The 81,680-nt window shown below is 59.6% G+C and carries 77 protein-coding genes, 1 tRNA gene and 1 pseudogene; 34 read left to right on the top strand and 45 right to left on the bottom strand.

Annotation, left to right across the window (positions count from 1 at the left end; genetic code table 11):
• Positions 1 to 34 precede the first annotated feature (34 nt).
• From AACT07_RS12800 to ruvA, 14 genes are all read right to left on the bottom strand, one after another.
• Positions 35 to 110 (bottom strand) — tRNA-Lys (locus AACT07_RS12800).
• 174 nt (positions 111 to 284) lie between these two features.
• The gene (gene ybgF, locus AACT07_RS12795) at positions 285 to 1,085 is read right to left on the bottom strand and encodes a tol-pal system protein YbgF (RefSeq protein WP_069528086.1); all 801 of its coding nucleotides are present in this window, start codon (positions 1,083 to 1,085) and stop codon (positions 285 to 287) included.
• 158 nt (positions 1,086 to 1,243) lie between these two features.
• The gene (pal, locus tag AACT07_RS12790; protein WP_005304908.1) at positions 1,244 to 1,768 is read right to left on the bottom strand and encodes a peptidoglycan-associated lipoprotein Pal; all 525 of its coding nucleotides are present in this window, start codon (positions 1,766 to 1,768) and stop codon (positions 1,244 to 1,246) included.
• Between the two features lie 49 nt (positions 1,769 to 1,817).
• On the bottom strand, positions 1,818 to 3,143 hold the full coding sequence (tolB, locus tag AACT07_RS12785; protein WP_005335728.1) for a Tol-Pal system beta propeller repeat protein TolB: 1,326 nt from the start codon (positions 3,141 to 3,143) through the stop codon (positions 1,818 to 1,820).
• Positions 3,144 to 3,238: 95 nt separating this feature from the next.
• On the bottom strand, positions 3,239 to 4,372 hold the full coding sequence (gene tolA, locus AACT07_RS12780) for a cell envelope integrity protein TolA (protein WP_013723471.1): 1,134 nt from the start codon (positions 4,370 to 4,372) through the stop codon (positions 3,239 to 3,241).
• 5 nt (positions 4,373 to 4,377) lie between these two features.
• Positions 4,378 to 4,824 carry a protein TolR gene (gene tolR / locus AACT07_RS12775; protein WP_005335733.1) on the bottom strand — a complete coding sequence of 149 codons (447 nt, stop codon included), beginning with the start codon at positions 4,822 to 4,824 and terminating at the stop codon, positions 4,378 to 4,380.
• Complete coding sequence (tolQ, locus tag AACT07_RS12770; RefSeq protein ID WP_005335735.1) at positions 4,824 to 5,513, bottom strand: protein TolQ; 690 nt, start codon at positions 5,511 to 5,513, stop codon at positions 4,824 to 4,826. Before tolQ ends, tolR begins: the two co-directional genes overlap by 1 nt.
• Positions 5,503 to 5,910 (bottom strand): tol-pal system-associated acyl-CoA thioesterase, encoded by a 408-nt coding sequence (gene ybgC, locus AACT07_RS12765; protein ID WP_005335737.1) that lies wholly within the window; start codon positions 5,908 to 5,910, stop codon positions 5,503 to 5,505. The genes tolQ and ybgC overlap by 11 nt, the downstream gene beginning before the upstream one ends.
• Before the next feature lie 105 nt (positions 5,911 to 6,015).
• Complete coding sequence (locus AACT07_RS12760) at positions 6,016 to 6,327, bottom strand: cyd operon YbgE family protein (protein WP_041202810.1); 312 nt, start codon at positions 6,325 to 6,327, stop codon at positions 6,016 to 6,018.
• Positions 6,314 to 6,430 (bottom strand): cytochrome bd-I oxidase subunit CydX, encoded by a 117-nt coding sequence (gene cydX / locus AACT07_RS12755; protein WP_005304933.1) that lies wholly within the window; start codon positions 6,428 to 6,430, stop codon positions 6,314 to 6,316. Before cydX ends, AACT07_RS12760 begins: the two co-directional genes overlap by 14 nt.
• A 14-nt stretch (positions 6,431 to 6,444) precedes the next feature.
• On the bottom strand, positions 6,445 to 7,581 hold the full coding sequence (cydB, locus tag AACT07_RS12750) for a cytochrome d ubiquinol oxidase subunit II (RefSeq protein WP_069528085.1): 1,137 nt from the start codon (positions 7,579 to 7,581) through the stop codon (positions 6,445 to 6,447).
• An 11-nt stretch (positions 7,582 to 7,592) separates the two neighbouring features.
• Complete coding sequence (locus AACT07_RS12745) at positions 7,593 to 9,149, bottom strand: cytochrome ubiquinol oxidase subunit I (protein WP_005335743.1); 1,557 nt, start codon at positions 9,147 to 9,149, stop codon at positions 7,593 to 7,595.
• A 934-nt stretch (positions 9,150 to 10,083) separates the two neighbouring features.
• Positions 10,084 to 11,094 (bottom strand): Holliday junction branch migration DNA helicase RuvB, encoded by a 1,011-nt coding sequence (gene ruvB / locus AACT07_RS12740; RefSeq protein ID WP_005335744.1) that lies wholly within the window; start codon positions 11,092 to 11,094, stop codon positions 10,084 to 10,086.
• A gap of 8 nt (positions 11,095 to 11,102) precedes the next feature.
• Positions 11,103 to 11,717: a Holliday junction branch migration protein RuvA gene (gene ruvA, locus AACT07_RS12735; protein ID WP_005335746.1), complete on the bottom strand. Its 615-nt coding sequence runs from the start codon at positions 11,715 to 11,717 to the stop codon at positions 11,103 to 11,105.
• Positions 11,718 to 11,977: 260 nt separating this feature from the next.
• Here ruvA and AACT07_RS12730 point away from each other — a divergent pair, with 260 nt between their 5' ends.
• Positions 11,978 to 13,987 (top strand): methyl-accepting chemotaxis protein, encoded by a 2,010-nt coding sequence (locus tag AACT07_RS12730; RefSeq protein WP_069528083.1) that lies wholly within the window; start codon positions 11,978 to 11,980, stop codon positions 13,985 to 13,987.
• 81 nt (positions 13,988 to 14,068) lie between these two features.
• On the opposite strand, the gene lysE is transcribed toward AACT07_RS12730, so the two are convergent.
• Positions 14,069 to 14,677 (bottom strand): L-lysine exporter, encoded by a 609-nt coding sequence (lysE, locus tag AACT07_RS12725; RefSeq protein ID WP_069528090.1) that lies wholly within the window; start codon positions 14,675 to 14,677, stop codon positions 14,069 to 14,071.
• Between the two features lie 195 nt (positions 14,678 to 14,872).
• Positions 14,873 to 15,649, bottom strand: a complete 777-nt coding sequence (locus AACT07_RS12720) for a helix-turn-helix transcriptional regulator (RefSeq protein ID WP_021231752.1) — start codon at positions 15,647 to 15,649, stop codon at positions 14,873 to 14,875.
• Positions 15,650 to 15,711: 62 nt separating this feature from the next.
• Between AACT07_RS12720 and AACT07_RS12715 the strand changes: the two genes are divergently transcribed.
• The 6 genes from AACT07_RS12715 to AACT07_RS12690 all read left to right on the top strand — a co-directional run bounded on the left by AACT07_RS12715 (position 15,712) and on the right by AACT07_RS12690 (position 23,254).
• Complete coding sequence (locus tag AACT07_RS12715) at positions 15,712 to 16,350, top strand: acyl-homoserine-lactone synthase (protein ID WP_069528081.1); 639 nt, start codon at positions 15,712 to 15,714, stop codon at positions 16,348 to 16,350.
• A 209-nt stretch (positions 16,351 to 16,559) separates the two neighbouring features.
• Entirely contained in the window at positions 16,560 to 17,459 is a 900-nt protein-coding gene (locus tag AACT07_RS12710; protein ID WP_069528080.1) for a LysR family transcriptional regulator ArgP, read from the top strand.
• 99 nt (positions 17,460 to 17,558) lie between these two features.
• Positions 17,559 to 19,595, top strand: coding sequence for an exoribonuclease II (locus tag AACT07_RS12705; RefSeq protein ID WP_069528078.1), 2,037 nt, complete (start codon positions 17,559 to 17,561; stop codon positions 19,593 to 19,595).
• Positions 19,596 to 19,849: 254 nt separating this feature from the next.
• Positions 19,850 to 21,490 (top strand): sensor domain-containing diguanylate cyclase, encoded by a 1,641-nt coding sequence (locus tag AACT07_RS12700; protein WP_069528077.1) that lies wholly within the window; start codon positions 19,850 to 19,852, stop codon positions 21,488 to 21,490.
• Positions 21,491 to 21,494: 4 nt separating this feature from the next.
• A complete protein-coding gene (locus tag AACT07_RS12695; protein ID WP_069528075.1) occupies positions 21,495 to 22,598 on the top strand; it encodes an EAL and HDOD domain-containing protein in 1,104 nt (367 codons plus the stop codon).
• A 65-nt stretch (positions 22,599 to 22,663) separates the two neighbouring features.
• Complete coding sequence (locus AACT07_RS12690) at positions 22,664 to 23,254, top strand: HAD family hydrolase (protein WP_069528073.1); 591 nt, start codon at positions 22,664 to 22,666, stop codon at positions 23,252 to 23,254.
• 131 nt (positions 23,255 to 23,385) lie between these two features.
• Here AACT07_RS12690 and hfq read toward each other — a convergent pair whose 3' ends face one another.
• Positions 23,386 to 23,745, bottom strand: a complete 360-nt coding sequence (gene hfq, locus AACT07_RS12685; RefSeq protein ID WP_005335772.1) for an RNA chaperone Hfq — start codon at positions 23,743 to 23,745, stop codon at positions 23,386 to 23,388.
• Positions 23,746 to 23,921: 176 nt separating this feature from the next.
• Here hfq and AACT07_RS12680 point away from each other — a divergent pair, with 176 nt between their 5' ends.
• Genes AACT07_RS12680 through AACT07_RS12670 form a run of 3 tightly spaced genes read left to right on the top strand, consistent with a single transcriptional unit; the run spans position 23,922 to position 27,401 of the window.
• On the top strand, positions 23,922 to 25,193 hold the full coding sequence (locus AACT07_RS12680) for a paraquat-inducible protein A (protein WP_069528072.1): 1,272 nt from the start codon (positions 23,922 to 23,924) through the stop codon (positions 25,191 to 25,193).
• Positions 25,186 to 26,835 carry an intermembrane transport protein PqiB gene (gene pqiB, locus AACT07_RS12675; protein WP_069528070.1) on the top strand — a complete coding sequence of 550 codons (1,650 nt, stop codon included), beginning with the start codon at positions 25,186 to 25,188 and terminating at the stop codon, positions 26,833 to 26,835. The genes AACT07_RS12680 and pqiB overlap by 8 nt, the downstream gene beginning before the upstream one ends.
• Positions 26,832 to 27,401: a PqiC family protein gene (locus AACT07_RS12670; protein WP_005335775.1), complete on the top strand. Its 570-nt coding sequence runs from the start codon at positions 26,832 to 26,834 to the stop codon at positions 27,399 to 27,401. Before pqiB ends, AACT07_RS12670 begins: the two co-directional genes overlap by 4 nt.
• A 79-nt stretch (positions 27,402 to 27,480) precedes the next feature.
• On the opposite strand, the gene rlmD is transcribed toward AACT07_RS12670, so the two are convergent.
• Positions 27,481 to 28,833 (bottom strand): 23S rRNA (uracil(1939)-C(5))-methyltransferase RlmD, encoded by a 1,353-nt coding sequence (gene rlmD / locus AACT07_RS12665; RefSeq protein WP_069528068.1) that lies wholly within the window; start codon positions 28,831 to 28,833, stop codon positions 27,481 to 27,483.
• A 274-nt stretch (positions 28,834 to 29,107) separates the two neighbouring features.
• Between rlmD and AACT07_RS12660 the strand changes: the two genes are divergently transcribed.
• Positions 29,108 to 30,832 (top strand): proline--tRNA ligase, encoded by a 1,725-nt coding sequence (locus AACT07_RS12660; protein ID WP_069528066.1) that lies wholly within the window; start codon positions 29,108 to 29,110, stop codon positions 30,830 to 30,832.
• Positions 30,833 to 30,922: 90 nt separating this feature from the next.
• Here AACT07_RS12660 and AACT07_RS12655 read toward each other — a convergent pair whose 3' ends face one another.
• The 3 genes from AACT07_RS12655 to AACT07_RS12645 form a co-directional block, all read right to left on the bottom strand.
• Positions 30,923 to 31,603: an SDR family oxidoreductase gene (locus AACT07_RS12655; protein WP_069528065.1), complete on the bottom strand. Its 681-nt coding sequence runs from the start codon at positions 31,601 to 31,603 to the stop codon at positions 30,923 to 30,925.
• 31 nt (positions 31,604 to 31,634) lie between these two features.
• On the bottom strand, positions 31,635 to 32,267 hold the full coding sequence (locus tag AACT07_RS12650) for a TIGR04219 family outer membrane beta-barrel protein (protein ID WP_005354809.1): 633 nt from the start codon (positions 32,265 to 32,267) through the stop codon (positions 31,635 to 31,637).
• Positions 32,268 to 32,362: 95 nt separating this feature from the next.
• Positions 32,363 to 32,812 (bottom strand): copper chaperone PCu(A)C, encoded by a 450-nt coding sequence (locus tag AACT07_RS12645; protein WP_005335782.1) that lies wholly within the window; start codon positions 32,810 to 32,812, stop codon positions 32,363 to 32,365.
• 90 nt (positions 32,813 to 32,902) lie between these two features.
• Between AACT07_RS12645 and AACT07_RS12640 the strand changes: the two genes are divergently transcribed.
• Positions 32,903 to 33,652 carry an enoyl-CoA hydratase-related protein gene (locus tag AACT07_RS12640; RefSeq protein WP_069528063.1) on the top strand — a complete coding sequence of 250 codons (750 nt, stop codon included), beginning with the start codon at positions 32,903 to 32,905 and terminating at the stop codon, positions 33,650 to 33,652.
• Positions 33,653 to 33,670: 18 nt separating this feature from the next.
• On the opposite strand, the gene AACT07_RS12635 is transcribed toward AACT07_RS12640, so the two are convergent.
• Positions 33,671 to 34,099 (bottom strand): DUF2753 family protein, encoded by a 429-nt coding sequence (locus AACT07_RS12635; protein ID WP_005335785.1) that lies wholly within the window; start codon positions 34,097 to 34,099, stop codon positions 33,671 to 33,673.
• A gap of 284 nt (positions 34,100 to 34,383) precedes the next feature.
• On the opposite strand from AACT07_RS12635, the gene AACT07_RS12630 reads away from it, so the two are divergent.
• Entirely contained in the window at positions 34,384 to 35,043 is a 660-nt protein-coding gene (locus tag AACT07_RS12630; protein WP_069528061.1) for a CatB-related O-acetyltransferase, read from the top strand.
• A 94-nt stretch (positions 35,044 to 35,137) separates the two neighbouring features.
• On the opposite strand, the gene AACT07_RS12625 is transcribed toward AACT07_RS12630, so the two are convergent.
• A complete protein-coding gene (locus AACT07_RS12625) occupies positions 35,138 to 35,845 on the bottom strand; it encodes a ParB-like protein (RefSeq protein WP_069528060.1) in 708 nt (235 codons plus the stop codon).
• 184 nt (positions 35,846 to 36,029) lie between these two features.
• On the opposite strand from AACT07_RS12625, the gene AACT07_RS12620 reads away from it, so the two are divergent.
• The 4 genes and pseudogenes from AACT07_RS12620 (at position 36,030) to AACT07_RS12605 (ending at position 40,968) form a co-directional block, all read left to right on the top strand.
• The gene (locus tag AACT07_RS12620; RefSeq protein ID WP_069528058.1) at positions 36,030 to 37,634 is read left to right on the top strand and encodes a peptide ABC transporter substrate-binding protein; all 1,605 of its coding nucleotides are present in this window, start codon (positions 36,030 to 36,032) and stop codon (positions 37,632 to 37,634) included.
• A 118-nt stretch (positions 37,635 to 37,752) separates the two neighbouring features.
• The gene (locus tag AACT07_RS12615) at positions 37,753 to 38,052 is read left to right on the top strand and encodes a hypothetical protein (protein ID WP_005335795.1); all 300 of its coding nucleotides are present in this window, start codon (positions 37,753 to 37,755) and stop codon (positions 38,050 to 38,052) included.
• A gap of 137 nt (positions 38,053 to 38,189) precedes the next feature.
• Complete coding sequence (locus tag AACT07_RS12610; protein WP_069528057.1) at positions 38,190 to 39,749, top strand: methyl-accepting chemotaxis protein; 1,560 nt, start codon at positions 38,190 to 38,192, stop codon at positions 39,747 to 39,749.
• A gap of 117 nt (positions 39,750 to 39,866) precedes the next feature.
• Positions 39,867 to 40,968 (top strand): annotated as a pseudogene (locus AACT07_RS12605) (IS4 family transposase).
• 44 nt (positions 40,969 to 41,012) lie between these two features.
• Here the strand turns inward: AACT07_RS12605 and rimJ are convergent.
• Both rimJ and AACT07_RS12595 read right to left on the bottom strand, forming a co-directional pair.
• Complete coding sequence (gene rimJ, locus AACT07_RS12600; protein ID WP_069528055.1) at positions 41,013 to 41,564, bottom strand: ribosomal protein S5-alanine N-acetyltransferase; 552 nt, start codon at positions 41,562 to 41,564, stop codon at positions 41,013 to 41,015.
• The gene (locus AACT07_RS12595) at positions 41,564 to 42,118 is read right to left on the bottom strand and encodes a GNAT family N-acetyltransferase (RefSeq protein WP_069528053.1); all 555 of its coding nucleotides are present in this window, start codon (positions 42,116 to 42,118) and stop codon (positions 41,564 to 41,566) included. Before AACT07_RS12595 ends, rimJ begins: the two co-directional genes overlap by 1 nt.
• 346 nt (positions 42,119 to 42,464) lie before the next feature.
• On the opposite strand from AACT07_RS12595, the gene AACT07_RS12590 reads away from it, so the two are divergent.
• Positions 42,465 to 44,240 carry a M4 family metallopeptidase gene (locus tag AACT07_RS12590; RefSeq protein WP_069528051.1) on the top strand — a complete coding sequence of 592 codons (1,776 nt, stop codon included), beginning with the start codon at positions 42,465 to 42,467 and terminating at the stop codon, positions 44,238 to 44,240.
• Between the two features lie 32 nt (positions 44,241 to 44,272).
• On the opposite strand, the gene AACT07_RS12585 is transcribed toward AACT07_RS12590, so the two are convergent.
• On the bottom strand, positions 44,273 to 45,166 hold the full coding sequence (locus AACT07_RS12585) for a LysR family transcriptional regulator (protein ID WP_069528049.1): 894 nt from the start codon (positions 45,164 to 45,166) through the stop codon (positions 44,273 to 44,275).
• A 92-nt stretch (positions 45,167 to 45,258) separates the two neighbouring features.
• Between AACT07_RS12585 and mdtH the strand changes: the two genes are divergently transcribed.
• Both mdtH and AACT07_RS12575 read left to right on the top strand, forming a co-directional pair.
• Positions 45,259 to 46,455 carry a multidrug efflux MFS transporter MdtH gene (gene mdtH / locus AACT07_RS12580; protein ID WP_005340523.1) on the top strand — a complete coding sequence of 399 codons (1,197 nt, stop codon included), beginning with the start codon at positions 45,259 to 45,261 and terminating at the stop codon, positions 46,453 to 46,455.
• A gap of 139 nt (positions 46,456 to 46,594) precedes the next feature.
• Positions 46,595 to 47,509 (top strand): bifunctional helix-turn-helix transcriptional regulator/GNAT family N-acetyltransferase, encoded by a 915-nt coding sequence (locus AACT07_RS12575; RefSeq protein ID WP_040067519.1) that lies wholly within the window; start codon positions 46,595 to 46,597, stop codon positions 47,507 to 47,509.
• A 43-nt stretch (positions 47,510 to 47,552) separates the two neighbouring features.
• On the opposite strand, the gene AACT07_RS12570 is transcribed toward AACT07_RS12575, so the two are convergent.
• Both AACT07_RS12570 and prfC read right to left on the bottom strand, forming a co-directional pair.
• Complete coding sequence (locus AACT07_RS12570) at positions 47,553 to 48,029, bottom strand: ASCH domain-containing protein (RefSeq protein ID WP_083249972.1); 477 nt, start codon at positions 48,027 to 48,029, stop codon at positions 47,553 to 47,555.
• A gap of 57 nt (positions 48,030 to 48,086) precedes the next feature.
• Positions 48,087 to 49,676, bottom strand: a complete 1,590-nt coding sequence (gene prfC, locus AACT07_RS12565) for a peptide chain release factor 3 (RefSeq protein WP_085942998.1) — start codon at positions 49,674 to 49,676, stop codon at positions 48,087 to 48,089.
• A 429-nt stretch (positions 49,677 to 50,105) separates the two neighbouring features.
• On the opposite strand from prfC, the gene AACT07_RS12560 reads away from it, so the two are divergent.
• Entirely contained in the window at positions 50,106 to 50,828 is a 723-nt protein-coding gene (locus AACT07_RS12560) for an SDR family oxidoreductase (RefSeq protein WP_040067517.1), read from the top strand.
• Positions 50,829 to 50,969: 141 nt separating this feature from the next.
• Here the strand turns inward: AACT07_RS12560 and AACT07_RS12555 are convergent, their stop codons facing one another.
• The 3 genes from AACT07_RS12555 to AACT07_RS12545 form a co-directional block, all read right to left on the bottom strand.
• Entirely contained in the window at positions 50,970 to 52,817 is a 1,848-nt protein-coding gene (locus AACT07_RS12555) for a tetratricopeptide repeat-containing diguanylate cyclase (protein WP_069528048.1), read from the bottom strand.
• Between the two features lie 227 nt (positions 52,818 to 53,044).
• Positions 53,045 to 54,499, bottom strand: a complete 1,455-nt coding sequence (gene viaA / locus AACT07_RS12550; RefSeq protein ID WP_069528046.1) for an ATPase RavA stimulator ViaA — start codon at positions 54,497 to 54,499, stop codon at positions 53,045 to 53,047.
• A gap of 9 nt (positions 54,500 to 54,508) precedes the next feature.
• Positions 54,509 to 56,122, bottom strand: coding sequence for an ATPase RavA domain-containing protein (locus tag AACT07_RS12545; protein WP_005358079.1), 1,614 nt, complete (start codon positions 56,120 to 56,122; stop codon positions 54,509 to 54,511).
• A gap of 314 nt (positions 56,123 to 56,436) precedes the next feature.
• Here AACT07_RS12545 and AACT07_RS12540 point away from each other — a divergent pair, with 314 nt between their 5' ends.
• Both AACT07_RS12540 and rimI read left to right on the top strand, forming a co-directional pair.
• Complete coding sequence (locus AACT07_RS12540) at positions 56,437 to 56,871, top strand: DNA polymerase III subunit psi (protein WP_069528044.1); 435 nt, start codon at positions 56,437 to 56,439, stop codon at positions 56,869 to 56,871.
• A gap of 109 nt (positions 56,872 to 56,980) precedes the next feature.
• Complete coding sequence (gene rimI, locus AACT07_RS12535; RefSeq protein ID WP_069528043.1) at positions 56,981 to 57,430, top strand: ribosomal protein S18-alanine N-acetyltransferase; 450 nt, start codon at positions 56,981 to 56,983, stop codon at positions 57,428 to 57,430.
• A gap of 37 nt (positions 57,431 to 57,467) precedes the next feature.
• Here rimI and AACT07_RS12530 read toward each other — a convergent pair whose 3' ends face one another.
• On the bottom strand, positions 57,468 to 57,971 hold the full coding sequence (locus tag AACT07_RS12530) for a hypothetical protein (RefSeq protein ID WP_371155262.1): 504 nt from the start codon (positions 57,969 to 57,971) through the stop codon (positions 57,468 to 57,470).
• A gap of 227 nt (positions 57,972 to 58,198) precedes the next feature.
• Here AACT07_RS12530 and AACT07_RS12525 point away from each other — a divergent pair, with 227 nt between their 5' ends.
• A complete protein-coding gene (locus tag AACT07_RS12525) occupies positions 58,199 to 59,989 on the top strand; it encodes an AMP-dependent synthetase/ligase (RefSeq protein ID WP_069528041.1) in 1,791 nt (596 codons plus the stop codon).
• A gap of 81 nt (positions 59,990 to 60,070) precedes the next feature.
• On the opposite strand, the gene gshA is transcribed toward AACT07_RS12525, so the two are convergent.
• The 4 genes from gshA to AACT07_RS12505 form a co-directional block, all read right to left on the bottom strand.
• Entirely contained in the window at positions 60,071 to 61,669 is a 1,599-nt protein-coding gene (gene gshA, locus AACT07_RS12520) for a glutamate--cysteine ligase (RefSeq protein ID WP_005340500.1), read from the bottom strand.
• A 61-nt stretch (positions 61,670 to 61,730) separates the two neighbouring features.
• A complete protein-coding gene (locus AACT07_RS12515; RefSeq protein ID WP_069528039.1) occupies positions 61,731 to 64,544 on the bottom strand; it encodes a M16 family metallopeptidase in 2,814 nt (937 codons plus the stop codon).
• Positions 64,545 to 64,571: 27 nt separating this feature from the next.
• Entirely contained in the window at positions 64,572 to 65,009 is a 438-nt protein-coding gene (locus AACT07_RS12510) for a YqaA family protein (RefSeq protein ID WP_005348990.1), read from the bottom strand.
• Positions 65,006 to 65,983: an NADP-dependent oxidoreductase gene (locus AACT07_RS12505; protein ID WP_069528038.1), complete on the bottom strand. Its 978-nt coding sequence runs from the start codon at positions 65,981 to 65,983 to the stop codon at positions 65,006 to 65,008. The genes AACT07_RS12510 and AACT07_RS12505 overlap by 4 nt, the downstream gene beginning before the upstream one ends.
• 56 nt (positions 65,984 to 66,039) lie before the next feature.
• Between AACT07_RS12505 and AACT07_RS12500 the strand changes: the two genes are divergently transcribed.
• A complete protein-coding gene (locus AACT07_RS12500) occupies positions 66,040 to 66,207 on the top strand; it encodes a hypothetical protein (protein ID WP_005308905.1) in 168 nt (55 codons plus the stop codon).
• Between the two features lie 54 nt (positions 66,208 to 66,261).
• Here AACT07_RS12500 and AACT07_RS12495 read toward each other — a convergent pair whose 3' ends face one another.
• On the bottom strand, positions 66,262 to 67,272 hold the full coding sequence (locus tag AACT07_RS12495; RefSeq protein ID WP_069528036.1) for a Preprotein translocase subunit SecY: 1,011 nt from the start codon (positions 67,270 to 67,272) through the stop codon (positions 66,262 to 66,264).
• Positions 67,273 to 67,527: 255 nt separating this feature from the next.
• On the opposite strand from AACT07_RS12495, the gene AACT07_RS12490 reads away from it, so the two are divergent.
• Together AACT07_RS12490 and AACT07_RS12485 are read left to right on the top strand one after the other, a co-directional pair.
• A complete protein-coding gene (locus AACT07_RS12490) occupies positions 67,528 to 67,824 on the top strand; it encodes a hypothetical protein (protein WP_005358055.1) in 297 nt (98 codons plus the stop codon).
• Positions 67,825 to 67,843: 19 nt separating this feature from the next.
• Entirely contained in the window at positions 67,844 to 68,194 is a 351-nt protein-coding gene (locus AACT07_RS12485) for a hypothetical protein (protein WP_069528035.1), read from the top strand.
• Positions 68,195 to 68,242: 48 nt separating this feature from the next.
• Here AACT07_RS12485 and AACT07_RS12480 read toward each other — a convergent pair whose 3' ends face one another.
• The 4 genes from AACT07_RS12480 to rpsF form a co-directional block, all read right to left on the bottom strand.
• Positions 68,243 to 68,983 carry a ferredoxin--NADP reductase gene (locus tag AACT07_RS12480; protein WP_069528033.1) on the bottom strand — a complete coding sequence of 247 codons (741 nt, stop codon included), beginning with the start codon at positions 68,981 to 68,983 and terminating at the stop codon, positions 68,243 to 68,245.
• 101 nt (positions 68,984 to 69,084) lie between these two features.
• Positions 69,085 to 69,531: a 50S ribosomal protein L9 gene (gene rplI / locus AACT07_RS12475; RefSeq protein ID WP_005340490.1), complete on the bottom strand. Its 447-nt coding sequence runs from the start codon at positions 69,529 to 69,531 to the stop codon at positions 69,085 to 69,087.
• 52 nt (positions 69,532 to 69,583) lie between these two features.
• A complete protein-coding gene (gene rpsR, locus AACT07_RS12470; RefSeq protein ID WP_005308890.1) occupies positions 69,584 to 69,814 on the bottom strand; it encodes a 30S ribosomal protein S18 in 231 nt (76 codons plus the stop codon).
• Between the two features lie 30 nt (positions 69,815 to 69,844).
• Positions 69,845 to 70,231 carry a 30S ribosomal protein S6 gene (rpsF, locus tag AACT07_RS12465; protein WP_005308887.1) on the bottom strand — a complete coding sequence of 129 codons (387 nt, stop codon included), beginning with the start codon at positions 70,229 to 70,231 and terminating at the stop codon, positions 69,845 to 69,847.
• Between the two features lie 237 nt (positions 70,232 to 70,468).
• Here rpsF and AACT07_RS12460 point away from each other — a divergent pair, with 237 nt between their 5' ends.
• From AACT07_RS12460 to AACT07_RS12450, 3 genes are all read left to right on the top strand, one after another.
• On the top strand, positions 70,469 to 71,692 hold the full coding sequence (locus AACT07_RS12460) for an Nramp family divalent metal transporter (RefSeq protein ID WP_005340487.1): 1,224 nt from the start codon (positions 70,469 to 70,471) through the stop codon (positions 71,690 to 71,692).
• Positions 71,693 to 71,803: 111 nt separating this feature from the next.
• Positions 71,804 to 72,661 carry a hypothetical protein gene (locus tag AACT07_RS12455; RefSeq protein ID WP_069528031.1) on the top strand — a complete coding sequence of 286 codons (858 nt, stop codon included), beginning with the start codon at positions 71,804 to 71,806 and terminating at the stop codon, positions 72,659 to 72,661.
• A gap of 163 nt (positions 72,662 to 72,824) precedes the next feature.
• The gene (locus AACT07_RS12450; RefSeq protein WP_069528030.1) at positions 72,825 to 73,268 is read left to right on the top strand and encodes a PACE efflux transporter; all 444 of its coding nucleotides are present in this window, start codon (positions 72,825 to 72,827) and stop codon (positions 73,266 to 73,268) included.
• 127 nt (positions 73,269 to 73,395) lie between these two features.
• On the opposite strand, the gene hupA is transcribed toward AACT07_RS12450, so the two are convergent.
• A complete protein-coding gene (gene hupA / locus AACT07_RS12445; protein ID WP_005340484.1) occupies positions 73,396 to 73,668 on the bottom strand; it encodes a nucleoid-associated protein HU-alpha in 273 nt (90 codons plus the stop codon).
• A gap of 337 nt (positions 73,669 to 74,005) precedes the next feature.
• On the opposite strand from hupA, the gene AACT07_RS12440 reads away from it, so the two are divergent.
• Together AACT07_RS12440 and AACT07_RS12435 are read left to right on the top strand one after the other, a co-directional pair.
• Positions 74,006 to 74,488, top strand: coding sequence for an Rsd/AlgQ family anti-sigma factor (locus AACT07_RS12440; protein WP_005348975.1), 483 nt, complete (start codon positions 74,006 to 74,008; stop codon positions 74,486 to 74,488).
• Between the two features lie 100 nt (positions 74,489 to 74,588).
• A complete protein-coding gene (locus AACT07_RS12435; protein WP_005340482.1) occupies positions 74,589 to 74,969 on the top strand; it encodes a PilZ domain-containing protein in 381 nt (126 codons plus the stop codon).
• An 81-nt stretch (positions 74,970 to 75,050) separates the two neighbouring features.
• Here AACT07_RS12435 and radA read toward each other — a convergent pair whose 3' ends face one another.
• Positions 75,051 to 76,418, bottom strand: coding sequence for a DNA repair protein RadA (radA, locus tag AACT07_RS12430; RefSeq protein WP_005340481.1), 1,368 nt, complete (start codon positions 76,416 to 76,418; stop codon positions 75,051 to 75,053).
• A gap of 100 nt (positions 76,419 to 76,518) precedes the next feature.
• On the opposite strand from radA, the gene AACT07_RS12425 reads away from it, so the two are divergent.
• Positions 76,519 to 78,897 (top strand): PilZ domain-containing protein, encoded by a 2,379-nt coding sequence (locus AACT07_RS12425; RefSeq protein WP_069528028.1) that lies wholly within the window; start codon positions 76,519 to 76,521, stop codon positions 78,895 to 78,897.
• Positions 78,898 to 78,952: 55 nt separating this feature from the next.
• Here AACT07_RS12425 and AACT07_RS12420 read toward each other — a convergent pair whose 3' ends face one another.
• The gene (locus tag AACT07_RS12420; RefSeq protein ID WP_069528026.1) at positions 78,953 to 79,858 is read right to left on the bottom strand and encodes an alpha/beta hydrolase family protein; all 906 of its coding nucleotides are present in this window, start codon (positions 79,856 to 79,858) and stop codon (positions 78,953 to 78,955) included.
• Between the two features lie 27 nt (positions 79,859 to 79,885).
• Positions 79,886 to 80,896, bottom strand: coding sequence for a phosphoserine phosphatase SerB (serB, locus tag AACT07_RS12415; protein WP_069528024.1), 1,011 nt, complete (start codon positions 80,894 to 80,896; stop codon positions 79,886 to 79,888).
• A gap of 120 nt (positions 80,897 to 81,016) precedes the next feature.
• On the opposite strand from serB, the gene AACT07_RS12410 reads away from it, so the two are divergent.
• Positions 81,017 to 81,637 (top strand): YtjB family periplasmic protein, encoded by a 621-nt coding sequence (locus AACT07_RS12410; RefSeq protein ID WP_005348965.1) that lies wholly within the window; start codon positions 81,017 to 81,019, stop codon positions 81,635 to 81,637.
• Positions 81,638 to 81,680 lie beyond the last annotated feature (43 nt).

The raw sequence follows: 81,680 nt of genomic DNA, 5'->3' as shown, positions 1-81,680 counted from the left end.
ACCTGGGAATTCTGTCTCCACCGAGTGGAGAAAATGGTGGGTCGTGCTGGATTCGAACCAGCGACCAATTGATTAAAAGTCAACTGCTCTACCGACTGAGCTAACGACCCTCACCACGACCAGTTCCGACTGCATTACTGCTTCGGCTCTGACGGCGGCCTATAATACGGATTTAAATTTCCGGTGCAACAGAAAATTCGTAATTTAAATCCGTTTGCTCACTGTGCGTACAAATGCAGGCTGTTTTTACAGTAGCGTTACGAAAACAGTGACATACAGCAATGTTACAGCTTGGCCAGACTCTGTTTGGCCAACTGGGCCGGCGAGGTGTTGGGATAGCCCTTGATCACCTGCTCATAGAAGGATTTGGCTTCCGCCTTCTTGCCATCCAGCTGCGCCAGCATACCCAGCTTCAGCAGCGCATCGGCTCGCTTGGGGGATTTGCTGTATTTGTTGGCCACGGTCGAAAACTGGGCCGAGGCGCCGGCTCTGTCACCCTTGTTGAACAGCAACTGGCCGAGCCAGTAGTGTGCATTGGGAACATAGCCCGAATTGGGGTACTGCTTGATGAAGCCCTGGAAAGCCGGAATGGCTTTGTCGTAGTTCTTCTCTTTGAGCACCATGTTCACGGCAGCGTCGTAGGCCTGATTCTCATCCTGATTGGTTGAGTAATTGGCGGCAGCAGCCGGTGTGGCAGCAGCAGGGGCCGGGGTGGCTGGAGCAGCTTGCTGGCTGCTGGCAACCTTGTCGAGCTCCTGGTAGAGCTGACGCTGGCGCTCTTGCGACTGTTCCATCTGGTAGGTCTGCTGCTCCAGCTGACCACGCAGCTCGGAGACCTCCCCTTGCAGGGAGTCGACCTGTTGCTGCAATTCAGCTTGCAGTCGCAGACGGGCATTGAGGGTGCGCTCCAGCAGGGCAACCCGATCTTCCAGGCTACCGGTGGGCACGATGGCGCCGTTGTTGCCGCTAAGGACAACCCCACCACCCGAGTCACCGCCCAGATCGCTGACAGGAGCCGCAGCTTGCGCATTCAGAGCAACCAATACGGCCAGCGCAACGACAGCTTGCTTGTACACAGATTTCATTCGGATCAAACCTTAGCATTTAGTACAGATAAAACGGCCAGCGCCATCGTCGCTCGCATATGCAGATTTCATTCGGATCAAACCTTGGCGTTTAGTGCAAATAAAACGGCCATCGAAATGGCCGCTTGCATATAAACGAACTTCGTTCGGTTTAAACCTTAGTAAACCAGAACCGCGCGGCGGTTTTTGGCAAAGGCATCCTCGGTGTGGGACATGTCCAGCGGCTTCTCTTCGCCATAGCTGACGATAGAGAGCTGCTCGGCCTGCACACCCAGGGTTTGCAGATACTTGGCAACAGCCTTGGCACGACGCTCGCCCAGGGCGATGTTGTACTCCGGAGTACCGCGCTCATCAGCGTGACCTTCGATCAGGACTTTAACGCTCGGGCGCTCGCGCAGGTAGCTGGCGTGGGCATCCAGCAGATCAGCGTACTGACCCTGGATATCGTAACCGTCGAACGGGAAGTAGATCACGTTGTCACGCTGCAGTGCTTCGAACTTCTGACGCATCTGCTCTTCCGGGGACAACATGCCGTTGGCGCCGCCGGTTTGTACACCGCCCATGCCGTCGGTCATACCTGATTCAGCGCCAGCGGCGTCGGAATCAGAAGAAGAACTACAAGCGGCCAGGGTGAACAGTGGCAGTGCGATGGCCAAACCCTTGAGCAGTTTATTGAGTTGCATGCTATTTCCTTAAACCTTTATAACAAAACAAAAAACAATTGGATTTTTATCAATTCAAGAAGGGCGACCAAGCTGGTGCACGAATTTCACCGCTACTGGTCGGAAGCACAGCCTTGAAGCGACCATCAGTCGACACCAACGCAAGACTCTTACGACCCTGATAGATGGTGGCATAAATGATCATGCTGCCATTGGGAGCCACACTTGGCGACTCATCCAGAGCACTCTGGGTAAGGACCAACAGGGCATTGTTTTCCATGTCCTGACGGGCAATACGATACTGTCCCTGAACACGGGTCACCATCACCATGATTTTGCCATCAGGAGTGATGGATGCACCCTGGTTGGATTCACCTTCCCAAGTCATCCGGCGAGTCATACCAGTCGCCAAATTTACGCTATAAATCTGGGGTTTGCCACCACGTTCAGAGGTGAACAACAAATTTTGCCCATCCGGCATCCAGGAGGGTTCAGTGTCGATCACACGGCTGGTTGTGACGCGGGTCAGCTGCTTGCTAGCGACATCAACCACATAGAGGTTTGGTGAACCATCTTTGGAGAGAACGATAGCCAGACGACGACCATCCGGAGACCACTCCGGCGCCCCGTTGATACCGCGGAAACTGGTGATCAGGCTGCGCTGCTGGGTGTAGATATCCTGCACGTAGATTTCGGACTTCTGGTTCTCGAAGCTCACGTAAGCCAGCTTGCTGCCATCCGGCGACCAGGCCGGAGACATCAAGGGCTCGCGGGAGCGTAGCAGGGTCTTCTCGTTGTAACCGTCGTAGTCAGAAATGCGCAGCTGGTACGGGAACTGGGTACCCTGCTGGACGGAGACGTAAGCCAGACGGGTCAGGAAGGCACCGCGCTCGCCAGTCAGACGCTCATAGACGATGTCGGAGATACGGTGGGCAAACTGGCGCATCTGGGCACCCGGGATGGTCGCCATGCGGCTATCCAGGATGTAACCGTTGCTCTCGCCACCTTGTGCCTTGGCCAGCTGGCCTTTCAGCACATCGACCAGCTCGAAGTTGACCTTGTAGGTGCCGTCACCGACTGCCGAAATGGAACCCACCACCACGGCTTCAACCCCTTGGGAGGCCCAGGGAGCGAAGTTGATCTCGCTGCTGCTGCTCGGGGTCTGCGGCATCTGGCCACGGGCCAGCGGCTTGAACTTGCCGCTGCGCATCAGGTCGTTGGAGACCACTTCCGCGATGTCCTGCGGCAACTGCCCGTTACCTTCCCACTTGAAGGGGGCGACAGCGATGGGGCGTGCGCTATCAATACCGCCGGTGATGACGATGTCCAGGGCCGCCTGGGCACTCTGGCCCAGCAACAAACAGCCAACCAAAGCAAAAAATACTTTTCTGATCATGGCTTAAATACTCGGTTCCAATATAGATGAGAGGTTAAATTCCTTTCTCGGCGAGAGGTTGCCAACCGGAGGCAAGCAACCTCGTTTTATCACGCTTAGATACTCGGTTCTAACTTCAGGTTAAATTCCTTCAACATCTCGAATGCCGCAGGATCCTTGGGCACAGGCAGTTGATTGGCTTTCAGAACAGCCGCCTTACCGGAACGACAAACCGCCGGGTCACCCTGGCCGTTATCTACCGATATGACAAAGCCACTGCTCGCAAGACGTACGCCGATAGTACATGTTTTGCCCCGCATGGTGGGATCCAAAATCATATACCGCTCAACAGTGGCCTTGATGAGCGCCGCATATTTGTCGACTTCGCCCTGGGCTGCTGCCGATGCAGCCTGACTGCGAGCATTGGCCTCAGCCGACAGCTGCTGCTGCATCATCTCTTCCATCTCTTTTTGCAGCTTGGCCTGCTCGGCTGCTTTACGCTTGCGCTCAGCCGCGATCTTGGCCTGCTTTTCGGCCTCTGCCTTGGCTTTCTTCTCTGCGTCAGCTTTTGCCTTTTTCTCAGCCTCTTCCTTGGCCTTCTTCTCGGCCTCGGCTTTGGCTTTTTTCTCTGCTTCTGCCTTGGCTTTCTTCTCGGCTTCGGCTTTGGCCTTCTTGTCAGCTTCCGCTTTCTTGGCCTTGGCTTCTGCCGCCTTGGCTTTCTCTTCGGCCTCTTTCTTCTCTTGTTCCTTTTTCTTCTTCAACGCCAACGCCTTGCTCTCGGCTTCCGCCGCTTTACGCTCGGCTTCGGCCTTCTTGGCCTTCTGCTCTTCCAGCTTGCGGGCTTCCTCGGCTTTTTGGGCCTTCTCTTCCGCCTGCTTCTGCTCGGCCACCTTCTTCTGCTTCTCGGCCTCGGCCTTGCGAGTCGCCTCTTCGGCCTGCTTGCGCTTGGTCTCGGCGATGCGAAGCTGCTCCTGTTTCTGAGCCAGCTCGCGCTTGGCGAGATCCGTGTCTTCCTTATCCTTCTCTTTCTCTACCTTTTGAGGCTTGGGCTGAGATTTCTGCTGCTGGATCTGCTTGGCCTGTTCGTTGAGGAAGTTCTCATCGAGCATGACGGCATTGACGATCTGCCCCTTCGATTCGGGTCGTTTCGGTTTGCTGAAATCGAGCCCGACAAACAGGATGATGCCGATGATCAGGTGCAGCAGAAACGACGCGATGAGATAACCGGAAATACCACGCTTCACATCCATCTCCGTTAGTTCACCGGATCTGTCATCAGGCCAACCTGAGGCACACCCGCATTCTTGAGGGCCACCATCAACAGGATCACCTCTTCGTAGCGCACGGCCTTGTCACCCGCGACCACCACGGGGGCATTCTGGTTGATCGCCAGATAGCCCATGGCTTTTTCGGTGATGTATTGCTGCATCGCCTCTGGCGTGCCGCTTGGCACCGGCTCGTCATCGGCTTCGCCAGCCTTGATGACATACTCGCCTTCGGTATTGACGCTGACGATGAAGGGCGGCTTGGCATCTTCCGGCAACTGCTCGGACTCAGCCTGTGGCAGATCCACCTTGACCCCTTGCGTGATCACCGGCGTGACCGCCATAAAGATGATAAGCAGCACCAGCATGACGTCGATATAGGGAACCACGTTGATCTCGGCCACCTTTTTGCGCCGGATCCGCTGATAGGTTTGCATTACTGATCACCCTGCTGCTGTGCAATTTGACGGTTCAGAATGGTGGTGAACTCGTCCATGAAGTTGGCGTAGGCGTTCTCCAGCCGCTCGACCTTGTTGGAGAAGCGGTTGTAGAAGATAACCGCCGGGATAGCGGCAAACAGACCCATGGCGGTAGCGATCAGCGCTTCCGCGATACCCGGTGCCACCATCTGCAGGGTGGCCTGCTGCACCTGACCCAGGGCGATAAAGGCGTTCATGATCCCCCATACGGTACCAAACAGACCGATATAGGGGCTGATGGAGCCGATGGTCGCCAGCACCGGCAGGTTGGATTCCAGATCATCCACCGCGCGGGAGAGGGAGACGCGCATGGCGCGGTAGGTACCATCCATCACCGCATCCTGACCACGGGCACCGGCCTTGAGCAAGCGGGCATACTCCTTGAAGCCGGAGTAGAAGATATCTTCCATGCCTTCGATATCATCGCGGCGGGAAGAGGACTCCTGATAGAGGCGATTGAGATCGACCCCTGACCAGAAGCGATCTTCAAACTGTTCCGATGCGAGATTGGCCGCCTTGATCGCCTTTGAACGCTGGATAATCAGCGCCCACGAGACAATAGACATGCTCATCAGGGTCATCATGACCAGTTTTACCAACAGGCTGGCTTGCCAAAACAGGCCAATAAACGAAATTTCAGCGTGCACTTAACAGCACTCCCTTGATTTTTTCAGGTATAGCTACAGGTTTCATTTGCGGATGACTGACACAGGCTATCTGTACCATCGCCTGGGTGATCAGTCGTCCATCAGCCGCCAGGATCTGCTGCGAAAAGCGCAGGGATGCGCGTTTCACTTCAATCACTTGCGTTAATACATTCAATAGTTCATTAAAACGGGCCGCCGAGCGGAAATCGATCTCAGTTCGGCTCACCACGAAGGCATATCCCTCCTGCAGCCAGACGTCCTGTTCGACCCCTTTGGCACGAAGAAACTCGGTGCGAGCACGTTCCATAAACTTGAGATAATTGGCGTTGTAGACGATGCCCCCGGCGTCGGTGTCTTCGTAGTAGACACGCACCGGAAACTCAAAGACTTCCCCCATAACAATCTGTGATCCATTCGACAGTCAGATGGGGGGCTATCATAGCGCAGGGCTGAATAGGAAAGAAGCAGGGGGAGACAGGGAAATCCTGCCTCCCCCCGTTTTTTATGAAAGGAAATATGAATGTGTCAGCCAGAGGCCATACAACAAACTGGGCCAGGCGAGCCAGGGGTTGAACAGCACACGTCCGGGCAGGCTTTTAAGATGAAAGCCAAGCCCGTTAAGCACGCCACAACAGACGGCCCACATCAGCCAGGGAGCAAGCCAGAGACCATGCTCGCTGGTGTTGGCCGCGATCAGATTGGGGGCCTGTAAAATAGCGACGGCCAACAAGGCCGCCGCGAGTAACATCAACCCCTGCCACGGCTGCCGCTCCAGTGGAGCGGCCAGCCTGGCGAGTCGATCACTTGTTTTCATCGATCTGACGATCCATGTTCTCGGTGTGTTCCAGCCACAGCGCATTGATGATGCCAAATGCACAGGCCAGCAACAGTCCCAGGATCCAGGTGAAATACCACATTGTCAGCGCACCTCTTAATAGAGAGATTGTTGGTTATCTTCGATGTGCTTGTTGGTTACCCGGCCAAACATCTTGATGTAAGTCCAGATGGTGTAACCCAGCACAATCGGTACGAAGATCGCTGCGGCCACAGTCATCACCTGCAAGGTGTTGAAAGAAGCAGTAGCATCCCACATGGTCAGGCTCAGTGACGGCTCAAGGCTTGAGGGCATCACGAACGGGAACATGGAGAAACCGGCAGTGAGGATGACCCCGGCAATCGCCAGCGAGGAGCTGGTAAACGCCAGCCAGCCGATGTTCATGCGGGCAAACAGCGCAGTCAGCAGGCTCATGGCCAGGCCCAGTACAGGGGCAACCACCATCCACGGATAGAGGGTGTAGTTGTTCATCCAGGCACCAGCCTGCAGGACAACTTCCTTGTTCATCGGGTTGGATACTGCGTCAGTCGCGGCAGCCTTGACGATGACATACCCTTCCATACCGCTTACCCACCAACCCGCGGCAGCAAACAGCACCAGGGTCAGCAGTGAGCAGATCATGGCGGCAGTGCGGGAACGCGCCAGCACTTCACCGTCGGTCTTCATCATCAACCAGGTTGCGCCCTGGGTGAGCAGCATGAACAGACTCACCAGACCAGCCAGAATGCCGAACGGGTTAAGCAGACCAAAGAAGTTGCCGTGATAGGTCAACATCATGAACTGGTTAAACTCGAACGGAACGCCTTGCAGCAGGTTGCCAAAGGCCACACCAAAGACGATGGGCGGTACGGCGCTGCCGGCGAACAAGGCCCAGTCCCAGTTGCTGCGCCATTTGGCATCAGCACGCAGGGAGCGGTACTTGAAACCGACCGGACGCAGGAACAGCGCCATCAGCGTCAGGATCATGGCGATGTAGAAGCCGGAGAAGGTCGCGGCATACACCATCGGCCAGGCGGCGAACAAGGCACCACCGGCAGTGACCAGCCAAACCTGGTTACCTTCCCAGTGCGGCCCCATGGTGTTGAGCATCACGCGGCGCTCGACATCTTTCTTGCCGACGAACGGGAGCAGTGCGCCTACCCCCATGTCGAAGCCGTCAGTGATGGCAAAACCGATCAGCAGCACGCCGACCAGAGCCCACCAGATGACACGCAGAGTTTCGTAATCAAACATGGTCGCTCTCCTTATGCCTTGATCTGTTCAAAGTGATACTTGCCAGTCTTCAGGCTGCTGGGGCCAAGACGGGCATACTTGAACATCAGGTACATCTCGATAACCAGAAGTACGGTATAGAACAGGCAGATACCGATCAGAGAGAACCAGATCTCGGCTGCAGGCAAGTTGGATGCAGAGAGGGAAGTCGGCAACACCTCTGCAATAGTCCACGGTTGGCGACCATATTCAGCAACAAACCAGCCAGCTTCGATAGCGATCCACGGCAGCGGGATACCCCACAGCAGACCCTTGAGCAGCCACTTGCGCTTGCCGATCTGGTGGCGGGCACTGTCATAGAAGGCCATCCCAATCAGCACCAGCATCAGCATGCCGACGGCAACCATGATGCGGAAGGCGAAGAACAGCGGCAGTACCTGCGGGATGGAGTCATCCACGGCGGCCTTGATCTGCTCGTCGGTAGCATCGGTCACGTTGCTGGTGTAGCGCTTGAGCAGCAGACCGTAGCCCAGATCCTGCTTCACTTCGTCGAAGCGAGCGCGGGTCTCGTCAGACTTGTCACCGGATTGCAGCTTGGTTAGCAGGTCGTAAGCGGTCATACCGTTACGGACGCGCAGTTCGTGCTCGCTCTTCAGATCTTTAAGACCGGTGACCTGACCGTCCAGAGAACGGGTCGCGATAATGCCCAGCGCATAGGGGATCTTGATGGCGTAGTCGGTGCGCATCTCTTCCTGATTCGGAATACCGAACAGGGTAAAGGCAGCCGGAGCAGGTTCAGTCTCCCACTCAGCTTCGATAGCGGCCAGTTTCACCTTCTGCACTTCACCTGTCTCGTAACCGGATTCGTCACCGAGGATCAGTACGGACACGATAGAAGCCATACCGAATGCGGCGGCAATGGCGAAGGAGCGACGGGCGAACGCCACATCACGATTCTTCAGCAGGTAGTAGGAGGAGATACCCAGCACAAACATGGCGCCACAGGTATAGCCAGCCGCCACAGTGTGGACGAACTTGACCTGAGCAACCGGGTTGAGCACCACGTCAGCGAAACTCATCATCTCCATCCGCATGGATTCGAAGTTGAACTCGGCACCGACCGGGTTCTGCATCCAGCCGTTGGCGACCAGGATCCAGAGGGCGGAGAGGTTGGTACCCAGCGCCATCAACCAGGTGGCAGCCAGATGCTGATGCTTGCTCAGACGATCCCAACCAAAGAAGAACATACCGACGAAGGTGGACTCCAGGAAGAAGGCCATCAGCCCTTCGATAGCCAGCGGGGCCCCGAAGATATCGCCGACATAATGGGAGTAGTAAGCCCAGTTCGTCCCGAACTGGAACTCCATGGCCAGACCTGTGGTGACCCCCAAGGCAAAGTTGATACCAAACAACTTACCCCAGAATTTGGTCATGTCCCGGTAGATGGTGTTGTTGGTCATCACATAGACGGATTCCATGATCGCCAGGAGAAAGGCCATTCCCAGCGTCAGGGGTACAAACAAAAAGTGATAAAGGGCCGTCGCAGCGAACTGGAACCGCGATAGGTCTACCACATGCTCAGCAATCATGATGTTTCCTCACCGATTATTGGCACGGCTATTTTAAGTTTTAAGCACAAAGCTTCCGTTGGAGGTTATCGAATGAGCCTTATTGGGACGTGTCACAACAAAACGCGTTCAGTAACCACTGGCATTAACAACAAGGCAATACAAGAACACAAATAAAGCTAATGTTTAACAATTCCAAAACAATCAGCCTAAATTTATTCTCGCCCATGATGACCGGGTTTTTATATCACCTTTATTTGATTGAAATCAATGTAAAAGGACCCGCCATACATGGCTTTGAAAGGCATTTTTAATCTATTTCACGATTATTGACGCGAGCCAGATCACAAAACACGATAAAGCGTAAAACATTGATTTAAATCAATTTAAGAATTTAACATCCCGCCACTCGGTTTAATTTGAAAAGCGTGAATGACGCGCCTTTTTCCATGTTATCCGAGTCAGGCAATCTGATTCGAAAACTCAATTTAAAATTGCAAAGAATGCATACTCATGCGAACCAATTTCATCAATAAAGACATTAGATAAACTAATTTGAAGAGTGCAATTTTTCTTGTTTGCCGGGGTCGATTCGAACTCCTACAATGCGCCTCGCAGTGAGGGCATACCCTTGGATACAGGCCGGTTAATCCGGGTTCACGGTACGTATTCGACGATCAATTTGAACCTGTCTATTGGAATCGAAGATGAAAAAGTTTGTTGCTAAAACCATCCGTTACTACAAGCTTTCCTTTGTTCAGCTCTATCAACTGAACCGACTCTGAGAGCTCGCGACGGCTCACCTGTTTATTTTCCGGTCTGTGTCCAGACGCACTCACTGTCTGTGAACATCCATCCTGAATTGTCTTTGCCCACCGCATCCGCCGTGGGCTTTTTTTTGCCCGGATAATAAAAAACCGCCTTTGACGGCGGTTTCATGTTCAAACGACTGTTTTTACTTCTCATCTGGTCGCTGAAGACCGAAATGAGCGTAGGCTCGTGTGGTCGCAATCCGTCCTCTGGGTGTACGTTGCAGATACCCTTGCTGGATCAGATAAGGCTCCAGCACATCTTCGATAGTATCTTTCTCTTCCCCGATCGCGGCGGCCAGATTATCGAGACCCACCGGCCCCCCCATAAACTTGTCTATCACAGCCAACAATAACTTGCGGTCCATGAAGTCAAAACCTTCGTTATCGACATCCAGCATGTCCATGGCGCGGGCAGCAATGGGGCCGTCGATCCGGCCATCGGATTTCACCTGGGCAAAGTCGCGCACCCGCCTTAACAAACGGTTAGCAATCCGCGGCGTGCCGCGAGAGCGACGGGCGACCTCAATGGCACCATCTTCCGTCATGTCGAGCCCCAGACAACGGGCGCTGCGGGAGACGATATCGGTCAGATCCTTGACGTTGTAGAACTCCAGCCGCTGGACGATACCGAAGCGATCCCGCAGCGGGCTGGTCAGTGAACCTGCCCGGGTGGTGGCGCCAATCAGGGTGAAGGGAGGCAGATCCAGCTTGATGGAGCGAGCTGCGGGTCCCTCCCCGATCATGATGTCGAGCTGGTAATCCTCCATCGCCGGATAGAGCACCTCCTCCACCACCGGGCTGAGGCGATGGATCTCGTCGATGAACAACACATCGTTCGGTTCGAGGTTGGTGAGCAGCGCCGCCAGATCCCCCGCTTTCTCCAGCACCGGGCCGGAGGTGGTCTTGATATTGACCCCCATCTCGTTGGCGACGATGTTGGCGAGGGTAGTCTTGCCAAGACCCGGCGGGCCGAAGATCAACAGGTGATCGAGCGCTTCACCCCGCTGACGGGCCGCTTCGATAAAGATCTCCATCTGTTCGCAGACGGTATCCTGACCGGTGTAGTCAGCCAGCTTCTTGGGGCGGATAGCCCGGTCAATAATGTCATCCTCACGGGCGGCACTGGCCGAAATGAGGCGGTCTGCTTCAATCATCAACTACCTCATACCAGGCTACGCAGGGATTCACGGATGATATCTTCCACCGACATCCCCTCTTTGGCGATCTTGCTGACAATCTGACTCGCCTGCTGCGGTTTGTAACCTAGGGCCACCAGCGCACTGGCCGCCTCCTCGGTCACATCCGGTGCCCGCAATTCGGGCTCACTGGCTGGCAAGGTGACCATGGCTGGGGAGAAGAGGTCGTGACTGACCCAGCCTTTGAGGCGATCCTTCATCTCCACCACCAGCCGCTCGGCGGTCTTCTTGCCGACTCCCGGCAGTTTGACCAAAGAGCTTATCTCTTCACGTTCGACACTCAGCACAAACTGGGTAGCTGTCATGCCGGAGAGAATAGCCAACGCCAGCTTGGGGCCGACTCCGTTGGTCTTGATCAGCTCGCGGAACAGCGCCCGCTCCTGTTTGTGGTTGAAACCATAGAGCAACTGGGCATCTTCCCGCACCACGAAGTGAGTATGGATGGTCGCTTCCTTGCCGATCTCCGGCAAATCATAGAAGCAGCTCATCGGCATCTGCACCTCATAGCCAACCCCGCCCACTTCCAGCAGGACCTCGGGGGGCTGCTTTTCAATGACAATGCCTCTCAAGCGACCAATCACGGCTCTCTCCTCACCAATACAACTATTCGTAAATTGGCTCATAGCATAAAGAATAACTGGATAAGTATCCAGCATAGGGCAGCAACACCCTTGTGGTCAGAGAGGCTTTTTATCCCATTTTCCACCATGCTTGATCGGGTGCAGCTAGTGCACGGGATGTTTCAGCGCCGCACCGGCCCCCGAGCGGGAGATAAACCACTACACTAAACCCGTTCGGAACCGAAACTGGTGCCAATGTCGATACCAAGGAAGGCCATCACATGAAAATTGTTACCACCTCCAATCTGGGTCTTGCCATATTGCTCGGCTGTACGCTGGGCATGGGGGTCGTTGGCTGGTATGGCAGCCAGCGGCTAGCCAATCTGCTCTCCTACGTACTGGGCGCCGCCTGGCAGACCGCCGACGGTGCCATGGAGGGCTCCATAGAGCTGGGCAACCAACAACTACAGATTCAGAAGATGCAAAACGGTACCCCGCTCAATCGCGCCGAACTCGATGCTGCCAAGGCGGCGACCGATGACGCGCTGGCCCGGGTCAGCCAGGGGCAGCTCATTGATGGTGCGGCCCTTGCCATCATGGAACAGCACAAGCAGGACTATCAACAGCAACAAGAGAAGCTGCTGGCGCTCTATCACGCCTATACCGAGGTGGATCAGGCCCTGCATCACAACGCCGATCTGATGGCCCGCCTCTCGACCCAGCTGGAGGTGATCGGCGACGGAGCGGTCGAGGCGCTGACCCAATCCCCCGACCAGACCATCAGCTGGAACAGCGGCCTCTCCACTCGCTGGGAAGCGGCCGACGGGGGGATGGAATCCAACATAGGCTTTTTGCGCCAGCTCTATGCGCTGGAAAAGATGCGCAGACAAGGAGTCACAGAGGCGATCAAGGCCGAGCTGAAAGAGGCGACCGATTTCTACCACGAAGCGGTCGACAGCATGCTCGGCACCGGGCTGTTCGATATCGAGGGAACCGGCGAATTTGCCGGCAAGACACTGTCGGCAGAGTATCGCGCCCTGTTGGCCCGGCATCAGCAACTGACGGGACAGTGGGTCGATGCGCTCGGCAGCTATCAGGCCCAGCAGTCCGTCTATGAGGTCAGTGCCGATGAGCTGCGACAACAGCTGGTTGCCATCGAGGAGAGCGGCGATGCTACCGTTGAGGATCAGGTGGCCCAGCTCAACGGCATCATCAGCCAGACCCGAACCCTGCTGCTGGGTGGCCTGCTGCTGAGCCTGATCATGGTCACCCTCTGCGGCTTCTGGCTGACCCGCAAGCTGGTGACCCCGCTGCTGCAAGTGGACAAGCGGATGCAGGATATCGCCGCTGGCGAGGGAGATCTCAACGCCCGCATCAACCTGCAACGGGATGACGAGATAGGCTCGCTGGCCAACAGCGTGGATCGTTTCATCGAGAAATTGCAGAAGATGATCAGCTCCACCATGGACAACAACCAGCACATCAGCGAACACGTTCACACCTCGGTCAACCGGGTGGAGGCAATCAGCCAGAGCAGCCGCCAGACCGCCGAACATGCGCTGGCCCTGCACCACGACAGTGAGCAGATGGTGCAAGTCGCCACCGGTATCTCGGACAACTGCAGCATGGCGGCCCACAATGCCAATGAGGTACGCCAGCTGACCACCGAGAGCAGCCAGTATGTCGCCTCCGCCAGCGCGGGCATGCAGCGGGTGGTACAGGAGGTGAGCGAGTGTGCCATCGCCATCAACTCCCTCAAGGAGCAGGCGGGTCAGATTGGCCAGATCATCTCCACCATCAGCGGCATCTCGGAACAGACCAACCTGCTGGCCCTCAATGCGGCCATCGAAGCGGCCCGCGCGGGGGAGATGGGGCGTGGCTTTGCGGTGGTTGCGGACGAGGTGCGCACCCTGGCCAATCGCACCGCAACATCGAGCGCCGAAATTAGCCAGGTGATCAGCAGTATCCAGCAGCAGACCGAGACCGCCTATCTGATGATGCAACGCAACCTCAAGACGGTGGAGTCCGGCATGCAGGACTCCGAGAACACCAAGCAGATCCTGTTCAAGGTGGAAGGCGCCATCGACCAGCTGGCCGACATGGTGCAGCAGGTGGCCGTGGCTACCGGGCAACTGTCACACACCCTGAGCCACTCCTCTGACAAGGTCTCCGGTATCAGTCTGCAAGCCAGAACCGGCGAACAGGAGGCGCAGGAGTGTCTGCAACTCGCCTCCTCACTCCATCAGGCCAGCCTGCTGCAACAGCGCCTGCTCTCCCAGTTCAGGGTCTGACCCCTTTCAATAGCAAAGATGCCACTCATGTGAGTGGCATCTTTTTGTTGCCGGTCGCTCATTCCTGCCGCCTTAACTTCCTCAACGTCCTATGGCCAGTTGCACAGCCAGGCTCAGCATGATGATGCCGACCAGCAGGTCGATCCCCCGCTGTACCTGGCTGCGAGCCAACCAGGGCGCCAGTGCCGCCGCCCCCAGTGCCAGCGAGTAGAACCACACCAACGAGGCCAGCATGGCCCCCGCAGCAAAGGCCGGACGCAGGGACTCGCTCACCTGACTGCCAAGGGAGCCGAGCAGCATCAAAGTATCGAGATAGACGTGAGGGTTGAGCAGCGTAACACCCAGCGTCATCGCCAGCACGCTTTTGGCCCCCATCTGCTGAGCAGACTCGGCAAGCCCCTCCCCTTTACCACGCCAGGCACTGAGCAGGGAACGGCCACCAAACCAGCCGAGAAACAGCACGCCACCCCAGGTGAGTAGCGCCATGCCGAGGGGGCTGGCGGCCAGCACATTGGCTCCGCCAAATACGCCGATAGCAATCAGGGTGAGATCACAGAAACTGCAGAGCGTGGCCGTCAGCAGATGGTGATTGCGATGGATGCCCCGGCTCAGCACAAAGGCATTCTGGGCGCCGATGGGGATGATCATGGCCAGACCGATGGTGAAGCCTTGCAGTGTCGTTGCGAGCATCATGGAGAGCACCGTTCGAAATGATGAATGAGCGGCACTATAGCGATGGTAGTTCCTTCTTAGAAATTCATTGATTTACTTATTGATTCATTTTGCTAATCAGACTGAGTCAGCAAAGCCCCATCCGAAGCCAACAGTCAATAGCAGGATCTGACAATTGAGTCCCCCTGCTTCTGCCACGAGAATCAACAGGTTCTATTGCATCAGTTTAGGGAAGTTGGTGACAACAACCTGTTCAAGATTCGGCAGCAAAATGCCACTGCTAATCCCCTTGGCAATGGCTTGATAGCGATTCATTGATCCGGTTTTGCGAGTGACCTGATTGAGGTGGTAATTCACCGTACGCTCGGTGATCCCCAAAATGCAGGCGATCTCCCCCGATGTTTTCCCCTCACTGGCCCAGAACAGGCATTCGGTCTCACGATCCGTCAGCGCGGCTTGTTGATCCGAATCCCTCAGGCGCACAACCCTGATCGCAGCCTCGAAGATGTAATTGGCCATCCAGGAGAGGATTGGCGAGGACTCCAGCAGCAGATCGCTCGAAGCCCGCTCGGAGGTGATAAAGGAGAGGATCCCGTTCTCCCCGGCTGCGCCGTGCAGAGGGAAGGAGATGCCATTGCGCAATCCGAACTCGGCGGCCAGTCCCATCACGTCCATGCTTCCCTCTTGCAGAAAGCGAGCCCGCTCATCGAGGCGGTTCCAGTAAATGGGCAGCGTCTGCTTGCGTGCCAACTGAATCACGGGGTCGCACGCCAGCATGTTGTTATCGGTATAGGTCTGTACCCAAGAGATAGGGCACTGATTAAACAGTACCACTTTGGGTCTTTGCATCGACATCGGAATGATCAGGGTAAAGCCGTAATAGTCATAACCCATATCGACCGTAAAGCGACCGATCAATCCGGCAAGACGGTCACCATCCGTCACCGAAGTGAAATGTTCCAGATACTCAAACAGTTGCTCTTGTTTCATATGCTAGCCCCCCTGGCCAAGCTTCTGATTATAACGGCGAACAGGCAAAGAGAGAGTTCATAATGTTGGTTTTCAAAGGAAAATTGAGAGATCACCCACGAAACGCCGTAGAGAACGAACTCTATCAATTTCGAAATCGCGTCTTTTCCGACCGGCTAGGCTGGGACGTCGAGTCTTACCACGGTTTGGAACGCGACCGCTTTGACACGCCAGACACCCATTGGGTACTGGTCGAAGATGAACAAGGAGTCTGCGCCTGTATCCGTCTGCTCAGTTGCGCCAGCGCCTATATGTTGCCCAGCATTTTTCCCACCGCCCTTGCCGGTGAAAACGCGCCCCGCACTCCCGAGATCTGGGAACTCACCCGTCTGGCTATCGATGCGACCCGCGCTCCGTGCATGACCAATGGTGTCAGCGAGCTGACCTGCGTGCTCCTTCGGGAAGCCTATGCGTTTGCTACAGCCAACGGCATCAAAGAGTTTGTTGGTGTAGCCAGCCTGCCCGCAGAACGCATTTTCCGCCGTCTCGGAATCCCTATGGCTCGTCTGGGCCATCGCCAAGCGGTAGATCTCGGTGCAGTTAAAGGTGTCGGCCTGCGCTTTTATCTGGATGAGCGATTTGCCCTGGCGGTCTCGCAGCCGCTCATCGGACACTATCAAACTGCCACCTATCGCTCCCAGGAGTTAGCGGCCCAGATATAAAAAATCCCGGGAAAACAGGCCCGGGATAAACGTATCGCTGTATCGCTATGACCCCGCAGGGCTGCCCCCTGCGGTCTCTAGCAGTATGCCTTCCTTACAAGACAGACCACCACTGTCAGATATCACAGCGCAACGCCCCTTCCGCCGCCCATTGTTGTCCCCTGCCGAGTGACGTAGAGTCAGCCCTTGGGCAACGGAAGGGGGAGAAGATGAAAGAGCTGGACTACAAACTGCTGCGGGCGCTGGATGCAGTACTGCAGGAGCAGAACTTCGATCGGGCGGCCAAGTCGCTCCATATCACCCAGTCGGCCATCTCCCAGCGGATCAAGCAGCTGGAGCAGCAATTTGCCGAGCCGCTGCTCATTCGCAGCCAACCGCAGCAGGCCACGCCACTCGGCCAGAAGCTGCTGGCCCACTATCGGCAAGTACATCAGCTTGAGCTCGAACTGGCGGGGGAGCTGACCCCCGACCAGCCGCAGGGGCCAATCCGGATCAGCATCGCCGTCAACGCCGACAGCCTGGCCACCTGGTTTTTGCCCGCCATTGCCCCCTTGTTGAAACAGCACCCCATCGAACTCAACCTGCTGGTCGATGACGAGAGCCGCACCCTCGACAAGGTCCGCGAGGGCCAGGCCTTTGGTGCGGTCAGTCTGCATCCCCAACCGCTGGCGGGTTGCTGCGTCGACGAGCTCGGTGAGATGAACTATCTGCTTACCGCCAGCCCCGCCTTCGTAGCCCGCCACTTCCCTCGCGGCCTGACTCGTGAGGCGCTGGCCAAGGCACCGGCGGTGGCGTTCGATCAGCGCGATGACATGCATGTGAGCTTTATGAGGGAACACTTCGGGCTGGAGCCTGGCGGTTATCCCTGCCATACGGTCCACTCGTCAGAGGCCTTCGTCGCCATGGCCGAACAGGGGTTGGCCTACTGCCTCATTCCCGAATTGCAGATAAGAGGCCAGCTCGCAGGCGGGTCACTACTCAACCTCAGTCCCGACCACGTCCTGACGGAATGCTTCTACTGGCACCGCTGGGTACTGGAAAAAGGGGTTCACAAGCAGCTATCCCAACGCCTTATCGACCATGCCAGATCGCAGTTGAAACCACGCTGAGCAGGCCATTCACCTTGGCTTTGCAGGGCTAAAAACGTATAGTGCTGGGCGATCCTTCATCAGGTCTCCACCCAGGTTTTCACTTCAGGTTCCTCACTTATGTTCCAAGACAATCCGCTGCTGGCCCAGCTCAAGCAACAAATCCGCGAAAACATCCCGAAGAAAGAGGGTGTGATCCGCGCCTCGGACCGGGGCTTCGGCTTTCTGGAAGTCGATGAGAAGACCAGCTATTTCGTGCCGCCTCCCTACATGAAGAAGGTGATGCACGGTGACCGGGTGACCGCTCTGATCCGCACCGAAAAAGAGAAGGAAGTGGCCGAGCCGGATACCCTGCTGGAGCAGTCCGTCACCCGCTTCGTGGCCCGGGTCAAGATGTTCCGCGACCGCCTCAACGTGGTCGCCGACCATCCGCTGATCAAGGATGCCATCAAGGCCCGCGTCAAGAAGGGTCTGGATGAGAAAGAGTTCAAGGAAGGTGACTGGGTGGTGGCGACCCTCAAGCGCCATGCGCTGGTCGACGGTAACTTCTCTGCCGAGATCATCCAGAAGATCGCCGCCCAAGAAGATCACAATGTGCCCTGGTGGGTGGTGCTTGCGCGCCACAACCTAGCCCAGGTCGAGCCGGCTGATTTGCCGGAGTGGAAGGTGATCGAAGAGGAAGAGCTGCCCCGTCGTGACCTGACCAAGATGCCCTTCTTCACCATCGACGGTGCCAAGACCAAGGATATGGACGATGCGCTGGCCATCACCAAGCTGGACAACGGCTGGGAGCTGCTGGTCGCCATCGCTGACCCGACCGCCTATGTGGCCGAAGGGAGCGAGCTGGACAAAGAGGCCGCCCAGCGCGCCTTTACCGTCTACATGCCGGGCCGCAACGTGCCGATGATCCCGCGCACCCTCTCCGACGAGCTCTGCTCCCTGAAAGAGGGCGAGGAGCGCAACACTCTGTGTGCCCGTCTGCTGATCGCCGAAGATGGTCTGCTGCTGGAGGAGACCGAGTTCTTCGCCGCCCGCATCTGTTCCCACGCCCGTCTCAACTATGACGACGTCTCCGACTGGGCCGAGTATGGCAAAGAGCTGTCTATCGACGCAGGCGTACTGGCCCAGCTGCCGCTGATGAAGGCGATGACCGAAGCACGCATCGCGTGGCGCACCGAGCATGCGCTGGTATTCCCGGATCGTCCCGACTACGACTTCGAGCTGGGCGAGAATGGCGAAGTGCTGGCTATCCACGTCGAGCCGCGCCGCATCGCCAACCGCATGGTGGAAGAGTCGATGATCGCCGCCAACATCTGCGCCGGTCGCGTGCTGGGCAAGAGCGTCGGTTACGGCATCTTCAACGTTCACACCGGCTTTGACGAAGAGTCCCTCGACGGCGCCATCGACCTGCTGAAGAGTGCCGAAGCCCCGTTCGAGCGCGACGAGATCGCCAGCCTCTCCGGCTTCTGCGCCCTGCGCCGCTGGATCGACAACCTCGACACCCGCTGGCTGGATGGCAAGATCCGCCGCTTCCAGAGCTATGCGCTGATGTCCTCCGAACCGGGCGCCCATTACGGTCTGGGTCTGGATGCCTACGCCACCTGGACCTCCCCGATCCGTAAATACGGCGATATGGTCAACCATCGTCTGCTGAAAGCCGTTATCGCCGGCAAGACCCCGGGTGAGCGCCCGAGCACCGAGCTCACCGAGCACCTGACCGCCTGCCGCCGCCTGCACCGCATGGTGGAGCGCGACATCGGCGACTGGCTCTATGTCCGTTACCTGAAAGCCGCGGCTGGCACCGATCAGGTATTCAACGCCGAGATCATCGACGTGATGCGTGCCGGTCTCAAGCTGCGTCTGCAGGAGAACGGCGCCGTGGTCTTCCTGCCTGCCCGCCATATTCTCGACAACAAGGATCGGCTGGAGTGCAACTGGGACAACGGCCGCGTCTATCTGGACAAGACCGAGGTGGTCTACGAGCTCGGCCAGATCATCGAGGTGAAGCTGACCGAAGCGGTAGAAGAAACCCGCTCCCTTATCGCCAAACCGGCAGTGGATCTGGTGCCGGGTCCGGCACCGGAAGCCCCGGCGGCCGAGAGTGCGCCAGCCGATAGCAGTGAAACGCCCGCTGAGGCTGCCCCCAAGGCAGAATAAGCCACGCAGAATCATCTGATCTGTCAGAGAGCCCGCCATCGTGCGGGCTCTTTTTTGCCCAACCCCCAGCCCTACAAGCTGCCATATATACCGTTATGGCACACAGTTCTAGCCACGATTGACAGAGAACGCAGTGCATATCTCCACCAGCAGGGCTGAAAGCAACCGTTATGTGCGCCGCCTCTCCTTTCTGACATATTAATCAAGGAGAAATATGTCTATACTCGCTTGGGTACAACCCAAGGGATATTGGTATGCAGGAATGGGACCCGGAACACTTCACCAACTTCGCTCAGTTATGCGAAGTGAGCCTCGCCACCATCCGTGAAAAGACCGATGCCGAACGCCTCTACCTCTGGCTAAAAGCCCCCGAACCGCAGCTCTACAGCTTTCAGCTCGATCACGGGCTGACCACGCTTGATCTCGCCCATCTCGGCCAACTGACCCTGCCCCACCACCTGATCGACAAGGCGATGGAGAAGGGACAACTGGTGATCGAGCAGCTCCAAGCACCGCCGGATCCCGGCGAAAATGTGGAGCCCGCCCAGCCACAGTTACGCGCCTGTTTCCCTCTCAAGCGTCACATGAAACTGGAAGGGGTCATCTATCTGGAGACCCGCCGCCGCATCGATCGCCTCTCCTCCCACCAGCGTCAGGGCATCCAGCTCCTTATCCACTATCTGACTGCCGAGCTCAGCAATCACCTGCTCTCCAGCCAGGTCAATCAGGAGCGGGACCAGCGGCTCCATACCCAGACCGATCTGGTACAGAGTCAGGCACTGCAGGGCTCCTTCCTCACCATGTTGCAGGCGCTGCACATGGTAAGCGTTACCCTCTCCCGCAGTCGCAGCGAGAACGATCTGCTGCGGGATGCCGTGCTGCTGGCCCGCAAGGAGCTGCAATTCGATCGGGTCGCCATCTTCCTGATCGAACCCGATGGCAAGACCATGCGCGGCACCTGGGGCACCAGCGAAGAGGGCGAGCTGATGGATGAACACAACTTCATCAGCCCCATTCCGGATCACCCCACGGTGCAAGAGGCGCTCAGGCGCAAGGATTACGTACTGGTGATGGAAGATACTCCCCTCTACTACGAGAAGCAGCAGGTGGGCCGTGGCTGGAACGCCATGATATCGCTGTGGGATGGCACCACCCCCATCGGCTGGATCGCCGCCGACAACCTGCTCTGGCACCGTCCGCTCAAGGCCTATCAGAGCGAGATCTTCAAACAGTACGCCGCCATCCTGTCACAACTGCTGATCCGCCAGCGTACTCAGGAGCAGTTGGAAACCCTCAACCGCCAGCTGGAGGCCCGGGTCGCCGAACGCACCATGCAGCTGGCCGAGACCAACCGTGCGCTGGAGGAGGCCAATCACCGCCTCTCCCTGCTGTCGCTGGAAGATCCCCTCACCGGCATCGCCAACCGGCGCCAGTGGGACATCACCATGCAGCGGGAGTGGGAGTGGGCACGGCGCACCCAGAACCTGCTGGCGGTATTGATGATCGACGTCGACGAGTTCAAGGCCTACAACGACCACTTCGGCCATGCCAAGGGGGATCTCTGCCTGCAACAGGTGGCCCATGTGCTGCGGGATGCAGAGCGGCGCTGCACCAATCTGGTCGCCCGTTACGGCGGGGAAGAGTTCGTCATTCTGCTCTGCGCCCCCCAACCCGGTGAGGCCGAACAGCTGGCCGGACGGATCCACGATGGTCTTGCCCGCTTGAAAATGCCCCATCCCGCCTCGCGGGTTGCTGATTTCATTACGGTTAGCATAGGCTTTAGCTATCTGGTTCCCTCCCAGGACGGAGCATGGCAGACCCTGACCGAACAGGCTGACCAAGCGCTCTACCATGCCAAGTCACAAGGGAGGGCGCGCACTCTGGCCTATCGGTGATCCCATGCTGTTGCGTCGCTACCCCATCTTCAATCGTCGCCTGGCTCTGGTGGCCTACGGCATCGACTATCAGCTCAGTTTACCGGCCGAATGGCCTTCACTGGCGCAACATAGCCGCCTGCTGGCGCAGGGGCGTCAATATCTGGTGCCCTTCACCCACGAACAGCTCGATGAACAGCGTCCCCTGCTGCTGGATCAGGACGCGATCCCGCTGGTTGAAGCCTCCAGCGAACGCCAGCCCAACTCGTTCCCGGTGCTGGAGCAGTGGCGCGACAGTCGGCGCAGACTGGCGGTACATGGCGCCAACCGGGATCCGCGCTGGCTCGGCGCCAGCCGCCTGCTGGTGTACTGGATGGGGGAAGAGGGGATCTGCCAGCCCACCGAACACAAGCGGATGGCGCTGAACATCGAAACCTGGGCGGATTTTCTCCCGCTGCGGGAGGCGGGGGTCGACTTCTTTGCCGGCGGCTTTCTCGCCCGTCCCGAGCTGGTCAATCAGCGGGCCAACCAGCCCGATATGGCGCTGGTACAGCAGATCCTCCAGCTCATCTGCCACGAAGAGTTCTCCTTCGCCCAGGTAGCCCGCCTGCTGGAGCAGGATGCCTGGCTGCCCGGCCTGCTGCTCACCTACGTCAACGCCCCCGGCTTCGATCATGCCGCCCCCATCACCTCGGTGCCCCGCGCCCTCTCCTATCTGGGGGAGCAGGAGATCCGCAAGTTCGTGCTGATCAACGGTCTGGCCCGGGTAAGCCAGCACATGCCGGAGGCCTGCACCCGCATGGCAATCGCCCGCGGCCGCTTCTGCGAGTTGATTGCCCTCACCGCCCTCGGTAAAGCGGAGGCAAGCTGGGCGTTTCTGGTGGGACTGGTGCTCGATGGATCTCTGCTGTCTGAGCCGTTGATGGCCCACCTGCCCAAGAGCGTGCAGCGCGCCATCGAACAGCACGAAGGGCCACTCTTTCATCTGTTTCAGCTGGTCAGCACCTATGAACAGGGCAACTGGGCCCTGCTGGAACAGCTTGCCCCCAAATATAAACTCGATCCGGCCCAGCTCACCCCCGTCTATTTTCAGTCACAAATGTGGGGGCAAGCGTTTCTCACCAGCTAGGTGATGGCGAGGCGGGGAGCCACTGGCTAGAATGGGTTCCCTTTTTTCAGAGACTGACCCGCACCATGACGCTTTCCGGATTCCAAGGCCTGGTCTTTGACCTTGATGGCACCCTGGTCGACTCCATGCCGCTGCACCTCGCCGCTTGGGAACATACCGCCCGCGAGTTTGGCTTTCACTTCGATGCCGACTGGTTCTATGAGCTGGGGGGCATGCCGAGCCGCAAGATAGCCCTGCTGGTCGCACAGGAGCAGCAGCTCCCCCTCGATCCGCTCGACGTCACCCGCTGCAAGACCGCCCACTATGTGGCCAACCTGCACAAGGCGACCGTCTTTCCCGCCATGCAGGCACTGGTCGAGCGCTATCATGGCGTCATCCCGATGGGGATCGGCACCGGCTCGCCCCGCGTCAACGCCGAAGCGGTGCTGCGCAACACCGGGCTGGATCGCTACTTCTCCGTGGTGGTTACCGCAGACGATGTGGAGCTGCACAAGCCCAATCCGGACACCTTCCTGCTGGTCGCCAGCAAGCTGGGGATCGAGCCATCAGGCTGTCTGGTGTTTGAAGATACCGGTATCGGGGTACAGGCCGGAGAAGCGGCGGGTATGCAGACCTGCATGGTCAAAGAGGGTCAACCGGTTGGCATAACCGCGTAGTGCGGAAAAAATATCGCCCAGCAAGGGGCGATAACCGGAACCAGCTCTCATACGGGACATGAATGAAAATGAGAGCAGGTTCCGTCAGCCGCTGACGCAGGGCGCGTCAACGGGGTGTGCGGGGCAGACGATTACTCGTTGTTGCCGCCGCCCTGATTGTCGTCATAACGACCCGGCGCACCGTGGGGGCGCGGCGCCATGGAGACACGTGGCTTGCGAGCACGCTGGATATTCACCTGCGGACGGCCGGTGTGCATGGCGATGGTGGAGATCTTGGCCTTGTAGACCAGCTGCTGGTTACCATGAGCATCGGTCAGCAGCACGCTGTACTGGTCGAACCCGCTGATGGTGCCTTCCAGCTTGATGCCGCTCACCAGAAAAATAGCGACCTGACTGCGGTTCTTGCGCAACCAGTTGAGGGCAGAATCTTGCCCGTTCCCGAGGGAGAAGGCTTGCTCAATCGTGGAGTAGCTGGGGGATTCAGTTGTCATAAATTATTGTCCCGCGGAAAAAAAGTGGCGTTTGATTGTGCTAAATGGGCACTGGCTTGTCAAAGTCATTCTCACTCCCGCCAGCAATAGCGCCCTCCGGGGGCTGGTCGCTGACCAGCACAACTGCGATAATCGCCAGCTCTGGCTCTACCACGGGCCTTATCTGGGGTTTTATCTTGCATCCGGTTTCACACCAACACCACACCACCTATGTCCATGATGCCACTGCCTGCGAAGAGTGTGACCTGCTGATACCGGCCACACCGCTCGAGGTGGGACAGGCCAGCTGCTGCCCCCGTTGCGGACATACCCTGAGTCGCCACCTGCCACAGCAGGAGTTGCGGCCGATCTCCTACGGGTTCGCGGCACTCATCATGTTCGTGCTCGCCAATGCCTTTACCTTTATGTCCTTCTCGGCCAAAGGGGTGGGCCAGGAGATGACCTTTTTGCAGAGCATCACCACCCTGGTGGATGAGGGCTATCTGTTTCTCGGCGCGGTATTGAGCCTGACCCTGATCGGCCTGCCGCTGGTCTATATGGGCTCCATCATGCTGGTGCTGTGGCGGGTCGATAAAGATCTGCACAGCAATGCCCTGCGCTCCCTCGGCCGTCTGCTCTGCCGGATCAAACCCTGGCTGATGGTGGATGTCTTTCTGGTGGGGGTGCTCATCTCGCTGGTCAAGCTGATGGGGATGGCCGACATCAAGATGGGGCTGTCATTCTGGGCTTTCGTCGGTTACACCGTGCTGCTCATCAAGATGATCTCCTCGCTTGACCAGATGTGGCTGTGGCAGCGGCTGTTCGGCCCGACCGAGGCGCGGGATATCGACCCGGAAGTGGGCGCGCTGGAATCAGGTCTGGTGGGCTGCCACATCTGTGGCGCTCTGAGCGAGGTGAGCAGCCACAGTTGCTCCCGCTGCGGCGGCAAGCTGCATGCGCGCAAGCCGGGCGGCCTGAACCGCACCTGGGCGCTGCTGTTTACCTCCGCCATTCTCTACATTCCGGCCAACGTCTATCCCATCATGGATACGGTGTTTCTCGGTGATGACAGCCCCTCCACCATCCTAGGCGGTGTGGTGCTGCTCTGGGCCATGGGCTCCTACCCCATAGCGGCGGTGATTTTTTTCGCCAGCGTGGTGGTGCCGCTGGTGAAAATACTGGCGCTATTCTGGCTTTGCTATATGGTGCAGCGCGGCAATGTCACCTCCCCCCTCGGCAAGCTCAAACTCTATCGCATGACCGAATTTGTCGGACGCTGGTCGATGATCGACGTCTTCGTGGTGGCCATTCTGGCGGGCCTGATCCGGCTCGACAATCTGATGACCATCTATCCCGGCCCTGCGGCCGTCGCATTTGCAGGTGTGGTGCTGATCACCATGGTCGCCGCCATGAGTTTCGACTCCCGCCTGATCTGGGATTTACAACAAGGAGAACGCGAACGTGAGTGAGCGTAAAAAAAGGTGGAAACCGGGCTCTGACTTTCTGAGCTCTGCCGCCGCAATCTGGATGGTGCCCCTGCTGGCGCTGTTCATCGGTCTCTGGATGCTGCTCCAGCACTGGTACTCCCAGGGCCCCAGTTTCACCCTGACAGTCGCCACTGCCGAGGGCATAGTCGCCGGCAAGACGGTGATCCGCTCCCGCGAAGTGGACGTCGGCCGCATCGAGGCCGTCGAGCTGAGCGATGACTATAGCCATGCCGTACTGAAAGGACGGCTGACCAATGCCGCCTCCGGCATGCTGCGCGGTGACAGCCAGTTCTGGGTGGTCAAGCCCAGAGTGGGCCGTGAAGGGGTATCGGGTCTGAGCACCCTGCTCTCCGGCGCCTATATCGAGCTCGCCCCCGGCAAGAAAGGTCGGGCTCGGGACGAATACGCCATGCTGGACAAACCGCCGCTCGCCTCCCTCGATGCCAAGGGGCTGCGTCTCACCCTCAGCAGTCGCGACACCCGCGCGCTGGGGGAAGGCTCCCCCATCAACTATCAGGGCTTCACCATAGGTCAGGTGGAAGAGGCGAAGTTCCTGCCGGAAAAGAGCGAGATGCAGTATCAAATCTTCATCCACGCCCCCTATGACATTCTGGTGAGCAGCAACTCCCGCTTCTGGATGACCCCGGGCTTCGAGGTCTCCATGAGCAGCGAGGGGATGAAGGTGAAGATGGATTCGCTGGAGAGCCTAATCGATGGCGGCATTACCATGGGTCTGCCACCCGGCTGGGCACCTGGCGAGCCGGTCAAACAGATGGAAGGGTTCACCCTGTTCCAGGATGAGGCGAGCGTGCTGGCCGGTAGTCTGGATCAGTTCATCGACTACGTCTTCCTGTTCGATGACAACGTCGGTGGCCTTCACCCGGGCGCGGCGGTGCAGTATCGCGGTATCCGGGTCGGTACCGTCATCTCCGCCCCCTACCTCATCGAGGACAAGGGCGTGCAGATCTTCAAGAGCCGCCAGATACCGGTGCTGGCCCGCATCGAGGTGCAGCGCCTCTCCCACCGCTATGCCAAGGCGGAGAAGGATCAGTGGCGTGCCCTGTTCGGCAAGCAGTTCAAGGAGGGGTTGCGTGCCAGCCTCAAGACCTCGAGCCTGCTGACCGGCGGCAAGATCATCGACCTCAACTTCTATCCGGACGCGCCGCGCTTCGAGCAGGCCAAGCTGGCCGGTTATCAGGTCTTCCCCACCGTGCAGGGCGGGCTGGATCAGATCGAGCGCAAGGTGAACCTCATCCTCGACAAGTTTGTCGACATGGACATGGCGACCACCCTGACCAAGGTCAACGGGTCACTCACCACCCTGGATGGCACCCTGAAGAACATCAGTGCAGTCAGCGCCAACCTGAACAAGCTCACTGCCAAGGATTCCACCCAGCAGCTGCCCGCCTCGCTCAACGAGAGCCTCAAGCAGTTGCAGGAGACCTTGCAGGCCTATGATGCCCAGTCGCAGACCAATCAGGACCTGCGCCAGTCGGTGCAGACCCTCAATCAGTTGATGCGCGAACTGCAGCCGCTGGTGCACTCCCTCAACGAGCAGCCCAGCTCGCTGATCTTCGATCGCGCGCATCCATCGGACCCTGAGCCCAAGCGAGGCAAACAATGAAAAAAGAGATCCTGACGCTGGCCCTGCTGGGCCTGCTGGCGGGTTGCAGCAGCCAGCCAAGCCTGCACTACTACTCGCTCGATGCCGACAGCCAGCAACCCGTAACGGCCCCGGCCAAACCGCAGCACCAGCTGGTGCTGCGCCCGGTGGCGCTGGCCAGCCAGCTCGACCGGATCAGCCTGGTCTATCAGCTGGAAGGGCAAGAGCTGCACTTCACCGAGTACCATCGCTGGGCCGGTGCGCTGGACGATCAGCTCAACCAGCTCACCCTTAATGGCCTCTCCACCCGCCTGCCGGGCTGGGTGGTACGGCAGGATGGCGCCCGCAAGGGGCCGGTGCTGACCATTCTGGTGGAACGCTTTCAGGGCCGTCATGACGGCAGCGCCGTGTTGAGTGGTCGCTGGCGCCTGCTGGCGGAGGATGGCACCGTGCTGCGCGATGCCCCCTTCCGTCAGGAGCGGGTGCTGCCGGCCGATGGCTACAACGCGCTGGTGAACGAACTAGGTCAGGGCTGGCAACAGCTGCTCGACCAGATTGCCGCCGAGGTGCGCCAGAGCGCCAGCTAATCGCCCATCCGCCGATTGCAGAGATAAAAAAACGACGCCAGTTGGCGTCGTTTTTTTATGGGCAAGAGTCGGGGGAGACTTATACCTTGGCAGGCAGGCTCAGGCGGGCAACCGCTTCCACATGCATGGAGTGCGGGAACATATCGACCGGTTGCACCTCATCCAGCACGAAGCCCTGCTTGACCAGCCAGGCAAGATCGCGGGCCAGGGTCTGCGGGTTGCAGGAGACATAGACCAGACGGCGGGGCGCCATGGCGACCAGGGTCTGCAGCACCGCCTTGTCACAGCCTTTGCGGGGCGGATCCATCACTACCACGTCAGCTGTCACACCTTGGGCGTGCAGTTCGGGCATCAGCTGCTCCGCCTTGCCGACGTGGAATTCGGTGTGCTCGATACCGTTGAGGGCGGCGTTGCGACGGGCATCGCTGATGGCGCTCTCCACCGACTCGATCCCCACCACCTTGGCGGCCTTGCCAGCCAGGAACAGGGAGATGGTGCCGATACCGCAATAGATGTCGAACACCGTCTCGTTACCGGTCAGTTCGGCATACTCGAGGGCGCTGGAGTAGAGCACATCGGTCTGGGTCGGGTTGTTCTGGAAGAAGGAGAGCGGCGAGATCTCGAACTCGAGCTCATGGATCTTGTCGCGGATCACCCCTTCGCCGAGCAGCACCCGGTTGGTGGCACCCAGAATGCGGTTGGTGCGCTCGTTGTTGATGTTCTGCACCAGGGTAGTAACCGGCAGATCGCTCAGAGCTGCCAACAGCTCGGCTTCGAACGGCAGCTCCTCACCCAGGGTCACCAACACCACCATCAGCTCGCCGCTCTTGAAGCCCTTGCGGGTCATCAGGTTGCGCACACAGCCGCTGTGGTTCACTTCGTCATAGGCGGCGATGTCATGCGCGCGCATCCAGTTGCGCACCCGGGCGTTGAGCTCGACGTGCAGCGGATCCTGCACCGCACAGTCATCGGCGGTGATGAGATCGTGGGAGTGCTTGCGATAAAAACCGATCTCGGCACCGGCGTCGCAGCCACGCACCGCATATTGCGCCTTGTTGCGATAGGCGAACGGGCTTTCCATGCCAAGGATATCCTTGACCGGGGTGTCACCCAGCCCGGCCTGCTCCAGTGCGCTCTGCACCAGTGCCTGCTTGAGCTTGAGCTGGGCCGGATAGGCCAGCGGACGTACCTGACAGCCACCGCACTCGGTGTTGGGGCAGAAATCGGCAACCCGATCGGCGGAGGGCTGGAGCAGCTCGGCAACCTTGCCGTGCAGATAGTTCGGCTTGACCTCGGTCAGCTCCACCAGCGCCTGCTCACCGGGCAGCAGACCTTCGACAAACAGGGGGCGATCGAACAGGCGTCCTTTGCCATCTCCTTTGTCGGTCAGTTCCAGGATCTCGATCTGGTGTTGATGTCCCACTAACGGCATGAGCGGCTCCAAAAGTACTAAAAAATGGGGGTGATGGACGCGGAAAAGCCATGCCCATCGAGAAAAGGTGGCAGAGTTTAGCGGAGATCCGGCCAAATTGCAGGCATAAAAAGCCTGCTTGTTGCAATGGTCATTGCCCCTGGTCATCTGCCGGACGTTGCCACCTTTCGGGTTGCGGCAAATTTAGCCCTTGGGCCGCAACGCCCAGCCTGTTAAAATTCCGCCCTTGAAATTATCCTGGGCCCCGCGCCCGTTCTAGCTAAGGTCTACCGCGATGCGTACCAGCCAATATCTGCTTTCCACTCTCAAGGAAACCCCCTCCGACGCTGAAGTTGTCAGCCACCAGCTGATGCTGCGCGCCGGGATGATCCGTAAACTGGCCTCCGGCATGTATGCCTGGTTGCCAACCGGTCTGCGGGTACTGAAGAAAATCGAGAACATTGTTCGCGAAGAGATGAACAATGCTGGTGCCGTCGAAGTCTCCATGCCAGTAGTGCAACCCGCCGAGCTGTGGCAGGAGTCCGGCCGCTGGGATGACTACGGTCCCGAGCTGTGCCGTCTGACCGACCGCCACAACCGTCCCTTCGTGCTGGGCCCGACCCACGAAGAGGTGATCACTGCGCTGGTGCGTTACGAAGTGAACAGCTACAAGCAGCTGCCGCTCAACCTCTACCAGATCCAGACCAAGTTCCGCGACGAAGTGCGCCCCCGTTTCGGCGTGATGCGTGGCCGCGAATTCCTGATGAAGGATGCCTACTCCTTCCACATCGACAAGGAATCTCTGGTCGATACCTACGAGAAGATGCACGCCGCCTACTGCAAGGCGTTCACCCGCATGGGCCTGAACTTCCGTCCGGTGCAGGCCGATACCGGTTCCATCGGTGGTACCGGTTCCCACGAATTCCAGGTGCTGGCCGAGAGCGGTGAAGACTTGATCGCCTTCTCCGACAGCTCCGATTACGCCGCCAACATCGAGATGGCCGAAGCGCTGGCGCCGGCTGGTGAGCGCGCTGCCGCCACCGCAGCCCTGACCAAGGTTGCCACCCCGAACGTCCACACCATCGACGAAGTGGCCGCTTTCCTGAACGTGGCACCGACCGCCATCGCCAAGACCCTGCTGGTACTGGCAGAGGAAGATGAGCACGGCACGCAGGCCGTCATCGCGCTGGTACTGCGTGGCGACCACGAACTGAACGAAATCAAGGCAGAGAAACTGGCTGGCGTGGCCAACCCGCTGACCTTCGCCAACGACGAGCAGATTAAAGCTGCCGCCGGTTGCGATGCAGGTTCCATCGGCCCGGTCGGCTTTGCCGGTCGCATCATCGTCGATCGCAGCGCAGCCCATCTGGCGGACTTCGTCTGCGGCGCCAACGAGACCGGCTTCCACCTGACCGGTGCCAACTGGGATCGCGACATCACCGCTTACGAAGTTGCCGACCTGCGCAACGTGGTAGAAGGCGACCCGAGCCCGTGCGGCCAGGGCAAGCTGCTGCTCAAGCGTGGTATCGAAGTGGGCCACATCTTCCAGCTGGGTACCAAGTACTCCGAAGCGATGAAGGCGAGCGTGCTGAACGAAGCTGGCAAGTCCGTCACCATGGAGATGGGTTGCTACGGTATCGGGGTTTCCCGTCTGGTAGCTGCCGCCATCGAGCAGAACAACGACCAGTACGGCATCATCTGGCCGGACGCCATCGCCCCGTTCGAAGTGGCCATCGTGCCGATGAACATGCACAAATCCGAGCGCGTGGCCGAACAGGCACAGCAGTTCTACGCCGAGCTGAAAGCCGCTGGTGTGGACGTGCTGTTCGACGACCGTAAAGAGCGCCCGGGCGTGATGTTCGCCGACATGGAGCTGCTGGGCATCCCGCACGCCATCGTCATCGGCGATCGCGGTCTGGACAACGGAGTGGTGGAGTACAAGTGCCGCCGCACCGGCGAGAAGCAGGAAGTGGCCATCAGCGACATCATCGCCATGCTCAAGGCCAAGCTGGGCCGTTAATTCCGCACTCTTCCCGATATAAAAAAGCGCGCCATTTGGCGCGCTTTTTGTTTCTGTGTGCTGACGACGGCAACCGGATGAAGGGTTGCCTCAGGGATTGCGACCGATAAAGAGGTCGGTCACGTGGCAGCTGCTTCTGGCTTCCAGCGCGTCGAGCATATAGGCCGCCGCATCTTCCGGGGTCATGAAGCCACTCGGGTCCACGTGATCCGAGTTGTCCCAGAATTCGCTGCGGATCCCGCTCGGGTAGAGGTTGACCAGCCGCAACGGCGAGCCTTTCAGCTCGGCGCGCAAGGATTCGAGAAAGCCGCGCATCCCCCATTTGGAGGCGCAGTAGAGGCTCTCGTTGGCCTTGCCCACCTGAGCGGCGGAGGAGAGCACATTGGCCAGCACTCCGCCTTTCTCCCCGATAAGCCGCACCGTCTGCTGGGCCACCAGAATGGTGGAGATGAGATTGCTCTCCACCACCCGGCGGATCTGCTCGGCGGTGTAGACACAGACCGGGCCAAACTCGCCCACCCCGGCGCAGTGGATCACCATGTCGGGCAGGCCGCCCCACTCCACCGCTGCAGCGAAGGCGACGTCGACCTCTTCATGGTGCGCCAGATCGGCCGCGATGCCGATCACCGCGCTGCCGAGCAGTTGTTCCTGCTCCAGCAGTCGCTGATAACGGCGCCCCATCATGGAGACCTGATGGCCCCGCTCAACCAGTCCGATGGTCAGCGCCCGGCCGAGACCAGAACCGGCACCTGTCACTATGATGTGGCCCATTATCGCTCCTCGTCGTCAGTCGACGGTCAGATTAGAAAGTGAATTCGCCGCCCATGAACCAGCCATCGACAGACTGGTCGATATTGGCGAAGTCGACCTTGGCTTCACGCCAGCCGGCACGCAGCTTGATCGGCATGGAGGAGAACTTGTAGGAACCACCCAGACGGTAGTCATAGTTGTCCGCATCATGAGTGCGCAGATCGCCGAAGAAGGCGATGCCGGTGCCCGGGATCTTCACTTCACTGCCGGCATAGGCCATCAGGGTATCTTCGTCATAACCCTTGCGGCCGAAGTAGACCTGCTCGCCATCGTAGTGACGACCGGTCATACCCAGATCGATCTTGAACAGATCGTTGTTGAACAGACGGTAGTAGAGGCTCAGATCGTAGGCTGTCAGATCGTTCTTGAAGTTGCCGCCGGAGGTGCTGAAATCGGAGACTTCAAACTTGGCGTTCGGCAGGAAGATGATGCCGTGTTCCAGTTGCAGATAGCCGTTCCAGTTGTAGCTGTCGTCATAGCTGCCATCAGCACTGGTGCCATAAGCCTGACCACTGCCCTTGGCGGCCCATACGTCGGCACCGGCGGCAAAACGCCAGTCGTCAGCGGCCATGGCACTCTGGCTGCACAGCGCCAGCACAAAACCGGCAATCAGCGTCTTTTTCATTACGTCACTTCCTCTTGCATACATGGAAAAGAGCACTATTTTACTCGGTGCAGCCAAAATACCCAGCGTCAATCCTGAACAAACGACGACAAATGTCAGTGCTTCATATGCTTCATCTCTGCCATCGGCTCAATCGGCTTCACCGGCAGTGACAGATCCAGCTTCTGACCATCGTCCATGGTGAGGGTGAGCGGGAAAGGGGTCTGCTCGGAGAGCGTGCCCACCTCGAACAACATGATGTGCAGGCTGCCCGGTTTCAGCACCGCCTCGCCCTTGGCCGGGATCTCGATATTCTCGACCTGACGCATCTTCATCACACCATTTTCGTGCAGGTGGGTGTGCAGCTCGGCACGCCCGGCCGCAGCAGAAGCCGCCGCCACCAGCTTGACCGGCTGGTCGGCGTCATTCTTCAGCACCATAAAGGCGGCAGTGTTGGGGGAGCCCGGCGGCAGCAGCCGCACATAACCGTCGACAGCCTCGACCTTGGCCAGTGCAGGCGCCGTCATACCCAGAACCAGCAGAGAATAAAACGCACGTTTAAACATGGTTGAAATCCTTTTATGATGTTGTTAAACGGCGCCAAGGTTACCCCAGCAGCAACCTTTTTTGCACCTTTCAATAACAAGGATTTAGACATGGCCCCCATTCTCATTGCCGAGCAGCAGGATGGCTTGCTCACCCTGACCCTCAACCGCCCCGACAAGCGCAACGCCCTCAATACCGAGCTCTATAAGCAACTGGTGGCAGCGCTGCGAGAGGCGGCAGCCGATGAGGAGGTGCATGTCCTGCTGTTGCAGGGGCAGCAGGATTGCTTTACTGCGGGCAATGATCTGGCCGACTTTATGGGCAAAAGCGCGCTGGAGCCCGACGACCCCATACTGCAGTTCCTCCACACCCTGGCCGATTTCCCCAAACCTGTGGTCGCCGCCGTTGCAGGCCCGGCGGTGGGGATTGGCACCACCATTTTGCTGCACTGCGATCTGGTCTATCTGGCGGATAATGCCCGCTTGCAGCTTCCTTTCGTCGAGTTGGGGCTGGTGCCAGAGTTCGCCTCCAGCCTGCTGCTGCCGCGTCTGGTGGGGCACCTCAAGGCAGCCGAGCTGCTGCTGCTGGCCGAGGCGATTGATGCCGAAGAGGCGCTGCGGCTCGGGCTGGCCAACAAGGTGGTGGCGGCCGATGGATTGCTCTCCCTTGCCCGCGAGCAGGGGCTGAAGCTGGCGGCCAAACCGCCCAGAGCGCTGCAAAAGAGCAAGGCTCTACTGAAACAGGAGCTTAAACAAGCGGTGCACTTTGTCATCGATCTGGAGGCGCGCGCCTTCGCCCAGGCACTGCAAGGGGAAGAGGCGCAGCAACGCATCGCCCAGAAACTCAAACGGCGGGGCTGAGCTGCCGCTCAACGCCTGTCAGTTGAGACGAAAACGGCCGATCAGCTCGCAACCCTGTACCTTGTCCTGCAACTGGATCAGTCGGGCAATTTCCGGATTGGGGTGGCGCTTGAGAAAGGCGAGCAGGGCTCCGCGACAGCAACCCAGTTCGCTGATCAGTGCCTCGCACTCCCGGTTGGGGCATTGTGGCACCAGCGCAGTCACCAGCTCGGAGGCAAGCTTCAGGTAACGCAGCTCATAAGTCGGCTCATCCATCGCCCGCCAGAAGTCGGCCAGCCGGTGACAGGTGGCGACTCGCATGGTGGCCAGCTCGGTCAACTCGACCTGGGTCATCTCGTAAACATCTCCCAGCGCCTGCTGATAAAAGCAGATCGCCGCCCCTAGCGAACCGGCCTGCCAGGCACGCTCCGCCTCCAGCATGTATCGTTGCCAACTTTGCGGTGTCATCTCGCTCTCCCGAATCCGTCATGGTGGGAGTGTTATCATGGCTAATTGAGAATAAATATCAACCAGAGGGTTAGTGCAGGATCTCTCATCACCTTGGCAAAGCATGTGCCCGACCTTATGATCGTGCCCCTCCCCCCTTCTTTGGAGCACACCACAATGCGACCACACCTCCCGCAGATGCTGGGCTGCTCCCTGCTCTGCGTGCCCCGCATGCTGGTCTGGATCTATTAGCTGCGCTCAAGCGAACGCAACCCATCCGATCCATTCAGCAAAGGAGTACCAACATGAACATCTGCCAACACTGGTCGCAGGTCGAATACCTGCACCTGACGGTGACCAACCCCAATATCTGCCTAAAGGGGCAGCACAGCTACTACTCGGGTGCCTGGGATGGCCCCTTCGAAGAGGTGGCGGTGCGCTACCTCCATGGCGATCCCTTCAGCCGCAGCCCGGACACCGGCTGGGAGCCGCTCTGGCATATCGACCGGCTTCATATCGGCGACTATGTGCAGATTGCCGCCGGAGTGAAGATCATCATGGGGGGCAACCACACCCACAACACTGCCTTCATCAGCACCTATCCGTTCGCCGATCTGGCGGCGCTCCAGCGCAGCTACCGCCCCGCAGGCGATACCCGCATCGGCAACGATGTCTGGATCGGCATGGAGGCGATGATCATGCCCGGCGTCACCATTGGCGACGGTGCCATCATCGCCGCCCGCTCGTTGGTCAATCAGGATGTGCCGCCCTATGCCATGGTGGCGGGCACCCCGGCCAGGGTGGTGCGGATGCGCTTTGGCGAGGAGGAGATTGCCCGGCTACAGGCCCTCGCCTGGTGGGATTGGCCGGATCAACAGGTCAACGATCTGCTACCGCTGATCCAGCAAGGTGACGTCGCCCTGCTTGAACAGGCGGCTGCCCGCTGGGCGGAGCGCCATGAGTGACCACCGCTAACCAGTATCTGACAGCATAAGGGCGACCCCGGGGTCGCCCTCTTTTATCTCCGGCATAATCTAGATGCCGGCATCATACATCCGCTCACTGCGCGCTTTTGGACTGATTAAGGCTGCACTGCTTGCCGGGATAACCGGGTAGATCCTTGGCATCGCTGCCGCAGGCGAGCCGTTTGGCCTGTTGCAGGCGGGCCGCCAGATTGGCGCTGTCCACCGGCATCCATTGCATCTGCTTGCCGAGCCAGCTGGCCCAGGCAAACTCGACGAAATAGACCTGTTTATCCTTGCGAAAGTAGCCCGCATTCTGCAGCAGTCCAGCGAGGGTGCGATAGGGATAATCAGGCAGCTTGTCGATGCTGGTCGGCAACTGCTCCGGGGTCAGCGGCTGCCCCTTCTCATCCTTGAGCCAGGCCCAATGGTTGTTCTGCATCTGGCTCCAGAAGTTGGCTTTGTCCTGCAGACGGCCAATCACCTTGACCCGGGCATCCTTGACGCCCTGCTGCCACAGCGCCTTGGTGAGATGGTGCCTGTCCACCAGCCAGTAGCTGCCATCCGGCGCAATCACCACGGGGATCTCTTTCTTTTTCATCAACTTGTCGAGCTGCTTTGCGCTCATGCCGGCCAATGTGGCCTGGGTCTCATCAACCTGGATCTGGCCGACGCCCCCCTGAGTCGGGTGCAAGGCATCGATGCCGATCTCGCACCAGTTGCCCACCGCCGTGTCGCTCTGGCACGGGGCCAACGCCCAGGCACCCTGGCTCAACACACTGGCCAGCAATAACCATGCTTTCATCGTTTGACACTCCTCACCACATTGAACTGCACAGACGCCGGGAACGCTCTTCTACCCCGATTGGGAGTGAGAGTCGAATGCTGGCGGTCAGACCAGCAAACGGGATATCATGATTTCCCATCTGTCGGCGATATTTTCTCGCCGAGTTTTCTCCCCGCTTCACACTATTTGAAGGATCCGACCCATGAAAGGATGGAGCCCCTTGCTGGCCCTGCTGGGCTGTGCCGCTGTCCAGGCTGCCGATATTCCCGCCGGAACACAACTCGCCGCCGAGCAGATTGTCGTTCGCCACCTCAAGGATGAACCTGCGAGCCTGAGCCCGCTCAAGCTGGTCGGCCTGCCGGAGTTGCAGGTACTGCGGGATCTGTTCGAGGGGCTGCTGACCCAGGGGCCGGATGGCAAACCGGTTGCCGGGGTGGCGGCCAGCTGGGAGAACAAGGGCAACCAGTTCTTTACCTTCCATCTGCGCCCGGATGCGCGCTGGTCCAACGGCGATCCGGTCAAGGCCGGTGACTTCGTCTACGGCTGGCGCAAGCTGGTCAACCCGAAAGAGGCGGCCACCTTCGCCTGGTTTGCCCAACTGGCCCGTTTCGACAAGGTGGACGAGATCGTGGCTGGCAAATTGCCTGCCAGCGAGCTGGGGGTCAAGGCCCTCGATGACCACACCCTGCAGGTGACCCTCTCCCAGCCACTACCCTACTTCCTGAACCTGCTGAGCCACCCCAGCCTGTCGCCGCTCCATCAAGCCAGCATCGAGCAGTACGGCAACCAGTGGACCCAGCCCGGCAAACTGGTGGGCAACGGTGCCTTTGTGCTGAACAACCGGGTGGTCAACGAGAAGCTGGAGCTGACCCCCAACCCTTATTACTGGGATCGGGCCCATACCGTATTGACCAAGGTGATCTTCATGCCGATCAATCAGGAGAGCGCGGCCACCAACCGCTACCTGGCTGGCGATCTGCATATCACCGAATCCTTCCCCAAGGAGCAGTACGACAAGCTGAAGCAGCAGATCCCGAATGAGGTCTACACCCCGGATCAGCTCGGCACCTACTACTACGCCTTCAATACCCGTCAGGCACCTCTGAACGATGTGCGGGTGCGCAAGGCGCTCTCCTACACCATCGACCGCGCCCTGATCGCCGACAAAGTGCTCGGCACTGGCGAGAAACCGGCTTATCACTTCACTCCGGATGTGACCGCCAGCTTTACCCCGGCCGCCAACCTGCTCTCCACCAGCAGCCAGCCGGAGCTGGACAGCAAGGCCAAGACCCTGCTCAAGGAGGCCGGTTACGGCCCGGACAAGCCGCTCAAGCTGACCCTGCTCTACAACACCGCGGAAATTCACAAGAAGATGGCGCTGGCCATCGCCAGCATGTGGAAGCAGAAGCTGGGCGCCGAGGTCGAGCTGACCAATCAGGAGTGGAAAACCTATCTCGACAGCCGCCAGAGCGGTCAGTTCGAGGTGATCCGCTCCTCCTGGGTCGCCGATTACAACGACCCTTCAGCGTTCCTTGGCCTGTGGGGCTCTCGTCACAGCGGCAATATGGCTGGCTTTGCCAATGCCCGTTATGACCAGCTACTGGCAGAGGCGGCCAGCACTCAGGATGCCGCCAGCCGCAGCAAGCTGTTTGGCGAGGCGGAGGCGATCCTGCTGGATCAAGCCCCCATCGCCCCCATCTACCAGTACACCAATGCCCGCCTCATCAAGCCATGGCTCAAGGGCTACCCCATCAACAACCCGGAAGATGTGGCCTACAGCCGCCAGCTGTACCTCGTCAAACACTGACACCGGCCACAACGATGCGAGGCCCCGCAGGGCCTCGCTATTGATACTGTTCACACCCTGATTTCCAGCCTAAAATGTCGCCCCTTCTGTTCAATTAATCTTCAATGCCCAGTCAGACATGCGTTATTTGATACTGCTCTCGTTGTTGTGGACCCTGCCCGCGCAGGCCAATAGCGAATCCCAATGCCAGCAAGAGTTTGTCGGCTGGATGCTGCACCAGCAGCAACAGTTCAGCGATCGCAAGTCTGACAAGATGGAGCGGCGCCGTGCCGAACGGGCCATCGAGTTGGCTCGTCAGGAGTACGACAAGCAGACCAGCTTTTGCAAGACGATGGAGCTGGTGCGCAGCTACAAAGATAGCGATCCGCGCTTTAAACCGAGAAGCGGCGAAGTTCACGATTTCACACCGGCCAGCTGACCCTCACTTCATCAATTGATTGTGTTGATTAATTGACCCAAGCCAAGTTCGGGTCACTGAAGAGCCTTAGAATGATTAACTGAGAACGACAATAAAAAACATAGTTATCAGTTGGTTGGCTTTTTCAGGAACGACACATGCCCAGACTCCATCAGGAGGGGGAGATACACTTCCCCGACAACATCGCACTCATCTCGACCACGGATCCCGCCAGTCATATTACCTATGCCAACCAGCACTTCTGTGATGTGGCCGGGTATGGTGCTGCCGAAATGGAAGGGGTACCCCACAATCTGGTGCGACACCCCGACATGCCCAAGGTGGCCTTCGCCGACATGTGGCAGCGGCTGCGACAGGGCAAAAGCTGGATGGGGCTGGTCAAGAACCGCGCCAAAAGCGGTCAGTTCTATTGGGTAAACGCTTACGTCACCCCGATCCTCAATGCGCAGAAGGAGATCGTCGAGTTCCAGTCGGTGCGCACCAAACCCGCCGCCAGCGATGTGGCCTGGGCCGAGCAGCTCTATGGCCTGCTGCGCAGCGGCAAGGCACTTCCCTGGCTGAGCCGGTTTCACATTGAACCGGGTCAGCTGACCCTCTGGCTCTCCGCTTCTGCCTTGCTCACCATCCTTGCTAACTTTGCCACCGGCAACCTGTTATGGCTGCTGCCCACCGCCTTGTTGCTGTTGGCACAGGCAATCCACGGCTGGCGATTGCAGCAGCGGCTGGCTCATCTGCTCACCCTTGCCGATCAAGACAAGGGAACCCACCTCTGTCAGGTGCTCTACACCCGACGGCGCGATACCCTGGCGGCCGTCGAACTGGCCCTGCGGATGAAGCAGGCCGAGCTCAAGGCCGTGGTCGGGCGCAGCGCCGACACCAACCAGCAGATCCTGCAGGCAGCCGAAGATGACCGGGGCAATATCCAGACCATTGATACCCACCTGCAGCAGCAGCGCGCCTACAGCGAGCAGCTGGCGACCGCCATCACCGAGCTGAGCCACTCTATTCGGGATGTGGCCCACAGTGCCCATGAGGCGAGCAATCTGGTCATAGAGGTACAGCAGGTCTCCGACGAGGGGCTGCAAGCATTGGCGACCACCCGATCTGCCGTCAACCAACTCCATCAGGAGCTGGATACCAGCCATGCCGTGTTGGCCCAACTCACCTGCGACAGCCAGAAGATCAGCGGTATTCTGGAGGTGATCAGTCAAATCGCCGACCAGACCAACCTGCTCGCTCTCAATGCGGCCATCGAGGCCGCCCGGGCTGGCGAACAGGGGCGCGGTTTTGCCGTGGTGGCGGATGAAGTGAGGGCGCTGGCCCAGAAGACCCGCGCCTCGACCAGCGAGATCCACGAGATGATCCAGGCGCTGCAACAAACTACACGACAGCTGTCGGACGGGATGACGCAAGGGGCGCAGACCTCGGTGCGGTGCCAGCAGCACGCGGGCACCACCGCCGACGTGCTCACCCAGATCAACCGGATGCTGGGGCAGGTAACCCGCACCAGTGACGAGATCGCCCAGGCGGTGAGTCAGCAGGCCGACGTCACGGCGACCCTCGATGAAGGGGTGCACCAGATCCACCAGCTGGCCAGCCACACCGCCGACAACAGCAGGCAGGCGCTAGATGGCATCACCCTGCTGGTAGAGCGGCTGCAGGACCTCTCGCGGCTGATCAACCAGTTCAGATATTGAAGCGACAGCGATCAAAAAAGCGCGTCACAAGACGTAATGCCGATCAGTTAAGGATCCATTGACCGCTCCTTCTGTTGTGTGAAAATCCGAAACCTGTTGATTGGTTTCGGATTTTTTATACGTATCGACCAGGCTCTCGACCTCCTCCACGCCAGCAATGCTGCCCAGTTTGAGTCACTCTCTGACCTCATTTCTCCCGAGCTCATCATGACGCTGCTCGCCGAAGAGGATGTCGTGACCCTGCGTCGCCGCCGTAGCCCATGGAGCGTCTGGTCTGGGCCATCTTCCGCCATGTCCCCATGACCCAGCTGGTCAATCCGCTCGATATCCTGTTGCCCGGCGACCGCCCCTCTCTGGCACCAGCAGGCCAATCATCCCGGTTGGGCCGGGCTGCAACTGCTATCCGCAGGTGCGCATGCTCTGTCAGATGGAGCTGACCAGCCACCTGCTTGTTCAGGCCGTCATGGAGAGCTGCGCCGTCAACGAGATGGTGTTGGCCGAACAGCTTGTCGCACGCACGCCGGACCACTCGCTCACCCTGTTTGACAAGGGGTTTTACTCCCTCGGTCTGCTCCATGCATGGCAGAGTGCGGGCGTAGAGCGGCACTGGTTGCTGCCGCTCAAAAAGGGCACCCAATACGAGATGGTGCGCAAACTGGGGCGCCAGGATGCACTGGTCTTGCTGAAAACCAGCCTACAGGCGAGGAAGAAGTGGCCGCACCTGCCGGACACAGTGGAAGTCCGCTTGCTGACCCGACACATCAATGGCAAGGAGCGCCAGGTATTGACCTCCATGGTCGACCCGATGCGTTTCCCGGGGGCCGACATCGTTGAGCTCTACAGCCACCGCAGGGGAATCGAGTTGGGCTATCGGGAGATGAAGCACAGCCTGCAACAACACCGACTGATCCTGCGTAGCAACAAGTCAATGGGGATACGGCAAGAGCTGTGGGGCGTGTTGTTGGCGTACAACCTGCTGCGGAGCCAGATGGTGAAGATGGCGGCGAGTCAGCTGAGTTTTCACATGGCATCGGTGTACCTCATCCATGAACTGAGCTGCATGCCGTACCTGTCACCGGGGAGTATCCCGAAGCGGGTGGCAGAGCTGGAGTTTGTATTGCCGGAGCGAAGGGAGCGGAGTTACCCCCGCAGTGTGAAGGCAAGACCACAAAAGTATGCGGTGCAAAAAGCCAATAAAAACAATGCCAGTCAGGCTTAACTGACTGGCATTAGGCCCCATGGGCCCGTTTTTTTATCTGTCGCTCAGGGGGCCAGATTAATCAGCGAGGTGAGGATGTGATCCTCCCAGCGGCCATTGATCATCAGATACGCCCGCGCGAATCCCTCCCGCTCGAAGCCGAGCCGCTCCAGCAAGGCGCCACTGCGCTGATTGGCTGGCATATAGCAAGCCATGATGCGATGCAGATCGTGCTCCCGAAACAGGTAGTCAATGGCAGCTGACAGCACCTCTCTCATCACCCCCTGCCCCTGATGCTGCTGGTCGATGGCATAGCCCAGATGACACGCCTTGAAGACTCCCATCAGGATATTGCTGAAATTGCAGGTGGCGATCACCCGCTCGCCAGCCGGATCGAGAGCCACCAGATTGACACCGGTGCCGTTGAAGAACTGGCTGTAGCTGTCCTGCAGCCGGGCATGCCAGTAAGAGAGGGTGTAAAAGTGCTCGTCCCGAAGCGGCTCCCAAGGGGCGAGATGGTCGCGGTTGCGCCGGTAGAAGTCGAGCATCATGGGGGCCTGATCCGGCGACAGTATGGTCAGGTGGGTGCGGGCCGTCTTGATATGTGGCAGCGCCATCAGGACTCCCTCTGTCTTAGCCACTCATCGCGCAGCAAGCTGTAGTGGGCATGGTCTACAATCCGGTTGCACAGCCGCTCTGCGCGCCGGGTCACCCCCTCAAGCTGCATTCCGAGCCGTTCACAAACAGCCCTGCTGGGCTCGTTATCGGTGGCGGCGCTGATCTCCACCTTCTCCATCCCCATCTCCTCGAAGGCGTGGTGGATCAGGGCCTGACAGGCCCGGGTGATGATGCCGTTACCCTGCCAGCGCTCCGCCAGCCAGTAGCCGATGACCACCTTGCCAAGGTCATGATCGATGCTGTTGTAACCTATGACCCCCACCACCTCCCCCTGATACTCGATGGCAGTGGTGAGCCCCTCGCCGCGGGCGAACTTCTCGATGGCACTGCGAATGAAGAGGGCGCTGTCGACAGGGCGCTGGATCAGTGGCGGCCAGGGCAGCCACTGGGAGAGGTACTCCCGGTTGTCATTGCAGAGGGCAAACAGTTCGCTCGCCATATCGGGCTGCAAGAAGAGCAGCGCAAGCTCGTCGTCCAACTGCCATGAAAACATGGGATTCTCCTTTCAAATCAGTGATCAAATCGCGAACCAGCACCCAATGTAGCCAATCGCCACTGGCCGCGCCAGCCACTTTTACGGCCCCCCTCCGGCAGGCTTCTCAGAGGGTGACTGCGCACGTACTCTCCTCCCTCAAAAGAGGAGGGTGGGTGTCTGAAACCGGATAATGCTCTCCACATGATGCCGATAAATGCCCCCAAACGGCACTTTGGCAGATCCTGCTACCCCTTTGTGCTGTGCTGTCACTTTTGACAGGGGGCACTTTCCCCCACCGGCACTAGCTTCAAAACGCCCGACCTTCGGTCGGTTTATCAACCTCATCGATTTAAGGAAAGAAGAGATGAATAAAATTTATCTGGCCGTTGCGCTGGCCTGCTGGGGAAGCGCCGCACTGGCGGCGCAAGAGGTAGAGATCAACGTAACGGCAAACGGCATCCGGGCCATGACAGGCCTCAGTGCCGCGAGTGGTACCTTGCAGCTGGAAGATGGCGAGTTTCGTCAGGTGCGGGTGGTCAAGCTGCCCAACGGCCAGCAGCGGATCCGCTACGAGCAGGTCTGGAACGGCATCCCGGTAATGGGTCAGGTGGTGGTGGCTGATAAGAGCCTGAACGGCCAGCTGCAACAGGCCAGCGGGCGCATGCTGCGCCAGATCGATCAGGATGTGGCAAGCCCGGCCGCCACCCTCTCGCCACAGGATGCCGCCAGCAAGGCCAAGGCGGGCAGCAAGGGGAGCAACGAGCAGGTCAAACTCTACGTGATGCAGGATGAGAACGGGCTGGCCCGGCTAGTTTATCAGGTCTCCTTCATCGCCGAAGGTGACAAGCCAAGCCGCCCCTTCGTCATACTTGATGCCCAGAGCGGTGAGGAGCTCAAACGCTGGGAGGGGATCAACCACAAGGACGCCACCGGCCCGGGGGGCAACATCAAGACCGGCAAATATTTCTACGGCACCGATTTTGGCCCACTCATCGTCGATGACAACTGCCGGATGACCAGCCCCAACGTCGATACCATCAACCTCAACCACGCCACCTCCGGCGGGGCCATCCACCAGTTCACCTGCCCGGAGAACCGGGTCAAGGAGATCAACGGCGCCTACTCGCCCCTCAACGACGCCCACTACTTTGGCAACGTGGTGTTCGACATGTACCGCAACTGGTACAACACGGCGCCCCTCACCTTCAAACTGAAGATGCGGGTTCACTACAGCAAGAATTACGAAAATGCCTTCTGGGATGGCAGCCAGATGACCTTCGGTGACGGCGCCACCACCTTCCACCCGCTGGTGAGCCTCGATGTGGCGGCCCACGAGGTGAGCCACGGCTTTACCGAGCAGAACTCCGGGCTGATCTATTCAGGACAGTCCGGCGGCATCAACGAGGCCTTCTCCGATATGGCGGGGGAAGCGGCCGAGTTCTACATGAAGGGGAGCAACGACTGGCTGGTCGGCGCCCAGATCTTCAAGGGCAACGGCTCCCTGCGCTACTTCGAGGATCCGACCCGGGATGGCAGATCCATCGGCCATGCGGCGGATTATCAGGAGGGGATGGATGTACACCACAGCTCCGGGGTCTACAACCGTGCCTTCTACCTGCTCGCCACCAGCAGCGGCTGGAACACCCGCAAGGCATTTGAAGTGTTCTTGCTGGCCAACCGCCTCTACTGGGGCGCCAACACCAACTACCAGCAAGGGGCCTGCGGCGTCAGCCGGGCGACCGCCGACCTGGGTTACAGTCAGGCGGATGTGGCACGGGCCTTCCAGACCGTCGGGGTCGATGCCAGCTGCGGCACCACGCCGCCACCAAGCGACAACGTGCTGCAAAACGGCGTGCCGGTGAGCAACCTCACCGCCAGCAAGGGTGGCAAGCTCAACTACACCCTGAACGTACCGGCGGGCACCAGGTCGCTGCAGATCAGCAGCAGTGGCGGCACCGGAGATGCCGACCTCTACGTCCGCTTTGGCAGCGCCCCCACCAGCAGCAGTTACGACTGCCGTCCCTACAAGGGGGGCAATAACGAAAGCTGCTCGTTCACCAATCCCAAGGCGGGCACCTGGCATGTGCAGCTGTCAGGGTTTTCCGCGTTCAGTGGCGTAACCCTCAAGGCCAGCTACTGATCCACCCGATGCGGGCCTTGTCCCGCATCGCTCTATTCATTGCGCCACCGTTTCGCCAACGTGCGAGCGGTGGCCAACACGGTTTCCCGGGCCGGGTTGGGCCGCTTGCCACCGCGCCACGCCATCATCACATCCCAATGTTCCTGCGGCAGATTGCGCACATCGAGCTTGACCAGCCGCCCCACCTCCAGATCTCGCTTGATGGCCAGCTCCGGCATCAGGGTGATAAACCCGTGTTCCAGCGCCAGATCCCGCGCCGCACTTGCGGGCTGCACCGCATGCAGGGGGCTGGCGGCCCGCCGCAGCCGCCGTAACTGCTGGATAAAGACGTCACACCCCGGCCCCCACACCTGAGGTGCCAGCCGCTGGTCGGCAATATCCTCCAGCGTGAGGCCGTGACAACCGGCCAGCGGATGCAATGGCGAGGCGATAGCGATAATGGGGGAGCAGCAGAGCAGCTCCATCTGCAGGCCCGCAACCGGCGGACGCTTGAGCACAAAGCCGATATCGGCCTCCCCGGTCAGCAGCGACTGCATTATCTCGCCGGAGTGATCCGTGGTACAGCGGATCTCGAACGGCTCGTCCACCAGCTCCATCAATAGCGAGCCAAACACCACCGAAGTGAGGGATGGCAGGCTGGAGAGACGGATACAAGGCAGCGCAGGCGCCCCCTGCAGTGCCAGCCGCCCTTCGCTCAGGATCGCCAGCGCAGAGCGGGCCGATGGCAGAAACTCCTCGCAGGCACGGGTCGGCGTCACCCCGCGTCGATGACGCTGAAACAGCGGCGCCCCGAGGCTCTCCTCCAGCTGGGCAATCCGCTGGCTCACCAGCGGCTGTGACCAGCCACGAATGGCCGCCGCCTGACTGAAGCTGCCCAGCTCGGCCACATCCAGCAGCAGTTGCAGATCGTCCAAATCCATAGACATAAATAATCCTGATATGAAATATAGGTAGTTGTCGTCTACCACTATATCTAAACCCTCTCCAGAATGAAGGTATCTGTGAATGAGAGGGCGTTATGGTCGATAGGGCGAGGTTTTGGGGGCGCTGGTTTCTGGCGCTGGATACCACACTGGTGATCCTGGGTTTCTTTGTGGTGATGCCGATGATCAGCCTGCGCTTCGTCGATCAACTCGGCTGGGCGGCCGGTCTGGTGGGGCTGGCCCTCGGCCTGCGCCAGCTGACCCAGCAGGGACTGGGGATCTTCGGCGGCTCGCTTGCCGACCGCTTTGGCGCCCGCCCGCTCATCGTCACCGGCATGCTGTTGCGCGCCGTCGGCTTTGCCACCCTGGCCTGGGCCGACAGCGGCGCCATGCTGATTTTCTCCTGCTTCCTCTCCGGACTGGGCGGTTGCCTGTTCGACCCGCCACGGGCCGCGCTGGTAATCAAATTTACCCGCCCCCATGAGCGGGGCCGCTTTATCTCCCTGCTGATGATGCTGGAGAGCGCAGGGGCCGTCACCGGTGCCCTGCTAGGCAGCTGGCTGCTGCGCTTTGACTTCACCTATGTCTGCCTGCTGGGGGCCGGACTCTTCACCCTGGCGGCTCTCTGCAACTGGACCCTGCTGCCCGCCTACCGCCTCTCGGTCAAACCGACTCCGATGCGGGAAGGGTTGGGACAAGTACTGGCAGATCGCGCCTTCTGCCGACTGGTACTGATCCTGAGCGGCTACTACATGCTGTGGGTACAGGTGATGCTGATTTTCCCCATTCTGGTCAAGCAGCTCTCTGGCACCACCACGGCAGTGGGCTGGATGTACAGCCTGGAAACGGCGCTGTCACTGGCGCTGCTCTACCCTATCGCCCGTTTCAGCGAGCGGCGCTATCGGCTGGAGAGCCGGCTGATGGCGGGTATCCTGCTGATGACGGTGGGGATCGGGCTGGTCGCCTTCGTCAGCACCCTCTCCGGCATCTTCGTACTGCTGGCCTGCTTCTATCTGGGGATCATCATCTGCGAACCGGCCCGGGAGACCCTGATGACCCGGCTGGCCAACCCCACAGCCCGCGGCAGCTACATGGGCTTCAGCCGCCTCGGACTGGCGCTGGGGGGCATGACCGGCTATGTGGGCGGCGGCTCCCTCTATGACTTCTCGCTGCAACAGGGACAACCGGCCCTTCCCTGGCTGGTGCTGGGCACCATAGGCGTCGCCACCATGTTGCTGCTCGCCCGCTGCTTCTCCCGCCGCCCGGAGCTGGCTATCAGAGCCGCCGCCTGACGACCGCCCCTCCTGTGGCAGTCCCGCCAACGGGGCTGCCGCTCACCCCATATTCTGCAAGTCATCACAGCAAAAGGTTGCGAATTACAACTTTTACGCTATTTTAGTTGTCATGCACAACTAAATAGGAAACCACGATATGGATCCCCGTCCCCTGCGCGCCCTGTCGCGCGATCTGGTTCGCGAACTCGGCATGCTCTCCCAGCAGTGCGGCAATCTGGCCCTCACCCCCATCGAGGCTCACCTGCTGATCGAGCTGGAAAACGCCCCGGCCACCAATCAGCAGCTGGCAGAAAAGCTGCACATCGACAAATCCAACGCCAGCCGTCCGCTGGCACGCCTCGCCGAGCGGGAGCTTATCAGCTGGCACCCGCACCCCTCCGACGGCCGCAGCAAGGAGGCCCGCCTCACCGTCAACGGTCAGGGGATGCTGTTGGAGTTGCACCGGGAGATGGACGGGGCGATGGAAGAGATGCTGGCGCAGTTGAGCCTGCCCGAGCGGGAGCAGCTGTGGCAAGGGCTGCGGCTCTATCGCAGCGCCCTCTCCCGCGCCCGTCGCCAGCGGGGCTACCAGATCCGCCCCATCACGGCGGCGGACAATGCCCAGATCGCCTTGGTGATCCGCGCCGTCTCGGCCGAATATGGCCTCACCGCCGACAAGGGGTATGGGGTCTCGGATCCCAATCTCGACACCCTCTCCCAGAGCTATCAGGGGGAAAAGAGCCGCTACTGGGTCATCGAAGGACCAGACGGTTCCATCCTCGGCGGTGGCGGTATCGCACCATTGGCGGGAGAAGAGGGAGTCTGCGAGCTGCAGAAGATGTACTTTATGCCCGCCCTGCGCGGACTGGGCCTTGGCAAGCGGCTGGTGTTGCAGGCACTGGACGAGGCGCGCGCGCTTGGTTATCAGCGCTGCTATCTGGAAACGACCGAGGTCTTGCGCGAAGCCACCAGCCTCTATGAATCACTGGGCTTTGAACACCTGCCCGGCCCCCTTGGCTGCACCGGCCACGGGGATTGCGAAATCTGTATGGTGTTAGACCTGGCGCTCTAAGGTGATAGCGGCAAGCAGGAGTCTCCCCTGCTTGCCGCTTCGTTTACTGCGGCAGCGCCACCACCCGGAATCGCTCCAGCACCAGCGTGGCGTGCTCATCAAATTCTCTTCCTTCCGCCTTCATCTCGCGTTCGAAAAAGGCCTTGTGCGCCTCGCGCCACCAAGCCAGAGAGCTATCGCCATCCCCCTCCTCGGCGGCAAACGCAGCATCAACCTCATCGAATGGACACAAGGTGACTGACACCAGTTCAACCAGAGCCTTGGGCAGACCACTCCAGTCGGTTACCACCAGTAGGTCCCCCTGTTCCGGCATCCGCTCGCCCTTCTCCAGATACCAGTAAGCGAGGCTACAGGTTGCTCGCTTACGGCCTGCTACTACCAGCGCGGCACAGAGGTTGGCATTGTGTGCATCAGCACAGAAGTAGTCCGCCGAGACATGACGAGCCCGTGCTGCCACCGGCAGGGATAACAGATAACTCTCAGCCAGAGCCGAGCAGGCAGGATTCATCGATTCAACCATCACCTCTCCTTGATGCATAAAAAAATCCCGCCATCTGGCGGGATTTGGTAAGCAGTATCAGTGCTCGCGAGTCTGACGGAACTCAACGTCAGGGTGGCGCTCCTGAGCCAGTCGCAGGTTGACCATGGTCGGCGCAATGTAGGTGAGGTTGTCACCGCCATCGAGGGCCAGGTTGACCTCGTTCTTGCGCTTGAACTCTTCGAACTTCTTGACGTCGGTCCCTTCCACCCAGCGGGCGGTGGAAACGTTGACCGCCTCGTAGATGGCCTCGACGTTGTACTCACTCTTCAGACGAGAAACCACCACGTCAAACTGCAGCACACCGACCGCACCGACGATGAGATCGTTGCTGATCAGCGGACGGAACACCTGCACCGCGCCCTCTTCAGAGAGCTGGACCAGCCCCTTGAGCAGCTGCTTCTGCTTGAGCGGGTCGCGCAGGCGGATGCGGCGGAACAGTTCCGGTGCAAAGTTCGGGATACCGGTGAACTTGAGATCTTCCCCCTGGGTGAAGGTGTCACCGATCTGGATGGTACCGTGGTTGTGCAGACCGATGATGTCCCCGGCGAAGGCGTCTTCCGCCTGCTCACGGTCACCGGCCATAAAGGTCACGGCGTCGGAGATGTTCACATCCTTGCCGATACGCACATGGCGCATCTTCATGCCCTTGCTGTAAGTACCTGACACGATACGCATAAAAGCGATACGGTCACGGTGCTTCGGATCCATGTTTGCCTGGATCTTGAACACGAAGCCGGAGAATTTCTCCTCGGTCGCCACCACTTCGCGGCTCTCGGCCTTGCGCGGCATGGGAGACGGCGCCCAGTCAGTCAGGCCGTCCAGCATGTGGTCGACACCGAAGTTACCCAGTGCAGTACCGAAGAAGACAGGGGTCATCTCGCCAGCGATAAAGGCATCGTGATCGAACTCGGGGGAGGCGCCCTGCACCAGCTCCAGCTCGTCGCGCAGTTGCTGGGCCAGATCTTCGCCGACGGCGGCATCCAGATCCGGGTTGTTCAGCCCCTTGACTACACGCTTCTCCTGAATGGTGTGGCCCTGACCGCTTTGATAGAGATAGGTCTCATCCTTGTAGAGGTGATAGACCCCCTTGAAGGATTTGCCGCAGCCGATAGGCCAGGTGATGGGGGCACACATGATCTTCAGCTCGCGCTCCACCTCGTCCATCACTTCCATCGGATCGCGCACTTCGCGGTCCAGCTTGTTCATGAAAGTGAGGATGGGGGTATCACGCAGACGGGTCACTTCCATCAGCTTGCGGGTCCGGTCTTCAACACCCTTGGCGGCATCGATGACCATCAGGCAGCAGTCGACCGCGGTCAGGGTACGGTAGGTATCTTCAGAGAAGTCCTCGTGACCCGGGGTATCGAGCAGGTTGACCAGACAATCGGCATAGGGGAACTGCATCACCGAGGTGGTGATGGAGATACCACGCTGCTTCTCCATCTCCATCCAGTCGGATTTGGCGTGCTGGCCCGAGCCACGGCCCTTGACGGTACCGGCGCGCTGAATGGCCTGTCCGAACAGCAGGACTTTCTCGGTGATGGTGGTTTTACCCGCATCCGGGTGCGAAATGATCGCAAAAGTGCGTCTCTTGGAGACTTCACTCAGAAATTCAGCTGACATAATTCAACGTTCTTCTATTGAGCGGTGGCAGCAGCCACCGTGGGAATAAATCCGGAATGCCGCTCACGGCACATGTATACGCAACGAAAGCCACGCCAGCTGGCGTGTTGCCAACCTGGTGGAGAGAGGGAGGAGGGTTGCGTTACATGGGTCTTCTCGCCTGAGTCAAAGCAAAATTGCGCGACATTATACCCGCGCGAGTGAAAAATACCCAGCCTGACAAGAGATGATAATTTGGCCGCTCAGCCGTTCCACAGGTTCCAACTGAACAGAAAATCAAACACGCCGAATCGGATGGCAGCATCCGGACCACGTGGACTCGGCCCCTTCCCGATGCCAGCAACAACCACTCTTGATAAATTTTCATACTTGGACTTTCCCTATCCAGCTACAAATATGTAAATCGTATCTACATAATGGAGAGGTCATTACATGAAACATTCCACCCTGCACAATCAACAGATCGTCATTATCGGTGGTACCTCGGGTCTTGGCCTGGCCACCGCCCAACAAGCGATCGAGCAAGGCGCCAAGGTCATTATCGGCGGTTCCAGCCGTGAGCAGCTTGCCACTGCGCTGGCTGAACTGGGCCCAAGTGCCAGTGGCCATCAACTGGATATTCTCGACGTCGACTCCGTCAATCACTTTTTCAACCAGCTGGATTCGCTGGATCATCTCGTCATTACCGCCGCCGTCATGCGACCAGGCAGCTTTCTCACCGCTGCCATCGAGGATTTGAAAATCAACATGGACAGCCGCTTCTGGGGAAGTGTTCATGCGATCCGCGCCGCAGCACCCAAACTGTCCGAACGCGGCTCCATCGTGCTCACGTCCGGGATGGTGACGCGCCGCCCACAACTAGGTAAGGCACTCCCTGCCGTTGCAGCTGGCGCCGTCGAAACACTGGCTCACAGTCTGGTTACCGAGCTGACCCCCCGTCGGATCAACGTCATCAACCCGGGCCCCATGCGCACTCCCATGCTGCTTAAAGCACTGGGCAATGACCCACAAAAAGTGGCAGCCGTGGCGCAAAGCCTGCCGTTGAAACGCTTGGGTGAGGGAGAGGATTATGCGCAGGCCGCACTGTTCCTGATGAGCAATAACAACATGAATGGTGAGGTGCTTCACCTCAATGGCGGCAGCGCCTGGGCATAACGCCCTTCTGACGGTCTTCTGCGCTCGCGCTTGCCAATCTGTCATCGCAGGCAAGAACGAGCGCAGGGGACGAGCATCATCGCCGTATCAGTGTGCCCCCCAATAGCGATGATATCCTAGTGAATGACAATACCCAGCCCGTCAATCATCTGTTTCCACCCGGTTGCGCCCCGCCTCTTTCGCACGATACAGCGCATTGTCGGCACGCTGGATCAAGGCCGCCAGATCCTGATCATCGTCTCGCAGAGAGGCACATCCGATACTGATAGTTACCGGGTACGACATGCCGGGCAGCGCCCGGTTGGCGACCGAGTGACGGATCAGCTCAGCCACCCGGCACGCTTCTTCAAGGCTGGTATCCGGCAGCAGGATCAAGAACTCCTCTCCGCCGGTACGCCCCAACTGATCCTGGTGTCGCAGCTGACGATCTGCCGCTCGAGAGACCCATTGCAGTACCCTGTCTCCCTGGTGATGGCCCAGGGTATCGTTGATCCGCTTGAAGTGATCGATATCGAACACCAGCAGACAAAATGGCGTGCCCTGCCTGCGAGCCAGCGCCAGCATATCGCTGCCCTGTCGCAGCACCCGACGGCGGTTGTTGATGCCGGTCAGCTCATCGGTAAAGGCCAGACGGCGCATCCGACGGTTGCGATCCAGCAGCCACCCCATCGTCAGCAGCGCCAGTACCCCGCAGAGCACCATCACCACCAGCAGCCAGAAACGACGCTCCTTGACCTGCTCCAGCTCCTGCTGCTGCAGTCGCTGCTCGACTCGCAGTCGTTCGTTCTCCCCCTCCTGACGGGCCAGTTCGAACTCGCCGCGCACCCAGGCCGTGCTCTGTTCCCGTAACAGCTGATCGAGCCGCTGCTCCTGCACCAGATGCTCCCGCAATGCAGCCAGCGCCGCCGGATAGTCGCCTTGCAACTCGAGCGCCCGACTGCGTACCCAGTAGAGCTCGAGCAAAAAGCGCACGTGCCCTTCCACCTTCAAAATCGGCTCAATCTTCTCAAGCGCACGCAAGGCTGGCGCCGGTTCCTGCTCTTCGACTCTCAACCTCGCCCACACCAGCTCGAGATGCGCATGGAGGATGGGGTCAACATCGGGAGAGAGCACCTTCGCCGCTTGTGCCAGCAAGCGTCCGGCATCAGCGGGGCGATCCAGCCCAAGCAGAGCCTCGGCCTGCATCACCATGCGTTCGGCATGCTCAATCAGATATTGAGGCTGATTATAAAAGGCCGCACTGCGTTCAAGCTCGCCCAGCGCATCCTGATAACGCCCGGTCTGCAGATAGACCATCGCCAGTTGATCACTGAGCCTTGCCGAGCCAAACCCGTCGTGACTTCTGGCAAAATGCTCGCTCAACCGGTTGAGGGTGGCGAGCGCTTCGGCATAGAGGCCCATCCGGCGAAATGTGGCTGCAATCTCGAGCTGCGCCTGGTGATACCAGGTGGGCAACCCCAACTGCTCATAGATATTGTGCGCCTTGGTGAGATCCATCAGCCCCTGGCCTGAGACCCCCTGAAAAGACAGCATGGCACCTCGGCGGGCCAGCGCCAGCGCCTCCAGCTTTGGCAAGGCGGCCTCTCTTGCCAGCCGCAGCCCCTCATCGTAATCATGACGAGCCTTCGCTACCTCGCCGAGCAGCTGATTGAACCAGCCGCGGCAAATCGTCAGCTCCGCCACGGCGGCGTCATCACCCTGCTCGCGCGCAATGGCCAGCATCCGCGCCGCATTGGCGATGGCGGTTCTGGACTCCTGCATGTCATCGGCCGATTGAGCCCAGCAAGCCAGACGACTGATCCGTATCTGCTGCGACGGCGGATAGGCGTTGCCGTCCCGCTGCAAACGGGCAACGCGCTCCCGCAACAACTCGATCGGCTGATAGACCCGCTCCATCCCCCCCAGTTCATTTTCCAACTGCTCGGGGGACAAGGGTTTGGCTGCCAGCCCGAACACCGCCAGCAACAGCAGCAAGGCAAGTCGGCTCATACATACTCCGGATCAATGGGAAAGATCATCGGGCAAGCCGATGCCGGAAAATCATCATCTTTTCCCCTGTAACAATGGTTGTAAAGGCTATCACCCGGACAGAGAGCCCGAATGGCAGGCTAGTCACATTTTACTGCGATATCATCGCGTTGGAATGAAAGTGGGGACGCACAGCGAAAAAGAGGGGGCGGGATAACAACCCAAGAGGGGTTGCCCCCTCCCGGTCACTAGTGATGCTGCCAGCGCCGCAGCAGCCGGCCGCGCAGGCCGCAATCGAGCAGCCAGCTATTGTCAAAGACCCGCAGCAGCGCCTGCTTGGCGTGGCGGGACATGGCGACGGCGTGAAAACGGGTCTGGCGCTGGCGATAGCGGTTCATCTGATCGAGCAGGGGATGAGGCAAGCTTTGGGCGATAAAGTCGGAGATGACCAGCACATCCGCCTTGGCAAAGGCGGGATCATCGAGCTTGGCCAGCGCTTTTTCCAGGCAGGGCACCAGATCGGTACCGCCGTGAAAACTCATGGAGAGAAAGCGCTCCGCCTTGTCCAGACCGGTATCTGCGGTGATCTCGAGGGTCGCCACCTCGGTGGAGAAGAGCATCAGGTAGCAGCCGCGCTTCTCATCCATCGCCACCTTGAGCAACGCCAGAAACAGCGCCTTGGCACACTCCTCGGGATATCCCCCCATGGAACCGGAAGTATCGACGCAGACGATAAAGGGGCCTCGCTGCTGCAACTGCTGCCCCCCCTGCTCCGGAGTGCGCAGCATGATGCGCTGACGCGGCAAGGTGCCACGTGACTGGTAGCTGAGCAGACGCCGCTCCAGATAGCGGCGATAGAACTCCAGCTCCAGCTCCGGCAGCCCCAGCATCACCGCCTCGCTTGGAAGTAGCCGCATCAGATCGTTCGCCTGATGAATGCCTACCAAGTCGTCCGGCACATCGTCGCTGGGTGCTGGCTCCAGCTCCAGCACCTGAACCGGCGGCACAGGTTGCTCCTGCGCCCGCCGATCCCGCTCGCTGCGCCCGAGCAGGCCGGCAATCTCCGCCAGCAAAGGCTCGCGCTGCAACATGCGGGCGTACTGCTTGACCAGCACCAGACTGCGCTTGTGCCAGTGTCCCTGCGCCAGATCCCAAAGACCACCAGCGGAGATCTGGTTGGGATCGAGGGCATCGGCCAGGGTGCGGCTCGCCAGCAGCTGATCTTCAATCTCCTGACGCTGCTTCTCCCGCTCCGCTTCGGCGATCTGCTGCTGCAACTGCAACAGGCTCCCCACCAGACTGGCGCGCCACTTGTCGATAAAGAGCTGGCGCAGCCCTTCGGTGGGGTGGGCCGTCAGCTGACGCACCAAGGATCGTGCCTCCCCAGCGAAGGGGCTGTACTGCTCCAGCGACTCCAGCAGGCCGGGCAAACGACCAATCAGCTCGGTCATCGGCAGTTGCCGGTGCGCCTGATAGAGTAGGTACTCCTGCTCCAGCGCCACCGGCACCGGCTTGTGGCGGATCTCCTCGCCAAGCTGCTCACCCCAGCTATGCAGGCGCTTTTTCAACAGCTTGCCCTGTAGCGGGGAGCGTTTTATAAATTCAGAAATCTTGGGCGAAGCCGCCAGCAGGAGCGCCACCTCACCCGCAAGTTCCCCTTCGCCAATCAGCAGTCCCAAATCCAGCATGCCAATCTCAAGCATGAGTGCTCCTTACTCGTCCAGCCTTGGCAACCGCTCGCGCCACTGGGTCAGCTCGCTGCGCAGCAGTTCGAGATCCCGGTTCAGCACGAAGAAGCTGTCCTCCACCTGCTGCAACCAGCGTGAGTCGATAAAGAGGTGTTGCTGGTGACGCTCGAACAGGCTGCGCTGCTGCTTGAGCATCTGCATCACCTTGCCGACCTGAACCAGCTGCTCGTCGAGCGACTGCAACCAGGGCGCCAGCACCACCTCGGGGATGGCGTTGCGCTCCATCAGCACCAACGGGATCTGCTGGCGCTGGATATCGAGCACCTGCAGCCGCAGCTCATCGTCCAGCACCAGCTCGTAATGCCCCTCTTTCGGGTTGCCGAACTCATAACCCACCAGCGCCTCACCGGTGGGATGCCAATGGGAGAGCAAGGTGCGATCGAACACCAGGGTGCGGGTAAGACGTTCGGGATCGCTGCCATCCAGCGGCGCCGGGGTGAGCAGATGGAAGTGCACCTGTTTGCCAAAGGGTCTGGCATTGGCAAGCGGGATCTCGATACCCCGGGCCCGCCGGCCAAACCACTGCTTGCGTTGCCGGGCCTTTGTGCACAGGCGCTGGGCCACGCTCTGTTTGAGCTGTTTGAACTGATCCCGCAACGCCAGCAGCTGACGAGTCATCGCCAGTTGCTGATAGCCGTAGAGACGGGAGAATTCGGTCATCATCTCCAGCAGGGCGGTGCGGGACTCCTCGTCATGCCAGAGACAATCCTTGAACAGCAGCAGATCTACCGGTGCGACCTCATCGCGGCCATTGAAGAAGGCGCTCGCCTTGATGAGCCGTACCGCCTTCTTCCAGCGGCGATCCGACACATAGCAGCGATGGGCCAGCTGGCTGTCGAGCTGCTGGCGCAGCTGATAGATGAGCTCGAAACAGGCATCCGGCAGGCGCACCTGTTCAATCTGGTTCTGCCACTGCTCGTACTCATCCCCCCGGATCTGCAGGGATTCCGGCAGATTCTGGTGGGCGTGACCATCGCTGGCCAGCATGGATTGAAAGTTGGCTTTCTCCTGCACCCGATCCATCCAGATCCGCACCAGCATCCGGTCGTAGAGCGCTTCCAGCCCGCTGTCCGGCGCCGGCAGCTCGTTGGAGGCGGTCACCAGCAAGCGCATCGGGATGGGGTGCTGGCTGTCGCCATTGCGAAACTGCCGCTCGTTGATAGCGGTGAGCAGGGTGTTGAGGATGGCTGGACCTGCCTTCCAGATCTCGTCGAGAAACACCACCTCGGCCTCCGGCAGATAACCCGTGGTGAGGCGCAGGTATTTGCCATCCTCTTTCAGCGCCTGAATAGAGAGGGGGCCGAACACCTCCTCCGGCGTACTGAAACGGGTCATCAGGTATTCAAAGTGGCGGGCGTCGTGAAAGGCCAGCTTGAGGCGGCGGGCAATCAGGCTCTTGGCAATACCGGGTGGCCCCAGCAAGAAGACACTCTCGCCACTGAGGGCCGCCAGCAGACCGAGGCGCAAAGCATCCTGCCGTTCGTAGAGTCCCTCACCGAGGGCGGCCAGCAGCCGGGGCAAGCGCTCCTGGATGGGAATAAGACGCGCAGGATTCTGGGCTTGAGCTAAAGACGACATAGAGAGTGTTCCGAAGCTGGGATGATGTTAGCCCCAAGGCGCGATATCCATTTGCTCGACCTTGGGTTTTGTCTTGTTATGATGTTTATTCTGGTATCGCTTGCCGCACAATACCCGCCTCTGGCAGGAAAAAACGCAAAGGCAGTGCGATACCGTATCGGCAGCGTGCTGCGCCCATGCATGGCAAGTGTCGTGATGAGCACCATGCCCGCATGCGCCAGATGATGCGTTGCAAAGGGTGCAGCAAAAGCGGTTCGAGTGTACCCTGCGCAACACAATTTTCCCCAATGCAGATCAAGAGTGAGTCGCCTCAAATGCAAGATCCCGTTCGTCAGAGCATGTTGGCCCGCATGGGCATTCAAAGCTGGCAACTGCGTCGTCCGGCATTGCTGGGCGCAGCACCCGCTCCCGAGCTTGAGCAAAACACCACACAGCCGGGCCAGACGGCACCGGCCACCAGCGCTCCGCTGCCCAGCGGCAAACTCTGGTTGCTGGCGCCTCAGCTACCTGCCACCACGCTGCTGGCGGATATCTGCCAGTTGCTCGGCATGACCCCCGACGAGGTCTCACTGCTCAGCGAGCTGCCGCCTGCCGATCTGCAAACGGCGGGCGCCTCCCCCCTGCTCTGGCTGACGGAGGCCAACCCCGAGCGGCCAAATGCGCTGATCTGCCCGCTCACCCCCAGCGCAGCGCAAAAGCGCGCCCTGTGGCAACAGCTGCGCCAGCACCTTGCGGCCAGCGCGGCGTGATCCTGCATCATGCCGCCAAGTCCCACTGTGATGCCGCTCTTTTTACCTGATTTTACAAATGCCGCCTCTGCCAACCCCAGCGCCCAACATCTTGCCATCCGGAGCCCCCATGCCTGAGTTTCGTCCCCTGCTCGAGAGCGATTTCGACCTTGTCTACCCCATCGAGCAAGCCGCTCACAAGGAGCCGTGGAGTGAGGCCAACCTGCTCTCCTGCTTCGGTCCTCGCTATCTCAACGGTTTGATGCTGGTCGATGGTCGCCCGGCGGGCTTCTATATCTCGGATCTGGTGGCCGGTGACAGCTCGCTGATGAATATCTGTGTGCATCCGGCGTTTCAAGGCAAGGGGTTGGGACGGGCGCTGTTGCAGGCCTATCTGGCGCGCAGCAAGCAAGCCGGGGCAGAGGCCTGGTTTCTCGAGGTGCGGGCGGGCAATAAAACCGCCATCTCCCTCTATGAGAGTGCCGGTTTTGCCGAGTATTGCCGCCGCGCCGACTACTACGGCACCGGCAACGACAGGGAAGATGCGGTGCTGATGTCGCGACTGTTCGATTTCGGCTGATCCAGCCTGTTCGTCGCGCCCAAGCCTTTTGTACCCCTCAATCGAGGGGGGCATTGTCCAGTGCGGGATCCTGCAAGGCCAGGGTGGTATGCACCACCGCCTCGAATCCGGCACCGGAGAGCGGCATATAGAAGCCCCGCTGCCAGGTTTTCCCCGGCATCCAGATCTGGTCGATATCCACCACTATCTTGATGGGTCTGAGGGGCTGGCCCGGCTGCTGGATATAGATGCCGGGCGGTGTGGCGACTTTGGGAAAGCGGCGCAGGATCTGCTCGCTGCCATCCCCCTTGCCCGGGTTGAGCCGCACCTTCACCAGCCGGGCAAGCGGGCCAGCCATCTCCTTGCTCTGCCAGAATTTCTTCTCCAGATCGCCGCAGCGGCGGCACTTGGGGGTCTCCAGCACATAAAGCAGCGGATAGCCCAACGCCAGCGCCTGTTGCTGCGCCTGCTGATACCCCTCGGCCCCCTGATACCAGGGATTGGCGGGCCCCTGTGATGACGTTCCGGCAAAGAACCAAAACGCAGCGCCCCCCACCACCATCAGCCCGACCGCGGCCAACGCCCCTTTCACCCACAGATTCATATCGTTAACCCTCTCTCTGCCTCCTAGCAGTATCGGCCAGTCTGCGCAAAGGGAGAGCTATTTGCGCTCTTTGTGATCCAAGACAAACAGCGAACACTTGTAAGCCGTAATGTTGGAGTTTAAACTCTAGCCCGATTTTTAGTGCCCTCGCGGACGTACAACTGTAATTAAAGGATGTTTAACTGATGCCGAAGCTTCATCTGGTTCGACTGATGCGTGAACGTATTGCCCAGCTTGGCAACAAGGCTGCCCTGCGGGTTCAGCAAGATGGCCAGTGGCGCGCCATCGGCTGGCGTACTCTGGGCCAGGCCATGGACTACTGCGCACAGGCGCTGATCCGTGCCGGCCACCAGCCAACCGAAATGGTCGGCATCTATGCCCGCAACATGCCGGAGTGGACCCAGGCCGATCTCGGCATCCTTGCTGCCCGCGGTGTCAGCGTCCCTATCTACCCCACCAGCACGCTCGATCAGCTGCGCTACATCGTCAAAGATGCCGGCATCAAGGTACTGTTCGTTGGCGAACAACCTCAGTTCGATCAGGCGCTGCAACTGATTGAAAGCGGCGAGATCCGCCAGCTCATCGCCCTCGACGGCAACGTCAACCTGCGCGGCTGCGAGCAGGCGAGCCACTTCCAGACATTTCTGGTCTCCGGCAACCATCAGCCCAGCGAGCAGGAGCTGCGCGAGCGGGAAACCCAGTACCGGATGGATGATCTGCTGACCCTGATCTACACCTCAGGCACCACCGGCGAGCCCAAGGGGGTCATGCTCGACTTCAGCAACATCGCCGCCTGTTTCGAGATGCACAACAGCCGCCTCGACCTCAATCAGCAGGATGTGTCGCTCTGCATGCTGCCGCTCAGCCACGTGTTCGAGCGGGCATGGAGCTATTACGTGCTCTATTGCGGCGCCGAGAACGTCTATATCCGCGATCCGCAGAAGGTGATGGATGTGATTGGCGAGGTGCAGCCGACCGTGATGTGCGCCGTGCCGCGCCTCTACGAGAAGGCCTATGCCATGATCCAGGCCAAGGTGGCTCAGGCTCCGGCTCTGCGCCGCGCCCTGTTTGGCTGGGCGACCAAGGTCGGCAAGCAGATGGTTGCCACCCGTCAGGCGGGCAAGTCCGCTTCCCCGCTGCTCTACGGCCAGCTCTGGCTCGCCGAGCGACTGGTGTTTCGCAAGCTGCGCGCCCGTTTTGGCGGTCGTACCCGCTTTCTGCCGGTGGCGGGCGCCCGTCTTGCCGACGATGTGAACCTCTTCTTCCAGGCGATGGGGCTCAATCTCAAGTACGGCTACGGCATGACCGAGACCACAGCCACCGTCTGCTGCTACGAAGACAGCCAGTTCAAGCTCGGCTCCATTGGCACGGCACTGAACGGCATCGAGGTGAAGCTGGGTGAGAACAACGAACTGCTGGTGCGCTCCCCCACAGTGATGCGCGGCTACTACAACAAGCCGGACGCGACCGCTGAGGTGATGACCGAGGATGGCTTCCTGCGTACTGGCGATGCCGGTGAGCTCGACAGCCAGGGCAATATCTACTTCACCGAGCGCCTCAAGGAGCTGATGAAGACCTCCAACGGCAAATACGTAGCACCGCAGCTGGTGGAAGGAACCATCGGCAAGGATCGCTTTATCGAGCAGATCGCCATCGTCGCCGATGCCCGCCACTTCGTCTCGGCGCTGATCGTCCCCTGCTTCGAGTCGCTGGAGGAGTACGCCCGCTCCATCAACCTGCAATACCAGTGCAAGACCGAGCTGCTGCGCCACTCCCGGGTAATGGAGTTCTTCGAAGCCCGCATCGCCGATCTGCAAAAAGAGCTGGCCAAGTTCGAGCAGGTGAAGAAGTTTACCCTGCTGCCGAGCGCCTTCTCCATGGAGCTGGGTGAACTGACCCCCACCATGAAGCTGCGCCGCAAGATCATCGAAGCCAAGTATCAGAGCGAAATCGAGGCCATGTATAACCACGTCTGATATCGCTCAGGTTCAGAGAAATAAAAAAGCCGCTCACTCGAGCGGCTTTTTGTTGGCACTTTGGTTGGTACGAACCCGCCTTCAGGCCGTAGTGGTACTGGTACCGAAGTAGTCGGCCAGGAAGTCATCGAACGACAGGCTGTCGCTGCGCTCGCGTTCGCGCTGCTTGGCCAGCGAATCCTTCGCCTCACCGGCAAAGTAGGCTTCATCCCAGTATTGCAGCTCCCCTGCCAGCAGCTCCTCGCGATAGCGGGTCGCCAGCTTGTCGCCATAGCAGCCGTTGTCCTTGCCGCTCTCCAGCAGCTCCTTGAGCATGCGGGCGGAGTAGGTGAGCTCGGGGTTGAGCAGCTTCTCGCGATGCATCGCCAGCGTCTCGCGATAGCGGTTGCGGCCGCAGCAGCGATCCAGCAGGTCGGCAACCTGAGCCAGCTCGTCAAACAGTTTGAGGCCGTACTCTTTGAGGCCAATGGCATTGCCCTGCTCATCTTCCAGCGTCAGGCCGGGACGACGTCCTTCCAGCACTACCTTGTTCTGGTTGCGGCGGTTGCGGGCAATCTCCTCGTCACTCAGCACCGGAGAGGGACGCAGCAGGCACCAGACCAGGAACAGGTCGAAGAAGCGGATCTGATCCGCATCAATACCGAGCGGGGTGAAGGGGTTGACGTCCACGGTGCGCAGCTCGATGTATTCGATGCCGCGCTGATCCAGCGCATCCGAGGGCTTCTCGCCACTGCGCGGGGTGCGCTTGGGGCGGATCGGGGCGTAGAGCTCGTTCTCCAGCTGCAACACGTTGTCGTTGAGCTGACGATACTCCCCATCCACCTTGACCCCGATCTTGGCAAAGTCGGGATTGTGGGTATTGATGGCGCGGCGCAGGCTGCTGACATAGGCCGGCAGATTGTCGTGGCTGATCTTGAGCCCAGCCTGGGCGCTGTTGGTGTAACCGAGATCGGAGAGACGCAGCGCGGTGGCGTAAGGCAGATAGAGGGTGCCCTTGCCGGTCTTCTCGAACGGCAGGTTGCTCTTGCGCCCTTTGAGGAAGGATTCGCAGATGGCCGGGGAGGCGCCAAACAGATAGGGCACCAGCCAGCCGAAGCGGTAGACGTTGCGAATAAGCCCCATGTATTTATCGGAGATAAAGCGCTGGCTGCAGCATCCTTCGCACACCAGATCCTGCCACTCGCTCCAGAAGCTGTCGGGCATGGAGAAGTTAAAGTGCACCCCGGCGATCACCTGCATCAGGCTGCCGTAGCGGTTCTTCAAGCCCTGACGGTAGAGAGTCTTCATCTTTCCGATATTGGAGCTGCCGTACTGGGCCAGCCGGATGCTCTCTTCCCCACCGACGAAGCAGGGCATGGAGAGCGGCCAAATCCGCTCGTCACCCAGATGTTGAATCACATGGTGATGGATGTCGCCGAGCTGCTCCATCAGGCTGTCGATGGAGTCGGTGGCCGGGGTAATGAACTCCAGCAGACTCTCCGAGTAGTCGGTAGTGATGTTGGGATGGGTCAGGGCCGAGCCCAGCGCCCGGGGATGGTCACTCTGGGCGAGTCGGCCATCCGGCGTGATGCGCAGGCATTCACGCTCGATCCCGCGCCGGATCCCCTTGAGCGCGGTGAGGCGCTCCGGTGATCCCAACGCATTCAGCAACTCGGTGAGCGACAAGCTTGTTGTAGTCATATTCACGGCTCATGTGAGGCCGCCCCATCCGGGGCGGCTCTTGATTTTTATAAAGCGTCAGTTACGGCAACTGCAGCGGATAGATGGGAAGATGAAGCTCCTTCAGGGGTTTTTCAAGCTTTTGCTTGTCTCCCACCACCACGATCACCATGTCGGCCGGATTGAGCCAACGGGCCGCACTGGCCTTCAGCGCCTCGGGCGACACCGTTTTGATCAGGTTGTTCTGGGCCTGCACATAGTCCGGTTTCAGGTCATACATCACCATCTGCAGCAGGAAGCCCGCCTTCTGGCCCAAGGTCTCGTAAGAGAGGGCATCCTGCTGGGAGACCGCGCTGCGCATATAGGCCAGCTCGACCGGGGTCGGGCCGCTCTTGCGGTAGTTGTCCATCTCCTTGAGGAACTGGCGGATGGCATCGACGGTTGCATCGGCCCGCACATTGGCGCCGGTGGCGAAGGTGCCCACCTCGCGGTTGGCGGAGAAACCCGAGCTGGCGCCGTAGGTGTAGCCCTTGTCTTCCCGCAGGTTGAGGTTGATGCGGCTGTTGAAGTTGCCACCCAGGTTGAAGTTCATCAGCCCGGCGGTGAAGTAATCCCCCGTGGTATCGAACGGCATGGCGCGACGGCCGATACGGATCACCGACTGGGGCGCTCCCGGCTTGTCGACCAGATAGATGCCCGGCTTGGCCTGCTCACCCTTGAGCTTGAGATCTCCCAGGGTTGGCGTTGCCCCCTTCCACTCGGTCAGGAAGCCAAGTTGCTCCTCGATCTGCTTCTGGTCCACATCACCGACCACCACCACTTTGGCGTTGGTGGGGTTGTAGTACGCCTGATAGAAGTGCTTCACGTCCGCCAGGGTCAGCTTAGCCACATCGGCCGCAACCCCGTCGGTAGGTTGACCGAGGCGGTTCTGCTTGCCGTAGACCAGCTCGCGGAACGCCTGCCCGGCCAGCCACTCGGGCTGCTGCTGGGCCTGTTGCATCCCTTGCAGCAGCTGCGCCTTGACCCGCTCGAAGTCCGCCTCCCGCATGCCCGGGCGCTCCAGCACCTCGCGCACCAGCGCCAGCGTCTGGGGCAGCTTGTCCGCCAGCGAGCTGACGGTGATGAGGTTGTTGTACTGGGCGCTGGAGACATCGATGGAAGATCCCAGCTTTTGCAGCTCGTCGCTCAGCTGAGCCTCGGTCAGGCGCACCGTGCCCTGCCCCATCATGGCGGCAGTCAGATTGGCCAGCCCAAGTTGCCCCTTATCTTCGGCACGAATGCCGCCCGGCAGGGCAATCATGATGGAGACGGCGGGGATCTCGTCACTCTTGGTGCCGATGATCTCGATGTTCTTGTCGAGCTTGCCGTGCCAGATGGCGGGCACCTTGACGCTCACCGCCTCGCTCGCCTTGGGCTGCACGCTGCGATCGAAATTGTCTTTTACCGGTCGTTCGGCCAGCGCCTCGTCATGCTTGCTGTAATCCGGCAGCTCGCGCTTGGCGGGGGTAAAGTTCGGGGTGGCAACCTGCCACTCGGTCTTGCCCTTGGGCACCACGCTCAGCACCACCGCAGGCTTGCCCGCGATGAACTTGTCGTAGGCGGCCTTCACCTGCTCAGGGGTCACCTTGCCGATGGCATCCAGCGTCTTGAACACATAGTTGGGATCCTGGGCAAACACCTGACCCATGGCGAGCTGGCTCACCTTGCCGGAGACGCTATCCAGACCCCAGATGGCGGAGGCACGGTACTTGGCGATCGCCTTCTCCAGATCTTCCGGCTTGAGGCCGCGCTGGGCGAACTCGCCGATCACCTTGTCCACCTCCCCCTTGAGGGTCTTGAGGCTGCCATCCTGTGACGGATTGGGGTAGGCGTAGACGGTCAGAGTACATGCCAGCTCTTCGCAGTAGTGGGACGCCCCCACATCGATCGCCTTGCCGGTTTTCACCAGCGACTGGTAGAGCATGGAGCTGGCGCTGCCACCGAGCACATCGGCAAACATATCGAGCGCCGGCTCCTGCGGATCGCCCAGGGAGACGGTGGGGTAGCTGATATAGAGCAGAGGCAGGTGTACCTTGTCCTGCAGCGTCACGTAGCGGGTCTCGGGCAGAGTCACCGGCTTTGGCGCCGGCTCGGCCACGTCCGGGCCGCGCGGGATGGCGCCGAAGTACTTCTCGATCCACTCGAGAGCCTGCTTGCTGTCAAAGTCGCCGCCCAGCGTCAGGGTGGCGTTGTTGGGGCCATACCAGCGCAGGAAGAACTGCTTGAGGTCGTTCACATCGACCCGGTCGAGATCTTCCACGTAACCGATAGGCTGCCAGGAGTAGGGGTGAGTGCGCGGATAGAGCGCCTCCCCCACCTTCTCGCTCACCAGCCCGTACGGCTGGTTATCAACCCGCTGGGCCCGCTCGTTCTTGACGGTGGCGCGCTGGATCTCGAACTTCTTCTGGCTCACCGCATCGAGCAGGAAGCCCATCCGGTCCGCCTCCAGCCAGAGCACTTTTTCCAGCTGGTTGGCCGGCACAGTCTCGTAGTAGTTGGTGCGGTCCTTGTTGGTGGTGCCATTCATGTCGCCACCGGCTTCGTTGATGATCCGCATATGCTCCTGATCACCTACGTGTTTCGAGCCCTGGAACATCATGTGCTCGAAGAAGTGGGCGAAACCGGACTTGCCGACCGTCTCGCGGGATGAGCCGACGTGATAGGTCACATCGAGGTGCACCAGCGGATCGGAGCGATCGGGGGCCAGGATCACGGTCAGGCCGTTGTCCAGCTTGTACATCTGGTAGGGGATGGCGAGCTTGCCCTCCTCCTTGCCCTGTTCGGCAATCAGGGTCGGTGCCGCCAGCACCGGCAGGGTGAAGCCCAGCAGAATCGTTAAAGGTATGACTTTGTTCACGGTAACCTCGTGAGTGACAAAAACAGGCTAGAAAATGTGACTGGCCAGCAGAAAAACCAGGGCATAACGGAACAATTTGCCGAGCCCGATCAGAATGAGAGAGCGCCAGAAGGAGAGGCGCAGCCAACCGGCCAACAGACAGAGACCATCACCGACCACCGGCGTCCAGGCAAGCAGCAGACACCAGTGACCATGTTGTTTGAGCCAGCCTAAGGCTTTTTGTTCCCCACGGCCTTGAAAATCTTCCGGTTTTTTCTTGAAGGTGGCGAGCCAGCCGAGCCACCAGGTGGTCATGGAGCCGAGGGTATTGCCCAGCGTCGCCCACAGCAGCAGGCTCGCCATGCTCCACTCCCCCTTGGCCGCCATGGCCCCCAGCAGCACTTCCGAGCTGCCGGGCAGCAGGGTGGCGGAGGTAAAGGCGCTTAAAAAGAGCCACCCCAACCCCATCTCCATCATCTCGCTCATCCTGGATAGCCATCGGCCGCAGGCATCCGCAGCAGCAGCTTGCCGCGCACATGGCCCCCTTCGATAGCCTGATGGGCCAGCGCCCCCTCGGCCAGGGGGAATTCACCGGCGAGGGTGACCTTCACCTCCCCCTGACGCAGCAGCATCAACATCTGACCCAGCTGCTTCTGGTCAGGGTGAACCAGCATGCCGACCACTTCGATCCCCGCCGCAGCCCCAGCATCCTTGATCTGCTGGGCAGTAATGGTGGGTACCGTCACCAAGCGGCCACCCGGCTTGACACAGGCCAACGCCACCTTGCCGCTCTCGCCGCCCACCAGATCCAGCACCAGATCGACCTGGCCGGCCTCTGTCACCACCCGTGCTGGCCAGTTCGCGTCGTGGTAATCCACCATCCAGCGCGCCCCCAGAGCATGGAGGAAGCCATGGTTGTCCGGGCTGGCGGTAGCCACCACCTCGGCGCCATAGGCGCTGGCAAACTGCACCGCCAGATGGCCGACCCCACCGGCACCGGCGAGGATCAATACCCGCTGACCGCTCTGGAGGGCGCCGTGCTCAAGCAGCCCCTGCCAGGCGGTGAGACCGGCCAGTGGCAGCGCCGCACCCTGCTGCAGGCTCACCCCGTCAAGCTTGACCAGCTCGCTCTCGCTTGCCACCACAGACTCCCCGTAGCCACCGGCGGTAAGGGGAAAACCGACCATGCCGCACACCAAATCTCCCTCGACCAGCGAGGTCACGCCGGGGCCCACCTTCTCTACCACGCCGGAGACGTCATAACCCGGTGTCCAGGGCAGCTTGTCCTTGTTCTGGGCCGCCGCCCAGCCAAGACCGGCGCGGGTTTTGGCATCGATGGGGTTGACCCCCACAAAGCAGATGCGCACCCGCACTTCGCCATCGGCTGGCACCTTATCGAGGGAAGGGTTGAGCTTGAGTACCGAGGGGTCACCGAATGCGGTAATCTGTAGTTGCGTCATTGCACAATCCATCCTGTTGATTGATCAAGGGTCAACAGAATAACAGCGAGGACACCATGGCTCGAATGTTTCTTATTCCTCTGTTGCTGGCACTGGGGTGGTGGGCGTTTCTGCTCTACTTCCGCATCCCGCTCAAACAGGGGGCCAAGGGGTTTTACTGGATCATCGGCATCGGTGGCGGACTAGCCGCCTTCCTCAGCCTGATGATGGTGCTGACTCACTGAGTGCCACAGCCACTCGATAACGAAAAAGGCCACCGAGTTTCGGTGGCCTTCTCATTATCCGGCTTGCTGCTCCAGCGCCGGATTGAGGTAGTAGTGGCGATTGCTCCCCTGCCCCAGCACCCCCTGCGACAGCAGATGGTGGAACACCCGATCCACCTCCTCCAGCGAGAGTGACAGCGCCTGTGCCACCGAACGCTTGCTGCACTTGAGCTCACCGCTCACCAGCGCACCGCGCACCTGTGCCAGCACTTCGGGGGCTGGCTCGGGGGGCATGATGGGCTCGGGCTGAGCAGCCATCGCCAACGCTGCCTGTGCCTCTTCGCGAGCTTGATCCTGCTGCCAGCGCCACATCCGGCGAAAGCGGTTCTCCTCGCCGATCAGGCTGACGAAAAAGGCACCGAACACGTCGAGCAGCACCGAGAGGAAGCAGACCAGCAGGAACTGCACCTGACTGATGCTCATCCCCACTCCGTCCGCCAGACTGCTCATCAGCCCCAACATGGAGGATTGTTCGTTGACCGGCTTGGCATCGCGCTGCTGACGCAGCTCATCCTGCTGCAAGCGCAGCTTGGTGTTGGCGTGCTGCAACGAGGAGACACCACTGGAGATGCGCTCCAGCTCGATATATTTGCGGGCCGCCTCCTCGTTGAGCTGGATCTGCCGCTCGATGCTGGCGATCTGCTCGTCGAAACGGGCCAGTTCCCGTTCGTGGCGCGCCTGCTGGCTCAGTACCGTGTTGGTGGCGCTGTTGATGCCACCAATGCTGCCGCCGATGGAGATGGCCGCAAGCACACTGTAAAACAGCAGCGACCAGAGAGCACCACTCAGATCCCGCCGCGCCTTGCGCTCGCCGTACTCGTACCAGACGTAAAACTTGCCCAGCTCGAAGATGATGGCCAAGCCGCCGAACAGCCACTTCATCAGCGGGTTGTCATCGATGGAGAGGAACAGCAGCAGGGAGAAGATAATGGAGGCCAGAATGGCCAATCCGGTGAAACTGTATACCGTCGTCAGAGCGAACCACCCCTTGGGGTAGCGCTGTGTGGAGGAGTCCTGTGTGGTCATGATGAAGGGGTGTGCTGTGCAGGAAAAGTTGGCTGCCGATTATAGTCGCCAGACTCGCCCAGAGAAGGGCAAATGACTGAATTCCTTCAGATTGGCAACCAGCTGCCCAGAGTGCGACCAAAACGGACAAATCGGCAGCAGAAAAGCGATACAATCCCTCCCTGACTTGATCATGTAGTGAGATGTGGAACAGTTCCGCCCGGGTTCAGCTCCGGTCTGTACACTCATCCACCGTTGCAATTATCCGAGGCCATCATGAACAGTAAGACCACTTTGCTACTCTCCCTTCTTCTGGTTACCGGCAGCGCCGCAGCGACCCAGCAATATCAAGAGAGCAGTGGCTCCGAATTCTCCGTCGATGAGCTTAAATTCAATCTGGACTGGGATGACAAGCAGTTCGGCTGGACCCAGAACGACTGCCTCGACTTGGGGGTCGGCGAAACCGCCCCGGCCGACTGCAGGGCGGTCAAATTCAATCTGGAAGATGAAGAGAACCGCAACCAGCCACCGCAAACCAACCAGATCCCTGCCAACGCGCAGAGTGGCCAATAACGACGGGAGTCCCCTTGCGATGACCCAAGCCAAACACAACCCCGTTATCCGGCGCGGCGCCCTGATGCTCTCCCTGCTGATGGCGCATGGCATCGCGGTTGCGGCGCCGCCAGGCAAAAATGGCGATGGCATCAAGATCTCCGGTGATGACATCAAGATCAATCTCGACTGGGATGACAAAGAGTACGACTGGTGGCAGGACAACTGCCTGGATCTTGGCATTGGCGACAGCCGGATCAAACTCAACTGCGACAAGATGGATGGCAAGTACCGGGATCACTACAACCGCAGCATCCACAGCGGCAATAACCCCGGGCAAGGTCACGACAAACAGAAAGATAAAAATAAGGGCAACGGCAAGAAGAACTGAACGCCCTCTCCTGATGCAGCAGGGGCTTGGTGCCCCTGTGCTGATTGTTTACCAATAATTCTCCGCACTGATATTGCCCGGCGCACGCCGCAGATTCTTGGCCAACCCCAGCGCCAGCAAGGTCTGCAGGGTCTCTTTCACCATCTCCGGATTGCCGCAGATCAGCACCTGACTCAGCTCGGGTGAGAACTCCAACCCCACTCGATCCTGCAACTGACCATTGGCAATCGCCGCCGGTATCCGCCCTGCCATTGCATCGGGCCAGGGCTCGCGGCTGACAAACGGGACATAGCAAAAACGCGCGCCATATTGCTCGGTAAAGCTGGCGCTCAAATCCTGATAGCTCAACTCTTCGCCTTTGCGCACCCCGTGCACCAGCACCAGATTCTCGAAACGGTTGAAGGCTTCCCCATCGGCCAGCATGGAGAGGAAGGGGCCGATGGCAGTGCCGGTCGAGAGCAGCCAGAGATCGCGCCCGGCGGGCACCTCATCCAGCGTCAGAAAGCCGGTCGCCTGGGATTGCACCAGCAGAGTATCGCCTGCTTGCAGCGAGCCGAGCGAGGGAGTCAGCTCACCGCTCGGGATCTCGACCAGATAGAACTCGTGGTATGGCGCAGAGGGGGGATTGACGAAGGAGTAGGCGCGCTGAATGCGGCGATCGCCCTGCTCGAGGGCCAGCTTGGTGAATTGGCCTGCCTTGTAGGGAGCCAGCTCGGCCGCTACCCGCAGGGAGAACAGGGTGGGTGTCCATTCGATGCGTTCGATGACGCGGCCTTCTACCCAAGCCATAAGGATCTCCTCCAGTGGAACAGACCTTCACTCTACCCCCGGGCCGGAAAATAAAAAACCCGCGCAAGTGCGCGGGTTTTCTCTGCAAAAGCGAATCGCTATTACAGGGCAACAACCTGGATCTGTACGGTTGCTTTAACGTCAGCGTGCAGCTGAACAGCAACTTCGTAGTCACCGGTGTTACGCAGAACGTTGCCCATGCGGACTTCGCTCTTGGCAACGGCTACGCCGGCAGCAGTGATGGCTTCAGCCACGTCACGGGTACCGATGGAACCGAACAGCTTGCCTTCGTCGCCAGACTTGGAAGCGATAACCACGGTAGCCAGTTCGGCCAGCTTGGCAGCACGCTCTTCAGCAGCAGCTTTGTTGGCAGCCAGTTTGGCTTCCAGCTCAGCGCGACGAGCACCGAAAGCTTCGATGTTGGCCTTGGTGGCCATAACAGCTTTGCCTTGCGGGATCAGGTAGTTACGGGCATAACCAGATTTCACGGAAACTTGGTCACCCAGACCGCCCAGTTTGGCGATTTTGTCGAGCAGGATAACTTGCATTACCTTTCCTCTATAAATTTCGTTGAGTTAGGCTTAAGTGCCGGGCCGATTCTTACTTGTTGTGCAGATCGGTGTACGGCAGCAGAGCCAGGTAACGAGCACGCTTGATGGCGCGTGCCAGCTGACGCTGATACTTGGCGCGGGTACCGGTGATACGGCTCGGTACGATCTTGCCAGATTCAGTGATGTAGTTTTTCAGAGTAACGATATCTTTGTAGTCGATCTCGGTAACGTTCTCGGCGGTGAAGCGGCAGAACTTACGACGACGGAAATAACGTGCCATGGCCTTTATCCTCTAGTCAGTGATCCAGAATTACTCTTCGGAAGCAGCTTCAGTAGCTTCTTCGCGGCGCTCGTCGTCACGACGGGTGAAGCGCTCTTCTTTGGCCTTGGCCATCGGAGAAACTTCAGTCACGGCGTGCTTGGTGCGCATGATCATGTTGCGGATAACGGCATCGTTGAAGCGGAAGTTGGTTTCCAGCTCATCGATAACGGCTTGCTCTGCTTCTACGTTCATCAGAACGTAGTGGGCTTTGTGCAGTTTGTCGATCGGGTAAGCCAGCTGACGACGGCCCCAATCTTCCAGGCGATGAATGGTGCCACCGGAGGTGGTGATGGCGCCGGTGTAACGCTCAATCATGCCGGGAACTTGCTCGCTCTGGTCCGGATGAACCATGAAGACGATTTCGTAATGACGCATTTTAGCTCCTTACGGATTAATTCAGCCTCCGCCCAGGTGCAGCCAGACCTCGGAGGCAAGGAACATAAAGGTGTTTAGTCGCTGCTTTTCTAGGGCGGCGTATTGTACGAAATCACATCCCTCACTGCAACTGACCGCCTTAAATGTTTTTCCCGATGGAAATCATCAGAAACAACAATTGATAATGATTATCACTTAGATCTATTCTCTCTCCATATCCTTATGGAGGGTGATGCCATGCAACCCGCACTGACGACTACGATTCCAGCCCGCAAATTCAAACTGACCCTGCTCGGGCCAGCCTTTATCGCCGCCATCGGCTATATCGACCCGGGCAACTTCGCCACCAATATTCAGGCGGGCTCTACCTTTGGCTACCAGTTGCTCTGGGTGGTGGTATGGGCCAACCTGATGGCAATGCTGGTGCAGACCCTCTCGGCCAAACTTGGCATCGTCACCGGCAAGAATCTGGCGGAGCACATCCGCGACCGACTGCCGAAACCGGCGGTCTGGGCCTACTGGGTGCAGGCAGAGATCATCGCCATGGCCACCGATCTCGCCGAATTTATCGGCGCCGCAGTCGGCTTCAAACTGCTGCTTGGCGTGACCTTGCTTGAAGGAGCCTGTATCACCGCCGTGGTGACCTGGGGGATCCTGATGTTGCAGTCCCGTGGTCAGAAACCACTGGAGTTCGTGGTCGGTGGCCTGCTGCTGTTTGTCGCGGCGGCCTATATCGTCGAGCTGATCTTCTCCCGCCCCCATTTGCCCAGCCTGCTGGAAGGGGCTCTCTTCCCCGGTCTGCCCAACAGCGATGCCGTCTATCTGGCCGCCGGTGTGCTCGGTGCTACCGTGATGCCCCACGTTATCTACCTGCACTCGGCACTGACCCAGCACACGCAGGATCAGGGCTCGGTCAGCCAGCGGCTGCACACCACCCGGGTCGATGTGGCGATTGCCATGACCATCGCCGGCTTCGTCAATCTGGCGATGATGGCGATGGCGGCCGCCGCGTTCCACAGCTCGGGCCACCAGCAGGTGGCGGAGCTGGAATCCGCCTACCAGACCCTCACTCCGCTGCTGGGTCAGGCTGCCGCCACCCTGTTTGGCCTCTCGCTGGTCGCCTCCGGCATCAGCTCTACCGTGGTGGGCACCCTGGCCGGGCAAGTGGTAATGCAGGGCTTTGTCCGCTTTACCATCCCACTCTGGCTGCGTCGCGCCATCACCATGGCTCCCGCCTTCGTGGTAATCGCCATGGGACTCAACACCACCGAAATTCTGGTGTTGAGTCAGGTGATCCTGAGCTTTGGCATCGCGCTGGCCCTGATCCCGCTGTTGATGCTGACCGGCGATCGGGCACTGATGGGACAACATCGTAACCACCCCGTCACCCAGGCGGTAGGACGCCTTATCGTTGCGCTGGTGATCGGGCTCAACGCCTATCTGCTGGTCGCCATGATCTAGCGAACCGTCAAACCGAGAAGAGGGGCTCATTAACTCTGGTTAATGAGCCTCTTCGCACTTTGGCGTATGCTGCCGCTTTCTCTTCTCATTTATCGTTGCGGGAGCCTTGCCATGGAACATACCCGAGCCAGCTTCGTACTGGGCCATCATCAGGAGCAGGCCAGCGTGGTCTGCTGCCAGCGCGGTGATACCACACTGCTGGTCACCGACCTCACCCCCTTTCATCCCCAGAGCCACCTCTGGCCCGATCAGCCGGGGGATGTGGGCAATGCTCGCTGGGAAGGGGGCGAAGCCGCCATTGGCCCTTGCCGGATGGGGGCCATCAGCCCGGATGGCGAGCTGTTTGTCGATACTGCGATTCCGGTCAAGCGGGGCGCAGAGGGGTGGAGTTTCGTGGTGGTCCATCCGCTGACCGGAGACCACGCGCTGGCCGTTGGCAGCCAGGTCGAATTGCAAGTGGATAGCGCTGCCCGCCACGCGTTGAGTCTGGGCCATAGTGGCTGCCATCTGGCGGCGCTGGCCCTCAACCGGGCTCTCACCCCCTACTGGCGCAAGGAGGTAAGCGAGCGCGATGCACTGGGCCAGCCCGACTTCGACCGCCTGGCTATTCAAAGCTCTCGGGTCGAGCCTTGTGGATCGCGGGAGCAGTACCGCATCGGCAAGAGCCTGCGCAAGAAGGGGGTCAACAGCGAGGCGCTGCTGGCAGATCTGGCGCTGATTGAAGAGAAGGTCAACCAGCAACTGGCCGACTGGATCGCAGCCGGAGGCGAGATCCGCCGTAGCCGCGCTGGCGAGGCGATCATCGATTCCCGTTACTGGCACTGCATGCTGGAAGGCCAGGAGGTGACCATTCCCTGTGGTGGCACTCATGTTGCCTCGCTCGCCGAGTTGGGGGCGGTCAAGGTACAGCTCACACAAGTGGAAGAGGGCTTTGCCATGCTGACACGGGTCACGCCAACCGGCGCCTGAGTCGCAGACTTGACCACTCAGGGCTAACGCCCAAATTGGCAATAGAGAAGTATCGCAAATGAGGGGGCATCATCATGCCCCTCAACGCCAGTCACGACGGGCCGATGCTTCTCTTTTAACCACTCCCTGATTAGAATGCGCCTCCCACAGGAGGCATATCCCCATGAGTAGTACTCAACTACGCACCACCCCGGATCGACTTCGTTATCTGGTTCTCTACGAAGGCATCGGGCTGGCACTGGTCGCACCGCTGATCAGCCAGCTGTTCGGTCAGGGCGTCGCCGAGGTCGGTTCGCTGGCCATCTTCTTCTCCATCGTCGCCACCGCCTGGACCTACGGCTGGAACCTGTTGTTCGACAAGGGGTTGCTCAAACTTTGCGGGCGCACCAACAAACGACCACTGGACCGCTTCCTGCACGCGTTTGGCTATGAGGCGAGCTTTATGATGCTCTCCCTCCCCTGCGTCATGTTCTGGCTCGATTTGGGAGTGTGGGACGCACTGATGCTGGATCTCGGCTTCGTCGCCTTCTACCTCGTCTACATCATGGTCTTTACCTGGGCCTATGATCGGATCTGGCCGCTACCATCCAACCCGCAGACGGCATAAGGCCTCAGCCGCAACGAGGTCGACAGAAGGAAAAGTCAGGAAGGACTAATAGGAAGGATGGGAGTATCCCATAAAAACAATGCCAGTCAGCAAGCTGACTGGCATTGGACAAAACAGACTTTCGGACTTACTTGACGGCGTCTTTCAGAGCCTTGCCAGCCACGAATGAAGGCACGTTGGCAGCAGCAATCTGGATCTCTTTACCAGTTTGCGGGTTACGACCGGTGCGGCCTGCGCGGTGGGTGACCTTGAAGGTGCCAAAACCGACCAGTTGCACAGCATCACCTTCTTTCAAGCTCTGGGTAATACCATTGATGATCTCTTCCAGAGCCACTTTGGCCTGAGCTTTGCTCAGATCTGCTTTGGCGGCAATCGCATCGACAAGTTGAGCTTTGTTCATAACATTTCCTTTATGATCGGGCATTTAGCGCTGGGTCACTCTATGCAAAAAAAAACGCACAGGCAAAGCCTTTATCGAGCCGAACGCGTCAAACGCTGGGGTTTTCATCAAGATCTGCGGAAATAGTCACATTCCACACGCGAAAAACCGTGAGCAGGCCTGAAACCTGCTAGCACGCAGACACAATCCACTGACTATTTCTTCGCCACTTAACATTATCCCCCCATGGCTATTGACGCTTGCCCAGATTTTCCCTAGTTATAGGTTGTGTCACTGCTCAAACGGCTCGGAATACCGAACAATCGGCCAGCCTTTGCCCCACGGAGGGATAGGGATTATGTTGACGAAACTGGAACAGACCAAGCAGGCGCTGGCAGGCAAGCATAAGGCTATCGACGACTGGCTGGATGCAAGGCAAGCGCTGCTGGTTGGATACATGCAGCTGGCAGGCCTTACTCCGGCGCGGACCAAGCAACGCAGCCTGCCCAAAACAGAAGAGCTGCATCAGTTTTGCGACCGCCTGGTCGACTATGTCAGCGCGGGCCATTTCGAGATCTACCACCACGTCGTCACCGCCTTCGAGCAAGCCAGCGGCGAAACACTGGAGCTGGCCAAGCGCATCTATCCCCATATTCGTAACAGCACTGAATTCGCCCTCGAGTTCAACGACAAATACAGTGATGCCGACGAGGCCCAATTGCTGCTACTGGATGATGATCTCAATGAGTTGGGTCCGGTTCTGGAAGAGCGGTTCAAACAGGAGGACCGCTTGGTCAAAGCGCTTCATGTGGTGGAATCCTTGAGTACCCAGCAAGCCTGAATGCCATTTTCGGAGCAAGTTCAAGATACTGGCAACCAAGGTGGATTACACTCAGAGCAATGACCCTAGCGTCCACACTTATTGCATACAGGAGATGAGCATGTCTGAGCGCCGCCGTTTTGCACGGATCCTCTACTTGACCATGGCAGAACTCACCCAGGGGGAACAGAAGTGGCAGACCCAGCTTGTCGACGTCTCCTTGCAGGGAGCCCTGCTGATCCGCCCCGACGACTGGGAGAGCCGTGACAACAAGGAGTACCAGCTCAGCTTTATCCTGAGCGGTAGCGATATCGAGATCAAAATGCAGGTCGAGCTGACCCACGAAGCCAGCAAAAAGCTGGGGTTCTACTGCCACCACATCGATATCGACAGTGCCACCCACCTCAAGCGGATGATCGAGCTTAACGTCGGCGACGAAGAGCTGCTCCACCGCGAGCTGGAACAACTGCTGAGCGAGCATCTGGAACACAGCCAGCCCTGATGGCAGGTTCCAGCCCATAAAAAAGAGCGCCGAGGCGCTCTTTTTTCGTTGTGCTGTTGTCTTGACTGGAATGCAGGAGAATTACAGTGCCTCGAGTGCCTCGGACAGCTTCTTGACCGGCACCACTTCCATCCCTTCGATGGGATGCTTGGGGGCATTGGCGTGCGGCACGATGGCTCGACGAAAACCGTGCTTGGCCGCCTCCTGCAACCGCTCCTGGCCGGACGGCACCGGGCGAATTTCACCAGAAAGACCCACTTCGCCGAACACCACCAGATCCTTGGGCAGCGCCTGATCCCGGAAGCTGGAGACCATCGCCAGCAGCAGCGCCAGATCCGCACTGGTCTCCTCGACCTTGACCCCGCCGACCACGTTGATGAAGACATCCTGATCCGCCATCTGCAGCCCGCCGTGACGGTGCAGCACCGCCAGCAACATGGCGAGCCGGTTGTGATCCATCCCCACCGCCACCCTGCGCGGGTTGGAGAGCTGGGAGTAGTCCACCAGCGCCTGCAACTCCACCAGCAGCGGTCGGGTGCCCTCCCAGATCACCATGACGATGGAACCGGGCGCCTGCTCCTGCCCCCGGCTGAGGAAGATGGCAGAGGGGTTGCTCACCTCGCGCATCCCCTGTTCGGTCATGGCAAAGACCCCCAGCTCGTTGACCGCACCGAAGCGGTTCTTGTGGGAGCGCAGAGTCCGAAAACGGGAGTCATGGCCACCATCAAGCAGCACAGAGCAGTCGATGCAGTGCTCCAGCACCTTGGGGCCCGCCAGACTGCCATCCTTGGTCACATGACCCACCATGAAGATGGCCACATGATTCTGCTTGGCGTAGCGGGTCAGCAACGCAGCCGCTTCGCGCACCTGAGAGACTGAACCGGGGGACGATTGCACATCCGCCACATGCATCACCTGAATGGAGTCAATCACCATGATCTGCGGCTGCTCCTGCTGGGCAATCAGGCAGATCTGCTCGACGCTGGTCTCGGAGAGCATCCGCAGCTTGTCGGTGGGCAGCCCAAGGCGGTTGGCCCGCATCGCCACCTGCTGGAGCGACTCCTCGCCGGTGACATAGAGGGTTTTCATCCGTTCAGCGAGACCACACATGGTTTGCAGCAGCAGGGTGGACTTGCCCGCCCCCGGGTTGCCGCCGATCAAAATGGCCGAGCCGGGCACCACACCGCCACCAAGCACCCGATCCAGCTCCTTGAAACCTGAAGTAAAACGGGGAATTTCGGTGGTGGCGATCTCTGCCAGTGTCTGTACCTGACTGCCGACCGCGCCGGCATAACCGGTGTAACGGGCACTCTTGCCAGCGGGGCTCACCGAGCCGAGGCGCACCTCGGTAATGGTATTCCACTCCTTGCACTCGCTGCATTGACCTTGCCAGCGTGTGAAGTCGGCACCACATTCGGAACAAACATAAGCAGTTTTATTTTTGGCCATTGATAACTCGGGGACAGGATGAATTCCTGCTTGATATACTTGTTTGCGACCGACAGATCAAACCCAGAATCGGAAAAGTGACTTTCCGTGGCAGGAACAAATGGATTCAGAACACCAGCAACATCTGATTGAACAACTCGTCCCCTTGCTGCGGGAGAAAGATTTCGAGGAGATCTTCAACCGCATGACACAGGAGGAAAACAGCAACAGCCGTTTTCTGATCAAGATGGAGCTCAAGCGCAAGTGCTCCCCCTGCCGCAGGGTCATCGACATGCGCGATGAACTGGAGGATGAATGCCTGGTGCATGAGTTCGACGGCATCACTCACTTCATGCCCGCCGATGCGATTGCCCTGTTCCAGTCCCAGTGCTATCTCTACCGCGATATCTATACCCTCGGTGTCTACGAGGCGCTGCAACAGTGGCAAAAGCAGCACCACAACGCCCGCGTGGATGGTCAGCTGTCTCCGCCGGCCAGCCCCTTCCGGCAATATGATGTCAACACCATTGCCTTTGCCAGCTACTACGGCCGCCGCCAGGAGCGGATGCACTTCAGCTCGCCGGTTCTGATCAAGTTTCAGGACGGAGAGAAGCTGTTCGCCAAGAGTTCCGATCTCTCGCTGGGGGGCATGCGGGTCTCGGTGCCCTATCTGCCGAACTATCACACCGGCGCCCAAGTGGAGGTCTTCTTTACCGGACTGGAGCGGGACACCCCCAATCCGGTGCTGCATCAGCCGGTCGGCTATCAGATCCTCGGCGAAGAGAGCAAAGAGGGAAAATATTGGCTGCGGCTGGTGCGCTCCGGCGAACAGCCCGCCTTCGATGCTTTCCTCAGCGATTTTATCGATGCCAACAAGATCCGTTATCGGGTCAGCGTCGACTATCTGCTCTCCGCCGCCATCATCAAGGGGTATGAGCAGTTCTACCTGCCGCGGATGACCGGCATGCCGCTCTTCTTCGGCACCGGCGACAGCCCCAATCTCGAGATTGCCCTGCGTACGGAAAACAACCAGCACCTGCTGGAGTATTGGCGCGATGAGAAAAACCGCGATGCCCTAGCGGGGCTTTTCAGCGCAGAGCGGATGAAACGGCTCTGCCCAGCCCCCGGCACCACCACCGAGACCATCATCTACTGCTTTACCCACACGGTGCGCAGCCACATCTACTTCTTCTCCGCCACCGCCGAGGAGCTGCGCCAGAGTGGCCTCACCGCCCTCTTCTTCCAGGTAGGCTCGCGCCGCCCCAGCTGGCGAGTCTACAAATTCACGCTGGAGGCGTGCGATCTTATCGAGGCAGATGTGGGGCAACTGCAGGGGCAGGACAACCCGCAGTTGCAAGATATCCTGCTGCTCGAGCGGCTCAAACAGATCGGCTATTGCGGCCTGCTGCAGGAGATCGGGCTGGAGTCCCAGCGGGAAGAGTTCCATCAGGAAGGGGTCAGCAACAACGCCAACGAGCTGCAACGCTTTGGTCACGAACAGGGGGTTGCCCCGTTCGAGATCGAAACCCTGCACTATGTTCAGCTGCGCAAGGAGTCGCGCTACATCCACAAGACCGCGGTCGCCATCCATCACAACGGCAAATCCTGGATCGGCTGGACCCGCGACATCTCGACTCACGGCCTGCAAATCGAGCTGGAAGATGCCTTTATCGGCGAGAAGAACGATGTGGTGACCATCGCCCTGCCCCGCTTGCAGGAGCTTTCCAAGAGCATGGATCTGCAGCGCCTCTCCTACCGGCTGGTCAGCCTCAACATGACCCGCACCGTGCTGCACCTCTGCATCGAAGGGGATTCGGATCGCCATACCGGCCGCCAGTTCTTCAGCCTGCTGATCGAGAGCAACCAGAACAAGCTCAAGGCGGCGCAGGAGCAGCGCCGCTATCGTGGGCTGGCGCGGGCACTGCGCAACATCTATACCCACCACCTGTTCAACTCGCCGGTCTACGTCAACAAGCTGAAAGGCGCGCCCAAACCGGCCTCCATTGGCAAGTCGCTGCAACCGCGCAGTCTGCAGCGGCTGCTGCAAGCCTGTGCCGAGCTGCCGGAGCAGGAGAACCTCTACCCGCTGTTTCAGGGGGAGCTGCTCAAGGAGCTGCTGATGAACCCGCTTCGCGCCATCGAGCGGGAGGACAAACCGAGAGAAGACGAGGTCTATATCGCCAGCATCCAGACCAAGGCTGGCCTGCCCATCTTCAGCAGCCGGCTGGCCAGCAGCTTTGCCAACGTCAAAGAGAAGCGTCAGTTCATCGAGCTGGCGCAGCAACAGGGGGAGTTCTACTCGGTGCTGGTCGGCATCTCCCGTACCGGACGGCCCGACACCAACTTCATCGCCAACGAGCTGGACTACATCGCCAAGTTCGCCATCCACAAGGCGCGCAAGCTGGAAGAGGAGCTCTGGAGCGTGGTGGGGGTAGGCGAACTGACCGATACCACCCAGGCCACTCTGTTCCGCTTTGGCATCACGCAACCACTGAACTGATGATCCGGAAACAGACAAAAATGAAACAGGGCGCTCGAGGCGCCCTGTTTTTTTGTCATGCCGCCTGCGGGTTGATCAGCCAGTCGAGGATCTGGGGGAAGTGATCCTCCTGGGCCTGCGGGGCGGTCAGCATATTGATGTGGTCATAATCGAGGCGGTTGCCGTTATCCCGCCCCAATCGGGTGTGACGAGTGACCGAACCCATCTCGTCGCTGAAACGGCGCACATCGGTCGGGTGACCCAGCACCTTGTCCGCTTTGGCCGAAATCATCCAGAGCGGTGGCCAGTTGACCCGTGCCGCCGCCTCGTCATAGGCAAAACCGTCGTGAGGATCCTGCCAGGGGCCGCACTTGACCCAGGGGATGGTCTCCTGCAGATAGCGCAGCGGCTCGTCGTCAGCACCGATCTTCAGAGTGCGAGCAGCCAGAAAACCACGGCGGCGGGCCAGCCAGGGGGCCAGCCGATTCCAGATCAGATCCACCTTCAGCCAACGCTCGGGATTGTGCACCGACACGCCGCGCTTGGTGCCAAAAAACAGCAGGCTGGCCACCTGATCCGCCAGCTCGGGGAAGCGCACCAGGGTCGAGGCCATGATGACACCGCCCCAGGAGTGGGCCACCCAATGCACCTTGAAGCCATGATGGCGCTCGGCAATCCAGCGCTGCAGGGCGGGCAGATCCTCGGTGATCAGCTCATGCTGACCGTGCTCTGCCTTCTCGGCGATGGCAGGAGTGCTGAGCCCCCGCCCCCGCAAATCAGCCACATAGACCTGATAGCCGTGACGGGCCAGAAAGCAGGCCAGCCCCTTGCCCGATTCGGTATAGAAAATCCGCCCATTTTCGATGGCGCCATGCACCATCAGGATCGGCTCTCCATGCACGGCGACCCGGGGTTTGATATGGCGAACATGCAATTGATGGCCACCACAGGGGATAAACAGAGACTGCTGCAACAATTCCATTTTATTGGTTTCCTCCTTGAAACACTGTCAGCGCTTGTCCCAACGTTGCTCGCTGCAGGCCCGCGCCGCCAGCAGGCAGATCACCCCCTCCAGATCGTGATGATTGAGGGTGGCCGCCGCCTGCGCCCGCACCAGCGGCTTGGCGTGAATGGCGATGCCAAGGCCAGCGACCCCCATCATCTTGAGATCGTTGGCACCATCGCCGATGGCCACGGTCTGGGCGGCAGCAATGCCGTACTCCTGAGCAAGCTGCTGCAACACCTCGGCCTTGACGCTGGCATCAACGATGCGCCCGCTCACTTTGCCGGTCAGCTGACCCCCTTCCACCGCCAACTCGTTGGCGAAGATGGCATCGAGCCCCAGCTCGCGCTGCAACTGGCCAGCAAAACGGGTAAAACCGCCGGAGGCGATGGCCACCTTCCAACCCGCCCCTTTGAGGGTATCGACCATCAGCTGCAAGCCCGGCATCCAGGGCATCCATGCCGCCACCTCGTCGAGGATGGTGACCGGCGCGCCTGCCAGAAGGGCCACCCGATTGCGCAGGCTGTCGGAAAACTCCAGCTTGCCCTGCATCGCCGCGGCCGTCACTGCCGCCACCTGCTCGCCAACCCCGGCAAGGCGGGCAATCTCGTCTATACACTCAATGCGGATCGCGGTGGAGTCCATATCCATCACCAGCAGGCCGGGCTCGTTCAGGGTCGGTAGCGCGGGCAGATGGCAGAGATCGATCTCCCACTCACCGCTCTTGAGCTCGGCCACCAGCTCGGCAGAGAAGCGATCGCAGCCAAGCAGCAGCAGCGGCACGCCCGCCACCTCGGTGGGAGGATAGAGGGTGGCCGCCAACTCCTGTGCAGCCAACAGTGGCGACAGACGCGCCAGATGGGAGGCGCCCAGCCCCTTGCCAAACAGCACCAACCAGCCGCCAGCCAGCGGAGTCTCTGTCGGTTGCAACGCATCTGCGCTGAGCTGCCAACAGGGTGAGCCGGACAACAACGCGGGCCAATCGGATAACAGAGGGGGGAGCCGGGACAACAACATAAGGGATACGCCTTCCTTGGTGATCAGGGGGTTAACAATGCTGGCCCAGAGTAGCGTATTGCTTTTTGTACAGGCAAGCGCCAAGATCCCGCCACTCCTTGTTACCATGAGGTCTCGCGCTTGCAGCGTCATCTTCCCATCAAACGTGTTCTCAGCCTGGGTGCCGGTATCCTGCTCGGATGCTGGGTGCTCGGTGTGCTTATTCATATGCAGGGTGAAAGCCAGGCCTCACTGCACAGCGAAGCGCGCAACCGGGCGCAGGCGCTGGTCGCCTATGCTGCCCGAGACATGAAACGCTGGATCAAGGAGGAGAAGAGCAGCGAGCTGGAGCGGCTGGCGCGGGATCTGGCGGCCGAGCCGGAGATCCTCGATGCCACCCTCTACGACGGACGCGGCATTCCCCTCGCCCAGTCTGAGCAGGCGGTGCCGCTGGAGAGCCTGCTGCCCATCGGCAGCGATAACAAATCACTGCCTGAGCAGGGAAAGGGGCGGATCCAGTTCGTGCAGGAGATCCGGGATGGCGAGCAGACCATCGGCTTCCTGCGCATCACCCTGGAAGAGCAGCAGATGCTGGCAGACAAGGATACCCGGCTCAAGGTGGTGCAGGAGAAACAGCGGCTGATGCTGCTGGTCGCCCTGCTGGCCGGAGTGCTCATCTCCTACGGCGTGCGCCGCAACTACATGCGGGTGCGCAAGCACAAGAAAAAGAGTACGCCCCCCGCGCCACCTCCGGAAAATTGATGGCGCAACCAATGAGCAGATACAAAAACGGCAGCCAGAAGGC

It is taken from the genome of Aeromonas sp. ANP5 (assembly GCF_963870295.1).
In the GTDB taxonomy this organism is placed as follows: domain Bacteria; phylum Pseudomonadota; class Gammaproteobacteria; order Enterobacterales; family Aeromonadaceae; genus Aeromonas; species Aeromonas veronii.
The sequence above is the reverse complement of the archived record's forward strand: the minus strand, read 5'-3'. Positions and strand labels throughout refer to the sequence as shown.

Coding starts and splice junctions, on each gene's coding strand:
- AACT07_RS12615 (WP_005335795.1), top strand. CDS start 37,753: ATGCGTTATTTGATACTGCTCTCGTTGTTGTGGACCCTGCCCGCGCAG.
- ybgF (WP_069528086.1), bottom strand. CDS start 1,085: ATGAAATCTGTGTACAAGCAAGCTGTCGTTGCGCTGGCCGTATTGGTT.
- AACT07_RS12670 (WP_005335775.1), top strand. CDS start 26,832: ATGAAAAAAGAGATCCTGACGCTGGCCCTGCTGGGCCTGCTGGCGGGT.
- AACT07_RS12660 (WP_069528066.1), top strand. CDS start 29,108: ATGCGTACCAGCCAATATCTGCTTTCCACTCTCAAGGAAACCCCCTCC.
- AACT07_RS12610 (WP_069528057.1), top strand. CDS start 38,190: ATGCCCAGACTCCATCAGGAGGGGGAGATACACTTCCCCGACAACATC.
- AACT07_RS12425 (WP_069528028.1), top strand. CDS start 76,519: ATGGATTCAGAACACCAGCAACATCTGATTGAACAACTCGTCCCCTTG.
- AACT07_RS12760 (WP_041202810.1), bottom strand. CDS start 6,327: ATGAAAACAAGTGATCGACTCGCCAGGCTGGCCGCTCCACTGGAGCGG.
- AACT07_RS12495 (WP_069528036.1), bottom strand. CDS start 67,272: ATGACCACACAGGACTCCTCCACACAGCGCTACCCCAAGGGGTGGTTC.
- AACT07_RS12450 (WP_069528030.1), top strand. CDS start 72,825: ATGAGTAGTACTCAACTACGCACCACCCCGGATCGACTTCGTTATCTG.
- AACT07_RS12570 (WP_083249972.1), bottom strand. CDS start 48,029: ATGGTTGAATCGATGAATCCTGCCTGCTCGGCTCTGGCTGAGAGTTAT.
- ybgC (WP_005335737.1), bottom strand. CDS start 5,910: ATGGGGGAAGTCTTTGAGTTTCCGGTGCGTGTCTACTACGAAGACACC.
- AACT07_RS12485 (WP_069528035.1), top strand. CDS start 67,844: ATGACCCAAGCCAAACACAACCCCGTTATCCGGCGCGGCGCCCTGATG.
- AACT07_RS12440 (WP_005348975.1), top strand. CDS start 74,006: ATGTTGACGAAACTGGAACAGACCAAGCAGGCGCTGGCAGGCAAGCAT.
- hfq (WP_005335772.1), bottom strand. CDS start 23,745: ATGACAACTGAATCCCCCAGCTACTCCACGATTGAGCAAGCCTTCTCC.
- AACT07_RS12635 (WP_005335785.1), bottom strand. CDS start 34,099: ATGACACCGCAAAGTTGGCAACGATACATGCTGGAGGCGGAGCGTGCC.
- tolR (WP_005335733.1), bottom strand. CDS start 4,824: ATGCAAACCTATCAGCGGATCCGGCGCAAAAAGGTGGCCGAGATCAAC.
- AACT07_RS12630 (WP_069528061.1), top strand. CDS start 34,384: ATGAACATCTGCCAACACTGGTCGCAGGTCGAATACCTGCACCTGACG.
- AACT07_RS12650 (WP_005354809.1), bottom strand. CDS start 32,267: ATGAAAAAGACGCTGATTGCCGGTTTTGTGCTGGCGCTGTGCAGCCAG.
- AACT07_RS12690 (WP_069528073.1), top strand. CDS start 22,664: ATGACGCTTTCCGGATTCCAAGGCCTGGTCTTTGACCTTGATGGCACC.
- AACT07_RS12555 (WP_069528048.1), bottom strand. CDS start 52,817: ATGAGCCGACTTGCCTTGCTGCTGTTGCTGGCGGTGTTCGGGCTGGCA.
- tolB (WP_005335728.1), bottom strand. CDS start 3,143: ATGATCAGAAAAGTATTTTTTGCTTTGGTTGGCTGTTTGTTGCTGGGC.
- serB (WP_069528024.1), bottom strand. CDS start 80,896: ATGTTGTTGTCCCGGCTCCCCCCTCTGTTATCCGATTGGCCCGCGTTG.
- AACT07_RS12530 (WP_371155262.1), bottom strand. CDS start 57,971: ATGGTGGTGGGGGGCGCTGCGTTTTGGTTCTTTGCCGGAACGTCATCA.
- AACT07_RS12620 (WP_069528058.1), top strand. CDS start 36,030: ATGAAAGGATGGAGCCCCTTGCTGGCCCTGCTGGGCTGTGCCGCTGTC.
- pal (WP_005304908.1), bottom strand. CDS start 1,768: ATGCAACTCAATAAACTGCTCAAGGGTTTGGCCATCGCACTGCCACTG.
- AACT07_RS12715 (WP_069528081.1), top strand. CDS start 15,712: ATGTTGGTTTTCAAAGGAAAATTGAGAGATCACCCACGAAACGCCGTA.
- AACT07_RS12625 (WP_069528060.1), bottom strand. CDS start 35,845: ATGAAAGCATGGTTATTGCTGGCCAGTGTGTTGAGCCAGGGTGCCTGG.
- AACT07_RS12700 (WP_069528077.1), top strand. CDS start 19,850: ATGCAGGAATGGGACCCGGAACACTTCACCAACTTCGCTCAGTTATGC.
- rpsR (WP_005308890.1), bottom strand. CDS start 69,814: ATGGCACGTTATTTCCGTCGTCGTAAGTTCTGCCGCTTCACCGCCGAG.
- ruvB (WP_005335744.1), bottom strand. CDS start 11,094: ATGATTGAAGCAGACCGCCTCATTTCGGCCAGTGCCGCCCGTGAGGAT.
- AACT07_RS12585 (WP_069528049.1), bottom strand. CDS start 45,166: ATGTCTATGGATTTGGACGATCTGCAACTGCTGCTGGATGTGGCCGAG.
- rimJ (WP_069528055.1), bottom strand. CDS start 41,564: ATGGCGCTGCCACATATCAAGACGGCCCGCACCCACCTGACCATACTG.
- AACT07_RS12480 (WP_069528033.1), bottom strand. CDS start 68,983: ATGGCTTGGGTAGAAGGCCGCGTCATCGAACGCATCGAATGGACACCC.
- AACT07_RS12490 (WP_005358055.1), top strand. CDS start 67,528: ATGAACAGTAAGACCACTTTGCTACTCTCCCTTCTTCTGGTTACCGGC.
- cydX (WP_005304933.1), bottom strand. CDS start 6,430: ATGTGGTATTTCACCTGGATCCTGGGACTGTTGCTGGCCTGTGCATTT.
- AACT07_RS12745 (WP_005335743.1), bottom strand. CDS start 9,149: ATGATTGCTGAGCATGTGGTAGACCTATCGCGGTTCCAGTTCGCTGCG.
- AACT07_RS12435 (WP_005340482.1), top strand. CDS start 74,589: ATGTCTGAGCGCCGCCGTTTTGCACGGATCCTCTACTTGACCATGGCA.
- tolA (WP_013723471.1), bottom strand. CDS start 4,372: ATGGATGTGAAGCGTGGTATTTCCGGTTATCTCATCGCGTCGTTTCTG.
- AACT07_RS12560 (WP_040067517.1), top strand. CDS start 50,106: ATGAAACATTCCACCCTGCACAATCAACAGATCGTCATTATCGGTGGT.
- AACT07_RS12505 (WP_069528038.1), bottom strand. CDS start 65,983: ATGACGCAACTACAGATTACCGCATTCGGTGACCCCTCGGTACTCAAG.
- AACT07_RS12525 (WP_069528041.1), top strand. CDS start 58,199: ATGCCGAAGCTTCATCTGGTTCGACTGATGCGTGAACGTATTGCCCAG.
- AACT07_RS12645 (WP_005335782.1), bottom strand. CDS start 32,812: ATGTTTAAACGTGCGTTTTATTCTCTGCTGGTTCTGGGTATGACGGCG.
- hupA (WP_005340484.1), bottom strand. CDS start 73,668: ATGAACAAAGCTCAACTTGTCGATGCGATTGCCGCCAAAGCAGATCTG.
- AACT07_RS12720 (WP_021231752.1), bottom strand. CDS start 15,649: ATGAAACAAGAGCAACTGTTTGAGTATCTGGAACATTTCACTTCGGTG.
- AACT07_RS12420 (WP_069528026.1), bottom strand. CDS start 79,858: ATGGAATTGTTGCAGCAGTCTCTGTTTATCCCCTGTGGTGGCCATCAA.
- AACT07_RS12575 (WP_040067519.1), top strand. CDS start 46,595: ATGGATCCCCGTCCCCTGCGCGCCCTGTCGCGCGATCTGGTTCGCGAA.
- AACT07_RS12695 (WP_069528075.1), top strand. CDS start 21,495: ATGCTGTTGCGTCGCTACCCCATCTTCAATCGTCGCCTGGCTCTGGTG.
- AACT07_RS12655 (WP_069528065.1), bottom strand. CDS start 31,603: ATGGGCCACATCATAGTGACAGGTGCCGGTTCTGGTCTCGGCCGGGCG.
- AACT07_RS12460 (WP_005340487.1), top strand. CDS start 70,469: ATGCAACCCGCACTGACGACTACGATTCCAGCCCGCAAATTCAAACTG.
- AACT07_RS12540 (WP_069528044.1), top strand. CDS start 56,437: ATGCAAGATCCCGTTCGTCAGAGCATGTTGGCCCGCATGGGCATTCAA.
- AACT07_RS12590 (WP_069528051.1), top strand. CDS start 42,465: ATGAATAAAATTTATCTGGCCGTTGCGCTGGCCTGCTGGGGAAGCGCC.
- AACT07_RS12710 (WP_069528080.1), top strand. CDS start 16,560: ATGAAAGAGCTGGACTACAAACTGCTGCGGGCGCTGGATGCAGTACTG.
- AACT07_RS12640 (WP_069528063.1), top strand. CDS start 32,903: ATGGCCCCCATTCTCATTGCCGAGCAGCAGGATGGCTTGCTCACCCTG.
- rlmD (WP_069528068.1), bottom strand. CDS start 28,833: ATGCCGTTAGTGGGACATCAACACCAGATCGAGATCCTGGAACTGACC.
- AACT07_RS12730 (WP_069528083.1), top strand. CDS start 11,978: ATGAAAATTGTTACCACCTCCAATCTGGGTCTTGCCATATTGCTCGGC.
- lysE (WP_069528090.1), bottom strand. CDS start 14,677: ATGCTCGCAACGACACTGCAAGGCTTCACCATCGGTCTGGCCATGATC.
- radA (WP_005340481.1), bottom strand. CDS start 76,418: ATGGCCAAAAATAAAACTGCTTATGTTTGTTCCGAATGTGGTGCCGAC.
- rimI (WP_069528043.1), top strand. CDS start 56,981: ATGCCTGAGTTTCGTCCCCTGCTCGAGAGCGATTTCGACCTTGTCTAC.
- AACT07_RS12705 (WP_069528078.1), top strand. CDS start 17,559: ATGTTCCAAGACAATCCGCTGCTGGCCCAGCTCAAGCAACAAATCCGC.
- AACT07_RS12455 (WP_069528031.1), top strand. CDS start 71,804: ATGGAACATACCCGAGCCAGCTTCGTACTGGGCCATCATCAGGAGCAG.
- AACT07_RS12510 (WP_005348990.1), bottom strand. CDS start 65,009: ATGAGCGAGATGATGGAGATGGGGTTGGGGTGGCTCTTTTTAAGCGCC.
- AACT07_RS12500 (WP_005308905.1), top strand. CDS start 66,040: ATGGCTCGAATGTTTCTTATTCCTCTGTTGCTGGCACTGGGGTGGTGG.
- gshA (WP_005340500.1), bottom strand. CDS start 61,669: ATGACTACAACAAGCTTGTCGCTCACCGAGTTGCTGAATGCGTTGGGA.
- rplI (WP_005340490.1), bottom strand. CDS start 69,531: ATGCAAGTTATCCTGCTCGACAAAATCGCCAAACTGGGCGGTCTGGGT.
- AACT07_RS12595 (WP_069528053.1), bottom strand. CDS start 42,118: ATGTTTTCATGGCAGTTGGACGACGAGCTTGCGCTGCTCTTCTTGCAG.
- rpsF (WP_005308887.1), bottom strand. CDS start 70,231: ATGCGTCATTACGAAATCGTCTTCATGGTTCATCCGGACCAGAGCGAG.
- AACT07_RS12545 (WP_005358079.1), bottom strand. CDS start 56,122: ATGTCGTCTTTAGCTCAAGCCCAGAATCCTGCGCGTCTTATTCCCATC.
- mdtH (WP_005340523.1), top strand. CDS start 45,259: ATGGTCGATAGGGCGAGGTTTTGGGGGCGCTGGTTTCTGGCGCTGGAT.
- cydB (WP_069528085.1), bottom strand. CDS start 7,581: ATGTTTGATTACGAAACTCTGCGTGTCATCTGGTGGGCTCTGGTCGGC.
- viaA (WP_069528046.1), bottom strand. CDS start 54,499: ATGCTTGAGATTGGCATGCTGGATTTGGGACTGCTGATTGGCGAAGGG.